The sequence below is a fragment of the uncultured Sphingosinicella sp. genome (assembly GCF_963974575.1).
Taxonomy (GTDB): Bacteria; Pseudomonadota; Alphaproteobacteria; order Sphingomonadales; family Sphingomonadaceae; genus Sphingosinicella.
Genome location: NZ_CAXBBQ010000004.1, coordinates 57672 through 169118, shown reverse-complemented (window position 1 = coordinate 169118; position 111447 = coordinate 57672). Strand labels below are relative to the sequence as shown.

The following is a 111447-nucleotide window of genomic DNA, read 5'->3' as shown; positions in this document are numbered from 1 at the left end:
TGTTTCGGCAAGCGCGGTGGTGAGGGCCTCTTCCGTGTGCGTACAACGCATTTCGCGCCATGCGGAGAGCCCTAGCGCGGCGCAGCGTGCCTCCGTCACCTCGGCGGTTTTGGCGAGCAGCTTCGCGGCCGTCCCGGGAAGTGTCGTTTGGATGAAGGAAACGCGACGTCTGCCGAACGGAGCCAGCCGCAGGACGCCTTTCGCGGTTCTGGCGGCGTTTAGGGTCAGGGCCTCGGGCGCGGCGAAGGGGATGATCTTCACCGTCGCGACAATCTCGCCCTTTGCGACGGGCGCGAACGGGGCGAGCGTTCCCAATGTCACCGCCTCGTCGTAGGCATTCACGGCATCGATTGCGGTCGATTCCACGAGCAGCAGACCGGCTGCGTCGGCAACGATGTTGGCGCGGCCATGCGCTGACGGCTGGGCGGTGAGACCGGACGCTGCGGCGGCGGACGCGACCAGTGCAGCGGCGGCGTCCTCGTGCAGATCATCACTTTCGAGCGCCGCCACGACGAGTTCGGCAAGGCCCGCCGCGCGGGCATCTGCAATGTCCGCCGCATCAAGGCGCTTGCCCTTGGCGATCCGCCGCGCGCCGACATGGACCGTGTGGGCGAGATAGGCGCCTTCCGCGCGGTCGAGAGGGGCAGGTCCGAACTTCACGCGCCGCGCCGTACCGCGATCATCTGGGCCGCGATCGACAAGGCGATCTCGGCAGGGTTCGCCGCGCCGATGGCAAGTCCAGCAGGGCCGTGGACGCGCGCCAGCGCCATGTCGTTGAAACCCGCGGCGGCAAGGCGCTCGCGCCGGAGTGCCTGGTTCTTCCGCGACCCGAGCGCGGCGATGTAAAACGCGGGCGAGTTGAGCGCCGCGATCAATGCCGGATCGTCCAGCTTGGGGTCATGCGTCAGTGCGACGATCGCGCTCGCGCCGTCCGGCTTCCAGTCGGCAAGAGCCTCGTCGGGCCAGCGCGGATCGACTGCGACGTGTGCGAAGCGCTCAGCGGCGGCAAAGCTGCCGCGCGGATCGACAACGAGCGGCACGTAGCCCAGCAGCTCAGCCATCGGAACGAGTGCCTGCGCGATATGGACCGCGCCGACGATCATCAGGCGTCCAGCCGGTTCGTAAAGACGCACGAAACCTTCGCCTTCACCCTCGCTGGAAATACCATCGGTATCAGTGGTGACGCGCACGCTTTCGCCCGCAGCAAGGGCTTTGCCTAAGCGTTCGGCGAGGGCAGGGGCGAAGCCCGCTTCGGAGACCGGCTGCACCAGAACCGCGATCCGGCCTCCGCAGGCAAGGCCGACCTCCCAGGCGCGGGCGTCGGCGACGCCGTAGTCGAGGCGCCTCGGCGCATTGTCCACGATCACGTCCGCGGCCGCGGCGATCACGTCGCCCTCAACGCAGCCGCCGCTCACCGATCCTTCGAACAAGCCGTCATCGCGAATCACGAGGTGTGCGCCCACGCGGCGCGGCGCCGAGCCCCACGTCTCGATCACCGTGGCGATTGCGGCCTTGTGCCCCGCGGCAATCCAGCCGCGGAGCGTCGCGATCAGTGCGGCGGTGTCGTCTCCGTTCACAACACCAGCCAAAGCACCAGCGCAGCGACGAGCGCGATAACGATGCTGCCCCACACGGCAGGTGAGAGGCCGGGGGTTTCGTCCGTACACTCCGCGAGATCGGTTTCGGGCAGCAAGACGGGCGCGGGCTCTGCCGCGCCATCGCTTTCCACGCGAGCCTTGAAGGCGGAGAAGAAGGATTCGGCATAAGCCTTTGCCGTGCCTTCGATCAGCCGCGCGCCGAGCTGCGCGAGCTTGCCGCCCACGGTCGAGCTTGCCTGCCAGGCGAGTCGCGTGCCGCCGGGGGCGTCTTCAAGCCTCACAGAGGCCTTACCCTTCGCAAAACCGGCGACGCCGCCTTTGCCCTCACCTGAAATTACATAGGCGTTTGGCGCATCGATCTCCGACAGCTCGACCGCGCCTGTGAACTTCGCGCGAACCGGCCCAACCTTGGCGTTCATCGTGCCTTCGAAGCGGTTTTCCCCTGTGCGCTCAAGCCGTTCCACGCCATCGATGCAGGCGGCCAAAACTTCGGGGTCGTTGAGCGCCGCCCAGACCCGTTCGCGCGGTGCCGCGATCAGGGTCTCACCGTTCAGTTCCATCGGCGCAAATCCTTTGTCTTGTCGCTTTGAAAATTAACTATATAGTTCGTTGTTACGGGGTTTTGTGGTAGCGTTCTTTCTCGGAAAATTAAATGTGCGTCGGAGGGGGTAATGGCCGAGCACGCGTTGCTGCCAGAGGGTGAGCACGTGTCCGACCTTGCCGAAGTCGCCGAGGAATGCCGCGTCGATGGCACGGTAAAGTGGTTCGATGCGGTACGGGGATATGGCTTCATCGTTCCCAGTGATGGGAGCGGCGATGTGTTGGTACACTTTTCCACGTTGCGCGAGGTTGGTCGCCGCACGCTGCCTGAAGGCGCGACAGTCGTCTGCATGGCAGTCGCGCGGGAACGCGGTCGGCAGGCGCGGCGTATCATTGAACTCGATTTGACGACAGCGATCGGGCCTGATCCCGAACTCGTCGTGCAGCGCGCCGCGTCGCGCGTCGATCCGATGCAGCTCATGGACGATGCGGGCGATTACGAACGGCTTGAAGTCAAGTGGTTCAACCGCTTGAAAGGCTATGGTTTTCTCACGCGCGGCGAAGATTCGCACGACATCTTCGTGCACATGGAAACCGTGCGCCGTGCCGGGCTCATCGAACTGATACCGGGCCAGTACGTGATGGCGCGCATCGCGGAGGGCGACAAGGGCCCGCTCGCCGTTGCCATCACGGCGGGAGAGGCATAGAGCCTTTTTCATGATTTCCGTTCGTCAACGGCCGCTGCTTGCGGCCTTCCTGCTCGCGGCCATCGTTTCGGGCTGTGGCAGCAAACCGTCCGCCGCCACGCAGGAACCCGCCGCCGAAGCCGCTGGAGAGCCTGCGGTCCAGCGGCTTCGCACCGTGCCGCTTACGATCGTCACAAACGATGGCAGGCGGCATGTCTACACGGTCGAGGTCGCGCGTACGGCGGACGAGCAGGCGCAGGGGCTGATGTACCGCCGCGCGATGCCGAAGGATGCGGGCATGATCTTCCCGTTCCCGGCGCCGCGCCCGGCGACGTTCTGGATGCGCAACACCTACATTCCGCTCGATATGGTGTTCCTGCTTGCTGATGGGCGCATCGAGAGCATTCTCGCTGATGTTCCGCCTCTCAACGAGGTGCAGCGCAGCTCGCTCGGTCCTGTTGCCGCGGTGCTTGAACTCAATGCCGGAGAGGCTGCACGGATCGGCGTGAGCGCGGGCGATCTCGTCGAATACGACCTTCGGGACTTGCAAGGCGGCACGGAATAAGGCTCTAAGGCGCCAACTGAGGTCAGCGGAGCCGGCAATGGGTCTGTTCAAGTCGATTTTCACCTGGTGGGACGGTCCGACGTGGGGCACGCGCTACATGACGCGTTTCCACGGCGAGGAGGTCGGCCAGGACGCGGAGGGCAACCGCTATTTCCGCAAGCCCGGCAAGCGCGTCGAGCGTCGCTGGGTGATCTATAACGGCCTCAATGAGGCGAGCCGTGTGCCCCCCGATTGGCACGGCTGGCTGCACAAATCGACCGACGTGCTGCCGGGCGACTCGAAGCTGCCGCGCAAGGTGTGGGAAAAGCCGCACCACGCGAACCTCACTGGCACCGCTGCGGCATGGCACCGCCCGGGCACGCTCGCCAGCGAGGCGCCGCGCGCACGCGCGACCGGCGACTATGAAGCGTGGAGCCCCGAAGAGGCATGACCGCGCTGTTCCGGCAGAACCTGATCGAAGCGATCGTCGGTGCGCTTGTCGTCGGCATCGCGGTCGTGTTCGTGCTGTTCTCGTATCAGCGCACGGCAGGCAATGTCGGCGCGGATCGTTATCGCGTCTCGGCGTTGTTTCCGAATGCCACGGGCGTTGCGGTCGGCACCGATGTGCGCGTCTCCGGCATCAAGGTGGGATCCGTCGTCGATCAGTCGCTCGACCCGGACACGTTCCAGGCACGGCTTGGTCTTTCGATCGATCAGCGAATCAAGCTGCCGCTCGACAGCAGCGCTGCGATCACGTCCGAAGGCATCCTCGGCGGCAGCTACATCTCGCTAACGCCGGGCGGTGACCCCGAGACGATGCGCGAGGGCGACGAGATTCTCGATACGCAGGGCTCGGTCGATCTGATGACGCTGATCGGCGGCTTCATCAACCAGAGCGGCAAGTCCGACGACAAGGCTGGTGATTCCGCACCCGCGGAGCCCGCCGCGCCGTGATCCGCTCGGCGGCCCGCGCCGCGCTCGGCATGGTGCTGCTTGCCGCGCCGGCGGCGGCGCAGCCCGCGCCCGAACCTGCAAAAACGCCGGCACCCGCTGCGCCCAAGGATGCCCCGGCCGAGAAACGTGCGACACCGAACGCGGAGCGCGTGCTCGTGATCGGCGTGCTCGACAAGGTGAGCAGCGAAACGCGCGACCTCACGTTGAAGCCGGGCGAGACCGTGCGCTTCGGTAAGCTGCGCATTACAGCGCGCACCTGCGAGGCGTCGCCGCCGTGGCAGCGTCCGCACACAGGGGCTTTCCTTCAAATCGACGGGCCCGTGCGCGACAATAAGATGAAGCGCCTGTTTTCAGGCTGGCTCTTCGCCGAAAGCCCGTCGCTCAACAGTTTCGATAATGAGCGTTACGACGTCTGGGTCAGAAGCTGCGCGATGCGCTTCCCGGAAACCGGCCCGCGCACGATCGTGGTCGGCAAATCGTCAGGCAGTGCATCGAGCGCGCCGAAATCCGCATCCGAAACGCCGGTCGCGCCGCCGAGCAACTGAAGATAGGCTTCGCGTTTGATCTCCACGGCGCCGAGGCTGGCGAGGTGACCGGTCATGAACTGGCAATCGAGCAGCCGGAAACCGCCGACACGCAGCCGTGCAACCAGATGCGCGAGCGCGGCCTTCGAAGCGTCCGTGCGGCGGCTGAACATGCTTTCGCCAAAGAACGCGCCGCCGATCCTGACCCCGTAAAGGCCGCCGACAAGCGTCTCCCCCTCCCAGCACTCGACGCTGTGCGCGTGGCCGATGCGGTGCAGGAATGTGTATGCATCGCGAATCTGCTGGTTGATCCACGTATCGGCGCGGTCCGGCGCGGGTTCGGCGCAGGCGTCGATCACCGCGTCGAAGGCGCGGTCGACGCTGTGCGTGAAGCGCTCCTGCTTCAGCGTTTTGGCAAGGCTCCGCGAGAGGCGGAAGCCTTCGAGTGGCAGGATGGCGCGCTCGCGCGGCTCTACCCAGAACACGTCCTCGGCATCCCGGCTTTCCGCCATCGGGAAGATCCCGATCGAATAGGCGCGGAGCAGCAGTTCGGGATCGAGCTCCGCGCCGCGCTTCTGCCGCGAACTCATGCGAGCGCGACGCGCGCGCCAGCGTGACGCACCAGCCGCCCGGCGAGTTCGAGTTCGAGAAGTACGGTCTGCACCACAGCGGGCGGTTCGCCCGACAGGCGGACGAGTTCATCGACGGCGACCGGCGTCAGGCTGAGAAGCGCCGTCACGGCATCGCGCGCGCCATCGTCGGCGTCTGTAGGGGGAGGGGCCGAGAAGCGGCTGCCGCTCGCGGCAAGTCGCGTGGCTCCGAACGGCGAGATCGTCTCGGCAATGTCGGCGGCGGACTGCACGAGCGTCGCGCCGTCGCGGATCAGCTGGTTGCAGCCCTGCGCGCGCGGATCGAGCGGGAAGCCCGGCACCGCCATCACCTCGCGGCCCTGCTCGCCCGCGAACCGCGCGGTGATGAGCGAGCCCGAACGCGGTGCGGCTTCGACGACGACGATGCCTGCGGAAAGCCCCGAGATCAGACGATTGCGGCGCGGGAAGTGGCGCGCCTGCGGTTCGGTGCCGAAGGACTGCTCGGCGATCACGAGGCCGCGTTCGTAGAGCGCGGCATAAAGCTCGGCGTTTTCGGGCGGGTAAATATTGTCGATGCCGCCCGCGATCACGCCGATCGTGCCGCCCGAAAGCGCACCTGCGTGCGCTGCCGCGTCGATGCCGCGTGCGAGCCCCGAGACGACGACGATGTCTGCGGCGGCAAGATCGGCGGCGAGCCCGCGCGCAAACCGAATCGCAGCCGCCGATGCATTGCGCGCACCGACAATGCCGATCGTACGGCGGTGCGCGTGCTTGATATCGCCGCGCACGGCAAGCGCGGGCGGCGCATCCTCGATCTCTGCGAGGAGCGGCGGATAATTCGCCTCGCCCAGAAAGACGAAGCGAGCGCCTGCGGCCTCCACGGCTTCCATTTCACGCTGAACGTTGGCCGTGTTCGCAATCCGGAAGTTACGGCGGCCGCCGCGCTGTGCCAGTTCGGGGAGGGCTTCAAGTGCGGCCGAGGCGCTGCCGTAACGCGCGGTGAGCTGCCGGTAGCTGATGGGTCCAACGTTCTCGCTGCGAATCAGCCGCAGCTTTGCGATGCGTTCGACGTCGCTGCTCGGCCGATCAGCCATTCGTGTCGGACGCGCCGTTGCGTCCGCCGATCTTTCCCTCGGTGCCCGCGCGCAGCCGCGCAATGTTTTCGTCGTGCTTCGCGATCACGAGCACGGCCATGCCCGCAAACAGGAGCGTGGCGTCCCAGCGTCCCGTGAGTGCAGGTGCCAGTGGCGTGAGGGTTGCCGCCATCAGCCCGGCAAGCGAGGAATAGCGCGTCACAGCCGCAACCAGCAGCCAGACCGCCGCGAAGACGAGGCCTGCGGGCGGATAGATGGCAAGCGCGATGCCGAGCATGGTGGCGACGCCCTTGCCGCCGCGGAACAACAGCCACGCCGGGAAAAGATGGCCGATGAACGCGCCCATGCCGCCCAGGATGTCGCCGCCGTACGCAAACGTTTGGCCGAGCCAAACGGCAAGCGCGCCCTTGCCCGCGTCGAGCAGCAGAGTGAGCGCCGCGAGGCTCTTGCCGCCGGTGCGCAGGACGTTGGTCGTGCCGATATTGCCCGATCCCAAGCGACGGATATCGCCCATACCCGCAAGGCGTGTGACGATAAGGCCGAAGGGAATCGCGCCCAGCAGATAGCCGACGGCGAACCAGGTCCAAGGGTTGGCCAGAAGGGGCGTGTCAGTGAACATCGGCGCGGAACCTAGACCGAAGCCGCGGCGTTCGAAAGCCCCATTGTACGGCATCTTCAGACCCATCGCCAAAGGCGCGTCGACGTCCTAGAAGGCCCCCATGACCGACCGTCTCCAGATCGCATTCGCGCAGCTCAACCAGACGATGGGCGACCTTCGCGGCAACGCCGACGCAATGCTTGCCGCGCGGGCACGTCAGCCGGAAGCGGACCTCATCGTCACCTGCGAACTTTCGCTCATCGGCTATCCGCCCGAAGATCTTGTGCTGAAACCCTCTCTGGTGCGCGCGGCGGAGGCGGAGCTTCAGCGCATGGCGCAGGCCACGGCGGATGGCGGCCCGGCCATGCTCGTCGGCAGCGTGCTCCTGGAAGACGGCAAGCTCTACAACGCGATGGCGCTTCTCGATGGCGGCAAGATCGAGGCGTGGACGCGCAAGCACGAACTGCCGAACTACGGGGTGTTTGACGAGAAGCGCGTGTTCGCGGCTGGACCGCTGCCGGGTCCGCTTCCCTTCCGCGGCGTCCGTCTCGGTGTGCCGATCTGCGAGGACATCTGGTTCCCGGACGTCTGCGAATGCCTTGCGGAGACGGGCGCGGAAATCCTGCTCGTGCCGAACGGCAGCCCCTACGAGCTCGACAAGGATGATAAACGGCTCTCGCTTGCCGCCATGCGCGTCGCGGAAACGGGCTTGCCGCTCGCGTACCTCAACCGCGTCGGCGGACAGGATGAGATCGTGTTCGACGGCGCCAGCTTCGTGATGAACGCCGACCGCCGCATTGCCGTGCAACTCCCGGACTGGGAGGAGCGCGTCACGCTCACCACGTGGTTCCGCACCGCGAAGGGTTGGGTGTGCGAGGAGGGGCACAAGCACCGCCTCGATCCGTACCCGGAGGATATCTACCACGCGATGCAGATCGGCCTCGCCGACTATGTGAACCGCAACCGCTTCCCCGGCGTGGTGCTGGGGCTTTCCGGCGGCATCGATTCGGCGCTGTCGGCCGCGGTGGCGGTGGATGCGCTGGGCGCGGACCGCGTCTGGTGTGTGATGATGCCGTCACGCTTCACGTCGCAGGACAGTCTCGACGATGCGGCCGAGTGCGCAGCGATGCTCGGCTGCCGCCTCGACACGATCCCCATCGCGCCTGCCATGGAAGCGTTCGACGCGATGCTCGCGCCCGTGTTCGAAGGCAAGGCGCGCGACATCACCGAAGAGAACATCCAGTCGCGTATTCGCGGGATGACCTTGATGGCGCTCTCCAACAAGTTCGGCCACATGCTGCTCACCACCGGCAACAAATCCGAGATGTCAGTGGGTTACGCCACGATCTACGGCGACATGGCGGGCGGCTATTCGGTGCTGAAGGACGCCTACAAGACCACCGTGTTCGCGCTTTCGCGCTGGCGGAATGCGAACCGGCCAAAGCTCGCGCTCGGCCCCGATGGTCCCGTGATGCCCGAGCGCGTCATCACCAAGCCGCCGACCGCCGAACTGCGCGAAAACCAGAAGGACCAGGATTCGCTGCCACCTTACGAAATCCTCGACCCGATCCTGCATGGCCTCGTCGAGGAGGAGCTTTCGGTCGCCGACATCGTCGCGCGCGGCTTCGATCGTGACACCGTGATCCGCATCGAGCGCTTGCTCTACGTCGCCGAATACAAGCGCCGCCAGTCGCCCCCCGGCGTCAAAATCGGCATCCGCAACTTCGGGCGCGATCGCCGCTATCCGATCACCAACGCTTTCCGGACCTCATGACCGTAACCACCCGCTTCGCCCCGTCTCCGACGGGCTATCTGCACGTCGGCAATGTCCGTACCGCGCTTCACAACTGGCTGTTCGCCAAGAAGCACGGCGGCCGCTTCCTGCTGCGCCTCGACGACACCGACAGTGAACGCTCCCGCGCGGAGTATGCGGACGCCATTCGCGCCGATCTCGCATGGCTCGGCCTCGTGCCCGATGCCGAATACCGCCAGTCGGACCGGCTCGCCCGCTACGACGAGCAATTCGAAACGCTGGTCGCGGCGGGGCGCATCTACCCCTGCTTCGAAACCGCCGAGGAACTGGACGTCCGCCGCAAGATCCAGCTCGCGCGCGGCCTGCCGCCCGTCTACGACCGCGCGGCGCTGAAGCTGACGCCGCAAGAGATCGCCGCCAAGCAGGCAGCGGGCGAGCGTCCCCACTGGCGTTTCCGCCTCGATACGAGCGCGCACGTTCACTGGAAGGATTTGATTCGCGGCGATTCCCATATCGATCCCGCCTCGCTCAGCGATCCGGTCGTGCGCCGTGCCGATGGCTCCTACCTCTACATGCTGCCTTCGGTGATCGATGACATCGACATGGCCGTTACCCACGTCATCCGGGGTGAAGATCACGTGACCAACTCGGGCGTTCAAATCCAGATGTTTGAAGCGCTGGGTGCAAAGCCGCCCGCCTTCGCGCACGAGGCGCTGATCACCGGCACCGAAGGCGCGCTCTCGAAGCGGCTCGGCTCGGCAGGCATGGCGCATTTCCGGGAAGCGGGCATCGAGCCGATTGCCATCGCCGCGCTGCTCGCGCGCCTCGGTACGTCCGATTCGGTGGAGCCGGTCACGCGCCTCGACCCGCTCGTCGACCATTTCGATTTCGCGCACTTCGGCCGGTCGGCCGCGCGCTTCGACGAGGCGGAGCTGCGCCAGCTCAATGCGCGAATCCTGCATCAGCTCGATTACGATGCCGTCGCAGACCATCTGCCGCCCGGCATGGATGAAGCGGCGTGGACGGTGCTGCGCCCCAACCTCGAAACCCTCGCCGATGCCGCAGATTGGTGGCAGGTCGTCGAAGGCCCGGTTGAGCCGCTTGCTGGTGAGGAGGACTACCTCGCGCTTGCCGCCGACACGCTCTACTCCTTGCCGTGGGAGCCCGACATCTGGTCCGCGCTTACCAGCGCGCTCAAGGCGGCGACGGGCCGCAAGGGCAAGGAACTGTTCCTGCCGCTCCGCCGTGCGCTCACCGGCCGCGATCACGGGCCGGAAATGGCGCGGCTGCTGCTGCTGATCGGTCGAGACCGCGCCCTCGAACGGTTACGCCGCCGTACCAACTGAGCGCGGCGCGAATGATCTGCTCGGCAGAGGTGGGGGTGTTATAGTATAACACGCGAGCCGGCACGTTGCCGGTGGTGGAGCGGCGCTGCCGTTCGGCAACGCATGGGGCGCCCTCCCTTGGGATAGAGCCGTTCGATGAAGTCAGTGTTCCCGACCTCCCGTGCCCTGCGAGACAGCAGCGGCGTTCTCATCACCGCAGCCGTTCATCTCGTCCTCGGTTACGTGGCGCTCACCGCCACGGGTATCGTCAAAGTTCCGAACATCATTCGCCCGGAGGCGCCGCTCTGGATCGAGAAAGTCGAGCCGGCCACGCCTGAAACACCGCCGCCACCCGAGATGAAAGACACCGTGGATATCACGGTCGTCGAGCCCGTCCTCGTCGTGGACACGCCGCAGCAGGCGCCGATCGTCCGCGATGAACAGACGCTGATTCTGCCGCGCGTTCCAGATGTCACCGGGCCGGTTGGGCCTGCGCAGGTCGCGGAGCCCGTCTTCGTCGCGCCGAGCCTCGATCCGCGCTACCGTGATCGCTTCCAGCCCGCGTATCCGCCGGCGTCGCGCCGTGCAGGCGAGGCGGGCAGCGTCGTGGTCAGCGTGCTCGTGGGTGTAGACGGGCGCGTCGCCGATGCAGAAGTGGCGCGGTCCAGCGGATATGGACGGCTTGATAACGCGGCGATCCGGCAGGCTCTTTCGGCTTGGCGCTTCCGGCCCGCCACGCGCGACGGCGTCGCGGTGCAGAGCCGTCACCAGATTACGGTGACTTTCGTACTGAACCCGTAAAGGCGTAACGCAGGCACTGGCGCGGGTGCGTTCGAAACCCTATCTGTGGCCCCGCATGAGCACCGCCACAATTTTCGGACGCATCCGCGCTCGCATCGCCGCTGTCGAACGGCGGCAGTGGGTCATCGGCAGCCTGTCGGTGCTGATGACCTTCATCATCATGTTCACGTTCTTGATCGAGAACCGCTTCGGCTACCTCCCGCCCGATCCGATCATTGCCTACTTCAAGAACTGGGAGGACGGCCGCTCGCGCGCTGATGCGCTCGCCGAGCAGGAGGAAGAAGAGCGGCTGCTGCAGGAACAGGCGGATGCGATCGCCGCGCAGCTCGATATCGATGCGGAGAAGGCGGCGCCTGCGCCTGCACCTGCCGCCCCGCCCGAAACCAAAGAGCCCGCAGCCGAATGAGCGCGGCGGCGCGGCTGATGGAGGCCGCTATCCGCCTGTCGCTCCGCGGTCTCGGCCGGACCGCACCCAATCCCAATGTCGGCTGTCTTGTCGTGAGGGACGGTACCATCATCGCGCGCGGCTGGACCCAGCCGTGCGGGCGTCCCCATGCCGAAGCCGTGGCACTTGAGGCTGCAGGGGAAGCGGCGCGGGGCGCGGAGCTTTATGTCAGCCTTGAGCCCTGCGCGCATGTCAGTGCGCGTGGTCCGGCCTGTGCCGACCTCGTTGCCGCATCGGGTGTAGCCAGCGTTCACATCGCCGTGCTCGATCCTGACCCGCGTACGGCCGGGCAGGGGGCCGCGCGTCTCAAGGACGCGGGAATTGCCGTCACGGTCGGCACCGGCGAGGCGGCGGCGCGCGCGGCGATGGCGGGATTTTTCCTGCGGATGGAGCGTGGCCGTCCGCGCATCACACTCAAACTCGCCATGTCGATTGATGGACGCGTGTCGATGCCCGGCGGCGAGAGCCAATGGATCACAGGCCCCGAAGCGCGCGCCCACGTTCATCTCGAGCGCGCGCTTGCGGACGTGATCGTCGTCGGGCGCGGTACGCTCGAAGCCGACGATCCCTCGCTTGACGCGCGCCTGCCCGGGCTTGAGGATCGCAGCCCGCGCCCCGCGGTGCTCAGCGCGACGCTCGATGCGATTCCTGCGTCGGCAAAGCTCGCCGCGCGCGACCCGCTGCTGTTGGCGTCGACCGACGATCTTTGCGGGCTCGCCGTCAACGACGTGTTCGTGGAGGGCGGCCCGGCGACCGCGAGTACGCTGCTTGCTGCTGATCTCGTTGACCGGATGCTCGTCTACCGCGCGCCCATCGTGATCGGTGACGGCGCGCCCGGAGCCGGGCGAATCGCGCTCGAACGGCTGGCCGATGGGCACGGGCGCTGGCGGCTCGCCGAAACGCGTATGTTTGGCAACGACCGACTCGAAGTCTACGCGCGGACGCGCTAAAGGGGCGCCATGTTCACCGGCATCATCACCGACATCGGCACCGTCACCCGCGTTGAAGCGCGCGGCGACACGCGGCTTACGATTGCTTGCGGCTACGACATGGCGGGCGTCGACATGGGCGCCTCCATCGCCTGCGCAGGCGTCTGTCTTACCGTGGTGGACAAGGGGGCGGACTGGTTCGCGGTCGACGTGTCTGCCGAAACCCTATCGAAAACCGCCGCATCGCGCTGGCAACAGGGCGCCAGGCTCAACCTGGAGCGGGCGCTGAAGGTCGGCGACGAGCTTGGCGGTCATATCGTCACCGGCCATGTCGATGCGGTCGGCCGCATCGAATCGGTGGAGGCGGTGGGCGACAGTCACACGTTCCGCATCGCTGCGCCGAAAAGCGTCGCCCCGTTTATCGCGCCGAAGGGCTCGGTGGCGCTCGATGGCGTGTCGCTCACCGTGAATACGGTGGAGGACACGGCCGACGGGATCATCCTGTCGTTCAACCTCATCCCGCACAGCGCGGCGCATACGACGTTTGGGGTGGCCGGTACCGGCGATCCCGTTAATATCGAGATTGATGTGCTCGCCCGATACATCGGTCGGATGCGCGACGTCGCGGCCTGACACGACCCTGTGATAAATATGGATTGCGATCACATCGTAGTGTGATAGGCAATCGTTTTATGAGCCAGATCCTGATCGAAACGATTCGCGGCCTCGTCTCCAAGGGTGACGTGTCCCGCTCCGGCCTCGCCCGCGCGGCGGGGCTTCACGCCAACACCCTCCGCGACATCGATTCGCCGGAGTGGAACCCCACCGCGGAAACGCTCCGCAAGCTGGAACTCTACATGGCCTCAAACAGCGACCGACCGGCGCTCGTTCCCATTGAGGAGATCATTGAAGAGGCGCGCAACGGCCGCATGTTTATCCTTGTCGACGACGAGGACCGCGAGAACGAAGGCGACCTCATCATCCCGGCGCAGATGGCGACGCCGGACGCGATCAACTTCATGGCGACGCATGGTCGCGGTCTTATCTGTCTGGCGATGACGAAGGCGCGCGTCGACCAGCTCGGTCTCAGCCTGATGAGCCGCCAGAACGGCACGCGGCACGAAACCGCCTTCACCGTCTCGATCGAGGCGCGGCAGGGTGTTACCACGGGCATTTCGGCGGCTGATCGTGCAAGAACGGTCGCGGTCGCCATCGATTCCGCGCGCGGTTCCGACGACATTGTGACGCCCGGCCACGTCTTTCCCCTCGTCGCGCGCGACGGCGGCGTGCTCGTGCGCACCGGCCACACAGAGGCCGCTGTCGATGTCGCGCGTCTCGCCGGTCTCAATCCGTCGGGCGTGATCTGCGAGATTATGAAGGACGACGGCACGATGGCGCGCATGGACGATCTCGTCCCCTTCGCGCGACTGCACGGTCTCAAGATGGGCACGATCCGCGACCTCATCGCCTATCGCCGCCGCCACGACCATCTCGTCGAGTGCGTCGCGCAGGCGCCGTTCACCTCGGACTACGGTGGCGACTGGCGGGTGCTGTCCTATCGCAACAAGGTCGACGGATCGGTCAATGTCGTGCTCCAGAAGGGCAAGGTCAGCGCGGATGAGCCCACGCTTGTGCGTATGCACGGGCTTTCGATCTTCTCGGACGTTCTGGGCCAGCCCGGCCCACGCAAGCGTATCCTGCAGCGTTCGATGGAAGAGATCGGCAAGGTCGGCGCGGGCGTGATCGTACTGCTGACCGGGGCCGGTACGGATGGCCTGACGCGCGAGATTGCGGGCGAACACGGCGGCGACATGGATTTGCGCGCCTACGGTATCGGCGCGCAGATTCTCGCGGACCTCGGCATCCACGACATGATCCTGCTCACCAACGCCCATCGCAATATCGTCGCGATCGAGGGTTATGGGATCAATGTCGTCGGCGAACGGCCCATTCCCACAAACTGAGATTACGGAAAGGCCGTTCATGGCACGCATCCTCATCGTCGAAGCCCGTTTCTATGCGCACCTTAACGATATGCTGCTCACCGGCACACGCGCCGCGCTTGAGGATGCGGGGCACAGCCACGAGACGATCACAGTCCCCGGCGCGCTCGAAATCCCGGGCGCCATCGCGCTTGCGGCGGAATCCGGCCGCTATGACGCGTTCGTCGGCATCGGCGTCGTCATTCGCGGCGAGACGTATCACTTCGAGATCGTGGCGGGCGAAAGCGCCCGCGGCCTGATGGCGCTGACGATGGACGGGCTTGCCGTGGGCAATGGCATCCTCACGGTGGAAGATGAGGCGCAGGCGCTCGTTCGCGCCGATCCGAAGCAGAAGGACAAGGGCGGCGAGGCGGCCAAGGCGGCGCTCGCGCTTCTCGAACTTAAAAGCCGTTTCGGCTGACACATCTTTGGTGCTTGGGTTTCGTGGGCGGCGGCTCTACATAGCGCGCCATGTCCTCCAAGACCTCTTCCCCCAAAGCGAAAACCCAAAGACCATCCCGCGCGACAGCGCGTCTCGCCGCCGTTCAGGCGCTCTATCAGCGTGAGATGTCGGGCGATCCGATCCCCAAGCTGCTGCGCGAATTCCATGAACATCGCCTTGGCCGCACCATCGAGGATGCGGCCTTCGCGCCCGCCGACGCAGACTTCTTCGACGATCTCGTCTCCGGCGTCGCCGCGCGCGAGGCGGAGATCGACGAGCGCATCGCGGGCGCACTCGCCGAAGGCTGGACGCTTGATCGCCTCGACCGGCCGATGCGGCAGATCCTGCGCTGCGGCGTGTATGAACTCGTTGCCCGTCTCGACGTGCCGCGTGCAGCCGCAATCAGTGAATATGTCGATGTCGCGAAGGCGTTTTACGAAGCGCGCGAGGCCGGCTTCGTGAACGGTCTTCTCGACCGCATCGCGAAGGACGTGCGCGAATAGCGCGCCCGCGCTACCAAGGCGAAATGCGCGAAGGCGAAATCATCGAGCGGCTGCTGCGTCCGATCGCGACGCATCCCGCCGCGCGCGGGCTTGCGGACGATGCAGCGGTCTGGTCTCCGCCGATGGGTCGCGAACTCGTGCTCACCCATGACGTGATCGCCGAAGGTGTCCACTATCTCGGTACGGATGACCCTTCCGACATCGCGTGGAAGCTCGTTGCCGTGAACCTCTCCGATCTCGCCGCCAAGGGCGCTGAGCCCGCAGGCGTGCTCATCGGTCTCGGCCTTGCGCGGCCGGATGATGCCTGGCTCGAACGCTTCGCATCGGGCCTCGCCCGCGTGCTTGCCGAACACGGCACAGCGCTCTTCGGAGGCGATACGACGACCGGTGCAGCGTCGGCGGTGCTCGGCTGCACGGCGATCGGGCATGTGCCGCGCGGTCAATCGCTCTCGCGCACGGGCGCGAAGCCGGGCGACGATCTCTACGTCACGGGTACGATCGGCGACGCTGGGCTTGGCCTTGCCATCGCGCGCCGTGAAGCGCCTGCCGAGCCCACGCTGCTGCGCCGCTACCGTTTGCCCATCCCGCGCCTGGCGATGGGGCAGGGACTCGCGGGTGCGGGCGCGCACGCGGCGATGGACGTGTCGGACGGGCTTCTCATCGATGCCTCACGCATGGCGAAGGCATCGGGCGTGAGTATCGAAATTGCGCTTGCCGACGTCCCGCTCTCGGAAGCCGCTGCAGCGCGCCTTGTGCCCGGCGATACGGGACGCCTCGCTGCGGCGACCGCAGGCGACGATTACGAACTGCTGGTTGCCGCGCCGCCGGAGAGCCGCGCCGCGCTCTTAACGCTTTCAGAAGCCGAGGGGCTTAGGCTCACGCGTGTCGGCCGTGTGGAGGCGGGCGAGGGGTTTTCGGTGATCGGTGAGGGCGGTACGCCCTTGCCGGTGCCGCGTTTGGGGTATGAGCATGGGGCATGAAGCGCGACAGGGACGGCGCACGCTGCTTGTGGGCTTCGCCGGCGCGCTGCTCGGCGTACTCGTCACCGCGAGCGTGCTCGGCGGCGAGACCTTTCGCCGGCAAACAGCGGACGCTTCGGATATCGCCTATATCCCTGTAGAGCGCATGACGCTGCCGGTGATGGGCGCATCCGGCCCGCATGGCTACGTCGTCGTCGCATTCACGCTGGAGGTGCCGCGCACCCGCCGTGCCTGGGTGCGCGATCGGTTGCCGGTGGTGCGCCACGCGGTGAACGCAGCGGCTTGGCAGTCCGGTCTCGTTGCCGAAAGTGACGACCGTCTCGACATCGAAAGTACGCGCGCGGCGCTGCTTGTTGCGGCACGCTCAGCGCTTGGCCCGTCCAATGTCCGGCAGGTCCGCATTCTGACCGCGGTTCCTGTCTGAAATCCGTAGCTTGCCTGTTGCCATTCCATTTGCAATGCTCCGCCCCGACATAAAGTCAAACTTGGGGAAACGCGCCTGCCTGCCTGGCAAGGGCGGGTAAGGCGAGCAGCAGGGGTTCGTCCATGGACGTTGTTGTTGTCGCCATATTGTGCGGCCTCGCGGCCGTGCTCTACGGCATTGTCACCACGAAGAGCGTAACAAGCGCCTCACCGGGCAATGCCAAGATGCAGGAAATCGCGGGCGCTATTCAGGAAGGCGCGGCCGCCTATCTCGGCCGCCAGTATCGCACCATCGCGGTCGTCGGCGTCGTCGTTGCGGCGCTCGTCGGTTATTTTCTGGGGCTCACGTCGGCCATCGGCTTCGTGCTCGGCGCCGTGCTTTCTGGGCTCACCGGGTTCATCGGCATGAACATCTCCGTCCGCGCCAACGTGCGCACGGCGGAGGCTGCGCGCGCCGGGCTCCAGCAGGGCCTCACCATGGCGTTCCGCGCCGGCGCGGTGACGGGTCTGCTCGTTGCAGGCCTCGCGCTCCTCGCGATCGCGGGCTTCTTCTATTATCTCGTCAACATGGCGGGGAATGCGCCCGATAGCCGCCTTGTCATCGATGCGCTCGTGGCGCTCGCGTTCGGCGCTTCGCTGATCTCGATCTTCGCGCGTCTCGGCGGCGGCATCTTTACCAAGGCCGCAGACGTCGGCGCCGACCTTGTCGGCAAGGTCGAAGCGGGCATCCCTGAGGACGACCCCCGCAACCCCGCCGTGATCGCGGACAACGTCGGCGACAACGTCGGCGACTGTGCCGGCATGGCGGCCGACCTTTTCGAAACCTATGTTGTCACGGTCGGCGCGACGATGGTGCTGACCGCGCTTCTCGTCGGCACGGCTGCGGGCGATGCGCTCTACGGCCTCATGGGCCTGCCGCTCATCATCGGCGGCGTCTGCATCATCACCTCGATCATCGGCACGTTCTTCGTCCGCCTCGGGAAATCGCAGAACATCATGGGCGCGATGTACAAGGGCTTCGCGGTCTCCGCGATCCTGGCCATCCCTGCGCTCTGGTATGTCACCGGTATGGCGCTCGGCGGCATGGAGACGGAGATCGGCGGCCTCACCGGCCGTGCGCTCTTCTACTGCATGTTGATCGGTCTTGCCGTCACCGGCCTGATCGTCTGGATCACCGAGTATTACACCAGCACGAGCTACCGCCCGGTGCGCTCGATCGCGAAGGCGTCGGAAACCGGTCACGGCACGAACGTCATTCAGGGCCTCGCTATCAGCCTTGAAGCGACTGCGATGCCCACGCTCGTCATCTGCGCGGGTATGCTCGGCAGCTTCGCGCTCGCCGGCTACATCGGCATCGCCTTCGCGGCGACGGCGATGCTGGCGCTCGCGGGCATGGTCGTGGCGCTCGACGCTTACGGTCCTGTCACGGACAATGCGGGCGGCATCGCCGAAATGGCCGGCCTCGACAAGGACGTGCGCCAGCGCACGGACGCGCTCGACGCCGTCGGCAACACCACCAAGGCGGTGACCAAGGGTTACGCGATCGGGTCTGCTGGCCTTGCCGCGCTGGTGCTGTTCGGCGCCTACACGGCCGATCTCGCGACCTTCTTCGGGGACGTGCAGGTCGATTTCGCTCTCTCCAACCCCTATGTCGTGGTTGGTCTGCTGCTCGGCGCTTTGCTCCCGTACCTGTTCGGTGCGATGGGTATGACTGCCGTCGGCCGTGCGGCGGGCGACGTTGTGAAGGATGTGCGCGACCAGTTCGCCACCAACAAGGGCATCATGGAGGGCACCAGCCGTCCGGACTATGCCCGCACGGTGGACCTCGTCACCAAGGCGGCGATCAAGGAGATGATTATCCCCTCGCTGCTGCCGGTGCTGGCGCCGATCGTCGTCTATTTCGTGATCACCGCCATCGCGGGTCAGGCGCAGGGCTTCGCCGCCCTTGGCGCGCTCCTCCTCGGCGTCATCGTGTCGGGCCTCTTCGTGGCGCTCTCGATGACCTCGGGCGGCGGCGCGTGGGACAACGCCAAGAAGTACATCGAAGACGGGCACCATGGCGGCAAGGGCTCCGAAGCCCACAAGGCCGCGGTTACCGGCGACACCGTGGGCGATCCGTACAAGGATACCGCGGGCCCGGCAGTGAACCCGATGATCAAGATCACCAACATCGTGGCGCTGCTCCTCCTTGCGAGCCTCGCCGCGCACTGATCCGCGCATCAGCGCGAACAAAAACCCCCGCCGGATCGCTCCGGCGGGGTTCTTTTTTGCCCTTGGACGGGAAGGGTGGCTCTACTGGTCCCGGCTCGGGCCGGGGGCGACGGCGCCGACAGCGCCGATATTGCCGAAAATGTCTGCAAAGAAGCCCGAGTCGCGGCCATAGACCGGCGTCTTGTCGCCCGACGGTATCACCTGAACGATCTGGTCGAGCGTCTGGTCACGGTTGACGGCGGCAACGTTGCCCGCGCTGTCGAAGGTGATCTTCAGCATGTCCTGCGATGTCGGTTTCGACGGCAGGAATGCGAGCTGGCTCGTCGTGCGGGCGAGGTAGTACCAGCTGTTGTCGTCCCACTTGGAAATGAACGTCGGGCGGCCCAGCGTTTTTTCAACGGACGCGCGATTGTCCACGCCCGGCGAGATCGCGGCGATCAACTCCTGATCGGCGAGGAAGCCCTGCCGGTCGGTGATCCGCGTGCACGCGCTCAGCGCCACGACAATCGCAAGCGTTCCGACAACCCGTTTCACCGACATGAACACTCCTGACCTTGGCCCAAGCCTCGCGCATTGACCTCGCGGCCCCGCCACTCAATATGCATGTTGCCGCGGCCCCGCAAGCTGGAGCCGCGCCTCTTTCGCTAGCGCATACGGGATGAAACGAGACTGAACCATGTTGAAATGGCTGCAAAGGCGAAATGCCGGGACCGATCGAGAGGCACGTGCGGCGGAACTCTATGACGAGATCGTCGCAGTTGCGCGCCGGCCGGACTGGTACGTCGACGGCGGCGTGCCCGACAGCATCGACGGCCGCTTCGACATGGTCGTGCTGGCACTGTCGCTGCTGCTCATCCGTCTCGAACGCGATGCGGACGATGCACGCGCGCGTGCGCTCTCCAGCCTGCTCGTCGAACGCTTCGCGGCGGATATGGACGGCAGCTTCCGAGAGATCGGCATCGGGGACATGGTGATCGGCAAGCACATGGGCCGCGCGATGCAGGCGCTTGGCGGGCGGCTCGGCAGCTACCGCGAGGCGCTGGCCGCCGATGCAGATCCGGCTTTGCTGAACGCCGCGCTCGCCCGCAACGTGCTGCGCGGCGAGGACGCTGCGCCCGACTGGCTTGGCGCGCGCGTGCGCGAGGAATGGGCGCGCTGCACCGCGCGGCCGCTTTCGGAGATTCTGGGATGAGCGAATTTATGAGGCCGCTCGCGCTCGACGAGGTGGGCGCGGGTGTTGAACGCCGGATCGCGGCAAACGCGGAAGAGCGTGCGGCACTTGCCGCGCGGTTCGACCTTCGCGCGCTGGATCGGCTGGAAGCGGTGCTGACCGCGCTGCCCGCGCCCGGCGGCGTGCGTGTGACGGGCCGGGTGGAGGCCGAGGCGGTGCAGGTATGCGCCACCTCGGGCGAGGATGTTCCGGCGCGGATCGACGAGCCGGTCGAGCTGTTGTTTCTTCACCATCTCGGAGAGGCGGGCGAAGAAGTGGAACTTCACGAAGTAGACTGCGACGTGCTGCCAATCGAGGGGCGAAGTATAGACCTCGGCGAGGCTGCCGCGCAGACCTTCGGCCTCGCACTCGATCCCTATCCGCGTGCGGATGCTGAGACGCTTGCTGCCGCGCGGCGGCGGCTTATCAGCGAAGAGGAAGCCGCGGAGCGCGAGGCCGCGCAAAAGGCGCAGGCGAACCCATTCGCTGTATTGAAGCGCAACAGCTGAAAACGAAAAAGGAGTGCAAGGCCGGGAAGTTTTGGCTCCCCGGCCTTGCTTGAGATCAGAGACTGGGAACTCTGTTTGTGGGCGAGAGCCGTTGCCCACGCTGTGTCTTTTGCAAGCCGCGTGCCAGCCGCGCCTGCCGATGCCGTTCGTGAACGGCGCCAACCCCTTGGATAGTTAACGAAAAGGGCGCCCGAACGGACGCCCTTTCAAACTGTAAATCGTGCCGACAGCCGAGCGATCAGAACGGTACGTCGTCGTCGAGATCGTCGTCGAAGCTCGGCCGGCTACCCTGGCGCGATCCGCCGCCGCCACCGCCGCCGCCGCCGCTTCCTCCACCGAAGCCGCCGCCCGATCCACCACCGGATCCGCCGCCGCCACCGTAGTTGCCGCCGCCACCGCCGCCACCGCCGCCTTCGCCGCGGCCGTCGAGCAAGGTCAGCTCGCCGCGGAAGCGCTGCAAGACCACTTCGGTGCTGTAGCGGTCAGCACCCGACTGATCCTGCCACTTGCGGGTCTGGAGCTGGCCTTCGATGTAAACCTTGCTGCCTTTGCGCAGATATTGCTCGGCTATACGCGCCAGATTCTCGTTGAAGATCACGACGGTGTGCCACTCGGTCTTCTCGCGGCGCTCGCCGCTCGCCTTGTCCGTCCAGTTCTCGGAAGTGGCGATGCGCATGTTCACGACCTTGCCGCCGCTGCCCATCGTGCGCGTTTCCGGGTCCGCGCCCAGATTGCCGATCAGAATGACCTTATTGACGCTGCCCGCCATGCTTTTCCCTTGTCGTGGGAATCAGCCGATGAGTGCCCGGCTGATCCAGTAAGTGAGTCCGGCCATGACATAGGCAAGAGCGAACAGGTACGCAAACATGAACAGCGGCCACTTCCACCCGTTCGTCTCGCGCTTCACCACGGCAAGCGTCGAGATGCACTGCGGGGCGAACACAACCCACGCGAGGAAGGCAAGCGCGGTGGGCAGCGGCCATGCCGTACGCAGCCGTTCAACGAGCGAGGTCTGCAGCGCTTCCTCGTCGTCCGCCTGCAGGCTGTAGATCGTGCCGAGCGCCGCCACGGAGACTTCGCGCGCGGCGAGCGTCGGCAGCATCGTCATGCTGATTTCGTGGTTGAAGCCGATCGGCGCGAACACCACCTCGAGCGCGCTGCCGATGCGCCCCGCGATCGAATATTCGATCGCTGATTCGTCCGAGCCTTCCGGCGGCACCGGATAGCTCGCGAACGCCCACAGCAGCACGGTGGAGGCTAGGATGATTCCGCCCGCCCGCTTCATGAACACAAGGCCTCGCTGCCATAGCCCGATGATGAGATCGCGCAGCACAGGCCATTGATACTTCGGCATTTCCATCATGAAGCCGCTGGCGGCACCGCGCGCAACCGTACGCCGCAGCACCAGCGCGGCGACCATCGCACCGACGATGCCGAACACATAAAGGCCGAGCAGCACGAGGCCCTGAAGGTTGGCGAAGCCCACCTGCCGGTCCGGAATGAATGCGGCGATCATCACCGCATAGACGGGAAGCCGTGCCGAGCAGGTCATCAGCGGGGCGATGAGGATGGTGGTCAGCCGGTCTTTGGGGTCATCGATGCTGCGCGTCGCCATGATGCCGGGAATTGCGCAGGCGAAGGAGGAGAGGAGGGGGATGAACGCGCGCCCGTTGAGGCCCACATAGGCCATCAGCCGGTCCATCAGGAACGCCGCACGCGTCATATAACCCGATTGTTCGAGCACGAGGATGAACGCGAACAGGATCAGGATCTGCGGCAGGAACACCACCACGCCGCCGACGCCGGCGAGCACGCCGTCCACGATCATCGATTGCACCCAGCCTTCGGGAATCACGCCGGCCGCGATGGTCTGAAGCGCGGCGATTCCGTCCTCGATCCACGCCATCGGCGCTTCGGCCCACGCGAATACCGCCTGGAACATGATGAACAGCAGCGCGGCGAGAATCACGGGGCCGAACACGGGATGGAGAGCGATATTGTCGATGCGGCGTGTCGCGGCGCCCGCGCCGCCGGAAAGTGTTGTCACCGCGTCGGCGATGCGCTGCGCCTCGTGCTGCAGCGCGCGGATGTCGGCGCCTGGTCCTGCAGGCACCGCCTCGCGCATCAGCATGGTCGCCGTTTCCTGCCCCAGATCGGCAAGGCCGCGCCGGCGGACGGCAACGGTGGGCACCACAGGCAAACCAAGCAACTGCGAGAGTCGCGCCGTATCGATCTTCGTGCCGTCGCGGTCGGCAAGGTCGATCATGTTGAGCGCGACAACCATCGGCCGTCCGAGTCGCGCGAGTTCGAGCACGAAGCGCAGGTGGTTGCGCAGGTTGGTGGCGTCCACCACACAGATAATGGCGTCCGGCGCCCGCTCGATGCCGTGCTCGCCCATCAGAACGTCCCGCGTCACCTGCTCATCGGGCGAATGCGGGCTGAGGCTGTAGGTGCCGGGCAGGTCGACGATCTCGACATGCGCGCCGTCGGGCAGCTGCATGGCGCCGACCTTCCGCTCCACGGTCACGCCCGGATAATTGCCGACCTTCTGCCGCGCACCTGTCAGCGCATTGAACAGGGATGTCTTGCCGGCGTTGGGGTTACCGACCAGCGCCACCATCGGCGCGGCAATTGCTGCGCTCATTCGGCGGCCTCGGCCTGTATCGTCGGGGTGGCGAGGCTGATGTCGAGCAGCCGCGCCGCTGATTTGCGAAGCGCGATCACGTTGCTTCCCACGCGCAGCGCGATCGGGCAGCCGCCGATAAGGCCGCGGTGCAGCACCTCGATCTCGACGCCCTCGTCGAAGCCCATTTCCCGCAGGCGCAACGCCTCAGGGGCGTGCGTGCCGGTTTCCCTGATCTTCACGACGCTGGCGGTTTGCCCGACCTTGAGATCCTCGATCCGCATGAACACTCTGATCTGCCCTTATTGTTGCGAGCGATTATCATGTTCAATGTGGCTTGACTAGGGCAGGCGTGCCCTACGCGGCAGGATAGCGCAGGCGACCGAGGAAGCGGGAGAGGCGCGGGCGGTTGCCCGCCTGCTCGCGGAACCGCATCTTGGCCTTTTCCACCTGCATGATCGTGTCGATGCGGCGGCTGAGGAACGCGAACGTGTCCGCGTCGTCCTCGCTCTCGTCCTGCAGCCAGTAGAGCAGTGTCGCGCCGTAGACGCCGCCAAGCGACAGGCGCTTGGTATAATGGTTGAAGTCGGTCGCCGTGTCGCCCGCGGCGCGCCACATGGCATCGGCGCTGCGCCACAGCGTGCGTGCCGAAAGCGCGGCGTTCTGTGGCTGCGCGAGCACGGCGAATGCGCGGCGCACGGCCTCCTTGTGCGGGCGCGCCAGTTCGATGCGGATTCGGATGGCGGTGGTGATGCGGTCGCGAATCTTCATCGTGGCCGCGCCGCGCCGGTCCATTTCGGCGGCCATGTCGCGGTCTGTCTTCAGGATCCAGGCGTCGATCATCTCGGTCGCGCCGCCGGGGAACACCAGCCGCGCGCGGTCTGCCGGGATGCCGACCGCAGCGGCAGCGGCATCCAGCGCCGCCGCGCTCCAGCCGTCGAACGCCACATTGGGCAGCAGCGCCTCGATCAGGATCGGACGAAGCTCGTCGAGCGTCATGTCTGCGGGCGTGATGGCGTCGGTCATGGCCCTGTGATACACGAGGCGCGTCGGTGCGTCAGCCCTTGCTGCACGCACGCGAATCTGCTAGATCGCGCCCTCTTTCCGCCGAGGCTTGCCTCCGGCGGCTTGTTTTATTGTGCCGGACAGACGGCAAAACTGGAATGGAGTAGACGGCCGCAATGCAAATCATCGTTCGCGACAACAACGTCGATCAGGCCCTTCGTGCACTCAAGAAGAAGCTGCAGCGTGAAGGCGTCTACCGCGAGATGAAGCTGCGTCGTCACTACGAGAAGCCCTCCGAAAAGCGTGCCCGCGAGAAGGCTGCTGCCGTCCGCCGCGCCCGCAAGCTGGAGCGCAAGCGCGCCGAGCGCGACGGCGTTCGTTAAGCCGGTCTCCGGCTCGCGATAGGGCCGGATCTCGTTTAATGTTTCAGGTCTGGAGTGTGCGCTGATGGCGACTGTTGCGACGCGCGGTAGCGGCCTTGGCCGTTGGGTTCTGCTCATCGCGGTTCTTCTCGTCGGCATGGGCGTGCTCGCATGGGCCGGAACACAGAAATTCGCGGTGCCCAGCAATATGCAGACGACAGCCTCAGGCCTGATGTACGAAGTGGTCCGCGACGCCGCCGGCCAGAAGCCGACCGCTGAGGACGTGGTGCTCGTCCATTATGAAGGTCGCCTGCTCGACGGCACCAAGTTCGATTCGAGCTACGATCGCGGTCAGCCCGCAGCCTTCCCGGTAAACGCTGTGATCCCCGGCTGGCAGGAAGGCCTCCAGCTGATGTCGAAGGGCTCCAAGTACCGTTTCCGCATCCCGCCGCAGCTCGCCTATGGCGCGGAAGGCGCAGGCGGCGTCATCCCGCCGAACGCGACGCTGGAGTTCGACGTGGAACTCCTCGAAATCGCGCCGCGCGAAGCCCTCGAACAGGGTATGCCCCCGCAGTAAAATTCCTCTCCCTCGATGGGAGAGGAAACGAGACTTGTCCGCAAAGCGGGCTAGTCGCAGTCGGTGAGGGTGGCAGCGGCGGTGATCGTGTCGATAACCCCATCGAGATTCTCCACGACCTCCCCGTTCCAGAACCGCAGTACGCGATAACCCTCGCCCTCCAGAAATCGCGTACGCACAGCATCCGCTTCGGTCTGAAACGCATGGCCCTCGCCATCCAGTTCGATAATCAGCCGCGCCCGATGGCCTGCGAAATCGGCAATGTACGGCCCGAATGGCACCTGCCTGCGAAACTTCAATCCCGACAGGCGTTCACGAAGCGCTGACCAAAGTATTCGTTCGAACACGGTCGCCTCGCGCCGCAGTCGCCTTGCGCGCGGAGCTGCTCCTGCCGTTGGATAGCTTTTCATCCGGCCACCCTCACCAACTCCGCCTAGCCAGCAGGCTGGCAAGGCTTCGTATCCTCTCCCATCAAGGGAGAGGTCTATATATCCCCTCTCCCTTGATGGGAGGGTGAGGGTGGCCTGCGCCGCCCTACTCGTCCCCGTCCCGCAGCGACATCCACGCTCTATCTCCCCGCAGTGCGGTGAACCAGCTCACGGGGTTCCAGAAGCGCTGGCTGCCGTCGAGCGAGAAGGTTGTGAACTCGGCGCGTCCAACGACGTTTTCGATCGGCAACAGGCCGAGCCCGCCTTGTTCGGGCGAGAAGCGGCTATCGGCGGAGCGGTCGCGGTTGTCTCCCATCAGGAACACATGGCCCTGCGGCACGAGCACCGGGGGCGTATCGTCGGCGTAGCTGAAGAGAAGGTCGAGCACGGCATAGCTGCGCCCCGTTCCCTGCTCTCCGGGCAGTGTCTCGATAAAGCGCGGATAGCGGCAGAAGCGTGTCCCATCGGCCTCGGTCACGCGGAATTCGGGCCGTGCGCAGGGCATGTTGTCGGTTTCCGGGATCATCGTGGGCGATGCTGCCCGCTTCGGCACGGCGGTGTTGTTGAGATAGAGGATGCCATCCTGCATCTGCACCGTGTCGCCGGGCAGGCCGATCACGCGCTTGATCCAGTCCTTGTGGTCGCTCGGCGACTTCACCACCACGATGTCGCCGCGTTCTGGGAGCTTGCCGAACGCGCGGCCCTCCATCTTCGGCAGCACGGGCAGGAAGGGCGAGAGGTAGGAAAAGCCGTAGGGATATTTGCTGACGACGAGCCGGTCGCCCACCAGCAGCGTCGGCACCATCGATTCCGAAGGAATGTAGAAAGGCTTGGCGACGAACGACCAGATGCCCATCACCGCGATGCCGAGCAGCGCCGCGTAGCGCAGCTCCTTCTTCCAGTCGATGCCCGGTTTCCTGCCGCTCACAGCGCCCGCGCCGTGATGAGGACCATCGCCTGCGCCCACGGATGGTCGTCGGTGAGTGTCAGGTGGATGTCGAGTGCGTGGCCGTCGGGCGTGATCTCGGCGAGCCGCAGCGCTGCGCCGCCCGTCAGCGCCAGCGTCGGCTGACCGGAGGGGAGGTTGATAACGCCCATGTCGCGCATGAAAACCCCGCGCCGGAAGCCGGTGCCGAGCGCCTTGGAGCAGGCCTCCTTCGCCGCGAAGCGCTTGGCGTAGGATGCGGCGCGCGTCAGCACGCGGCGTTCGGAGCGCGCGATCTCGATATCGGTGAAAACGCGGTTGATGAAGCGCGCACCGAACCGGTCGAGGCTCGATTGGATACGCTCGATATTGCAGAGGTCAGAGCCGAGGCCGACAACGTGGGGCAGAATCAGGCTCCCGCGCCGGAACGCGCTTCGTTCATCAGCCGCCGCATCTCGCGGATCGCGGCGTCGAGGCCGATGAACACAGCCTCGCCAACAAGGAAATGCCCGATATTGAGCTCGACGACTTCGGGAATCGCCGCAATAGGGGCCACGTTGTCGAAGCGCAGGCCGTGCCCGGCGTGGACCTCAAGGCCGCGCTTCGCCGCCAGCGTGGCGCCTGCGATCAGCCGCTCCAGTTCCTCGTCGCGCGACATGCCTTCGGTCAGCGCATAGCGGCCGGTGTGCAGCTCAATGACCGCGGCCCCGATCGCGGCGGAGGCTTCGATCTGCTCGGGGTCGGGCTCGATGAACAGGCTCACGCGGCAGCCGCGCCCGGAGAGGCGCTCTACGAAGGTGCGCAGATTGGGCTGGTTGCCGACAACGTCGAGCCCGCCCTCGGTCGTGCGCTCCTCGCGCCGCTCGGGCACGATGCAGACGGCGTGTGGCGCGTGGCGGAGCGCGATGTCCAGCATCTCTTCGGTGGCTGCCATTTCGAGGTTGAGCGGCAGGTCGATTTCGGCGGCGAGGCGGGCGATGTCGTCGTCGCTGATGTGCCGACGGTCTTCGCGCAGGTGCGCGGTGATGCCGTCCGCGCCCGCAGCGGCCGCGATCGTCGCGGCCTTTACGGGATCAGGATGCACGCCGCCGCGCGCGTTGCGGATCGTGGCGACGTGATCGATGTTCACGCCAAGGCGAAGCAGGCTCACGCGGCGGCCCTCGATCCCGGTTTCACCGCGGGCAGCGCGGCAAGGTCCTGCGGCAGCTTGTCGGCGCTGTAGGTGGGCACATCGAGCCGGATGAGCGAATAGAGCGGCACGCCGATGTCGGCGGTGCCGTTCGAGCGGTCGACAAGGCACCCGCCCGCGATCACCTTGCCGCCCGCCGCTTCGATCGCGGCGATCGCCTCGCGCGAAGAGAGCCCGGTCGTCACCACGTCTTCCATCATCAGCACCTTCGTCCCGGGTTCCAGCCGGAAACCGCGCCTCAGCTCGAATGTTCCCTGGGGCCGCTCGACGAACATCGAATCGACGCCGAGCGCGCGCGCGACTTCGTAGCCGACGATGAGCCCGCCCATCGCGGGGGCCACCACCGCTTCGATCTGCCCGCGCAGGTCCGCCGGAATTTTCTCAGCGAGCGCCTTCGCCAGCCGCTCGGCACGCGCCGGGTCCATCAGTACGCGCGCGCACTGCAGGTACTTCGGCGAGCGCAGGCCCGAGGACAGGATGAAATGCCCTTCAAGCAGCGCTTCGGCGGCGCGGAATTCCCCAAGAACCTCTTCGTCTGTCATGCCTTCATGCGCTCCACGGATGTCACGGCGTCGGTTGCCCTTAACGCACCGATGATATTCGTGAGATGCGCCAGATTGTCCACCTCGACATCGACCACGAAGGTGTGGAAATCGCGGTCGCGGTGGTGCGTGCGCATGTTCACGATGTTGGCGCCCTGTTTCGCGAGCACGCCCGTCATCGTGGCAAGGCTACCCGTCTCGTTGCGCAGTACGGCGGAAAGCCGCACGACTGCGCCGTCATTGTCGTCACCCCAGCCAAGATCGAGCCACTCGCGCCCGTCCGCGTCGGCGAGCGTCGAGCAGTCGATCGTGTGCACGTCGATGCTGCCGCTCTGACGGCGGATGCCGATAATGCGGTCGCCGGGGATCGGGCTGCAGCACTGTGCGAGATGCACCGAAACGCCGGGTGTCAGCCCCTTGATCGAGAGCTTCGCCTTAGGGTTGCGCTTCGCCCGCCGCTTGGCGCGCGCATTGAGGATGCGGCCCGGTAGAAGCGCATCGATCACGGCATCGTCCTCGATACGGTGCGCAGCGAGTCCCAGCACGAGATCCTGACGATCGTGCAAACCGAGGCGCTTCAAGGCGTCGTCGATGGCGCTTTCGCCGAGTTTCACATCGAGCCGCTTGATGATGTCGGCGAGCAGGCGTTCGCCGAGCGCGGCCTGTTCTTCGTGCTCCTTGTGGCGGATGAAGCGGCGGATCGCGGCGCGCGCCTTCGCCGTCACCACGAAGCTCTCCCACGTCGCATCCGGCTGCTGGCGGGCGGAGCGCAGGATTTCCACCTGATCGCCATTCGCAAGCGTGGTGCGCAGCGGCACGACGCGCCCGTTCACCTTGGCGCCCACGGTCGTCTCGCCGATCTTCGAGTGCACCGCGTAGGCGAAATCCACCGGCGTTGCGCCGCGCGGCAGCTGGATCAGTTCGCCCTTGGGGGTGAAGCAGAACACCTGGTCCTGATAGAGACCGAGCTTGGCGTTCTCCATCAGCTCTTCGGGGCTTCCCGCCTGATCCAGGATTTCGAGAAGGTCGGAAAGCCAGGGGTAACGCTCGGAAGCGCGCGCGTTTTCGTCCTGCTTGTAGGCCCAGTGGGCGGCAAGGCCCATTTCGGCCTGTTCGTGCATCCCACGCGTGCGGATCTGGATTTCCACGCGCATGTGATCGCCGTGGATGATCGTTGTGTGGAGCGAACGATATCCGTTGCGCTTGGGTGTCGAAATGAAGTCCTTGAAGCGTCCCGGAACCATCGGCCAGCGCTGGTGGATAACGCCGAGCGCGCGATAGCAGTCGTCGGGTTTGTCCACGATCACGCGAAACGCGATCACGTCCGAAAGCTGCTCGAACGGGATGTGCCGTTCCTGCATCTTGCGCCAGATCGAAAAGGGTCGCTTTTCGCGGCCAGCAACATCGGCATCGACACCGTGGCTACCGAGCACGTCCTTGATCTCGGTGCTGATCCGGGTGAGCTGGTCGCCGCCTGCCGTACGAAGCCGCTCGAGCCTTGTCGTGATCGACTGGTAGGCTTCGGGTTCAAGCTCGCGAAACGACACCTGCTTCATCTCGTCCATGAACTCGTACATGCCGATCCGCTCGGCGAGCGGCGCGTAGATGTCCATGGTTTCGCGTGCGATGCGCTTGCGCTTCTCGGGGTCCTTGATGAAATGCAGCGTCCGCATGTTGTGCAGTCGGTCGGCGAGCTTCACAAGCAGCACGCGAATGTCGTCCGACATCGCGAGCAGGAACTTGCGGAAATTCTCGGCGGCGCGTTCGCTCTCCGTCTGCGCTTCGATCCGCGACAGCTTGGTCACGCCGTCGACCAGCCGCGCGACGTTCTTGCCAAAGAGCGCCTCGACCTCCTCGGGGGTCGCGACCGTATCTTCCAGCGTATCGTGCAGAATGGCCGTCGCGATCGTCTCGTCGTCGAGCTTCAGGTCGGTCAGGATGCCGGCCACCTCGATCGGGTGCGAGAAATACGGGTCGCCGCTGGCGCGCAGCTGGCTGCCGTGCGCCTTCACCGAAAACACATAGGCGCGGTTCAGCAAATCCTCGTCCGCGCTGGGATCGTAGGCCTTTACCTTCTCGACAAGTTCGAACTGCCTGAGCACACGAGCCTTTCCACCATCCTCCCTACGCTATTTGGGGGTGAATGCGGCCTCGCGGCAAGGGGAGAAGTTCGCGCGCACGAAATACTGGTTGCGGGGCAGGGGCTTATGGCCTCTGTCTCAGCGGAACAGCAATACCGGCACCTGGCAGGTTCTTATCATCGTTGTCGTTGTGCTGCCGACAATCATGTTGCGTAGCGGTGAGTGCCCGTATGCGCCCATCACCAGCATGTCGCCCCCGCCTTCGTTCATGTGCCGCGTGATAACATCCTCCGCGTTGCCGGCTTCCAGATGGGCTGTGACTGCGGCGCAACCTGCCGATATATCCCGTGCGGCCGCTTCGAGGGCGCCTCTCTGGGCTTCGGTCCCGGCGGTGACCAGCCGGATCGTGCAGTCCCGAAACAACGGCGAATCTGCGATGAAACGAACGGCTTTTTGTGCGCTCGGCCCGTTGTCGAACGCCGCAATCACGGTTTTGATCGGGCGAAATGCACGCGCCGCCACCAGCACCGGTCGAATGCTGGCCCGGACGACCCGTTCCACCTTGCTGCCGAGGTGCCCTTTGGCGAAATCGGCCGATGCACCGCGTTTCCCGATCACGATCACATCGGCATCTGCCTCGCGTTCGATAATGGTCTCCACGATGCCGCCGTGGCGGTGGAGCAGGTTCACGGCGATACCCGCTTCGCGTAGCTGCGTTTCCGCCGCTTCGAGCAGCAACCGCCCCTGTTCGCGTGCCAGCCGCACGGTCTCTTCATCGATGCGCGCCAATTCTTCCAGCAGGCCGCTCTTGGCCCCCAGCCCGACCGCGCCGCTGAGATCGCGGCGTGCAGCGACCGCGTCCTTCCGCTGAATGACATGAAGTACGTCAACGGAGGCCGAAAGCCGGGCAGCAGCCCACGCGGCATGGTCGCACACGCTGTTCGCATAGGGGGAAGCGTCGATACAGGCGAGCAGCTTGGTCATGGTCGTCTCCCGTGTCCTCAGTGCGCGCCGAGCGCCTGTTCGGCGTCGGGTTTGTCGTGAACGCCGAAACGGTCGATCATCGTCGCACTGGCTTCGTTAAGCCCGATGATGTCAACCGTCGTGGCTTCGCGGCGAAACTTCAAAACCGCCTTGTCGAGCGCGGCGACGGCCGAAATGTCCCAAAAATGCGCGCCCTTTACGTCGATGCGGACGTGGTCGATGACCTCCTTGAAGTCGAACGCCGACACGAAACGTTCGATGGAGGCGAAGAACACCTGTCCGGTGAAGACATATGTGCGCGTCTTGCCGTCGTCCGAAAGCGAACTGGTGACGGCAAACAGGCGGCGCACCTTGCTGGCGAAGAACACGCCGCTCAGCAGCACACCGACGAGCACGCCCTGCGCCAGATCGTGCGTCCAGACCACGACGACGACGGTCGCCACCATCACGACGGAACTGTGCCAGGGGTGCGTGCGCAGGGTCTTGATGGAGGTCCAGCTGAACGTGCCGATCGACACCATGATCATCACCGCGACCAGCGCGGGCATGGGAATCTGCGCGACCCAGGGGCCGAGCACGACGATCAGGAACAGCAGGAACACACCTGCAACAAATGTGGACAGGCGTGTATGTCCGCCTGATTTCACGTTGATGACCGATTGTCCGATCATCGCGCAGCCGCCCATGCCGCCGAAAAAGCCGGTGATGAAATTGGCGATGCCCTGGCCTTTGGTTTCGCGGCGCTTGTCGCTCGGCGTGTCGGTCAGGTCATCGACGATCTGCGCGGTGAGCAGCGATTCGAGCAGGCCAACGGCCGCCATTGTAATCGAATAGGGCAGGATGATCTGCAGCGTCTCGAAGGTCAGGGGGACATCGGGAATCAGCAGGTAGGGCAGCGTGTCAGGTAGCGCGCCCATGTCGCCGACGGTGTTGACCGGAAGCCCGAGCCAGATCGAGATGATCGACAGTACGACGATTGCGACCAGCGGCGAGGGCACGGCTTTGGTCACGCGCGGCAGCAGGTAGATGATCGCAAGCCCCCCGGCGACCATCGCGTAAGTTTCCCAGGAAACGCCGGTTAGTTGCGGCAGCTGCGCGATGAAGATCAGGATGGCGAGCGCGTTGACGAAGCCGGTGATGACCGATCGCGAAACAAACTGCATCAGCAGGTCGATCCGCAGGAAGCCGGCGATAATCTGCAGAACGCCCATCAGGATGGTCGCCGCAAACAGATAAGACAGGCCGTGATCGCGGACCAGCGGCACCACGAGCACCGCGATGGCGGCGGTTGCCGCGGAAATCATCCCAGGCCGACCGCCGACCAGAGCCGTGATGACGGCGATGGAGAAGGACGCATAGAGGCCGACGCGTGGATCGACCCCCGCGATGATTGAAAAGCCGATTGCCTCGGGAATGAGTGCGAGCGCGACGACGAGACCCGCGAGAATGTCGCCGCGGGGGTTGGAAAGCCATTCGCGGCGAAGCGTGGCGGCAGGATACATGGAATGAAAACCCGGAACTGACGACGATTTCGGGAAAAAGCGCCCGCTAGGGCGGTTCTTCACTGCGAAACGGCTGTGTGGTTATCCGGGGGATAGGCGCCCGGCCGAGCCACCCGGTACAGAAACCGGGTCCGACGAATGCGCGGGTCTATGCCCTGCCGCGCGGCGGCTTGGCAAGTCTGTTCGTGTCGGTTGCGGTCGGCCGGGCGGCGCGATCAGTCGTAGTCGGGAACGATCGGCGTCGGCTTGGGCGGCGCGGCGGCGGTGAGGCGGAGCGCTTCGGCGCTCTCGGCGAGGCTGCCGATCTCGTCCACCGTGTCTTCGTCGTCCATGATCACGCGCTGCATACCCGAAACCAGCGCTTCGTTCAGCTGCACCGGCTTCACGGTTTCCTCGGCGATCTCGCGCAGCGCGACGACGGGATTCTTGTCGCGGTCGCGATCGATGGTCAGTTCCGCGCCGCTCGAAATCTGGCGTGCGCGCTGGCCTGCGAGCAGCACGAGTTCGAAGCGGTTGGGAACCTTGTCTACGCAATCTTCGACGGTGACGCGCGCCATCGGGCAAACTCCAGCAAAAATCGGGAAATTCGTAAGGGCCGCGATGTAGGCGCGCGCGCAACAGGAGTCAAGGAAAAGCCCCGATCCCGATGTTTCGCTGCATTGCACGGCCCGCCCCGGATGCTATGCGAAACGCGGATGTCCGCCCTCGAAATCATCGCTGCCCTGCTCGGCCTCGCCAATGTCACGTTCGTCGTCCGGCGCAGCGTGTGGAACTATCCGTTCGGCATCGCAATGGTCAGCCTGTACGCGGTCGTGTTCTACCGGGCGCAGCTCTACAGCGACGCGCTGCTGCAGATTTTCTTCCTTGTTCTCAATGTCTACGGCTGGGTCAGCTGGCGGCGCGTGCAGCAGCGCGATACCGTTCCGGTGCGCTGGATGGGGCTTCGCGGCAATGCCGCGGTGATTGCCGTCACAGCGGTGCTCTGGTTCCTGTGGTCGAGCGTGATGCACCGTTTCACGGATGCCGCAGCGCCCTATGTGGATGGCGCCGTCGCCTGTCTCAGCGTGGCTGGCCAGATCCTCATGGTGCGGCGCTTCGTCGAGAACTGGATTTACTGGATCGTCGTCAACATGCTCGCGATCGGGCTGTTCTGGTGGCGCGATCTTCCGGTCACGTCGGCGCTTTACACCGTGTTCCTCGGCCTCGCCTTCGCCGGGCTCTTCCAGTGGCGCCGCGCCGCGGCGGTGGCGGCATGAAGCGGCCGGCGAACGTCGTGCTGCACGGCCCCGAAAGCACGGGGAAGTCGACGCTCGGTGTCCGGCTCGCGGCGCACTACGGCACACGGCTGGTGCCCGAATACGGGCGTCTCTACTGCGAGGTGCGTGGCAGCGAGACGGATGCCGACGATCTCGTTTCGATCATGCACGGCCACGTCGCGCTCACGGAGGCGGCGCGGGAGCAGGCGGCGGAGCGCGGCGCGCGCCTCATCATTTCGGATACCGACCCGCTGATGACGGCGGCGTGGGCGATGATGGGTCTCGGGCAGCGGCTTCCCGCGCTCGATGCCTTCACCGATGTCGGCGATCTCTATTTGCTGATGGCAGACGATATCCCGTGGGTGGATGACGGCATCCGCCTGCACCGCACGCCGGAGGCGCGGGCGCGTTTCATGGCGCTATCGCGGGCGGAACTGGAGCGCCGCGCGGTGCCGTGGGTGCTCATCGCGGGCGATGCCGAGCAGCGGTTCGATGCCGCCGTCGCGGCGATCGCCTCTGCCGGGCTCGCATGACGGCGCTGCCCGTCCTTCATATCGATGCGCACATGCTGGTGATCGACAAGCCGGCCGGGCTTGCCGTGCATCCGGGGCCGAAGACGCCGCACAGTCTGGAAGAACGCCTCGGCGAACTCACCTTCGGGTTCCATCGCCTGCCGCAGCCCGCGCACCGGCTGGATCGCGACACCTCCGGCTGTCTTTTGCTCGCACGACATCCGAAGGCCGCCAAGCGCCTGGGTCAGCTGTTCGCGGAGGGGCGAATCGCCAAGACCTATCTCGCGCTTCTGGATGGGGTGCCGGAGGGTGACGGCCGTATCGAGGCGCCGCTCGCCAAGGTTTCGAGTGCGGAGGCGGGGTGGCGTATGGTCGTCGACCCGAGCGGAAAGCCCGCCGCCACCCGTTGGCGGCTGCTCGCCGCGCACGAAGGGCAGGGGCTGGTGGTCTTCTTCCCCGAAACCGGTCGCACGCACCAGATTCGCGTCCACGCCGCGCACGCGCTCGCGCCGATTGTGGGCGATCCGGTCTATGGAGATGGCAACGGACCGATGCGGTTGCATTCGGCGGGCCTTGTTATCCCCTACCGCGAGGAAGCGCCCGTGTCGGTGGAGGCGTCGCTTCCGGCGGACTGGCCGCTCTGGGCGCGCGAGGCCGCAAATGAGAAGGGGCCGCCCTTTCGGGCGACCCCTTCCGCGTGACGAGACTGTAAGTCTTAGGCCTTGCGGCGACGACGGGCTGCCCCCAGCCCGAGGACACCGAGACCGAACAGCGCCAGCGCAGCCGGTTCCGGCACTTCGCCGATCGGCGGCAGGTCGAGACCCGCGAAGCCGTAGCCGAAAGCGTTGACGTGGCGGCTACCCGAGGTGAACGAGTAGGCTTCAACGCCCGCCGCCGCGAAGGCCGCAAGCAGGGCGGATTCAGTCGTGTACGCACCGATGAACGTCGTGAAGCTCAACTCGTCGCCATCGGCGAGGTCGCCGAAGCTGAAGATGAAGTAGCTGCCGAGGTCGCCGACGGCGCCCGACACGTTCGTGTTGGCGTCCTGCGCGCGCTGCACCATGGGATCCGGCACGGCGAACGGGTTGGTCGACGTGTGCATCACCTTGCCTTCCGGCGCGACGCCCGGAACATAGACCGACGTGTAATTGTCACCGAAGTAGCCCGGGGTCACGTCCCAGTCGAGCGTACGCGCATAGCGCACGTCGGTGCGGGCGGCGCCGGAGTCGTTCTTGATGACAACGTCGATCTTGAACAGCGTTTCACCCGCAACCGGCGTGTAGGTGTGCGTGATCGTGAGGCCGTCGTTCGTGGTCACGACCGACTTCGCGCTCGAAGCCGTCACGTCGCTCAGCGCGGCCGATGTGAAACCGGCCGAGCTGCCGCCGTAGACGTACTTGTTGCCGACGCCGTTGGCGGCGACGCCCCAGCCTTCGCAAAGGCAGCCGGGCGTGATCGCATCGCCGGCACCGGTGAGCGCAAGACCGACGCCACCAGAGCCGAGGCCGCCGTTGTCGAACAGGCCCATGCTGAGATCGCCGTTGGAGATGGTGGTCGCCTGGGCGGCACCCGCAATCGCGAGCGAGGCGCAGGCCGCCAGAATTGAGGTCGTGTAACGCATGATTTTATCCCCTCTGTGTTTCTACGCACGCCAAGCCAAACACTGCCGGGCGGACACAAACGTCGAAAACAAAGGAAAGCATAACGCGTGCCAAATCGCCTTTTTTTCTCGCAAGTCACGGATTTGGGCCGTGATTTTTCGTTTCGCAAGCGATGCGAACGGTATTGGGTTAAGCCAGTATGTAAAAAACGGCGACACTCGCGGGGCCGCGCGCTTGCCGAAGACGTTCGGGCCCCCTAAGTGGCCGTCTCATGACCGATCTCGCGCATATCCGTAATTTTTCGATCATCGCCCACATCGACCACGGCAAGTCGACGCTGGCCGATCGCCTCATCCAGCGCACCGGGGGGCTCACCGACCGCGAGATGTCGGAACAGGTGCTCGACAACATGGATATCGAGCGCGAGCGCGGCATCACCATCAAGGCGCAGACCGTCCGCCTCGAATACAAGGCGAAGAACGGCGAGACATACACGCTGAACCTGATGGACACGCCGGGCCATGTCGATTTCGCCTACGAAGTCTCGCGCAGTCTCGCGGCGTGCGAAGGCGCGCTCCTCGTCGTGGACGCCGCGCAGGGTGTCGAGGCGCAGACGCTGGCGAACGTCTACCAGTCAATCGAGCATGATCACGAGATCGTCCCCGTCATCAACAAGATCGATCTGCCAGCCGCCGACCCGGAGAAGGTGAAGGCGGAGATCGAGGACATCATCGGCCTCGATGCGTCGGAGGCGGTGCTCGCCAGTGCGAAGTCCGGCATCGGCATCGATGATGTGCTCGAAGCCGTCGTGAACAAGATCCCGCCGCCCAAGGGCGACCGCACTGCGCCGCTCGAAGCGATGCTCGTCGACAGCTGGTACGATCCCTACCTTGGCGTCGTCATCCTCGTGCGCGTCGTCAATGGCGTGATCCGCAAGGGTCTCAACATCAAGTTCATGGCCGGCGGTACCGAGCATCTGATCGACCGCGTCGGCTGTATGCGGCCGAAGATCGAGACGCTCGACGAGATCGCGGCCGGCGAAATCGGCTTCATCACAGCGCAGATCAAGGACATCTCCGAAACCCGCGTCGGCGACACCATCACCACGGTGAAGAACCCGGCCAAGGCCGCGCTCCCCGGCTTCAAGGAAGTGCAGCCCGTGGTGTTCTGCGGCCTGTTCCCGGTTGATGCGGCGGATTTCGAGAAGCTGCGCGACAGCATCTCGAAGCTGCGCCTCAACGACGCCTCGTTCAGCTTCGAGATGGAAACGTCCGCCGCGCTCGGTTTCGGCTTCCGCTGCGGCTTCCTCGGCCTCTTGCACCTCGAGATCATTCAGGAGCGGCTGACGCGCGAATATGATCTCGATCTCATCACCACCGCGCCCTCGGTCGTCTACCGGATGCACATGACCGACGGGACGACGCAGGAACTGCACAATCCCGCCGATTACCCGGACGTCGTGAAGATCGATTTCGTCGAGGAACCGTGGATCGAGGCGGTGATCTACGTGCCCGACGAGTATCTCGGCTCACTCCTGAAGCTCTGTCAGGATCGCCGCGGCATCCAGAAGAATCTCACCTATGTGGGTGGGCGCGCGCAGATCACGTACGAGCTGCCCTTGAACGAGGTGGTGTTCGATTTCTACGACCGGCTGAAGTCGATCAGCCGCGGCTACGCGAGCTTCGATTATCACCAGATCGGCTACCGCGAGGGCGACCTCGTCAAGATGTCGATCCTCGTCAACAACGAGCCTGTCGACGCGCTCAGCATGATCGTCCACCGCGTCGCCGCTGAGGCGCGCGGCCGCCATATGTGCGAGCGGCTGAAGGACTTGATCCCCCGCCACCTCTTCAAGATCCCGATCCAGGCGGCGATCGGCGGCAAGGTGATCGCGCGCGAAACGATCGCGGCGCTCCGCAAGGACGTTACCGCCAAGTGCTACGGCGGCGACATCAGCCGCAAGCGCAAGCTCCTCGACAAGCAGAAGGAAGGCAAGAAGCGGATGCGCGAGTACGGCTCGGTCAGCATCCCGCAGGAAGCCTTTATCGCCGCGCTCCGCATGGGCGACGAGGGGTAGGGCAGAAATTTAGGACGATTGACAAGTTTCTCTTCCGGGGCAGAAGTAGGCGCTCCCTGGAGGTCGCCCATGATGTGGAGAAACCGTTCGCGTCTTCTGGCGCTCGTGTTGTCGGCGCTCTCGTCCTCCGCCTCCGCGATGCCGCATCAGAAGCCCGAGACGCTCACCCCGCAAATCTACCGCCAGCGCTGCCTGTTCTGCCACAAGAGCGCCGCGCCCGAAGGCGTCGCCCCTGAAATCCTCATCGGCCTCAATCCCCCGCCGGGCGTCAGGCCCGCCGACGTCATGCCGAACATCAAATGCTGGCGCCGCTGCGAGAAGTGCTGGCCGCAGCGGAAATAGCGCCTCTTTCGAAATCGGAAAACCTGTGCCGGCCAAAGGCGAGGGCCGGTCACGCTCTCCAGACGGCGCGGACGCTCATCCGCGCGGCGGAATCGAATTTCCGCGCCAGAGCCTCAACTTCCTCGACTTCGTCTCGTTCCGGGGCAGGGCGTTCAGCCCAGCAGCAGCGCCGACAGCACCAGCACCACCCCCGCCAGCGAGGCGAGCCACACCAACGTCCGCAGCTTCGGGATGCCCGCAGCATAAAGCGGTAGGTAGATCAGCCGCGCCCAGAAATAGAGGTGCGCGCCAAGCTCGGACTTCCAGCCGAGCCGGTCCGCTGCGACCGCTGCCAGCAACACCGCTGCGAACAGCGGGAAGGTCTCGAAGAAGTTCGCCTGCGCCCGCGCGAGCCGTCCGGCAAGCGGCTTCAAGGGCGGCATCTCGCCGTCGCGCGCGCCCATGTTCCATTCGATGCCGTACTGCGCGGTTTTCACGTTCACGGCCCACAGGATGTGGACAAGGCCCAGCACCGCGGCTGCGCCCAGCAGATAGAGTTCGATCGGCATGGTGATCCCTCCCCTTGGAAGGGACGGACGATCCCTTATTCAGCGCCGCTTCGCAAGCGGGCGGAAAGATGAGGGGGTCAGGCCGCCTGGTTCCGTGCGGCGAGATCGACCTCGGCCTTGATGCATTCGGCAAGCAGGAAGGCGAGTTCAAGGCTCTGGCCGGCGTTGAGGCGCGGGTCGCAGTGCGTGTGATAGCGGTCGGCGAGCGCCTCGTCGGTGATCGCCATCGCGCCGCCGGTGCATTCAGTGACGTTCTGGCCGGTCATCTCGGCATGGATGCCGCCCGCGTGCGTGCCTTCGGCGCGGTGCACCGCGAAGAAGCCCCGCACCTCGGTGAGGATACGGTCGAACGGGCGCGTCTTGTAGCCGCTGCCCGACTTGATCGTGTTGCCGTGCATCGGGTCGCACGACCAGACGACGTGGCGCCCCTCCTGCTTCACGGCGCGAACGAGCGGCGGCAGGCCGGCTTCCACCTTGTCGTGGCCGAAGCGGCTGATGATGGTGATGCGGCCCGGGACGTTCTCGGGGTTCAGCGTGTCGATCAGGCGGATGAGCGTGTCCGGCTGCAGGCTCGGGCCGGCCTTCAGGCCAAGCGGGTTGCCGACGCCGCGCAGGAACTCGATATGCGCCGAGCCTTCGAAGCGTGTGCGGTCGCCCACCCACAGCATGTGCGCGCTGGTGTCGTACCAGCGGCCGGTCAGCGAATCCTGCCGCGTCATCGCCTGCTCGTAGCCGAGCAGCAGCGCCTCGTGGCTTGTGTAGAAGTCCGTGCCCTTCAGCTGCGGAACCGTTTCCGGGCTGATGCCGCACGCTTCCATGAAGGCGAGCGCATCGCCGATGCGGTCGGCGACGTCCTTGTATTTCTCGGCCCATGGCGAGCGGCCCACGAAATCGAGGTTCCACTTGTGAACCTGATGCAGGTTCGCAAAGCCGCCCTGCGCGAAGGCGCGCAGCAGGTTGAGCGTTGCGGCAGACTGCATGTAGGCGCGGAGCATACGCTGCGGGTTTGGTTCCCGCGCCGCGCTTTCGAAGGTAATGTCGTTGACGATGTCGCCGCGGTAGCTTGGCAGCGAAACGCCGTTCAACTCTTCCATGTCCGCCGAGCGGGGCTTGGCGAACTGGCCGGCAAGGCGGCCTACCTTCACCACCGGCATCCGGCTGGCGAAGGTCAGCACCACCGCCATCTGCAGGAGCACGCGGAACGTGTCGCGGATATGGTTCGGGTGGAACTCGGCGAAGCTTTCGGCACAGTCGCCGCCCTGGAGCAGGAAAGCCTTGCCCGCCGCAACATCGGCAAGCTGGGCTTCGAGCGCGCGCGCTTCGCCCGCGAAGACGAGCGGCGGATAGCTCGAAAGCTCGCTTTCCACGGCTGCAAGTGCTGCCGTGTCCGCATAGGCAGGAAGCTGCCGCGCTTCGGAATTGCGCCAGCTGGCCGGGGCCCAGGATTGGTCGGACGTCTTCATCGCGCGCCTTTTGGCGTGTCACTTGCACGAGCGCAAGCAATGCTTTCTTGGCCCCCCGGATGCTTCCGCCACGCCATTTGCGGCAGAGATTTTTTCATCATGGTTAACGCCATCGTAACAATTCATCGCAAAAGAAGGGGCTAAGACAATGAATGCGCTTGATATTAATCATTTATGCGTACATTGTTCACATATTCCGGGGGGACAGGGGAAACTCCGATGCTGAAACAGTCGCCGGTTTTTGAACGCAAGGCACCAAGCAGCTACCATCACGGCAATCTTCAGGAGGCGCTGCTGAACGCCGGTCTGGAGCTTCTGGAGCGGCGAGGCTGTGCTGAGCTTGCGCTGCGCGAAGTCGCCCGCGAGGTGGGGGTGAGCCCCGCTGCCGTCTATCGCCACTATACCTCGAAAGAGGCGCTGCTCACCGCAATGGCTATCGAGGGCTTCAAGCGCCTGACAGCCGTGCAGATCGAGCCGGTTTCGAATGCCGTGGTGACGCCGGTGCGCTTTGCCGACATGGGTCGCGCTTATGTTCGCTTCGCGGTCCGCAATCCCGCGCTGTTCCGCCTTATGTTCAGCGATCAGGTCGATTCCAGCCGCGACGCCGCGCTGATGTTCGCGATCGAACCGCTCACCGGCAACATCGAGGATGCCGTCGCCCGCCTTGCGGGGCCGCGCTTCTCGTCCGCGATGCGGCGCAAGGCGGCGCTCCGCGCCTGGTCGCTGGTGCACGGCCTGTCCATGCTGCTTATCGATGGCCAGCTGCGCATCGCGCACAGCGAGATCGACCGCATGATCGAGGCCGTTGTCGACCCCAATCACGCGCTCGCCATCTAACGCATCAGCACGAGTTCTTCCGCCATCGTCGGGTGGACGGCTACGGTTTCGTCGAGCTGTGCCTTGGTCAGCCCCGCCTTCACGGCAATCGCAAGCGGCTGCATGATCTCGGCCGCGTCCGGCCCGATCATGTGCGCGCCAAGGATGCGGCCTGACGCTTCATCGACGACCAGCTTGTAAAGCGACCGTTCGTTCCGACCCGCCAGCACGTTCTTCATCGGCCGGAAGTCGGAAGCATAGACGCGCACCGAGCCATAGGCATTGCGCGCCTGCGATTCGGTGAGGCCGACGGCCGCAATCGGCGGATGGCTGAACACGGCGGACGGGATGCAGCTATGATCGACCCGCCACGGCTTGCTGCCGAACACGGTGTCGGCAAACGCGTGGCCCTCTCGGATCGCGACGGGGGTCAGCTGCACGCGGTCGGTCACGTCGCCGACGGCATAGATGTTCTCGACGTTGGTACGGCTGTCCGCATCGACCTTGATCGCGCCGTTTTCCGCCAGTTCGACGCCGACCGCCTCAAGGCCCAGACCGTTACTGTTTGGCGGCCGACCGATTGCGTAGACGAGGAGATCGGTCTCGATCGGCGTGTCCTTCCCGGCATGGACGAGCAGGCTACCGTCCGCCTGCTTCTCGACCTTGTGGAACGGCGCGTTGAAACGGAAATCGATGCCCTTTGCCGTGCTGATCGCCTGCAGGCGCTCGGCGAGCTGCTGGTCGTATTCGCGCAGCAGGCGGTCGCCGCGCAGAAGCAGCGTCACCTTCACGCCGAGTGCATTGAAAATGCCGGCGAATTCGTTGGCAATATAACCGCCGCCCGCGATCACGACGCGCTTCGGCAGTGCTTCGAGATGGAACACCTCGTTCGAGGTGATCCCGTGCTCAGCGCCTTCGCAGTCCGGGAAGCCGGGACGTGCACCGGTTGCGATCAGGATCTTGTCGGCAGTGACTGTCTTGTCGCCGATCCGCACCGTGTGCGCGTCCTCCAGCACGGCGCGGCCTTGGAGAATCGTCACCTTCTGGCTTTCGAGTGTTGAAATATAGGCTTTATTGAGCCGGTCCACCTCTGAAAGGACATTGTCTCGCAGCGTCGTCCAGTCGAAGCGCTTGCCTTCCACCGTCCAGCCGAAGTTCCGCGCGTCTTCAAGGTCTTCGGCGAAATGTGCACCGTAGACGAGCAGTTTCTTCGGCACGCAGCCGCGAATCACGCACGTGCCGCCGACTCGGTACTCCTCGGCAATGGCAACGCGCGCACCGTGGCCCGCGGAAATCCGCGCCGCGCGTACCCCGCCCGAACCGGCGCCGATGACGAAGAGATCGTAGTCGTATGCGTTCATATTTGCGGTCCGGCCCTTTGTGGCAGTAGATTACGGCTGTGTAGCGTTTGGCTAAAGTGTCCGCCAACGTGGGGGAAGGTAAGGTGAGATGACAACGGTCGCAACGGCGCCTCAGGACATACCTGCCCGGCGCAAGGTACTGCTGGTGGAAGATTCACCACTTATTGCCATGTCGCTCGAAACACTGTTCGAGGATATGGACTGGGAAATGCAAGGCCCGGCTACCCGGCTTGAGGAGGCGCTCAAGCTTGCCGAAACGACGGATGCCGATATCGCGCTCCTCGATGTCAACCTCGACGGCGAGTTGAGCTGGGCGGTCGCGGACGTGCTCAAGGCCCGCGGCGTGCCCTTCGTGTTCGCAACCGGATACGACGGCGCATCAATGCTGCCGGACGCACACTGTGATGCGCGGCTCGTGAGCAAGCCGTTCCAGATCACGGAGCTTGAAGTCCTGCTTCGCGAGATGGTCGGCGAAGAGCTTTAGCCGAGACGTTCCCGGGCGGCTTCCCAGTTACGGCCGTCGAAGGCTTCGACGGCGAAGGTCAGCGATGCGTAGTCGTCGAGACAGCGCGCGTTGACGCTGTACCCGTCCGGGTGCGAGCGCGGCACGTAAAAGCTCTTGATCCCGCAGGTCTTGCAGAAGAGGTGGCGGGCGATCCCCTCACCGAAACGATACTCGCCGAGATTATCGTCGCCCGACAGCAGGCGGAACTCGGCCTTCGCCGCGATGAGGTGCAGGAAGCCCGTCGCCGCGCACATGGAGCAATTGCAGTCGAGCAGCGGGATGGGCCCGTCTTCAACGTCCACCTCGAATCGCACCGCCTTGCAATGGCAGCCGCCTGAGAGCGTCTTCATTCGACGGTGACGGATTTCGCAAGGTTGCGCGGCTGGTCGACGTCCGTGCCCTTGGCCACCGCCACGTGGTAGGCGAGCAGCTGCACGGGCACGGCGTAGACGAGCGGCTGGATGAGCGGGTGGCAGTCCGGCATCTCGATCGTCGCGACCGCGCCGTCACCCGCCTTGGCGATGCCCGCGGCGTCGGAGATCAGCACGATGCGGCCGCCGCGCGCAGCAACCTCCTGCATGTTGCTGACGGTCTTTTCAAAGAGCGGGCCCGAGGGCGCGATGACGATGACGGGAACGCTGTCGTCGATGAGTGCGATCGGGCCATGCTTCATCTCGCCTGCCGCATAGCCTTCGGCGTGGATGTAGCTGATCTCCTTCAGCTTCAACGCGCCTTCGAGCGCCATCGGATAGTCCGGGCCGCGGCCCAGGTAGAGCACGTCGCGCGCCGCGGCGACGAGCGGCGCCATCTTCTCGATCTCCTCATCATGGGCGAGCGCGGCATTGAGCGCGGCGGGCGCTTCGGCGAGGTGCTTCACGATCTCGCGTTCTTCGTCGGCGGTCATCTTGCCTTTGGCGCGTGCGAGGTTGGCCGCGAAAGCAGCAAGCACGGCAAGCTGGCAGGTGAACGCCTTCGTCGAGGCAACCCCGATCTCCGGGCCCGCGTTGGTGGGGAGAAGCAGATCTGCCTCACGGGCCATCGAGCTGGTCGGCACGTTGACGACGACCGCGATCTTCTGGCCTTCGGTCCGGCAGTGACGGAGCGCGGCGAGCGTGTCCGCGGTTTCGCCCGACTGGCTGATGAAGAGTGCGAGCCCGCCGGGCTCCAGCACCGGTTCGCGGTAGCGGAATTCGGAGGCGACATCGATGTCCACCGGCACGCGCGCGAACTTCTCGAACCAGTATTTGGCGACGAGACCAGCGTAGTAGCTGGTGCCGCAGGCGACGATGGTGACGCGCTTTACCTCGGCGAGGTCGAACTCGGGGATGGGGAGGGCCACCTTGCCGTCGAGCGGCTTCAGATAGGCTTGTAGCGTCTGCGCCACGACCACCGGCTGCTCGAAGATCTCCTTCTGCATGAAGTGGCGGTGGTTGCCCTTGTCGATCATCGCGCCGGAGACGCCTGAGAGCGTTACTTCGCGTGTGACGGGATTGTTGTCGCGATCGAAAATCTCGATCTTCTCGCGGCTGAGTACGGCCCAGTCGCCTTCCTCGAGGTAGGCGATCTTCTGCGTCATCGGCGCGAGCGCCAGCGCGTCGGAGCCGAGATAGTTCTCGCCCTCGCCGAGCCCGACGACGAGCGGTGCGCCGAGGCGGGCGCCGACGAGCAGATTGTCGTGACCCTTGAACATCATCGCGAGAGCGAACGCGCCGTGCAGGCGCGGCAGCACGGCCTTCACCGCTTCGATCGGGGCCTTGCCGCTCTCAAGCTCGCGCGCAACGAGGTGGGCGACGACCTCCGTATCGGTTTGGCTCGCGAAGCTGCGGCCCTCGGCAGAAAGCTCGTCGCGCAGTTCCTTGAAGTTCTCGATGATGCCGTTGTGAACAAGCGTCACGTCGCCCACGATGTGTGGGTGCGCGTTGTCTTCGGTGGGCGCACCGTGGGTCGCCCAGCGCGTGTGGGCGATGCCGACGTGGCCGGGCAGGGGATCGAGCGCGAGCTTCTTCGCGAGGTTGTCGAGCTTGCCTTCAGCGCGACGGCGATCGAAATGCCCGTCCACGATCGTGCAGACGCCTGCCGAATCATAACCGCGATACTCAAGCCGGCGGAGGCCCGCCACGAGCTGGTCGGTGACGTCGCCTTTACCGAGAATTCCGATGATGCCACACATTACTTCGCCGCTTTCTTTTTGGCCGTCATTGCCTCGCGGAACCGCGCGGCCCAGCCGGGTTTGCTGTCCTGAACACCGCGCGCGACTGCGAGCGCATCGGCCTCCACATCCTTCGTCATCACCGAGCCTGCGCCGACGATCGCGCCGTCACCGATCTTCACGGGCGCAACAAGCGCGCTGTTGGAGCCGATAAAGGCACCCGCGCCGATTTCCGTCTTGTACTTGAAGAAGCCGTCATAGTTACAGGTGATCGTGCCTGCGCCGATGTTGGCCTTCGTGCCCACGCTGGCGTCGCCGATGTAGGAGAGGTGGTTTGCCTTCGCGCCTTCGGCGAACACGGCTTTCTTTGTTTCGACGAAGTTGCCGATTTTGACGCCCTTCGCGAGATCCGTGCCGGGGCGGAGGCGGGCGTAGGGCCCGATTTCCGCTTTTTCGCCGACCTTTGCGCCTTCAAGATGCGAGAAGGCATGAATGCGTGTGCCAGCGCCCACGGAAACGCCGGGGCCGAAAACGACATTCGGTGCGATGCTCACATCCGCCGCAATCTCGGTATCAAAGGCGAAGAACACGCTGCCGGGATCGGTCAGCGTAACGCCTTCCTTCATGAAGTGGTTGCGACGCTCTGTCTGGAAGCGTGCTTCGGCGACCGCAAGTTCGGCGCGGCTGTTGATGCCCATCACCTCGGCTTCGGCCGTTTCGACGACGCGCGATGTTCGGTCATCCTCCTTGGCGAGCATGATGATGTCCGGGAGGTAGTACTCGCCCGCTGCATTGTCGTTGCCAACGCGTTCCAGTAGCGGCCAGAGGTCCGCGGAGCGCACAGCGAGCAGGCCGGAATTGCAGAGATCGATAGCGCGCTCGACCGGTGAGGCGTCCTTGAACTCCACCATCTTCCGGATAACCCCGTCATCGGCGTCGATACGCCCGTAAGCGCCGGGGTCGGTCGCGCGGAAGCCGAGAACGACGGCTGCTGGTGCATCTTTCTCGTTGTGAAGCTTCGAAAGCATCAGACGCATGGTCGCGCTCTCGATGAACGGCACGTCCCCATACAGCACGAGTATGTCACCGTCGAAACCCTCAAGCGCAGCCTTTGCTTGAAGCACGGCATGGGCGGTGCCGAGTTGCGGTTCCTGTGTCACCACGACGGCTCCGGTGTCCGCGACTGCGGCCTCCACCTGCTCGCGCCGTGCGCCCACGACGACGACGGTGCGTTCGGGCGCAATCTCGTCCACGCTTGCCATCAGGTGGAGCAGCATCGCCCGCCCGCCGATGGGGTGCAGCACCTTGTGCGTTTCGGATTTCATCCGCGTGCCCATTCCGGCAGCGAGGATGATGGCGGCGACGGGGCGGCGGCTCATGAAAATCTCACAGACTCAATCAATTCCTGCGGTGCCTGTGCCATATCGGGATTGCCATTTCCATAACGCCGGGCAAAAGGCTTGCATGAATCCGACACCACCCTCCATCGTTTTCGACCTAGACGGCACGCTCGTCGATACTGCCCCGGACCTTGCGGCGGCGATGAACCACGTTCTGGCGCATTTCGGCCGGGCGCCCGTCGATCCCGAAGCCGTGCGCCACATGGTCGGCCACGGCGCACGCCGCACGATCGAGCGCGGCCTTGCGCTTACGGGCGGAGGGGATGAGTCGATGCTCGACGCGGGTGTGCCGGTATTCCTCGAATTCTACGGTGCCAACGTCTGTGTCGGCTCGCGGCCGTGGGAAGGCGTCGAGGCATCACTCACCGCCCTCGCGGATGCAGGCGCCCGCATCGCGATTTGCACCAACAAACCTGAACGGCTTGCCGTGGACCTCATCGACGCGCTCGGCTGGGGCGACCTGTTCGATGCGATCCTTGGCGGCGACAGCCTGCCGGTCAGGAAGCCCGACCCTGCGCACGTGCTCGAAACATTGGTGCGGATGGGCGGCGATCCGGCGCGCGCTGCGTTCGTGGGCGATTCGCGGCCCGATGTGGAAGCCTCACGCGCGGCGGGAATCCCGGTTGTGCTCACCAGTTTCGGCTACAGCGACGTGCCGCCCGACACGCTCGGCGCGGACGCGATGATCGACCATTTCGATGCGCTGGTGCCGACGCTCAAACGGGTTGCGCCTGCTCTTTTCGTCTGAGTGCCTTGCGCACGAGGTGCTGGGCCAGCATCAGCGGCGGCATCCGCAGCCAGTGCCCCCGGATGTAGAGCAGCCGATCGCTGAGCTTCGCGCCCTGGTGCCCGAAGCGGTCGCGCCCGCCGAGCTTACGGAGCGCGAGCCGATCAACGAGGTCCATGCGGGCGACCAGCGTTTCCGGTACGTCCGTTCCATAGAGTTGCCGGGCAAGCCGCAGAGCGCGCGACAGTGGTGTTCGAAGCTGGTGCCGCTCGGCCGCAGCGGCGAGCCCATCCCAAAAGCCTTCGGTGCGCGCGAAATCGGTCGCGAGACAGTGAATATCCCAGAGATTGCGCGCGCCGCCCTCGAACTCGCCATCGTAGGCGACGTGCGCGGCGCTGTGCAGCAGCATCTCCGCCGGACCGAGCACGAACAGGCCGTCCGCCACAGCCACGCGGCTTTCGATGAGCGCATCGGCGTCCGGCTTCAGCCGCGCGGTGAGCGGCAGGATCGTGTGGTGCACGTCGATGACACCGCCGCGCTCCTTATGCACCATCGGCGGCAGCTCGTGCATCCATGTACGGTAATAATGGTCGTCGTAGGCGTTTTCCTTCGCCTGAAGCCATCCATGCGCCAGCAGTGCGGCTTCGACCGCGGGAAGCGCTGCGCGTGGCACGAGAATGTCGAGATCGCCGATTCGCCGCCCCTGCGCGACGGGCAGTCCGGCATGGAGATATGCGGAGCCCTTCATCAGGATGACGGGACAGCCCACATTCCTGAGCGCTAGCGCGGCGCGGTCGATTTCCCACCGAGCGGCGAGGTGATCGCCGCGGGTGATGTCGCGCTCTTCGGTGAGACATGTCCGAGCCCCCCCGGGAAGCGCCTCCCACAGCGGCACAGCGCGCTCTGCGACCGTTCCCAGCAGCCTCTCGGCGCGCCCGACGCGGATAAGCGCGTTCCAGTCATCCGCCGACAGTCCCCGCATCGATTCGGGCTCGGCGAGCGCGCGGTGCAGGATCGCGGCCGGCGTCATGCCGTCACCTTGCGCCACAGCGTCTCGAAAAGTTCGAGCGCGTCGTCGCTCGATCCGTACATGATATCAAAGGCCGGCGCGTGCGCGAGGCAGCGCCAGACGGCCTCGAACCCGGCTTCGCCCATCAGTGCCTGATTGGTGGAGGAGGCGGCGAGGCGCACGTAGGTTTCGGTTCGTGTCATCGGCCGCCACGCCGGCGCGGCGTTCTCGCGGAAGTGCGGAGCGACGACGAGCGCGATCTCGGCGGGCGTTTCCATCGTGTCGATTGCAGCGCCGGGCGGCAGCAGGTGCCGGATCGTGCCTTTCACCGTGCCTTCAAGCACCGGCCCGAAGCGGTCCGCAGGTGCGCGCGCTTCCATCGCCGCGATCGAAGCATTCTTGAGCGAAATCGGACGGGGGAAGGGGTGCAGCAGGGGCGCATGGAGATCGAGCAGCGCGAATTCGTCGCCGAGATGGCGCCAACCCTCGCGGTACGCCAGCAAGGCCGACAGCGTGCTCTTGCCCGCGCCCGAATCGCCGATCAGCAGTGCTGCCTTGTCTCCGTTTGCGGACGATGCCGCATGAACCACGACATGCCGTCGGTAGCCGACCGCCATCTGCAGGTTCATGCCCATTTCGAGGCCGAGCATTCCCAGGTCAACGGGCAGCGGCAGCGTGTCGAAGGGCTCGAAATCGCATTCGAGCCTCAGGTTCGGCTTCACCCACCTTCGCAGTGGGCTCGAAGGGACGGCACTCACGGCATAATCGTAGATGCCGTCTGCCGTTTCGGCCGGATAGTCGCGGTAGAGCGCGTTCACCTCGTCGATGACGCGCCGGAAGGGCGAGCGCAGATGGAAGGACGCCGGGCCGATCCGCAGCGTCCGGGACGGCCAGCGGTCAGGCGTCATGCGATGCGGTCGATAATGTCCATCGCGGCCATTTCATTGAGCCGCGCGGTGACAACGCGGGCGATATCGTCGCCTTCGCCGTCGAGATCATGATGCTGTGCAAGCTGTTCGCAAACCTCCCCGATGCCGAGCGTTCGCCCGTGTAGCAGGTCGAGGATGGCGACGACAGCCGGGGAGACGACGTGCGTCATCCCAGAAGGCCGATGATAGACGAGCGTAAGGTCGTCGACGGGGCGCACGACATAAGCATCCCGCGCCGCGGCGCGGTAGCGCATGTCGGTGCCGCCCGTCAGAGCTTGTGAACGAGCGAGGTGAGGCAGGTGAACCCGCTCTGACCCGGCTTCAGGTTCTTGATATACTTGAGGTGGGCGTCGAACTGCTTCGTCGAATAGATACCGTCAGGCAGTCGGCCGGACTGCTGATAGTCGACCAATTCCTGACCGTAGTAGTAGCCCTTGGGCGGGGGGGCGTAGCATTTTGTCTTGCCGCCGCTGCCACCGCCGCCGCCGTAACCGCCGCCGCCATAGGCCACCATGCCTTCGTCATCGGCCGAGTCCATATCGTAGCCGTAGGCGTCGTAGCCCTTGCCGTCGGTGTCGCAGACCTTGTCGATCGGGATCTGGCACATGGCGAGCGATGTTGTCGCCCCGCCACCACCACCGCCGCCACCGCCGTGGTAGCCGCCGGTCGCCCATGCGGGACGCAGCGTGACAACCGCGGGTGCCGCCACCGCACCGAGCCGCAACAGGGCGCGCCGCGAGGCCTTGCCTTCAGCCAGCTCCATCTCGTCGCTTTTGCGTTCGTCTGTCATAAGCCTGTCCCGAAATCCTTCGAATACACTTTATACGCCGTCTTGCCCTCATGGGAAGCAAGGACCATACCATTGCTGCGTTTCTAATGGGTTGCGAAGTAAACGGCGGCCTGAAAAGCGAAAGTTGTAAAACGTGCCGACATCTGTGGGCGATGACCTGAACGCTGAAGGTGCCGGCTGGAACCGGTGGATCGCGGTCGCTTCGGCGGTCGTGCTCGCAGCGGCCGCGGGCTATGCGTTTGCGTGGCAAGAGGTGATCGGCGCGGCCGTGCTCGCGCTGCTTGCGGCGGCGGCCGGAGCGTTCGCCGCGCGCCCGCCGCGAAAGCTGCCGGAGCCAGCCGCGGAAGGCTCCGCAAGCATAGACGACGTGCACCCGTCGATCACGCTCGACTCGCTCGAGAACGCTGCCGTGCTGGTCGATCGCAACTTCGGCATTCTCGCCATGAACGCCGAGGCGGTGGACGCCTTCGGTGCCCATGCGCTTGGCGAGGATATCCGCATCGCCATCCGACATCCGGCTGTGATCGAGACGGTGACGACCGCGATGCGGCAAAACCGCGATTCGATCCGCGAGATCGAGGGGATCGGGCGGCATTCCACGGTGTTTCGCCTGCGCGCCGGCCCCGCGGGCGATGCGCGCCTTCTGCTGTCGTTCGCCGACGTTTCGCCCGCGCGGCTCGCCGAACGGATGCGCGCCGACTTTGTGGCGAACGCCAGCCACGAACTCAGGACGCCGCTTGCGACGCTTGTCGGCTTCATCGAAACGCTGCAGGGACCGGCCGCGAACGATCCGGCGGCGCGCGCGCGCTTTCTTGACGTGATGGCGAATGAGGCCGCGCGCATGACCCGGCTCGTCGACGATCTGATGTCGCTTTCGCGCATCGAGCTCGACAAGAATATTCGCCCGCGTGAGATCATCGACCTCGCGCCGGTGTTCGAAAATGTGGCGACGACCTCAGCCGTGGCGCTGGAGGCGGACAAGCGCCAACTCGTGATGAATCTCGATCCCGAACTGCCGCAGGTGATCGCGGACAAGGACCAGGTGCTTCAGGTGCTCCACAACCTGATGACCAACGCGATCAAATATGGCCGCACCGGCACGCCGATCACGGTTACAGCGGAGCGGGCGAAGGCTTTGCAGGGCGAAGTCGTACGCATCGCCATTGCCGATGTGGGCGACGGCATCGCAGCCGAGCATATCCCGCGCCTCACCGAACGCTTCTACCGCGTCGATACGGGTCGTTCGCGGCGCCTTGGCGGCACCGGGCTCGGTCTCGCCATCGCCAAACACATTGTCGAAAGGCATCGCGGAACGCTGGAAATCACCAGCGAGCAGGGGGTCGGTACCGCGATCAGCTTCACTTTACCCGCATCGGTGTCACAAATTTGAAAAGATGACACCACACAAGCGCGCAGAACGAGCAACCGGGCGAATCAATCCGCCGCACCGTCGCGGCAGTGGGCGTATCAACGGGAAAGGATGAAGGCGAGCGTGCCGAAAGGTCGGCAATGCACGCCGTTCGATCATGTCAGCAGCTGCCCTGATCCTCGCCCTGCTTGGTCTGGCTGTCGCAGCGTATCTCGCTGCCCGTGCCCGCGCAGCCGCCTTCGCGGGTGGACAGACGTTCGCGAGTGCGGCGGACAGAATCTCCTCCGTCCACTCACGCCCCGCCTATCACGGTTGGTACGTCGCGCTCTGGGCGCTGGTGCCTGCGCTCATCCTGGTGCTGGCGTGGTCGGTTGTTGGAGAGAACATCGTTGCGGACCGCACGATCGCCTCGCTTCCGGCTGAAAGCCAGCCGCAGACGATGCTCGACCGGCAGGCTTTCCTCACCGAGGTGCGCGGCGTCGTCTCGGGACAGCTCTCGGGCGCGTTCAACCCTGCAGCCGATGCGGCGGTGCCGATCTACCGCTCTATCAAGACTCAGTGGTCGCTGGTGATTGCAGGCCTTGCGGCGCTGCTCGCGATGTCTGGCGGCGGCTTTGCATGGCTGCGCGTGCGGCCGCACTTCCGGGCGCGGCCGCGGGTCGAACGGTTCATCATGATTGTGCTGGTGTTGTCGTCGCTGGTGTCGATCCTCACCACCTTCGGCATCGTGCTTTCGCTTATCTATGAAAGCGTCGAGTTCTTCCGGCGCGTGTCGCCGATCGAGTTCCTGTTCGGCACCAACTGGAGCCCGCAGACGGCGATTCGCGCCGATCAGGTCGGGTCGTCGGGTGCGTTCGGGGCGGTGCCGCTGTTCTGGGGCACGATCTTTATCGGTGCGATCATCGCGATGATCGTCGCGATCCCGCTGGGACTCATGTCGGCGATTTACCTGACCCAATATGCAAAGCCCGGCTCGCGCAAGATCATGAAGCCGATGCTGGAGGTGCTCGCTGGCGTGCCGACCGTGGTCTACGGCTATTTCGCGGCGCTCACCGTCGCGCCCGCCGTGCGCGAATTCGCCCTCTCGATCGGCATTTCGAACGCTAGCTCGGAGAGCGCGCTGGCGGCTGGCGTGGTCATGGGCATCATGATCATCCCGTTCGTCTCCTCGATGGCGGATGATTCGATCACCGCCGTCCCCGCCGCGATGCGCGACGGCAGCCTCGCAATGGGCGCCACCACTTCGGAAACGATCAAACGCGTGCTCATTCCGGCCGCGCTGCCCGGCATCGTCGGCGGCGTGCTTCTGGCGGTCAGCCGCGCGATCGGTGAAACGATGATCGTGGTGATGGCCGCGGGCCTTGCCGCTAATCTTACGGCGAACCCATTCCAGTCGGTAACGACCGTCACCGCCCAGATCGTACAGCTCCTCACCGGCGATCAGGAATTCGATTCGGCGAAGACGCTCTCCGCGTTCGCGCTCGGCCTCGTGCTGTTCGTGGTGACGCTGTGCCTCAATATCTACGCGCTCGCGGTCGTGAAGCGCTACCGGGAAGCTTATGAATAGCCCGCGCGTACAGACCGACTGGGCCTCGCCCGTCATGCAGGCGCGCGTGCGGCGGCGCTATGCGAAGGAACGCCGATTCCGCTTCATGGGATTTGCGGCTCTGGCGCTGGCGGGCGCGTTCCTGTTTTTCCTTCTGGGTACGATCTTCGCCAACGGGTACACAGGGTTCCTGCGCACCGAAGTGAAGCTCGCGGTTGAATACGATCCGTTCACGCTCGGCATCGACAGCAGCGCACTTGCAGGTCCGGGCGGCGAGAATGCGCTCAACACGGCGAATTTCCAGGGCTTGATGACCGCAGCGGCGAATGCGCGCGCGCAGAACCTGGGTATTGCCGCGAAGGATATGGTGAGCGAAGGTGCATGGCTCGCGCTACGCGAAGCCGTGCGCGCCGATCCCGGCCTCATCGGCAAGCGGGTTGATGTGTGGGTGCCGACATCCGGCGATTTCGACCTGCTCGGCAAGGGGCTCATCGAGCGTAATGCCCCTGAAGCAAACCGCCCGGTGTCGGACGCGGAGGTCGCGGCGTTCGACAAGCTCAAGGCCGATGGCGCGGTCCGAACCACGCTCAACACTACGTTCCTGACGATGGCGGATTCGACGAGCCCGGAGCTCGCCGGGATTTGGGGCGCAGCAAAAGGTTCGCTGCTCACCCTCGTCGTCACATTGCTCCTCTGCTTCCCGATCGGCGTCATGACGGCGATCTATCTTGAAGAGTATGCGCCGAAGAATCGTTTCACCGACATGATCGAGGTCAGCATCAACAACCTCGCCGCTGTGCCTTCCATCATCTTCGGCCTCCTCGGTCTCGCCGTATTCCTCAACTTCTTCGGGATGCCGCGCTCGGCGCCGATCGTCGGCGGCCTTACCCTTGCATTGATGACGCTGCCCGTGATCGTCATCGCGGGGCGCATCGCCATCAAGTCGGTGCCGCCGTCGATCCGCGACGCTGCGCTCGGCGTCGGCGCCTCGCAGATTCAGGTGGTGTTCCATCATGTGCTGCCGCTGGCGCTCCCCGGCATCCTCACCGGCACGATCATCGGTATGGCGCGCGCACTCGGCGAGACGGCGCCGCTGCTGATGATCGGTATGCGCGCCTTCGTTACCGATGTACCGGGCGGCCTCACCACCCCTGCGACGGTGCTTCCGGTGCAGATCTTTCTTTGGTCGGACGAGGTGGCGCGCGGTTTTGTCGAGAAAACCTCGGCGGCGATCATCGTGCTCCTCGTTTTCCTGATGCTGATGAACGGCGTCGCGATATACCTCCGCAACAAGTTCGAGAAACGCTGGTGAACGATATGATGGCGACCATGACGGCGAATGCGGAGGCGGTGGTGTCGGCACCGCCCAAGATGACGGCCCGCGACGTCAAGGTCTTCTACGGCGAGAAGCAGGCGCTGAACGGCGTCTCCATCGACGTGCACACCGATCTCGTCACGGCTTTCATCGGTCCGTCGGGCTGCGGCAAGTCCACCTTCCTGCGCTGCCTCAACCGCATGAACGACACAATCGATGCGGCCCGCATCGAAGGCCGTATCGAGCTGGAAGGGCACGACATTTACGCGCCGGATATGGACGTCGTGCAGCTTCGCGCGCGCGTGGGCATGGTGTTCCAGAAGCCAAACCCGTTTCCCAAATCGATCTTCGAGAACGTCGCCTACGGCCCGCGCATCCACGGGCTTGCATCCACCAAGGCGGAACTCGACACGATCGTCGAGCGGAGCCTGGTGCGCGCCAGCCTCTGGAACGAGGTGAAGGACCGGCTGCAGGACAGCGGTACGGCGCTTTCGGGCGGCCAGCAGCAGCGCCTGTGCATCGCGCGCGCCATCGCCGTCGATCCCGAGGTGATCCTGATGGATGAGCCGTGCTCGGCGCTCGATCCCATTGCCACCGCGAAGATCGAAGAGCTGATCGATGACCTGCGCGGCCGCTATGCGATCGTGATCGTCACGCACAACATGCAGCAAGCGGCGCGCGTCAGCCAGCGCACGGCCTTCTTCCATCTGGGCACGCTCGTCGAATACGGCGATACGTCGGATATCTTCACCAATCCGCGCGAGCAGCGTACCAAGGACTATATTACCGGCCGCTTCGGCTAGGAGGCAGGAACGCCATGAACACCACGCCCACCGCGCACACGGTCAAATCTTTCGACGACGATCTGCGGCAGTTGCGCCTGCTCATTGGAGAGATGGGCGGGCTTGCGAAGGATCAGGTCGATCGCTCGGTCGCCGCCATCATTGCGCGCGATGCGGAAGCCGCGCAGGCGGTCGTCCAATCGGACCCGCGCATCGACAAGATCGAGGCCGAAGTCGAGCAGCTCGCCATCGCTACGATCGCGCGCCGCGCGCCGCTGGCCGACGATCTTCGCGAGGTGATCGCTGCGCTCAAGATTTCCGCGGTGATCGAGCGTATCGGCGACTATGCCAAGAACAATGCCAAGCGCGTGAATTCGATCGCACAGGATTCCCCGATCCGTCCGATGGTGATCGTGCCTGAAATGGCGCGCATCGTGTCGCAGATGGTGGACGACGCGCTCGACGCCTATGCGCGCCGCGATCCCGAACTCGCGCGCGACGTGTGGAAGCGCGACAATTCGGTCGATGAATATTATAACAGTCTATTCCGGGCGCTGCTCACGTTCATGATGGAAAATCCCCATCACATCACGCCCTCAACGCACATGCTGTTCATCGCCAAGAACCTTGAGCGTATCGGCGATCATGCCACCAACATCGCCGAGGTTGTTTATTATTCCGCCACGGGTGAGCATCTGACCGATCGGCAGAAGGCCGACGAAACCGTCTATACGGTCAGCGAAGACGTCGAAGGCGAACAGGAGCGATAGCGACATGAAGCCGAAGATTCTGGTGGTCGAGGACGACGCGAACCTCGTCGAGCTGATCCGGTACAATCTGGAGCAGGAAGATTTCGCGGTCGTCAGCACCGAAGACGGCGAGGAAGCGCTGGTGCTCGCGGACGAGGAGAAGCCCGATCTCGTGCTTCTCGACTGGATGATCGTCAACCTTTCCGGCATCGAAGTCTGCCGTCGGATGCGCCGCGAGCCGGCGACGGCCAACCTGCCGATCATCATGCTCACTGCGCGCACCGAAGAGGCGGACCGCATTCGCGGCCTTGAAATCGGGGCCGACGACTACATCACGAAGCCCTTCAGCCCCCGCGAACTCGTCGCGCGCATCCGCGCCGTGCTGCGCCGCCTGCGCCCGGCACTTGCCGGGGGCAACCTCGAATACGCGGGCATCTTCATGGATACGACCGCGCACAAGGTCACGCGCGACGGACAGTCCGTGGCGCTCGGCCCCACGGAGTTCCGTCTGCTGCGGCACTTCCTCGAACATCCGGGCCGCGTCTTCTCGCGCGAGCAGCTTCTGGATTCGGTGTGGGGTCGCGACGTCTACGTCGAGCAGCGCACCGTCGATGTGCACATCCGCCGTCTCCGGAAGGCGATCAACCTTGACGGTCTGCCCGATGTGATCCGCACGGTGCGCTCGGCGGGTTATTCGCTCGATACGGACGGCCGCCGGGAAGCTGTCGCATAAGACGGGTTTTCGCAGGCGTGGCGCTTCGCTAGGCAGTCCCCGATTTCGTTTTCGGGGAGCCGTGCATGACCATCGATTTCAAGGATCGCGTTGCTATCGTCACCGGCGCTGGCGGCGGTCTCGGCCGTGAATACGCGCTGGAGCTGGCAGCGCGCGGCGCGAAAGTCGTCGTCAACGACTTCGGCGGCGCTCGCGACGGCAGCGGCGGGTCGGCCACGGCTGCGGAAGTCGTGGTCGCGGAGATCGAGGCAAAGGGCGGCACCGCGGTCGCAAACCCCGCGAGCGTTACCGATTTTCCAGCGGTCGAGGCGATGGTCTCCGACACGCTCTCGCGCTGGGGTCGTGTCGATATCCTCATCAACAATGCGGGTGTGCTGCGCGACAAGAGCTTCGCGAAGATGACGCTCGACGATTTCCGCTTTGTGCTCGACGTTCACCTGATGGGCTCGGTGAACTGCACCAAGGCGGCGTGGGATGCGATGCGTGACGCCGGCTACGGCCGCATCCTCATGACCTCGTCGTCGACCGGCCTTTACGGCAATTTCGGGCAGGCGAACTATGGCGCAGCGAAGCTCGGTCTCGTCGGCCTGATGAAGACGCTCGCGCTTGAGGGCGCCAAGTCGAATATCCACGTCAATTCGATCTTCCCGGTCGCGGGCACGCGCATGACCGAGGATGTCATGCCCGAAGAGATGCTGCGGCTTCTTGCGCCGAAAAACGTGGTTCCGGCCGCGCTTTACCTCGTCAGCAACGTGGCGCCCACGAGCACGATCCTCGGGGCCGGGGCAGGGGGTTTCCACGCTGCGCACGTGACGCTGACGCACGGCATCATGGTGCCCGAGGCGGACCGCACGGTGGAAACCGTCGCGGCGCGGATCGCAGAGATCACCGACCGCGCGGGTGAGACCGTGCCGACGAACGGCGCTGAGCAGGGCAGTCTCGTCCTGTCGCGGCTGGGCGAGTTGAAGGCTTAAACGTCCACCAGCTTCAAGAGCTTGCGCTCCAGCGGGGCGAGCAGCGGCGACAGCTCCTGGCCCCGGCGCAGTACGGCGCCGGCCTCGCCGATCAGCAGGTATTGCCCCTGCCGCGTACGCAGCTCCGGGCGTTTCACGATGCGGATCTCGGGCCGCTCCGATGCACGGCGGAAGGCTGAAAAAACGGCTTCTTCGCGCGTCATATCCACCGCGTAGTCGCGCCAGAGGCCTGCGGCGACCATGCGGCCGTAAAGGCTCATGATGTGGTTCAGCTCGTGGCGGTCAAAGAAGACCTGGGTGGGGCCACGCCCCGCAAAAAGGGGCGTGACGTTGTTCATGCCTTCCGGGCGGAGGCCCCCGGCTTGGCAGGCTTGAGGTCGGCCGGAGTCAGCTCCGCCAGCCGCTTGCGCAGCGTCTCCACCTCGCAGCGCAGGATTTCCAGCTGCTGCGTCTGCGGATCGAATTTCTCGCTGCAAGGCGTGCCATAGGGCACGAAGTCCTGCGTTTCCGGCTTCACCTCGACGAGTGTGGAGCGTGCCGGGATGCCGACCATCGTCGCGCCCTCCGCCACATCCTTGGTCACGACCGCGTTCGCGCCGATGCGCGCCCCCGCACCCACGGTGATGGGGCCGAGGATGGCGGCGCCGAGACTGATGATGACGCCATCCCCGATCGTCGGGTGCCGTTTGCCGGCGACGCCGTTCGTCGGATTCGTGCCGCCCAGTGTCGATCCCTGGTACATCGTCACATCGTTGCCGATCTCGGCAGTTTCGCCGATCACGACGAAGCCATGATCGATGAACAGCCGTTCGCCGATTTTCGCTCCGGGGTGAATGTCGATGGCGGTCAGCGCACGCGAAAGATGGTTCACGAAGCGCGCGAGGAAGAACATCTCGCCGCGATAGAGCCAGTGCGCCACGCGGTGCAGGCCGAGCGCGAGGACGCCCGGATACAGCAGGATTTCCCAGCGCGAGCGCGGAGAGGGGTCGCGCGCCTTCACCGAATCAAGGTAGGCAACAAAGGTGTCGAACATGGCGATGAACGCTTCCCCGGCTCGGTCTGATCTCAGCCAAATCTAAGGCGCGAAGGGTGGAATTGCCAGCCCCCCGCGCAGAGGGTGCGGAAAGCCCGCCCGGACAGGGTTTGGCGCGGCCAAGAAAAACTCGTTTGTCGGCGCGGCGCTATATGCCATCAAAGTGGTAGAGAATAGCCACGGATGGGATCGCTCTCGCCAATGTCGACGGAACTCTTGTCATTTATTGCCGTCGGTTTCGCGGCACAGCTCGTCGACGGTGCCCTGGGCATGGCGTTCGGCGTTATTTCCTCGACCCTGCTCGTCAGTCTCGGCGTTCCGCCTGCGGCCGCGTCGGCGGGTGTCCATACCGTGGAGACCTTCACCACGGCGGTTTCAGGCATCAGCCATGCGCTCCACCGCAACATCGACTGGAAGCTGTTCGCGCGCCTTGTCATTCCCGGTGTGATCGGCGGTATCCTTGGTGCCTACCTGCTCACGCAGGTTCCCGCCGAAGCCGCGCGCCCGATCGTGCTCGCCTATCTCTCGTGCATTGGCATTGTGCTGATCTGGCGCAGCTGGCGCTATCCGCCAAAGATCAAGAACCCGCGTATTGTCGAACCGCTGGGTCTTGCCGGCGGCTTCCTCGATGCGGCGGGCGGCGGCGGGTGGGGCCCGGTCGTCACCTCGAACCTGCTGATCCAAGGCGCATCGCCCCGCAAGACGATCGGTACGGTCAACACCGCCGAGTTTTTTCTTACCCTCACGGTTTCGGCCACGTTCCTGTTCACGCTTGGCGTCGAGTTCTTCACGAAGGCGATGCTCGGACTGCTCATCGGCGGCGTGATCGCCGCGCCGTTCGGCGCGTGGCTGGCGAAGAGGATCGAGCCGCGTCCGCTGCTGATGATCGTCGGCGTCGTGCTGACGCTCACCAGCGGCTTCGGTATCTGGCGCGCCTTCTTCTAGCGTCCCCAAAACGGGTGCGGCCCGCCGGGAGGGGGGGATCCGGCGGGCCGCGGGGGGCTTCAGTGACTTGTGTATATCGGCCTGGTGCGTTAGAGAGCCAATGGATAAATTTGGTCAGACTGATCGAAAAAGCCGATGACGTTTTTGCCTACGCTCAAGCAACTCCAGTACCTTGCGGCGCTTCACGAGCACCAGCACTTCGGCCGCGCGGCCGACGCCTGCTTCGTCACTCAATCGACGCTCTCTTCAGGCATCCGCGAGCTCGAGACGCTGCTCGATGCCGCGCTTGTCGAGCGCACGCGGCGTGTCGTGCGCTTTACGCCGCTCGGTGAGAAGATCGCGCGCAAGGCGATCCTCGTGCTGCGCGAGGCCGAAGACCTCGCCGCGCTGGCGCAGGCCGAAGCGAGGCCGCTGACGGGCGAAATCCGCATGGGCGTGATCCCCACGATCGCGCCGTTCTTCCTGCCGAAGGCGCTACCGCGCCTGCGCGCCTCCTGGCCCGATCTCAAGCTCTATCTGCGCGAGGAGACGAGTGCCTCGGTGTGCGATGCGCTGGGGCGAGGGCAGGTGGACTGCGTGCTGCTCGCGCTGCCGTTTCCCTGCGGCGACGTGGCGAGTGTGAAGCTGTTCCGCGACTATTTCCACATCGCCGCGCACAAGGACGATATCCACGGTGCCGGCAAGGTGATTCATCCCCAGGACATCGATACCGACCGGCTGTTGTTGCTGGAGGACGGGCACTGCCTCAAGGAGCACGCGCTCGCCGCCTGCGGACGCCCGGAGTATCGCGCGGAAACGTCGGTTGTCGGCACTTCCCTGCACACACTCATCCAGATGGTCGATAACCGTCTCGGCACCACGCTGGTGCCCGATATGGCGCTGAAGGCGGGCATCCTCAACGGCACCGACGTTGAGACGCGGCCGATCGACGGCGAAAAGCCGTTCCGCGAGATCGCGCTTGTCTGGCGGAAATCGAGCCCGCGCGAGGAAGAGTTCCGCCTGCTCGCTCAGGCCCTCGTCGACGCCGCGAGCGTCTGACGCAGTTCGCGGCCGGGGATCGGCGGCGCGCCCGATTCCGCCTTGCGGACCAGTTCAACGAGCTTCGCGTTCACGGGCGCCTTGCGCCCCAGCCTTGCGGCCAGCCGCACGACGGCGCCGTTCAGGTGGTCGACCTCGGTACGCCGCCCGCGCGCGAGATCGTCCGCCATCGATGAGCGGGCGTGCCGGTCCACCGTGGTTTTCTGCCGCGCGGCGATGCGCCGGTAGAGGAAATCCGGCAGCGACAGCAGGAGCGGCATCCGCTCGATGGGGAGCGGTAGCACGCTCGCCGGACGAATCCCCGCCGCCTTCACGAGCCCGAGCCCTTCCCGCATCGAAAGCGCCCACGCGCGCCGATAGTCGCGGTCGGCGAACTGCTGCGCCAGCGTCTTTCCGGAGAGCGCGTTGATCGCGTTGTTGAGGTTCACAAGCAGCTTGCCCCACAGCACGCCTTCCATGTCGCCGCTGCGCACAGGCGGAAGCCCACCTGCGGCAAGGACGTCGGCGAACCTGTCGAGCGCCGGATCGGCATCGATCTGGATCGGGCTGCCCGTCGCCTGATGGAAATGGGCGGGTCCGCGCCCGGCGACGTTGAAAGGCACCATGCCTGCAAAGGCGCGCGCTTCGGGCAACGCGGCGGCGATAGCAGCAACATTGTCCGCGCCGTTCTGGAGCGAAAGCACCGGCGTTCCCGCCGCGAGGTATGGCGCGAGCGCTGCGGCTGCCTCCGCCGTCGCGTCGCTCTTCACCGTAATGAGCACCATATCCGCCCCCGCCGCTGCAGCCGGACTTTCCGTCAACGTGACGTCGGAGGCGGGAACGAGCGTATCACGCCCGCTGGCATCGGAAATGCGCAGGCCGTTCTCGCGGATGGCGTCCATATAGGTCGGCCGGCCGATCAGCGTCACCCGCGCGCCGCCCGCCGCAAGCGCGCCGCCGATGTAGCAGCCGATGAGCCCGGCGCCCATCACGGCGACGGTGAGCCTATCTTTGTCGTGCATTGTCCCCACCCTTCATGCGGTTATTGTGCCGAGTGAACGCCGAATGGCAACCTGCGGATCGTGAAAGGGACAGATTATGAAGGCGCTGCTTTGTGTGGAGCACGGGCCACCGGAAAAGCTGGTCGTGCGCGAGGTCCCGACGCCGGAGCCCGGCAAGGGCGAGGTGCGCATTCGCGTTGCCGCCGCGGGTGTGAACTTCCCGGACGTGCTCATCATCCAGAACCTCTACCAGTTCAAACCGCCGCTGCCGTTCTCGCCGGGTGGTGAAGTGGCGGGCACGGTCGATGCGGTGGGCGAGGGGGTCACGCATCTGAAGCCCGGCGATCGCGTGCTCGCGATGACCGGAACGGGCGGTTTCGCCGAATATCTCATCGCGGAAGCTTCGAAGGCCGTGCCGCTCCCCGATTCGATGCCGCTGGACATCGCTGCGGGCTTCACCATGACCTACGCGACCTCCCACCACGCGCTGAAGCAGCGCGCGAACATCCAGCCCGGCGAAACGCTGCTCGTCCTCGGCGCGGCGGGCGGTGTCGGGCTCGCGGCGGTTGAACTCGGCAAGGTGATGGGCGCGAAGGTCGTTGCCGCGGCCTCGTCTGACGAGAAGCTCGCGCTCTGCCGCGAATACGGTGCTGACGAGACGATCAACTACTCCACCGAAGATCTCCGCGATGGCATCAAGCGCACCTGCGGCGCCGGGCCGGACGTGATTTATGACCCCGTGGGGGACAAGTTCGCCGAGCCCGCCTTCCGCTCGATCGGCTGGAACGGCCGCTACCTCGTCGTCGGCTTCGCGGGCGGAGAGATCCCGAAGCTCCCGCTCAACCTCGCGCTCATCAAGGGCGCGTCGATCGTCGGCGTGTTCTGGGGCGCGTTCACGATGCGCGAGCCGAAGGTGCACGCCGCGAACATGGCCGAGCTGATCCAGTGGCTGGGCGAGGGCAAGCTGCACCCGCACATCTCCCGGCGTTTCAGCCTGGACGATGGCGCCGAGGCGATCCGCTGGATGATGGACCGCAAGGCGATGGGCAAGGTGCTTATCGAGGCCTGACGGTCAACGCACGTAGCTCGCGCCGTTGATGTCGAGCGTCGCGCCTGTCATCGCGGCGGGCGCCTTCAGCGCCAGGTAGATGATCGCATTCGCCACCTCGCCGGGATCGGCAACGCGGCCGAGCGGGATGTCGGCGAGAAGCTGTTGGCCGCCGCGGCTCGAAAGATAGTCTTCCGCCATTCCGGTCATCGTGAAGCCGGGTGCGACCGCATAAGCGAGAATGCCCTCGTTCGCGTGCGCCCGCGCGATTGTCTTGGTCATCGCAATCATGCCCGCCTTCGCTGCCGCATAGTGCCAGTGCGCGGGCGAATCGCCCCGGTGCCCGGCGCGGCTCGCAACGTTGACGATGCGCCCGCCGCTACCACGCTCCCGCCAGTGCAGGATCGCCGCGCGCGACAGGTCCGCCGCCGCCTTCAGGTTGATCGCGAGGCCGCGTTCCCACTGCGCATCCCAATCGGCGTCGCTCGCCTCCAGCGGATTGTCCTCGAACACGCCCGCGTTGTTCACCAGAACGTCGATGCGCCCATCGAGCGCCTCCAGTGCCCTCTTCCAGAGCGCCCGGCCCGCGTCCGGCTGGCTGAGATCAGCGCCGATCAGTCCGCCGCCATCCGTTGTGGCGTGGCCGACGACATGCGCGTCGTCCTCGCGGATGAGGGCCATGGTTGCAGCGCCGATGCCGCGTGAGGCGCCGGTGATGAAGATGTGAGGACGTGACATGCGTGCGAGTCTATCCGCCGCGCGGCCACTCTGTCATCACCCCCGATAGAGGGGTTAGGCAGCAATGGCCGCCATGAACTCACCCACCGCGCTCTGAAGCTGTGTCAGCTGCTCGTCCACCTCGGCGAAGACCACGCGCACCGTATCCACCTCGCTTGCGACGCTTTCAGTGGAATGACGGATGCTGGCAATCGCGGCGGACATGGCGTCTGCCGAAAGCGCGGTCTCGTCGACCGAGCCGGTGATCATCGTCACCGTCGCTGCCTGATTGTCCATCGCGCCCTTGATGCGGTCGGCGGACTTGCGCACGCCGTCCACCGTTTCGCGGATTGATCCGTTCGCGGCGACCGTGCTCTGCGTCGCGGCCTGAATCGCGGCGATCTGCTTGGCGATGTCGTCAGTGGCGCGTGCGGTCTGCCCGGCGAGCGATTTCACTTCCTGTGCAACCACGGCAAAGCCGCGCCCGGCATCCCCCGCGCGCGCGGCCTCGATCGTGGCGTTGAGCGCGAGGAGGTTCGTCTGCCCGGCGATGTCGCGGATCAGGCTGACGATCGATTCGATGGTTTCACTGTGCTTGGCGAGCAGCGTCACCGAATCGACTGCCTCGCCGGCCTGCGCCGTCGCGCGGTCGGCGACGGTCGCGGCGCCATCCACTTCCGCGCGGGTTTCTTCGATCGTGCGGATAAGGCCGGCAGCTGTTTCAGCGGCCTGCCGCATCGCCATCGCCGATTGCTCGGCGGCGGCGGCCACCTCGGCGGATTTCGAAAGCATGTCGCGCGCCTTGATCGCGGCGGTCGCGGACTGGGTGCGCACGGCGGCGGAGCGCTGCGAGGTGCGCTCGACGGCGCTTGCGATCAGTGTGCGGAACTTTTCGCTGTAGGCATGTATCTCGTCGGTGCGCTGCTTGTCGCGCAGCACCAGCACGCGCGTCAGCACGAGGTCCACTTCAAGCTCGCAGATCTTGGAAAGCACGCGCAGCATCTTGCCGAGTTTCGAGCGATCCTCGATCACGTGCGGCAAATGCTCGTAGGCGACGTCGTAAGCGCAGCTGAACGCGCCCACCGCCTCGTGACTCTTGGCGCCCGCCGCGAACACGCCGTTGCCGTGCAGCGCCACGCGCTCCATCCACGCGGCATCAAGCGGGTCGGTGAGGTTCTGCCGCGTGTAGGCGACGCTGTTCTCGATCATGATGTTTTTGTGTTCGGGCGTCAGGTCATCGCCTGCGCCCGCCGAAGGCCCGAAGACTTCCCAGAACGCCTGCGCCATTTGTGGCGCGACCGGCTCCAGCGCGTGCCATAGCTCGGGCATCAGGCGCTGGTCCTCGTCGGTGATGCGATAAGAGCGGAGCCGCTCCCGCCAGGAGACCGTTTCGTTGTCGATCATGCGTTTGGGTTCTGTTGCCTGCTTTTCGCGGAAATATGTGTGTCGAGTGCGAAACGATGTAGCCGATCGGGGTTAACGCCCCGTTAGATCGTGCAGTTGCGGTGCAGTGTGGAGGCGCTACCGTGTCCATAATGGAACAAGACAGGACCGATCCGGGGGCAGCGCGCGCACGCCTTGCCCGTGTGCTCGAGCGGGCCGTTTCCGGCCAGGTCGATGTGGAGGCGGTGATCCCGCTTTCGGGAGGCGCCAATTCGCTGACCTATGCGGTCGATGCCGTTCGCGAGGGCCAGACATGGCGGCTCATCCTGCAGGTGACGCCGCCCGGCCAGGCGGCGGACGGCATGTCGCGGGCGGTGCAGGCGGCGGTGCAGACACGCGCCGGGAAGGCTGGCGTCCGCGTTGCCGAGGTGGTCGCCGTGCTGACGCCGCAGGACGGGCTCGGTGAAGGCTTCGTGATGGCATTCGTGGAGGGCGAGGCGCTCGCGCCGCGTTGGCTGCGCAACGATAGCTATGCGGAGGCGCGTGCGGCGATGCTCGCCGATTGCGCGGAATCGCTCGCGCGCATTCATGCGATCGGTGCCGAGGCTGTCGCGGATCTTCGGCTTCCGGTGCTGACACCGCAGGCGCAGCTTCGCGCGCTTCGCGAGACCTACGACCGCTGCGACGGGGCCGTGCCCGTCTTTGAGCTGGCGTTTGCCGTGCTGGCCGATCGCTTGCCGGACGATGGGGACCTTGCACTCGTCCACGGCGATTTCCGTTCGGGCAATTTTATCGTCGGCGATACCGGGCTGGCGGCGGTCGTCGACTGGGAACTCGCGCACATCGGCCATCCGCTGCTCGATATCGGCTGGCTTTCCACCAACACGTGGCGCTTTGGGCAGGCGCAGATGCCCGTTGGCGGCTTCGCGGAGCGCGAGGCGTTTTACGCGGCGTATGAAGCGGCCGGGGGCAGACCGGTGGACCGGGGTCTCGTCCTCGCGTTCGAAATGCTGGGCTCGCTGCGCTGGGGCGTGATGTGTATGCAGATGGGCGCCGCGCATCTTTCAGGCGAGGTCGCCTCTGTGGAGCGCGCCGCGATTGCCCGCCGTGTCTCGGAGACCGAGGCCGATATTCTCTACATGCTGAAACACGGAGCGCTTTAAGCGATGCGGTCCAGAATCGAAGCCGCCGACCTTGTCGAAGCCGCAGCCGCCTTCCTGAAAGAGGCGGAAGGCGAACTCTCGGGCCGCATGGCCTTTCACGCCAAGGTCGCTGCCAATGCGCTTGCCATCGCTGTCCGCGAACTGCGCGAACAACCCGATGATGTTGAAGCAGAGGCTCTCGGCGCGTTGCTGCCCGATGTCCCGCGCGGCGAACGTGTGGCCGCCGCTTGCGCGCGCATCCGTTCAGGTGCGTGGACGGTGGAGACGCCGGGGCTTCTCGATGCGCTGGAGGCTGGCGTCACAGCGCGTCTCGCCGTTGATAACCCGCGCTTTCCGACACTGCAGCGGCTTCGCGGCGCCTGAATCGGCATAGTTGAGAATCGTTCGCAAGCATAAGAGTTGCACGACTCGCCGTGCGCCCTAAAAGCACCCGTGAAAAGGGCACTCAACTGGGGATAAAAGCGTGGCATCCGTGAACCGGCCGCTTTCACCGCACCTCGGCATCTGGCGCTGGCGCGTCCATATGCTGGTTTCGATCCTGCACCGCGCCACGGGCGACGGCCTCGCCATCGGCGGCACGCTGCTGTTCCTGTGGTGGCTGGTTGCCGCCGCGACCGGCCCTGAGGCTTACGAGACATTCCTGTCGATTGCTTCCGGCTGGGTGGGCATCACGATCCTCGTCGCGCTGACGTGGGCTGTCTACCAGCACATGATGTCGGGCATACGCCACCTCGCGATGGACACCGGCTGGGGCTACGACCTCGCCACGTCGAAGCTGACCGCCATCCTCACCATCCTTGCCTCGCTGACGCTCACCGCGATCACCTGGGCAATCATCCTGTACGTCTGAGGAGCCGACCCATGGGACGTGGAACCGAAATCGGCCGCGTGCGCGGCCTCGGCGCGGCGAAGTCCGGCGTGCATCACTGGTGGCTGCAGCGTGTCACCGCGATTGCGAACCTGCTGCTCGTCGTCTGGTTCATCGTGTCGCTCGTGCGCCTGCCCGACCTCGGCTACCAGACGGTGACGGACTGGATGGCGCAGCCACTCGTGGCGGTGCCGCTCATCCTGTTCGTGGTGAGTGTTTTCTGGCACTTGCGGCTTGGTCTTCAGGTTCTGATCGAAGACTATCTGCACGAAGGCACCAAGGTCGCGACGCTCCTTGCGCTCAATGCCTTCGCTGTTGCCGGCGGTCTCGTCGGCGTCTTCTCCATTCTCAAGATCGCGCTCGGCGCCTGACGGACTGAATACGCATGACCAGCAGCTATCAGATCATCGATCACACCTATGATGCCGTCGTCGTCGGCGCCGGCGGCTCGGGCCTGCGCGCCACGATGGGCATTGCCGAGGCCGGTCTCAAGACCGCCTGCATCACCAAGGTGTTCCCCACGCGCTCGCACACGGTCGCGGCGCAGGGCGGCATCGCCGCTTCGCTCGGCAACATGGGGCCGGATCACTGGACCTGGCACATGTACGACACCGTGAAGGGGTCGGATTGGCTCGGCGATCAGGACGCGATCGAATATCTCTGCCGCGAAGCACCCGCCGCCGTTTACGAGCTGGAGCACGCGGGTGTGCCGTTCAGCCGCACTGCCGAGGGCAAGATCTATCAGCGCCCGTTCGGCGGCATGATGCAGAACATGGGCGCCGGCCCACCCGCGCAGCGCACGTGCGCCGCTGCCGATCGCACCGGCCACGCCATGCTGCACGCGCTTTACCAGCAGTCGCTGCGCTACAGCGCGGACTTCTTCATCGAATACTTCGCGCTCGATCTCATCATGGAAAACGGTGAGTGCCGGGGCGTCATCGCCATGTGCATGGAAGACGGCACCATCCACCGCTTCCGCTCGCACAGCGTCGTGCTCGCGACGGGCGGCTACGGCCGTGCGTATTTCTCCGCCACCTCCGCGCACACCTGCACGGGTGACGGCGGCGGCATGGTGCTGCGTGCGGGTTTGCCGTTGCAGGACATGGAATTCGTGCAGTTCCACCCGACCGGCATCTACGGCGCGGGCGTCCTCATCACCGAGGGCGCGCGCGGCGAGGGCGGCTACCTCACCAACTCCGAGGGCGAGCGCTTCATGGAACGCTATGCGCCGTCCGCGAAGGACCTCGCCAGCCGCGACGTGGTCTCGCGATCGATGGCGATGGAAATCCGCGAAGGCCGGGGTGTCGGCAAGGAGAAGGACCATATCTACCTTCACCTCAACCACATCGACGCCAAGATCCTGCACGAGCGCCTGCCCGGCATCACCGAGACCGGCAAGATCTTCGCCGGCGTCGACCTGACGCGCCAGCCGCTCCCCGTGGTGCCTACCGTCCACTACAACATGGGCGGCATCCCCACGAACTATCACGGCGAGGTCGTCACCTTGAAGGATGGCAACCCGGATACGGTCGTCCCCGGCCTGTTCGCGGTGGGTGAGGCGGCGTGCGTCTCCGTCCACGGCGCCAACCGCCTTGGCTCCAACAGCCTCATCGATCTCGTCGTCTTCGGCCGCGCCACCGCGCACCGTGTCGCCGAGATCATCAAGCCCGGCACCGCGCACAAGCCGCTCCCGGGCGACTCGACCGACCTCGCGCTCGGCCGCCTCGATCACTTCCGCAATGCGGCGGGCGGCTCGCCCACCGCGGAGGTCCGCCTCGAAATGCAGAAGACCATGCAGGCGCACTGCGCGGTGTTCCGCACCGACGAGCTGCTCCAGGAAGGCATCGGCAAGCTCACGAAGACCTACGAGCGCGTGCAGGACATCCGCGTTACCGACAAGGGCCTCGTCTGGAACACCGATCTCCTCGAAACGCTGGAGCTGGACAACCTCGTCAGCCAAGCGATGGTGACGATCCACGGCGCCGCCAACCGCAAGGAAAGCCGCGGCGCGCACATGCACGAGGACTATCCGAACCGCGACGACGAGAACTTCATGCGGCACACGATCTCATGGTTCGACGGCTGGGGCGGCAAGGGCGGCGGCGTCAAGCTCGATTACCGCCCGGTGCATACCTACACGCTCACGGACGAGATCGAATACATCAAGCCGAAGGCGCGCGTTTACTAACGCCCCGCCACCGCCAGGCGGCTCAGTTGATCCGGGGTTAGCGTCAGCGTTGCGGCCGTCATCAGGTCCGCGACCTGCTCCGGCCTGCTCGCGCTGGCGATGGGGGCGGTGATGCCCGGCTGCTCTTTCACCCAAGCAAGCGCTATGGCGGCCAGGCTGGCGCCCGTCTCAGCGGCGACTGTATCCAGCGCGGCGAGGACGGCAGGGCCTTTGCCTTCCATCCATTTTTTCACAGCGCCCGCGCGTGCGCCGGAAAGGTCGGCGGGCGTCCGGTATTTGCCGGAGAGATAACCGCTCGCCAGCCCGTAGTAGGGCACCACGCCGATCATCTCGTCGATTGCGATCTGCTGCAACGCGCCTTCATATTCGTCGCGTTTCAACAGGTTGTATTGGGGTTGCAGCACGGTGAAGCGCGCCCAGCCGTTCCGGTCGCTGATCGCCAGCGCTTCGGCGAGCCGCGCCGGGCTATAGTTCGAGGCGCCGATCGCGCGCACCTTGTCCGCCTTTACCAGCGCATCGAACGCGCCCATCGTCTCTTCCAGCGGCGTCTCAGGATCGTCCTTGTGCGCGAAATAAACGTCGATCACATCGGTTTGCAGGCGCTTCAACGAGGCTTCGCACGCCGCCGCGATGCGGCTTGCCTTCAATCCCTTGCCGCCTTTGCCGTCCAGCATCCCGACCTATGTGGCGATCACCGTCTGATCGCGCCGGCCACGCGCCTGCAGCCATGTTCCGATGAGCGTTTCTGATTCGCCGCCGCTGTTGCCGGGGACCCATGCGGAATAAACGTCTGCCGTATCGATAAAATTGCCGCCTCCCTCGGCGAAGGCGTCGAGCACGGCGAAGCTCGTCTTCTTGTCGGCCGTCCAGCCGAAGACGTTGCCGCCGAGCATGATGGGGGCGACCGAAAGGCCGCTGGTGCCAAGCGTGCGCTGTTTCATTCGGGTCTCCTGTCGCAAGGCGTCGAGCATCCCGCGTTGTCGTTCCGACTGCAACCTCTTCAAATCTGTCCTGATTCGGCACACCCCGCAGCCTGTGGTATAAGCCGCGTATACCAGCGACTCATTCCCGAACCGCTCGGCCCCGCAGCAAAAGCTGTGGTATCAGGAGAGTCCTATGCCCGCCCCAGAAGTGCGCGAATATCTCCTGCGGAGGGAGACTGAATGTCGTGAGATGGCCACCCGAGCCGCTGCTCCGTCCGTGCGCAAAATCCATGAATCGCTCGCTGACGAGTTTGCAGCGCGGGCCGAAGAGGTCAAGGAAGTGGCTGTCTAAGGCAGCTTGCTAAACGATCCGGAAGACCTGACCGCTGCCTGCATCGCGGACCATGTCGATACGCGCGCCGTCCCAATGATAATCGAGATGCCGCCCCTGCCTCGGCAGGGACGCGCGGTCTGGATAGAACAGACCGACGCACGTACCGACCGCGCGGCGCACGCTCGGATAGATGACGCCCTCGGAGCCTGCCGCCCGAAGCTGCGCACCGAGCAGTTGGCTGGGGGTGTAGTCGTCAGGAGAAAGTACGGTTTCGGCGTCGCTGCGCAGATCGTGAAGCGATGCGGAAACATCGAGCACGATCTCCCGGAACTGGGAGGTCCAGCCCGGCGGCTCTGCCGTTGCAGCCATAAAGCGCGCGTGATGGTGCGCTGTTTCGAACAGCGCCGTCTCAAAGCTGTCGCCGATATAGAGCACGCCGTAGCGCCCGTCGCTGAACCGGCTCGGGCGATCGGTGCTGATGTGCGTGAAGGGTGCCATCAGGTAGCTCGCGCCCGGCCCGGAAACGCGGCGTGCGGATGGTACGAGGTCGAGCGTGCCGATGGTGGCCATCAGGCGCGGGTTGGTCTTCTGCTCGGCGGCGATCAGCAGCGGCCAGTCGGCGGGGTCTGCTATGTCTTCGAACAGGTCGATGGGCGGCCAGGCGCTTCGGATGATCCGCACCGCGCCTTTCCATTCCACCTCAACGACCGGAATCGCGGCATCGTTCACCAGCCGCCCCGCTCGGCATCGAGGTAGCGGCGCACGCGCATCAGATCGGTGAGTTCGCCGCCAAGCATGATGTCGAGCGCACTTTCGCCCCCGAAGACGGTGCTCGGCGCCTTTACCCATGCATAGCTGCGATGCGGTTCGCGGAAGATGATGCGCAGCGCCTTGTGGATGCCCATCAGGTTGGAAAGCCGGGCCTTGCCGTCGCGGCCCATACGGCCCGGGCCCTCTGCCTTCCAGCGACGGTAGGTGCGGAGCGGCAGGTCAAGCAGGGTTGCCGCGGCCTCGTCGGTAATATCCCACGCGCGGAACAGGTTCAGTGCGGCGCGGAACATTGCGGCGCCTTCCGCATCGGTGATGGGTGCGGGGCGAAACACCTGCGGTGCGGTGTCGACAAGCTGAAGCGTGGGTGTCACGGCGTTTCCTTTTGGCATCATATAATTCATATGATGCCATTTGGCAACCGTAACGGCTCAAGGGTTACGTCCGGTCACCACCCACGCGGCACCATCAATGATAACGCCGGCATCGCTCAGCCGTGTCTCAAGCGCTGCACGCACGGCAGCCATGGCCTTCTCGCGCACGTCGTCGGGCTTGTCCGCGAGCAGGCGCGGGACCGGGCCAATCTGAGTCATATACTCCATGGCGTCGTCGAGCGCGGCCTCCCGGCTCGCCCCGATTCCGTATATGAGCGGGGCGTCGAAGGGCTTGATCTCCACATCGGTGAAACCTGCATCGGCAAGGATGGCTTCCACGCGCAGGCGGTTGCCGAACGCATACGGGCCGGGGGCATCCGGGTTCGACTCAGGGATCGGCACGATGCCGCGCAGCGCTGCGATCGGCAGCTTCGCCCAGTCGTTTTCAGCGGCGCTACGCCAGCAGATGAAGGTAAGGCGCCCGCCGGGTTTCAGCGCTGTGCGCATGTGGCGGAAAGCTTCCGTAGGTGCGTCGAAGAACATCACGCCGAAGCGCGAAAAGAGAAGGTCGAAGGCAGCGTCGGGCAGGGCTGCACGGCCTGCGTCTTCCAACCTGAAGTCGATCGGCATTGCGGCGGCTGCGGCGCGTTCCCGCGCGCGGGCGACGAGCGGCTCCGAGATGTCGACGCCCACCACACGGCCGTCAGGCAGCACGCTAGCGGCAAGCGCCAGCGTCGTGACGCCCGCACCGCAGCCGATGTCGAGCACCGCCTCGCCCGGCCGGGCGGCGGCCGCGGCCAACGCGGCATCGCCGTAGGGCGCGAGGATGCGATCGAGCCGTTCCTGATTGTCCACCCAGCGCGCACCCGTCGCGCCGTTCCAGTCGTCGATTTGAGATGCGTTTTTCATGGATGATGCATTATATCATTTGAGAACGGTTCTCAATAAAAAGAAAGGGACTCGCCAAATCTATGCCCAAACGGCCTCCGAGTATTGATAGTGCTCGGAAAATCCCGTTCTGCGATGATGTGCGGACCCCAAATATGGGTCGCCAACTGGGTCGGGCTCTCGCTCGGCCCAATTGTTTGTCTCAGCTTGCGATCGGGTGGAATCTAGCCGAATTTCTTCTGAAGAAACAGGGGTGGGGATGATGTGGAAGATTCTGGCTGCGCTGGTCCTTCTCGTTTTCGCGTCTCTGTTGTTCCGTCACTTTCAGCCTGAGATCGGGCAACGGCTGTTTGCCCGCGCGGCTGCAGCCAACGTCGACCGCGACGCACGCGACGGCTTGCCAGACGGTCTTCACGTGGCGCTTTGCGGCGCGGGCTCCCCGCTTTCGGCATCGAACCGGGCCGGGCCGTGTACGGCCGTGATCGCCGGCAAAAGACTGTTTATTGTCGATACGGGTGGTGGATCAGTTCGTAGGCTTGGGGCCATGGGCTTGCCTGTCGGCGATATCGAGGCATTGCTGCTCACGCATTTCCATTCAGACCATATCGACGGCATCGGCGAGTTGATGACCCTGCGCTGGGCGAGCAGCGGCAGCGCGGCGCCGCTTCCCGTCTACGGGCCGCCCGGTGTCGATGCGGTCGTTCAGGGCCTCAATGCTGCCTATGCGCTCGATCGCGGCTACCGCGTGGCTCATCATGGTGCGGACATCGTGCCTCCTGCGGGGCACGGTGCCGTGCCGCACGCGTTTTCCGCCAACCGACCTTTGGTTGTTCTTGATGCCGGTGGTCTGCGCGTCACGGCCTTTCCGGTCCGCCACGACCCCGTTCGGCCGGCGGTAGGCTACCGGTTCGACTATGCTGGACGCTCGGTCGTGATCAGCGGTGATACGGCGCCGGATCCGATTGTGGCGGAGCAGGCGAAAGGCGCCGACATTCTCGTCCATGAGGCCCTGAATGCCGGAATGGTGAGCGTGCTGGAGCGCGCACTACGGGCAGACGGAAATGCGCGTGCCGCCAAGATCATGTCGGATATCCCCGGCTATCACGCCTCGCCGGAAGATGCGGCGCGCGCGGCGGCGACCGCGAACGTGCGAATGCTGGTCTTGAACCACATCGTTCCGCCGCTGCCGCTGCGCATTCTGGAACCCTATTTCCTCCGTGACGCAGCGGCGCACTACGAAGGGCCGATCGTTGTCGGCGCCGACGGCATGCTGTTTAGCCTGCCGCGCGGCGCCGACACGATCGAACGAGACGATCTTCTCTAGCTTGTCGCGGTTTCCGTTACCGGCACGAGCTTGATCTCGACGCGGCGGTTCTGCGCGCGTCCCGTTTCGCTGTCGTTGCTGGCGATCGGCTGGCTTTCGCCCATGCCCTGCGTTGCGATGCGTGCGCGCAGCACGCCGTTTGACGACAGATAGGTGGCGACGCTGTCGGCGCGGCGCTGCGAGAGCGTCATGTTGTAAGCATCAGATCCGGTCGAATCGGTGTGTCCGATCACGTCGACGAAGGTCTTCTCGTACTGCGACAGCACGCGCGCGACCTCGTTCAGCGTCGGCTGGAACCGCGGGCTGACAAGCGCTGAGTCGACATCGAACGTTACCTTCGAAGGCATGTTGAGCACGATTTCGTCGCCCTGGCGCACGACATCGATGCCCGTGCCCGCGGTCTTTTCGCGCAGCTCCTTCTCCTGCTTGTCCATGTAGGCGCCGACCGCCGCGCCTGCGAGCGCGCCGACGCCGGTTCCGACCAGCACTTCGGTGCGATTGCGTTTGCCGCCGATGATGGCGCCGAGGCCCGCACCCGCGCCCGCGCCAAGCGCGGCGCCGATCGCAGTCTTCGAGAGTTCCTTCTTGCCGGTTTCCGGGTTGGTCACGCAGGCCGTCGTCAGCAGCAGGCTCGCCGCAGTGGCGCTCGCCACCATTTTCGCTCGGATAGACATAAGCCCCTGATCTCCATTTCTGTTTGCGTCGCAAATACGCGGGAAGCCGCGTGCTTGTTCCAACAGCACTTCAGATTAACGCGTGCTGAGCAGGCCGTTCAGATCAAAAAACCGGCGCATCATCGCCGCGACCTGCTCCATCACCTCGAACTGCAGCATATGGCCTGATCCCGTCACCTGCGCGGTCGCGATGTTGCGGTTCAGCTTCGAAAGGTCCGAAAGCCGGTTCATCGTCCGCTCGACGGTGATAACGAGCGTCGGCACTGAAAGTGCCGCGAAAGCCGCCGGGCCGTCCCAGCTCCAGATCGCGTCCCAACCCGCGCGCGCCACGTCCGGGTCGGCGGAGGCTTGCGTATCGGCGAGCGCGCGCACCGCCTCCGCATCGGTCGGCGCGATCATCATGCCGCCTGAAAAGCGGCGCATCAGCGCGGGGAAGTCGTCCGTCGTCGCAAGGTCTGTCTTCATGCGGTCCCGCCCCGCGAAGGCTGCTTCCATCGGCTGGATCGCGGCCGGATCGAGCAGCACCGCAGCCATTACCCGCTCCGGCGCGCGCGCTGCCGCCTCCACCACGATCTGCGCGCCCATCGAATGGCCCACCCAGATCGCGCGCTCGGGCATCGCCGCCAGCACGGCTTCAGTCTGTGCCGGGATCGCATAGTCACCCGTCTTCGCGCTCGCGCCGTGGCCGGGAAGGTCCGGCATCACCGCCTTCTGGGCCGGAAACGCGTCGGCGACCGGCTGCATGGCGCAGTGATCGCACGTCCAGCCGTGGACGAGGGCAAGCGCTGGTTCCATGCCCGCACGCGTAACAACATTCAGCATTGCGATCCTTTCCCCCAAGTCCGGGCTTCAAATGCCTGTTTCCGCCGTATAAGGAAAGGTGATCATGCAACCCTTTCCCTGGTCCGACGTCGGGATCATCCTAGTTCTCATTGCTTTGAACGGCGTGTTCGCCATGTCGGAGATGTCTGTCGTCTCGTCACGCCGGGCACGACTGCAAGCGATGGTGAACGCGGACAAGCCCGGGTCGCGCATGGCGCTGTCGCTCCACGACGAACCTTCGCGCTTTCTCTCCACCGTGCAGATCGGCATCACGCTCGTCGGCATCATCGCGGGTGCCTACTCAGGCGCAACGCTTGGCGGGCCGGTGGCGGAGCGGCTGCAAGCGCTCGGCGTGCCGGCGCGACTGTCGGGCGAAGCTGGGATCGTGCTCGTCGTTTCGTTCATTACCTATTTGTCGCTCACAGTGGGCGAGTTGGTGCCGAAACAGCTCGCGCTGCGCAGCCCGGAACGTATCGCCGTGCTGATCGCGGCGCCGATGTCGGTGCTCTCGCGCGTCACCGCGCCGCTGGTCTGGGTGCTCGAGCGCTCGACGAAAACGCTGCTCCGGCTGTTCGGCGCGGCGCAGGAAAACGCCGATCATGTCACCGCCGAGGAACTCCACCTCATCGTCTCGGAAGCGACCAACGCCGGCGTGATCGAGGAGAGCGAGCGCCAGATGATCAGCGGCGTGATGCGCCTCGCCAACCGTTCGGTGCGTGCGGTCATGACGCCGCGTACAGAGATCGACTGGCTCGACATCGAGGCGGACGAGGCCGAGCTTCGTGCCGAGCTGATCGCGACGCCGCACACGCGCCTGCCGGTCGCCGAGGGTTCGGTCGACCGGATCGTCGGCGTGGTGCAGGCGCGCGATGTCGTGGCCGCGATCCTCGATGGCCGGTCGCTCGATCTGAGGGCGCTGCTCCGGCCTGCGCCCGTCGTTCCCGATGCGATGGATGCGGCGGACGCGCTCGAAGTCCTGCGTCGCGCGGACGTGCCGATCGCGCTCGTTCACGATGAGTACGGCCATTTTGAAGGCATCCTCACGCCGGCCGACCTGCTCGCGGCGATCGCGGGGGCGTTCAAATCTGATCTCGACGAGGGCAGCGAGCCCGACGCCGTGGAGCGCGGTGATGGTAGCTGGCTGCTCGCCGGATCGATGCCCGCCGACGAGATGGCCGAAACGCTCGGCACCCGGCTTCCGGCAGACCGCGACTACCAGACCGTCGCCGGTTTCGCGCTCAGCGTGCTCACGCATCTCCCGGAGATTGGCGAGACCTTTGCCTACGATGACTGGCGCTTCGAGATAGTCGACATGGACGGCCGCAAGATCGATCGCCTTCTCGCGGCGCCCGCGGCGAACCCCGAACCCTAACGCTGCGCTCTCAGTGCTGCCACGTCCGCCTCCAGCCGGCGCAGCGTATCGATCACCGCCATGTCGAGCTTCTCGTGAAGCCTCAGGATTTCAAGCTCGGCGCGCAGGTTCACTTCATAATCGAGCCGCGCGGCGAGCCGGTCTTTGTCTGCCTGCCGGTTCTGGCTCATCATGATGACGGGGGCTTGTATGGCGGCGAGCGTCGATAGCATCAGGTTGAGAAAGATGTAGGGATAGGGATCGAAGGCGAGCCCCAGCTCCTTCAGAATCCCGCTGTTCAGCAGCATCCAGCCGAACAGAATAACGGCAAACGCTATGATGAAGCCCCACGAGCCGCCGACCTCTGCGACTCGGTCCGCCAGCCGATCTCCGAATGTTGCGTCCTCCTCGGCGATCAGCCCTGCATCGCGACTGATCGGTGTTCGCTTAGAAACATGTTCGAGTACGCGCTTTTCGTGGTGACCGAGGTCTTCCGGCGCGCTGCCGAGAAGGCGTTTCGAAACTTCCGCGATATCGATGATCGGACGCATGGGGTGCCTCTTGCTGGTTCCCCCCGATACTAGAAAACGCCGCGGCTGCGATCTATCCCTCGCAATCAGGCGGCGAGGGCGCTCCAGCGCGTTTCCCAGTCTGCGAGATCCCACGCTTCGGGGTTTTCGGACGAAACGATTGCATCGCCGTTCCCATCCAGCAGCAGGTTGATGTCCTGTGACGGGATGGGTGCGCAATTGGTGATCGAATAGAACGCGCGCACCACCGGCCGCGTCAGGTCCGCAGTGTTGATGTCGAGTACGAGCGCAAGGTGGTTAGAACGCAGCTTCACTAGCGTTCCCACCGGATAGATTCCGACTGAGCGGATGAATGCGGTAAGGAGATCATTATCGAAGTGTCCTCGCCAGCTGAACATGGTTTTCAGCGCCCTGTTCGCCTCCCAAGCGGTCTTGTAGGGGCGGTTGGAGGTTAGCGCGTCATAAACGTCGCAGATCGCTCCTACGCGCGAAAACAATGTGATCTGGTTGCCCTTCAGCCGTTGGGGATAGCCGGTGCCATTCACCCGCTCGTGGTGATGCAGGCAGACGTCGAGTGCCATGTCGGGTACCTCTCGACTGCGCCGGAGCAGCGCATGGCCGCGCTCCGGATGCGTCTTCATAATGGAGAACTCCTCGTTGGTGAGGTCGCCCGGCTTGCCGAGCACCGCTTCGGGCATTGCCATTTTGCCGATGTCGTGGAGAAGCCCGGCAACACCCATGTTGCGTAGCGTCCCGGCATCGAAGCCGCCGATCTCGCGCCCCATGTTGATCATCAGCGCCGAAACCGCCACCGAGTGCACGTACGTGTATTCGTCCTTGGATTTGAGCCTTAGAATGCTGGTCAGCGCGGATCGGTTGCGCGCAAGCGAGCCGGCAATGTCGTCCACCAGCGGCACCAGCGTGTCCGCCTCCACGATCTTGCCCAGCCTCGCCTGATCGTAAAGCTCGGTCATTACCCGCTTGGCGTGTGCGGCGATGGCGTTTGCGCGTCCATATTCCTCTGCCATGCTGCACGGCGCGTCCGACGCGACAGTCGTGATTGCGGGCGGGGTCTCGGCGTTCAGCGGAACGATCACCTCCAGAGGCGTAGCTTCGATTGTCGGCGCCGGGCGCTTCGGCTCCGTGTGCGCTTCGGAGGCCGGAGCCGAGCGGGCGACGTTCTGTTCCATAAGGATGTCAGCGCCCTTCTCGGTATCGATGACGACGCCATCGACACGGCTGCTGCGCAGGGCCTCGACGTCCTCAGGATCGCTCAGAACGAAACCGGCCTTGATGAAAGGGTGGGAAAACCAGGACCCCTCCATCGCATGTATGAACATGCCGGATCGCACCTGATCGCGTCGAATTCGCCTCAGCACCCGAAGTTCCTGTTTTTGAAGCGCGAATCGCGCCGTCCCCGGCACATCTTTTGGCATATGACCCTTGAACGAGGTGCTGACGGTCAAGGTTAATAGAAGATAAGTTCAAATACAGGTGCGGCCCGCTGTTGATCTTGCATCTGCGGCGGGGCTGCTGGCATTGTCCGGAACTTGTCATGAGGAGTGTTTCTGAATGCGTGAAATTGCAGTTGCGGTGTTTCTGGCGGGCCTTTTCGGAACTACAGCAGCCGAAGCGCGCCCGGTCGCTTTTGCTGATCGTGCGCCGGATGGCAGCGCAGCGATCGTTCTGCCGCTCTCCGCGAAGGAGGATCTGGCGGTACGCGGCGCCTCGCTCGATACTGCGACCCGCGATGCCGTCGGCCGTGCGCTCGACGCTGCGGCATTCGATTACAAATCGAAATCGACGCTCACCCTGCGCGGCATCGGCGCCTGGCAGCAGATCGTCGTCATTGGTGCGAAGGATGGGCTGACGCCCGCCGGGCTCCAGGACATCGGCGGCCTCGCCGCGCGGGAAACCGCATCGGCGGATGGTCCTGTCGCGCTTCTCGCGTCGGGCCTCGCGCCTGGCGCGGTGAATGCCGCCGCCGATCTCGCCATCGGCGCGGACCTCGGGGCGTACAGTTTCGATCGCTACAAGGCGCCCTCGGCAAAGCCGCGCGCGGCGGGCCGGGATGCGCCGCTCACCGTGGTCGGTGCAACCGGTGCGAACAGCTACACCGCGCAGGGCAAGGCGCTTGTCGAGGGCGTCACGCTCACGCGCGATCTGATCAGCGAGCCCTCCAACATCAAATACCCCGAAGTGTTCGTGGAGCGCGTGCGCGAAGCCTTCAAGGGCGTCGCCAAGGTGCGCATCGAAGCGCTTGGCGTGCCGGAGATGGAAAAGCTCGGCATGGGCTCGATCCTTAGTGTCGGCAAAGGCTCACCGCGCCCCCCTAGGATGCTGATCGTCGAATATCGCGGCGGTGGCAGCGAGGCGCCGCTGGTGCTCGCGGGCAAGGGCATCACCTTCGATTCGGGTGGTGTTTCGCTGAAGCCCGGCGCAGGCATGTGGCGGATGCGGACGGATATGGCCGGCGCAGCGGCGGTGGTGGGCACCGCGCTCTCGCTCGCGAAGAGCGGGGCACCCGTCAACGTCGTGGCAGTGGCAGCACTTGCGGAGAACATGCCGGACGGCGGCGCGACACGCCCCGGCGACGTCGTGAAAGCCTACAACGGCAAGACCATCGAGGTGACGAACACCGATGCCGAAGGTCGCCTCGTGCTGGCCGACGCCATCTCCTACGCGGAGGCGCGGTACAACCCGGCGGCGATCGTCGATATCGCGACGCTCACCGGCTCAGTCGGCGGTGCGCTGGGAGACGATTACGCAGGGCTTTTCAGTCGCCACGACGCTCTCGCTGCGCAGCTCATGGCTGCGGGCAAGGCGGTCGGCGAGCCGCTTTGGCAGCTGCCGCTGCATGAAGCTTACGCCGAAACGATGAAGTCGGGTGTCGCCGATATTCTGAATTCAGCTGAAGGCGGAAGGCCGGGCGCCGGCCTCGGCGCGCATTTCATCGGCGCGTTCGTGAAGCCAGAAACGCCGTGGGCGCATCTCGATGTCGCCTTCACGGTCTGGACGGACACTGCGCAGCCCAAGGCGCCTAAGGGTGCGGTCGGGTATGGCGTCCAGCTTCTCGACAGTTTCGTGCGCAACTGGAAACCAGTGCCGCGCGCGGCGGGCGAGGGCGGACGCTGATCGTTGGGGGCGGCCGGAAACGGTCGCCCCGTTCTATTCGCCCTGTTCTATTCGGTGGCTTCAAGGTGGCTGCGGGGTACCCAGCCTGCTCGCCCCTCCGGGTTGCGGCACATCACCCAGCCATGGGTTTCATCGACGGCTTCCAATACATCGCCCACCACGCAGTCCAGTTCGACCGCCGTGTAGGCGCTCCGTGCGACCGCGCCTTCGGGGCCTGAGGTGATCAGCGTGTCCGGCACCCAGCCCTCTTTTCCCGCTGCGCTCCGCGCCCACAACCAGCGGTGGCCTTCCCACATGTCTTCCTTGCCGGACAACACAAGGCGTTCTCCGGCGTCGACGGTGATCGGATCGCTGTAGACCGTCGTCCAGCTCTTGGTGACGCGGTAGCGCATATGGCGCCTGTCAGCGCATCGCCTTTTCCGCCTGCGCCCACGCGAGTTTGGCGAGCGGCACCAGCCGCTCGCTCATCGCGGCGGCGTGTGCGTTGGAGGCGGTGCCCCGAATGTACCGGCCTTTGATCCCGTGGATGATCGCGGCAAGGCGGAACATGTTGAAGGCGACATAGAAGTCGAGGTTGGGGATGCCGCTGCGCCCCGTGCGACGGCAATAGGCCTCCACGTATTCAGCTTCGCTCGGGATGCCGAGTGCCGCGAGATCCCTGCCGGCAAGCCCGGCGGTTTCTTCGGGCGGCATGCGGTACATCATCAAATGATAGGTGAAGTCGGCGAGCGGGTGGCCGAGCGTCGAAAGTTCCCAGTCCAGCACCGCGAGCACTTGCGGTTCGGTGGGGTGGAAGATCATGTTGTCGGCGCGGTAGTCGCCGTGCACCACGCTCGTCTCGTCCCCCGGAGGGATGTTCGCGGGCAGCCATTCGCAGAGGCGGTCCATCTCTTCGAAATGCCCGGCCTGCTCGTCGTCCTTGTATTGCCCGGCCCAGCGCCCGATCTGGCGGGCGAAATAGTTGCCGGGCTTTCCGAAATCGCCAAGCCCGATGGCCTCGGGATCAAAGTTGTGCAGGTCCGCGATGGTCTTGTTCATGGCATCGAAGTGCGCGGAGCGGCTTGCCGGGGATTCGTCCGGAAAAGACGTGTCCCACACGACACGCCCGTCCACACAGTCCATCACATAGAACCACGTGCCGATCACGTCTTCGTCAGTGCAGAGGCCATAGGCGCGCGCAACCGGAAAGCCCTGCGCATAAAGCGCGCTGATCACGCGGTACTCGCGGTCGACCGCGTGCGCGGATTTCAGGAGCTGCCCCGGCGGCTTGCGGCGCATCACGTAGTTCTTCGCGGGCGTCACCAGCTTGTAGGTCGGGTTGGATTGGCCGCCCTTGAACTGCTCGACCGTCAGCGGGCCCTTGTAGCCCTCCACATTGGCCTGCATCCAGTCCCCCAGGCGGCCCTCGTCGAAGCGATGCTGCTCCCGCACGGCCTGCGTTCCGGAGAACTGCTCCTGCTTACTGGTCACGCCGATTATTCCTCCCGCGCTATGGCCCTCCAACCGATATCTGACCGGTAAAAGCCTTCAGGCCACCTAATCTTTTCGGCAGCGGCATACGCCCGGTCGCGCGCCTCGCGCACATTCTGTCCCGTGGCGGTGACGTTGAGCACGCGCCCACCGTTCGCAACAAGCCTGCCTTCGCCATTCCGCGCCGTGCCTGCATGAAAGATGACAACGCCTTCGCCGGCGGCCGTTTCGGTGCCTTCGATCACAGTGCCCTTCTTCGGCGTGCCCGGATAGCCCTCGGCCGCCATCACCAGCGTCAGCGCGGGGGCGTCGTGCCACTGGACGCTGACGTGATCGAGGTCGCCATCCACCGCCGCAAGCAGCACGGGCACGATGTCGGACTTCATGCGCAGCATCAGCACCTGGCATTCCGGGTCGCCGAAGCGGGCGTTGTATTCGATCAGCTGCGGCCCGGCCTTGGTCAGCATCAGACCCGCGTAGAGCACGCCCACGTAAGGAATGCCGTCCGCCGCCATCGTGTCCACCGTGGGCTGCACGATCTCGCGCATCACCTGCGCTTCCAGCGCGGGCGTCAGTACCGGCGCGGGCGAATAGGCCCCCATGCCGCCAGTGTTCGGCCCGGTGTCGCCGTCACCGACGCGCTTGTGGTCCTGCGCGGAGGCGAGGGGGAGGGCGGTCTTGCCGTCAACGAGCGCGAAGAAGCTCGCCTCCTCGCCGGTCAGAAAGTCCTCGATCACCACCTCGGCGCCCGCAGCGCCGAAGCCGCCGCTGAACATGTCGTCGATCGCCGCGTCCGCGTCTTCGCGCGTCTCGGCGATGATGACGCCCTTGCCCGCCGCAAGCCCGTCCGCCTTGATGACGATGGGCAGTCCGCGCATCGCCGCATAGGCCTTAGCCTCGCCCGCGTCGGTGAACCGCTCATAGGCTGCGGTCGGGATTCCCGCGCGCTTGCACAGATCCTTGGTAAAGCCCTTGGAGCCTTCGAGCTGCGCGGCCTTTGCGGTCGGCCCGAACGCCTTGATGCCCGCGGCTGTCAGCGCATCCACGAGCCCCTCGACGAGCGGCTGTTCCGGCCCCACGACGACGAGGCTCACGCTGTTCGCGCGGCAAAAGGCGATCACCGCGCCGTGGTCGGCGGTGTTCATCGGCACGCAGGCGCAAACCTCGGCGATGCCGGCGTTTCCCGGCGTGCACCAAAGCGTGTCGCACAGCGGCGACTGGGTGATTTTCCAGGCGAGCGCATGTTCGCGTCCGCCGCTTCCGATAAGGAGGATGTTCATGGCCGGGCCTTGTAGAGCGTGCGCCGAGCGCTTAGCAACGCCTCATGGACGCTGCCGGCAACGCCCACGAATTCACCGTCTCCGAACTCTCCTCGGCGCTGAAGCGCAGCATCGAGGATCAGTTCGGCAATGTCCGCCTGCGCGGCGAGATTTCGGGCTGGAAAGTGCCCGCCTCCGGCCATGCCTATTTCGCGCTGAAGGACGATGCCGCGCTCATCGACGCGGTGATGTGGAAGGGGCAGCGCGCGCGCCTTAATTTCCGCCCCGAGGACGGCATGGAGGTCGTGACCACCGGTCGCCTAACCACCTATCCGGGGCGCTCCAAGTATCAGATCGTTGTCGAATCGCTGGAGCTGGCCGGCGAGGGCGCGCTTCTCGCCATGATCGAGCGGCGCAAGGCGATGCTCGCCGCCGAGGGGCTGTTCGCCGCCGAGCGTAAGCGGCCGATTCCGTGGCTACCGGAGTTGATCGGCGTCGTCACCTCGCCCACGGGCGCGGTGATCCGCGACATCCTCCACCGTCTCGGCGACCGCTTTCCGCGCGATGTGCTGGTCTGGCCCGTGAAGGTACAGGGCGACGGTGCGGCGGAAGATGTCGCGGCGGCGATCCGCGGCTTCAACGCCATGTCGCGGCGCCCGGACGTGATCATCGTCGCGCGCGGCGGCGGCTCTATCGAAGACCTGATGGCCTTCAATGAGGAAATCGTCGTGCGCGCCGCTGCCGCGTCCGAAATCCCGCTCATCAGCGCCGTCGGCCATGAAACCGACACCACGCTCATCGATTTTGCCTCGGATCGCCGCGCCCCCACACCCACCGCCGCCGCCGAACTTGCCGTTCCGGTGCGCGCCGAACTGGTTGCTGGAATCTCGTCCTTCGCCGCCCGTCTCGATCGCTGCATCGCGAAAACTGTCGAGGTCCGTTCCGAGCGCACCCGGCTATGGTCCGCACGCCTGCCAACGCCCACTGCGATCCTCGGCATGAAGACGCAGCGCCTTGATGACGTGGGCGAACGCCTGCCCCGGGCCCTTCGTGCAGGGCTCCAGCAGTGGCAGGGGCGCTATGCTCAGGCCGCAGAGCCGCTGCGCGCCGCCATGCGAAGCCGTATCGCAGAGGCACGCCACGATCTTGCCGGCGCTGCGACGCGGCTCCGCCCGACGTTGCTCACGGGCCTTGTCCAGCGCGCCACGGATCGCGCCGCATCTTCGGGACGTCTGCTCGAATCGCTCAGCCCGCTCGCCATCCTGTCGCGCGGCTACGCCGTGGTCACGCGGCCCGATGGTAGCCTTGTGAAGCGCGCGGACGAGGCGCGCCGCGAAGCGCGCCTTGGCCTACGCTTCGGCGACAGCGCCGATCCGGTGGAGGTTGTCGTGGGCGGCGGTGGCACAAAACCGCGCAAATCGGCTCCGCAGGGCGATACACCCTTGCAGGCGAAGCTCCTCTAGACGACATTATGCCCGCTATGCTCAAACTTGGTGAAGGCCGCCCGGCGCGGCTCCAGTATCTTTCCGGCTCTTACCGCGTGCTCCAGCAGGGCGACCACGTCACCTGCGCGGTCACCGGCACGCGCGTCCCGCTTCAGAACCTGCGCTACTGGAGCCACGAACTGCAGGAAGCCTATGTCTCCGGCGAAGCCGCCGCCGCGCGCTACACAGAAATGCGGGCACTGGGCCGCCTTTAAGACGAGGGCGTTCCGCTCTTGCTTTTGGCGCTTTTGTTAAAACGCTTCGAACAGCCGCGGCTTTTTTATTGTCAGTTTCGATAACCTATCGATTTCGATCGCGTTTTCCGCGCGTCTTGGCGAAACGCTATTGCACAGTAATAAAATTACAATTTTTCTGTCGTTTTCGTTACCTGCTTGCACTGAGTGTGTCCGCACCGTCACACTGCATATTCGAAGCGTGTAATGCCGCCTGAGGGCTGCTTTACACTTCGACAATATTCCAAGACAAACGCTGAAGGTCCGTAATGGACTGCGTTGACATGTGTTTTTGTGTCAGATGCGAAAAAAGAAGCCTGAATAGGCGTGTTTCGCAATGATGCAGAGATGCAACACATGCCGATGACGAAACTGGGACAACTGTAAAAGGACTGGGACGTGAACAACGCGAAATTTTCGCTCTATCGTCGTGCGCTGTGCACAAGCAGCGTATTGGTCACCGCTGCAGCGATCGCTGCTCCGGCGTTTGCGCAGGAGCAAGAGGTGGCTGAGGGCGTTTCCGAGGAGACCATCATTGTTACGGGGTCGCGTATCGTGCGCCCGAATATCGACGCTGCCAGCCCGATCGCCGTGGTGACGGGCGAGGAAGTCGTCGCCAACGCCGACGTCACGCTCGACACGTTCCTCAACACGCTTCCGCAGGTGAACCCGGCAGGTTCGACTACATCGAACAACCCCGGCAACAACGGCCAGTCGAACGTTGACCTTCGTGGCCTCGGCAGCAACCGCAACCTGGTTCTGATCAACGGCCGTCGTCCGATGGTGTCGGGTACCGATCAGTCGGTCGACCTCAACACGATCCCGCAGGGTCTTATCGAGCGCATAGAGGTCATCACGGGCGGCGCTGGTGCGACTTACGGTGCGGACGCGATTGCCGGTGTCGTGAACATCATCACCAAGAACGATTTCGAAGGCCTCGATTTGCGCGCGACCTATTCGAATTCCGTTCCGGAGATGGATGCCAAAGAATATCAGATCAGCGGAACGCTCGGCGGCAACTTCGCTGATGGCCGCGGCAATGTCGCACTGTCGGTCGAATATTCGAAACGCGAATCGCTCATCAAGGCGCAGCGCAAGTTCGCACAGCAGGCGACCTCCACGACCGGTTCATTCCCGACAGGCCGCTATACGTCTGCCGCTGGAAACCCCATCGATCCGGATGCGATCTCGGCACTGTTCGCAGGGTACGGCGTCGATCCAAAAGATTATCCGACGGAAGGTCTGCTCGCATTCAACTCGGATGGTTCGCTGTTCGGCATCGGCACGTTCAACAATCCGCGCGACGTGGCGAACTATCGCTATGATCTTGAATCGTCGCCCGCGAATGCGAACCTGAACTTCTTCCCGGACTTCTATTCGTACAACTTCGATATCGTGAACCTCCTCGTGCTGCCGCTCGAACGCAAATCGGCGTTCTTCCGCGGTAACTACGAGGTAAGCTCGTCGTTCGAGTTCTTTACGCAGGCAGGTTACACCGAGTACACCTCGTCAAGCGCGCTTGCGCCGACGCCTGTGGGTGTCACGATCCGTGCGCCGGGCGAGAACAGCGAAATTCAGGCCAGTTCGGCCCTGATTTCTCCCGGTGGTCGTGCGACGGGCTTCATGGTTCCGGTCACGAACCCCTTCATGCCGGCAGACCTTCTGACACTGCTGAGCACCCGCACCGGCGACAATACTAACTACGCGGGCTCGGGCGCCACGGAAGCGGTCAATATCGGTTACCGTTTCCTTGGTACCGGTCTTCGCGAGCAGGTGTTCGACAACCAGGTTCTGCAAGGCCTGATCGGCGCCCGCGGCGACATCGCGGAAGGCTGGCGCTACGAGGCGTATTACTCGTGGGGCCGTACGGTTATCGATCAGGAAGCGCGTGGTAACGTCAACGTGCAGCGCGTGCAGGAACTGCTGGAAGCCGAGGATGGCGGTGTCAGCATCTGCGAAGGCGGCTTCAATCCGTTCGGCATTCAGCCGCTGTCGCAGGATTGCGTTGACTACGTGGACGAGGTTGGCCGCACGTCGACCAAGTTCACGCAGAAGATCGCGCAGGCGTATGTCACCGGCGACCTCGTCGAGCTGCCAGGCGGCACGATGTCGATCGTGCTCGGTGCCGAGCAGCGCAAGTTCAAGTACTCGTTCGATCCGGGCGCGCTGTTCGGACCGATCGCGGGCTTCAATACGTCCGTTCCTGCCGGCGGCACCAACACGTTCACCGACTTCTTCGGCGAGCTGTACGTGCCGGTCATCGCCGACAAGCTGGACGTGACGCTGCAGGGCCGTCGTTCGAAGAGCGATTTCAACGACGTCGTGAACGGCGTCAACGGAACGCCCTCCACCGACTGGACCTACGGCGCGACGGTCATCTTCTCGCCCATCCAGCAGCTTCGCCTTCGTGGTACCTACCAGCGCTCGGTACGCGCACCGAACTTCGGTGAGCTGTTCTCGGGGGGTGGCGGCTTCCCGCAGATTTTCGACCCTTGCTCGATCTCCAGCAACTTCCGGAACTCGGGTGGTGCCGCGGCAACGGACATCTGCGCGAATGCGGGCCTCACGGGTGGCCTGGGTACGCTCGTCGACACGTTCGCGGCAACGCCGGGCGCGCAGGCGTTCATCACCACGACGGGCAACACGAACCTGAAGCCGGAAAAGGCGGATACGTTCACGCTCGGCGGTGTGTTCAACTGGAACGGCTTCACCGGTTCGATCGACTACTACAACATCAAGATCAAGGACGTGATCCGCGTTCCTGATCCGAACATCTTCATCGCGGCCTGCTACGGCTATCTTGGCCAGAACGAAGGTCTTGATGATGGTACGCCGTACTGCGATTCGGTGTGGCGTTCGGGCGGTAACATTGTCGGCATCATCGCGCCTGAAGAACTCGGCGGTGACGAGAACGGCTACTTCCAGTTCATCAACCAGGGCAAGATCAAGACGTCGGGTATCGATTTCCAGCTCGGCTACAACCTGCCGACGGATTTCGTGAAGGGTGAATCGAGTCTCTCCATGAACCTCTTCCTGAACTACCTGATCGAGTACAAGATCGAGGAAATTCCGGGCCTCACGATCGATTATGCCGATACGGTTGCGTATTTCGGCGCCGGTCTCGGCCAGAGCTTCCCCGAGTGGAAGGGTCACCTCAATCTGGCTTGGAACATGGACCCTATCACGCTGTCGACGCGTATCCGGTATATCGATGGCATGAAGAACCGTGCCTCCGTACAGTTCGAAGGCGAGGAGTTCACAGGGCCAGGTTCGGTGATCTACGTCGATGCTGCCGTCGAGGCGAACATCGATCCGGTCACACTGCGTCTGGGTATCAACAACCTGTTTGACAAACAGCCGCCGCAGTATGCGCCGAACGTCCAGTCCGGAACGGATCCATCGCTCTACGACGTGATCGGTCGCCGCGCCTATGTCTCGGCACGTCTCAGGTTCTAGTCCGGAACCCTGAAAGGTGACGGAGGGCGGAGCTGAAGCTCCGCCCTCTTTTTTGTGTTGCGGATGCCATGGCGCTTTGCCCGGATCACAATTAGATAGTTGAAATATGAGCATATCCGAACACGTGAATCTCGCGGTTGCGGCTTTCAAGCAAGGCGATCTGGCGCGGGCGCGGCACGAGGCCGAAATTGCGCTCAAGTGGCAGCCAAGCGCGCCGCAAATCCTCCAGCTTGCGGGCGTAATCTGTTGTCAGTCCGGCGATCTGGCCCAAGGCGCCGCTTACCTGCGCAAGGCGATGCAAAGCGGCATGGATACGCCCGAACTTCGGCTCAATATCGCTCGCGCCCTTTCGGAACTCGGAGAATTTGATGAGGCGCTGTTGGTTTGCGAAACCGCGAAGGCACCGAATTTCCTTTTACGGCGAATGCGCGCGGACATTCTGAAAAGAGCCGGGGAACATCTGGGCGCTGCGGCGATTTACCGTTCCTTGCTTGATGAGCAACCCGGCGACTTCGAAGCCTGGAACAACCTTGGCAATACGCTTCACGAGTCCGGCGATTTCGGCGGCGCGATAACTGCGCTGGTGCAGGCGCGATCGATCAGCCCTGCGACGGCCCTCATCCATCTCAATCTCGGGCGCGTATTTCAGTCCGCGGACCGGTATGAAGACAGCCTCGCGGCACTGAGCGAGGCGGCACACCTTTCGCCCCGCGACGCGACCGTGATGTTCGAACTCGGAAAATGCCTGCGCCATATGGGCAAGAGCTCCGAAGCGCTCGCAGCGCTTGGAACTGCGGCGCGTCTGGATTCCAAGAATGCGGATATATTCATTGCGCTCGGCCAGACATTCTCTGATCTCGCCGATCTTGCGCAGGCCGAACGCGCGTATCGTTTCGCGCTGCAAGCCGATCCGCGCTCGGCCGCAGCCTATCTCAATCTCGCTATTCTGCTTGAGCAGGCCAACCGGATCGATGAACTCGAAGCCTTGCTCAAGGCGGCGACCACGGCTGGCGCGCAAGGCGACGAATTCGGATATATCAATGCGATGATTCTTCGACGGCAGGGCAACCTCGCGGATGCGCTGCAGACGGCGCAGTTTTCACTTCCCGACAGTCTCGATCCCGCAATTCGCTTCCTGTTCATTGGTCAGGTCGCAGATCACCTGGGCGAGATCGACACCGCCTTTTCGGCATTCGAGGATATGAACCGGGTGACGGCAAGCTATCCCGATGCACGCCGTTTCGATGGGACCGAGCATCGCCGCCATGTCGAAGACCTGCTTGCGGCAACGACCCCTTCCGCAGTGGAGGGGTGGCCCACTGCGGCGTCCCCGGAAAGTGGACGTGCGCCCGCGTTTCTCCTAGGCTTCATGCGGTCGGGGACGACGCTTCTGGATACCATTCTCATGGGCCATAGTGGCACGCATGTTCTAGAAGAAGAGCCGATCCTCGCGCATATCGAAGACATCGCTGGTGGCATCGAAAGGCTGGGCAATCTCGACGAACGTTCCATTCTCGATTTGCGCGCCCGTTACCATACCGAAGCGGCGGCGCGGGGGGCGTTTCCCGAGCAGAGCCTTTTGGTCGACAAGAACCCGCTCGCGTCGCTGCGCACGCCGCTTATCCACCGGCTGTTTCCCGACGCCCGTTTTATTTTCACATTGCGTCACCCTTGCGATGTCGTGCTTAGCTGCTTCATGCAGAACCTCAAGATCAACCAGGCGATGGCGAGTTTTCTCAATCTCGAGAACGCTGCGCTGCTCTACGACCGGGTCATGCAATATTGGGAAACGTGTCGGTCCCTCCTGCCGCTCCGCATCCATACGATTCGCTACGAGGACATGGTGGAGAACGTCGAGGGAGAAATACGGCCTCTGCTGGAATTCCTGGATTTGGCATGGGAGGATTCCGTACTCGATCACCAGCGTGTGGCGGTAGAACGCGGATACATTCGTACGCCGAGCTATGCGCAGGTTACCGAGAGCATCTACAGTCGGGCAAGCGGCCGCTGGCTCCGTTATCGGCATCATATGGAACCGGTGCTTCCCATCCTGGCACCTTGGGCTGAGAAGTTCGGCTACGACATGGAATGACGCAACTCAGGGGTATTTGGATCGGAACCAGCCTGTCACCGATAGCCGCGATGTGGGTGCCATCGGATTGACGTAGCTGACGCTGTGCGCTGCCGGAACCCGGAACAGACGAAGCGATCCCATTGCAGGCGTGAAGGCGCCGTCAATATTGCCGTCCTCGCCATGAAACATCAGCAGGCCACCCCACTCCGGCTTCCAGTCGGGCTGAAGACCCATCACGTAAGCCGCAAGCCGATGTTTGCCTTCGATGTCGTCGTCGTGGCGGGTGAGGAAATGTCCGGGCGAATAAGATGTGGCCTGCCCATCCGCAAAGTGCGGAGCGGCCACGCCCATGATCTCTCCAATACATTCAAGAACCGGGGACGAATTCATGAATTTGACGAAGCCGTCGAGCAAGGCGCTGCTTCTCGTCCGCAAGTGCGCCTCGTCGGGAACCCTTATGCTTTCGTAGCGGTACTGAAAGCCTTCTCGTGCGGCCTGGATCACTAAAGTATCGAGTTCGGCTTTCTGTGCATCCGTGAGTTCGCTGAAACGGTTGCGCGGAAGCTCGTAAACGCCCGATGCCGCCCGAAGCACGAGAGTCCAGTCGTCTCGGGCGAGCAAGTGTGCACGTAGCGCTGATGCATCCGCGGGCGAGATGAAGTCTCTGATCTCGACACGCCCGGCGGTTCGGAACTGCAGCGCCAGGGCGGCTCGGTCGATGTTCGGATTGATCGCGAAAGGTGTTTTCAACTCGGTGCTCGCTCGCGGGTTCGTTCGGTGGATTGAGTTTGGGCTTGTGACTGTATATGCTTGAAGACATTCGCGGGAGACTTTGTATGCGCAGGGCCCTGTTTATTGTGTTGGCAATGTTCTTTGCCTTGAGCACCGGCAGCGTGATGGCTGAAGGGCAGACTCAATCACAGACATCGGCCAAAAAGAATGAAAATGACCGTATCATCTGCAAATCAAGCCCGAAGACGGGAACACGCTTCGGTTCGAAAACCTGCATGACGGCCCGGGAATGGGAAGAGGTAGCCGAAAATCACCGCCGCGCCGCGGCGGAAATGATCGATCGCGCCATTATCGACACGCGGCGGGGCAACTAGGGCGTCGTGTGGAAAAGTGGGAACCGATTTTCCGCCAGAAACGATGCGACAACAAAGAGATAGAGCGAGCAGCGTGATTCCGAAATCACGCTGCTTGTTCTATAAGACCAATAAACGTTAAAGCGCGGGTATGTTTTCAGCCACTTCGCCAGGTTGAACTGGCATGACCGAGCATGGTAACTGATTGTCCGCTGGCGATCCGAAGCTGGCGGATGGACCTGAACATGGATTTCGAAGCCCCTTTTGTTCGGCTGCGCAAGCGCTACTGTGCGGAAACGATTGCGCGAGAGGTAGCGGCGCTCGGCCCCGGCGCCTGGGTGCCTCATCCTGCAAAATTGCCCGGCAATGATGCCCTGCTTCTGATTACTGCGCAGGGCCAGATCACCAACGCCTTTACCGGGCCGATGGCGCCCACCGAGCATCTGAAAAAATGCCCTTATATCATGAATATAATGACCGATCTCGGGGGAGTGTGGGGGCGTAGTCGTCTGATGGGCCTCGCACCCGGCGCACAAGTGCCGGACCATGTGGATATCAATTACTACTGGCGGACGCACATACGCATCCACATTCCTGTAATCACGTCACCCAAAGTGCTGTTCACCTGTGATCGCACGACCGTACATATGCAGGCGGGCGAATGCTGGGTATTTGATTCCTTCCGGAAGCACAATGTGCAGAACGGCGGCACGGCGAAGCGCATTCACCTCGTACTCGATACCGTCGGCACGCCGGAGCTTTGGGATCTGATCGAAACGGCGAAAACTGATGATCTGCAGTCGCCGGCGGGTGGGCCGTTTCTTGCGCCGAGGCAGAGCGACGCGCGCGCCCTGGCATTCGAACAGTATAATGTTCCGAGCGTGATGACGCCCTGGGAGGTGCGCTGTCACATCGGCTATGTTCTGAGCCACGTGAAACGGACGCCGGCGGTCGAGCGTATCGCGGCGCGGCTCGACCGGTTCGCTTATGGCTGGCTTGCAGTCTGGACGCAGTTTGGCCCTTCGCCGGAGGGGCAGGCTGCGTATCGGAGGCTGGTCGAGGGCATGCAGGCCGAACTGCATGCCCTCGGTGCCAGCGCCATCCTGCTTGCAAACGAAGTGCCTATAGACCGTGTGCTGAGCGAACTCATTTTCAGGGCGGCGCTGCCGGCGGCTCAGCCTCCCCAAGCCCGCGTGGTGCCGAGCACGGCGAAAAGCCTGCAGACCGCATGATCGTCTCTCATCAGCACCGCTTCATATTCGTCGCTGTCCCCAAGACGGGTACGCACACGGTTCGTGAAGCTTTGCGTCCGCACCTTGGTCCTGATGATATGGAACAGGCACGGCTGTTCATCGAAAAGAAGTTTCCCATTCCCGAACTGGCGCGCATTGGGCACGGCCACCTCAGCTTCCAGCAGGTCCGGCCATTTCTGGGCGAGGACGCGTTCTCGGCCTACTTCAAATTCGCCTACGTGAGAAATCCCTTCGATCGCTTCGTTTCCTACTGCGCATTTGCGACGAGCAAGGATGGAGCCTTCCAGCGAGACCCGCGCGGCGTGATGCGGCATTTCCTGTTCGTGGCTCCGCCGCATCAGCACATGGTCTTCCAGCCGCAACACAAGTTTCTTGTCGGTCCCGACGGCAAGCTTCAGGCCGATTTCGTTGGGCACGTTGAGGATATGCAGACCGCCTACGACGAGATCTGCGCGCGCCTCGTCATACCTTCGGCGACGTTGGGCAGGGTCAATGCGTCGTGCCACGGCTATTATCGGGATTATTACGATGAACAGCTGATCGAGGGCGTGAAGAAAATCTACGGACGCGACCTGGAATTGTTCGGCTACGAATTCTGAAAGGTGACGGCGATGCTTCCCAATCCTCGCAAGACGCAGACCATACGGCGGCTTGGCACGGTTGATATTGCCGCTTTGCGCGCGGCCGTCCTGGCCATGCCGGAAGCACTTTGGGATACGGAAAACGTCGCCAAACCCAACCGTTTCGATGCACTCGACAAGACGCGACACATCGTTTTTCGTTTTGTGAGCAACTACCGGGATTGGCGCCTGTCCTACAGTCGGCCGATTTGGGAAGAATGGCGCTATCTGCTGGAACCCGTTCTCAGCGAGGCGATCGCGTCCTATGGCTACGCGCGAGGCGATTTTCCCCGCGTCATGCTGGCGCGAATGCCTGCTGGGGGCGTCATAAAGTTACACCGCGACGCGAACCCCGCAGCGAAATGGCCGCACAAGGTACACGTGCCGCTTCTCACCAACGACCAAGTCGCGTTTATGATCGACGGCAAATCATACCATTTTCCGGAAGGAGAGTCGGTCGAGGTCAACAACATGGGGATACATGGCGTCCACAATCGCGGGACAACGGATCGAATCCACCTGATCTTTGAATATTTTGACAAGGAACAGGCGCCACCCGCATGGGCGCTCCCGCTTGTCGAGACGGTCTGAAGCCGGAACTACCGCACGCGTGCCACGCCGATATAACCGTTTCGGCCACTGAACGTCATCCGGTAGCCTCCGATCCCGCCCCGCCTGACTTCAATGGTGGTCTCCGGCCGAACCAGGCCGCGGAAATTGCTGTTGCTCGTCTCCCGCCAAACCTGACCGTTGGCAAACATGAACACACGGCGCCGCGCCGCGTCCGTCCAGACCTCCACGATTTCCGATATCACAGAAGTGACAGCGTCTTCACGGTCAGCGCTGTCCTCGTCGGCAACAGCCTCGCGCGCCTTGATCTGGTCTTCGCGCAGGCCGAAATCTTCCGCGCTGCGCGCTTTCCGACGTTCGCTCATCTGCTTCGCGAGCATTTCCGAAGACGCTGCAGCAGCGTCGTAGCATCCAAGCCGCTGGACGGTATCGGCGATCCCGCGACACTTCTGAAAGGCACCGAGCACATCTGCTTCATCCGCAAGCACGGATGCAGGGGCCAGTGCGATTGTGAAAGCGAGCGCCAAGGCGCGTTTTCCTGCAGGCATGATCATCCCTTTCCTGCGAGCCACCGTACATTGGTGTCGCATCATGCCTGCAAGGTCAACGATCAGCCCACCTGAAACGCCAGCGCCCCGTCGCCTTCGTCCACCTTTACGCTGGCGCCGTCGCCGATCTCGCCGGAGAGGATCTTGTCGGCGAGGGGGTCCTGCAGGTACTTCTGCACGGCGCGTTTCAGCGGCCTTGCGCCGTAGACGGGATCGTAGCCCACCCGGCCTAGCCACGCCCTTGCGGCATCGGTGAGGTCGATGGTGATCTTCCGGTCGGCGAGCAGCTTCTGCACGCGCGAAACCTGAAGATCGACGATCGGTCCCATGTGCGCCTGCGCCAGCCGGTGGAACAGGATGATCTCGTCGAGCCGGTTCAGGAACTCGGGCCGGAAATGCCCGCGCACCACGGTCATCACCTCGTCTTCCACATCCTTCACCGTCTGGTCGTCGCGCAGTGACGAGAGATACTGCGAACCGAGGTTCGAGGTGAGAATGATGATGGTGTTGGTGAAGTCCACCGTGCGGCCCTGGCTGTCGGTCAGCCGCCCGTCGTCGAGCACCTGGAGGAGCACGTTGAAGACGTCCGCGTGCGCCTTCTCCACCTCGTCGAACAGCACGACCTGATAGGGCCTACGCCGCACCGCCTCGGTGAGCACGCCGCCCTCGTCGTAGCCGACATAGCCCGGAGGCGCGCCGATCAGGCGGGAGACGCTGTGCTTCTCCATGAACTCGCTCATGTCGATGCGCACCATCGCGCCCGCGTCGTCGAACAGGAATTCGGCGAGCGCCTTGGTGAGTTCGGTCTTACCGACGCCGGTGGGGCCGAGGAACAGGAAGCTCCCCAAGGGCCGGTTCGGATCCTGAAGCCCCGCACGCGCGCGGCGCACGGCAGCGGACACGGCCTTCACGGCGTCTTCCTGCCCGATAACGCGCTTGCCGATCAGCGCCTCCATCTGCAGCAGCTTCTCGCGCTCGCCTTCCAGCATCCGATCTACCGGAATGCCGGTCCAGCGCGAGACGACACCGGCGATGTCGTCGGCAGTGACTTCCTCGCGCACCATCGCGCCCTTGCTGGCGCCTTCAGCTTCCGCGAGCTGCTTTTCGAGCCCCGGAATGACGCCGTAGGAGAGTTCACCCGCGCGGCCGAGATCCCCCGAACGCTGCGCCTGTTCCAGCTCGATGCGCGCGGCGTCGAGCTGTTCGCGCAGCTTCGTTTCGGACTGCATCTTTTCGCGCTCGGCCTGCCACCGGGCGGTCAGCTCGCGCGATTGTTCCTCCAGATCGGCGAGGTCGCGCTCCAGATTGGCCAGCCTGTCCTTGGACGCGTCGTCCTTTTCCTTCTTCAGCGCCTCGCGCTCGATCTTGAGCTGGATAATGCGCCGGTCGAGGTTCTCGATCTCCTCGGGCTTCGATTCCACCTCCATGCGCAGGCGCGACGCGGCTTCGTCCATCAGGTCGATGGCCTTGTCCGGCAGGAAGCGGTCGGTGATGTAGCGGTTCGAAAGCGTCGCGGCGGAAACGAGCGCCCCATCGGTAATGCGCACGCCGTGGTGAAGCTCGTACTTCTCCTTGAGCCCGCGAAGGATTGAGATCGTATCCTCCACGGTCGGCTCGCCCACGAACACGGGCTGGAAGCGCCGCTGCAGGGCAGGGTCTTTCTCCACGTGCTTGCGATACTCGTCGAGCGTCGTCGCGCCGATGCAGTGCAGCTCGCCGCGCGCCAGCGCAGGCTTCAGTAAGTTGGAGGCGTCCATCGCGCCTTCGGACTTGCCCGCGCCGATCAGCGTGTGCATCTCGTCGATGAACAGGATGATGTTGCCCTCGGCGGCTTTCACCTCGTCGAGCACGCCCTTCAGGCGCTCTTCGAACTCGCCGCGATACTTCGCGCCCGCGATCAGGCTGCCCATGTCGAGCGCCATCACGGTGCGGTCCTTGATGCCGTCGGGCACGTCGCCGTTGGCGATGCGGAGCGCTAGCCCTTCCGCGATCGCGGTCTTGCCGACGCCCGGCTCGCCGATCAGCACGGGGTTGTTCTTGGTGCGCCGCGCCAGCACCTGAATAGTGCGGCGGATTTCCTCGTCGCGGCCGATGACGGGGTCGAGCTTGCCCTCGCGGGCAGCGGCGGTCAGGTCGCGCGCGAATTTCTTCAGCGCGTCATAGCGGTCCTCCGCCCCGGCCGTATCGGCGGTGCGACCCTGCCGCAGATCCTCGATAGCGCTATTCAGGCCCTGCGGAGTCACGCCCGCGGCGGCGAGTGCCTTGCCCGCGGCGGTTTCCTTGGCGAGAGTCAGCGCCAGCAGCAGCCGCTCGACGGTGACGAAGCTGTCTCCCGCCTTCTTCGCGACCTCCTCGGCCTGCGTCAGCACGCGCACGGTGTCGTTGTCCCACTGCACGTTCTGCGCGCCGCCGCCGGAAACCTGTGCGTGCTTCGCCAGCGCCTGATCGATCTCGCGCACCGCCGCGCGCGCGTCGCCGCCTGCCTTGCCGATCAGGCCGGCGGCCATGCCTTGGTCGTCTTCCAGCAGTGCCTTCAGCAGATGCTCGGGCGCCACACGCTGGTGGCTCATGCGGATCGCGACGGTCTGTGCGGACTGCAGGAATCCTTTGGCGCGGTCGCTGAATTTCTCGATATTCATAGCAGTTACATCCCCCTTGACGGGCAATCATGGACTGAGCGCGATATGGTGTTGCAGTTTTGCAACGCAAGCGCCCGGTGCAAGTTTTTTGCACCGGGCGTCACACCCGTACCATGACTCCGATCAAACAGCGGAGGGTTAACGGCGCTTGCGGCCTTCCAGTTCCTCGAACGTCTTGTTGCCGATGGGGTAGTCCCGCCAGTTGCCGTAATCGAAGTGCCACCACTCCTCGGGATAGACGTCGAAGCCCTCGGCCTCGATCGCGCTGCGCAGCACCTCGCGCAGCCAGCGTTGGTGATCAGTGCCGCCAACGAAGTTGGAGTAGGAGCGGGTCGAGAACTCGTCGTAGCGGCCCGTCGTTTCCATGGGTTTGCCGGTGACGAGCTCGAACATGGTGAGGTCGACCGCCGCGCCCCGGTTGTGGCGGGAGCCCTGCGAAGGATCGGCAACGAACATGCGGCTTGAAACCGGGCTCGCATCCCAGAACATCTTGGTGACGTACCACGGGCGATAGGCGTCGTGGATAAGCAGCCCGTAGCCGCGCTTCCGCAGCGCCTGGTTCACGCGCGACAACGCCTCGGCGGCAGGCCGCTGCAGGAAGGCGCGGGCGCTTTCGTACACCGGGATGCCCATGAAGTTGTTGATGCCCGCATAGCGGATGTCGAGCCGGATCGTCGGATCGGCCTTGGTGATCGCGTAGAGATCGCTCGGCTTTGCCGATGGCGGCTCGCTGGGCGGCGTGGCTGCAAGCGCGGCGGCGCGAAGCCCCGCGAAATTGGCCTGCACGCCGGCGCGCACCTTCGCCTCCACCTCCGCGCCGAAATCGCGGCGCGGGAAGCGGATGCCGCCAAGGTTCGCGGCAGTCACTGCGCCGGCCGCATTGCGTTCGAACGTCAGGGTTTCGAACGGGTAGAGGCCGCGATCGGTGGGGAAGGCGTAGCGGTCGGCACTCGTGCGCGTCAGCTCCGTATGTTCGGTCCACTCGATCCACACAAAGGGCCTGCCGTCGCGCTCATAGATGCGAAGCACGTTGTGCTCCCATCCGTAGTCGCCGATCAGCGCGGCAAGCTCGGCGTTCGGCAGCGGCGGCTCGGGCATCTCGCCGCGCGCGTAGCGCACACCGCCGACCTCGATCCACGATGCGTCGTCGGCGATGGCAAGTTTGTCGAAGCGGGTCTGCGCGTCTTCCACCATGAAGCCCGTGGGCGTCCGGCGGACGTCGCCGACGAGTTCGGGGGCGTCGATGACGAGGTGGCCCGCGTAGATGCGTGTGCTGACGCTCTGCTTGCCGTTCGTGAACCAGCCGGAAAGGCGCTTTGCCTCCGCGCCTGTCACAAGCTCGCCCTTCGCGTACGAAGGCGCTTCGGTTCCCGTCTTCAGCGCTAGCACCGTGCGAAGCGCGTAGTCGGCCAGCTTGTTCGTGATGGGGTTAGAGGCATCGACCGTCGTGAAGGCGACAACGCCGAGGCCGGCTTCGGGCATCACGAGCAGCTGCGTCGAATGACCATAGATGGCGCCGCCGTGGCCAACGACACGCTTTCCGTCCATGTCCGCGACGACGAAGCCCAAGCCGAAGATACGCGCGCCCGAAGCCGGGTATTGGCGTCTCCACATCTCGTCGAGCGAGGCGACTTTCAGCATGCGGCCGCTCGGGATCCCGCCCTTGTTCAGCAGCGCCTGCGCGAAGCGGCCAAGATCACCCGTTGTTGTGTAAAGGCTGCCGGCTGCGGGCATGCCGAGTTCGATAGGTGGTGCAGCCACGCGCGGGCCGTCGAAGGCTGCCATCTCGCTATGGGCGATGCGCCCGGCGAACGGCGCGGCGGTAAGGCCGCTCGATGTCATGCCGAGCGGATCGAGCACGAGCGCGTGGAGAGCCTTCTCGAAGGGCATCCCGGTCACCCGCGCGATCACCTCGCCCACAACTGCGATCCCGGCGTTCGAATATTTGGTGACACTTCCGGGCGCGGCAACGAGCGTGGTCTCATTGATGCTGAGAACGCTGTCAGCCTGGTCCTTGGGCGTGATGTCGAAATAATTGCCGCGCGGGGATTCGCGCACGAGCCCGCTGCGGTGCGTCATGAGCTGGCGCAGCGTGATCTCTCCGCCGAACGGGTTCTTGGGTTGGAATGTCGGCAGGTAGGTGCGGACGGGAACGTCGAGCTTCAGCTTGCCCTGCTCAACCAGCTTCATCACGGCAACGTCGGTGAAAAGCTTGCTCACCGAACCTGCCCGGTAGACCGTATCGGCAGAGGCGGGCACCTTGCCCGCCGCATCCGCCTTGCCCCATGCGCCCGACCAGCGCACGCCTTCCGGGCCGATGATCGCCACGGCAATCGAAGGGATCTGCTTTTCGCGAACCTCCCACTGCGCCGCGTCCGCAATCAATGCGGCGGCGCGGTCGAGCGCGGGGTCCGGTGCCTGTGCCAGCGCGGCGGTCGGGGCCACCAGCACGATGATCCAGGCCAACAGTCTCTTCATCATTCCGTCTTTCCCTCTTTGTCCGCGGCAGCTCAGAAGTATGTGCGCACCGATCCCGTCACGACGAGCGCATCGTCCACGATATACAGCAGCTTCCATTTGTCGAAGGTCGTGCACGGATGCGAAATGCCAAGGCTGATGAGGTCGCCCGGCTGCAACGGCGATTCCGCAGGCACATCGATATAGGCGTGCTGATCGTCGAGGCGGACGACGCGGTGCGTATCGCTTAGCGGAACTGGCGCCGCGCTCGGGCCAGGGCGGACCCAGGCGAGCGGGGTGGGGCGGGCCACGTCCTCGCCGATGTCGCGCTTTCCAAAGCCTGCGATCACGCGTGTCGGTTCGGGCCGCGAGTGGACATACGCCCAGACTTCCAGTGCGGGACGCAAACCTTCGCCAAGTCTTGCCGCAATCGGCGACCGCGCTTCGAGCTGGTCGATAAGCTGTTGGTAGAAGTGGCTGTCATGCACGAGGTAGCAGCCGCTGCGCAGCAGCACGAGGAAGGGGCGTTCCTTGCGGGCTTCGCCGAAGGTTTGCGCAACGCGGTCGAACAGCGATGATCCGCCGGCGGACAGCATCGCTTCCCCGGAAAACAGGCCGGTATCGTAGCATTGCTCGGCAAGGCGGACGATCCGCTGCAGCAGGGCATCGACCTTCGCGTCGCGTTCGGTCGCTTCGAGGCCCTGAACAATACCCTCGAACGCTTCGATTCCGCGCAGGCAGACAAAGGGGGACTCGGCGATCCTCTGTGCCGCGGCCAGCGCTTCTGCATTGTCGCGAAAGCCTGTGCGGCCGCCCGGGAAGCCAAGTTCGATCAGCACTTGCAGGCGTCTGCCCGTGGGTGCCTCGGCGAGGCCCGCCTCAAGGAGATCGATCGCCTGCATGGAATCCACCAGGCAGTAGAAATCGAAGTCGGGATTGGCGCGCAGTTCGGCCGCGACATAGGCGATGTTTTCGCGGCCCACGAGTTGGTTCGCCATGAAGATCCTGTCGATGCCGAACGCGCGATAGGCGCGGACATGGCAGGCGTTCGCAGCGGTAATCCCCCAGGCACCGTCCGCCATCTGCATGGCGAACAGTTCGGGGCTCATCGTCGTCTTGCCGTGCGGGGCGATCTGCGTCCCGGTCAGTTCGGTAAAGCGTTTCATCCAGCGGCTGTTGTGTTCCATTGCCGAGCGGCGCAGCACGGCTGCGGGCAGCATCAGGTCCTCGCCTGGAATGGAAAGCCCGGCCCCGGCCAGTGTCGCAGCGTCTCCACGCCACGCAGCAGGCAGGCCCTTTATCCGCCAATCGAGTGATTCTGGCGGCACGATGATGCTCATTTGTCTCTCGTTTCCTGGTTTTGTTTTATTTTCGCGCGCGATCGTAGCGGATCACCTTGCCCGCCCGGGCGCCGGTCAATTTGCCGTCGTCGATGGCAAGCACGCCGTTTACGAACACGTAGTCCATGCCGGTCGAATACTGTGCCGGGTTCTCGAAGGTAGCGCGGTCCTGAACGGTGTCGGGGTCGAAGATCAGAACGTCGGCAGCATAGCCGACACCCAGCCTGCCGCGATCAAACAGCCCGAGCCGGTTCGCCGATGCCGAGGTCATGCGCCGGATCGCTTCCTCCAGCGGGATCACCTTCTCCTCGCGCACGTATTTCGCGAGCACGCGCGGCATCGTGCCGTAGGCGCGCGGGTGCGTGGCGATGCCGTCGACGTCGGGGCTTGCGGGCGATGTGTCCGTGTTGATCATCACGAACGGCGCCTTCAGCGCGATGCGCTTCTGCTCCTCGTTCATGCTGAGCGGCGCGACGCTGACGCCGCCTTCGGCGATCGTATCGAACACGAACGTCCACACCTCTTTGCCGCGCAGCTTGGCCGCTTCGGCAATGCTGAGGCCTGCGAGTTCCTTGCCGAGCCGGTCGTCGGTGATCTGGACGTTCGCCCAGTCCTGCCCGACATGGTCGTACCAGTTTTCCCACGATGTGTCGGTCTCCACCACCTTGCGGAGATCGGCGCGCACCTTGGGGTCCGCGAGGGTCTTGTAGAAGGCTTCCGCCCCCTTCGCATAGGACCACGGCGGCACGAACGAGCCAAGGCCGATGCCGTTGCGCACGTAGGGGTAGATGTCGGTGGTGACGTCGAGGCCCGCGGTGCGCGCGTCGGCGATCTTGTCGACGGCCTTTTGCATCAGCGGCCAGTTCTTCACGCCGGCCGCTTTCAGGTGGTAGATCTGCACGGGGATGTCCGCGCCTTTGCCGATTGCGATCGACTCGTCGATGGCCTGGAGAAGCTGGTTGCTCTCGTTGCGCATATGCGTGGAATAGAAGCCACCGTACGGCTTCACCATCTTCGCGAGTTCGACGAGTTCCGCCGTGGTCTGGTAGTTTCCGGGCGGGTAGATGAGCGCGGTGGAAAGGCCCGACGCGCCGTCGCGCATCGCGTCGTCCACCAGCGTCTTCATGGCGTCCATTTCGCGCGGTGTCGGCTTCCGATCCTCTACGCCCATCACGACACGGCGGACCTGCGCGGCGCCGACGTTATGGACCACGTTCACCGGCACGCCGAGTTTTTCGAGGATGTCGAAATACTCTTTGTAGGTGCGCCAGCGATACGGCTTGCCCTGGATCATCACGGGATCAGGCTGGGTCGTCTCGTTCTGCGGCGCGGGCGATCCACCTTCGCCGCTCAGATGCACCGTAATCCCCTGCGTCAGCCTGGACCGCGCCGAAGCTGGATTGGTCACGTAAACGAGCGTGCTCTGCCCCATGAAATCCATGAAGCCGGGCGAAACAACCCGATCCTTCGCATCAATGATCCGCGCAGCCCGCATGGTCTCGGTCGCCTCGTTTCCGATCCACGCGATCTTCCCATCGTCAATCGCAACAGCACCCCGGAACCATGGGTTCCCGCTGCCATCCACGATCCGCGCATTGGTGATCAGAAAGTCCCAAGTGTCCTCAGCCTGCGCCGTCGGCGAGAATGCTGTCAGCAGCACCGCGCCAAGCGCGGCTTGTGTTCGCATCTTCATCATCGTGTCCCGTGCTCAGTTGACAGTGAGGAAGTGGTCGTAGGCGACACGGGCGATGTCCGCGATCACCTTGTCCTGCACATCCTTGCCCTTGGTGTCGCCCTTCACGAACACGGCGATGGCAAACTGTTTGCCGTTCGGGAGCGTGATGATCCCGACGTCATTCGCCACAGAGTTCAGCGTTCCGGTCTTGTGCGCGACCACCGTGTCGGAGGGAAGCAGCCCCTTCAGCCGCTTCTCGCCGGTGCGGCAGCGCTCCATGATCTCGATCAGCGTCTTCGTGCTCTTCGCGCTCATCGCCTTGCCGGAATGAATTCTGAGCAGCAGTTGCACCATCGCCTCGGGCGTCGAGGCGTCGCGCGGATCGGCATTGAACGGAATGTTTGGCCCGCGACTGCGCATCGTGGGGTCAGCCTTGTAGGCAGCTTCGACGTTTTCCTTGAAGGTCGGTAGGCTGGGGTTCTCGATGCCCATCGCACGGTAGATGAGATGCGCCGTGTCACCATCCACACGCTGGCCGGAAATGCCCTGTCCGCGCAGCCAGGCGGTTACACCCGCAGGACCTCCTGCGAGCTGGACGAGGACGTCGGTGGACGTATTGTCGCTCTGGGTGATCATGAATTCGAGCAGGTTGTAAACCGAAAGCGCAATGCCCGGATGCGGTGTCTGGATCGCCATTCCGTACGAGCCGACGAGCAACTTGGGGTCGACCGTCACCATCTGGTCCAGCGTCAGTTCACCTTTGTCGATCCGCTCGAAGATCTTGCCGGCGACGGCAATCTTGAACGTGCTCGCCATTGGGAAAGTTGTCCCCGCATTCAGCGTGGCCATCTCCTTGCCGCCGATCGCCTGGACCGCGACGCCGACGGTCCCATCCGTCTGCTCGGCAAAAAGCTTGAACGCATCGGAAAGGCGGCTCTGTGTGGCGGCAACCGCAGGTGCTGCCAGGGCGGGTGCCGTGAGGGGGGGCGCCGAGGCCAGAAGGGCAGCCGAGACGAAAACCATAATGGAAGCGCGGCGCATGGGCAGTCCTTTCATCGTTTGTCGGTAGAAGGGCGTTCCGCCGCGAAGAGACTGCGGCGATTTTCATATTTGTCAATTTCTGAAAAATCTGATGTAGCGGATATTGTTTCGCGGCCATGACAGCGGGGCGTTGCTCTGCTAACTTGCGGCAACAGGAGAGGATCAGAATGTCTACCGCAAACCGCAGTGCTGCGCGCCCTACGGCTGCAGTTTCTTCCGCGGACATTGACCCGGGCGAAGTTTTGCGCGGTATCCGTACGGAGCGCGGCCTGACGCTTGCGGAAGTGAGCAAGCGGACCGGTATGCCGATTTCGACATTGTCCAAGGTTGAAACAGGCAAGATATCGCTCAGCTACGAGAAGTTGATGCGCCTCAGCCGCGGTCTCGACATCGACATTACGCGTCTGTTCGCGGCGCCGAAACCCGCTTCCGGGACGGGACGGTCGCTCACTACGGGACGGCGCACGATCACGCGTTCCGGCGATGGTCCCAGGATACGCACCGCAACCTACGATTACGTCTATCCCTCCGCCGATCTTCTCAACAAGTCGCTTAATCCAATGATCATCGATGTCCGCGTGCGGTCGATCGCTGAATTCGGCGACCTGATGCGACATCCGGGCGAGGAGTATGCGCTGGTTCTTGAAGGCCAGTGCGAATTCCATTGCGACCTTTACGCTCCCTCTCTGATGTCCACCGGGGACTCGGTCTATTTCGATGGTAGCATGGGCCATGCCTATGTCGCGGTGGGAGATGGTCCCTGCCGCATCCTCTCCATCTGTTCGGCTACCGATGCCGACCTGAAGTCGGCACTTCATCCTTTATCCAAGGACCTTGCATAACAAAGTATTGCGGGCGGTCCGGCTAGAACTCCGGACCGCCCGCGAGGCATTTAGAACTTGAAGCGGACACCGGCGTTGTAGACGCGCCCGATCATGTCGTAGAGGCTACGCGTCGTGCCGTAGCCGTTGTAGGCGGTGATCGGCGGATCATTGTCGGTGAGGTTCTGGATCGTGCCGAACAGCGCGACGCGGCGGTTGCCGTCGTCGATCAGCGTGACCTCGCCCGAAATATCGAGATACAGGCGTCCGTTGACCTTCTGCTTGTCGGTCGAGCCTTGGTTGTCATCCGGCAATCCGTCGTTGTTCTGCGTGATCTTGCCGCCGCCGACATAACGCCCGGTCAGCGCCAGCTTGAAGGCATCGGTGGTGTAGGCCGCGCTCGTCGTGAATCTCCAGTGTGGCGTGCCGCCGACGCCGTTGATGCTGATGAGTTCGGTATTACCCGCGAAGTGCGTGGTGTTGACGCCATCGACGAGATCGAGCGTGTCGGTGTAGTTCGCCAAAGCGCGCAGATCGAGATTGCCCGAGAACAGAGGCGTTCCGTAGCCGACTTCGATATCGAACCCACGCGCCTTGATGCTCTGGAAGTTGGCGGGTGACGAGCGGATGACTGTAATGTTGCTCGTCGGCGTCGGACGCGTGATGAGCGAGCAAAGCGCTGGCGTGTCCGTGTAGCAGCGTTGGACGATCGCGCCGGTGCTGAGCGAGTTGATCGCACCCTTGAGGTCGATGTCGTAGTAATCAACCGACATGCGGAAACGCGGGAAGAACGTCGGCGTGAAGACGACGCCGAGGGTGAGCGTATCGGCCCGTTCCGGTTTCAGGTCGGGATTGCCGCCCTGGATGTTCTGCACGGAATAGTTTGTACCGAGAATGGGATCGTTGATGCCGAAGATGAACGTGTTGCCCGCCGCGAACATCTCGTCGAGGTTGGGCGCGCGAATATCGCGCGAGCGCGTTGCGCGGAACCTGATCGAATCGCTCACATCGTAGGTTGCGCCGATCTTCCAGGTCTTGACCGTTCCCGAGGTGCTGTAATCAGTGATGCGGCCCGCGAGGTTGAGATCGATCGCCTTGGCCCAGCTCTGGTCCGCGGCCAGCGGCACGAGAAGCTCCGCGAAGCCTTCCTTCACGTTGACTTTACCATACCAGGGCTGGGCGTTGCCGACGCGGAACGCGCCCGCCATCGACATCGGATCGGAGGTCACGTCCACCGACTGCTTGCGGTATTCGCCGCCGAACGCGAGCGAAACCGGACCCGCCCAAGTCGAGAAGGGTTCGCCGTTGATCGTGAACGCAGCCACGCGCTGCTTGACCTTCCAGTCGCGGACCGCGGTGCCGAGGATATAATCCTTGGCCTGCTGCGTGACGTTGCCTTCGCCGATCAGATTCATAGGTACGCAGCCGTTCGTAGGATCGGCGATGGAGGAACGGCAGACGATCGAGCCCGTATCGGGGTGGAACACGGCGTCCATCGACTGCCGCCAGTAGGCGGTAATGCGGTTGCCGGTGAAGAGCGCGAGATTGTGCGTCTTGCCGAAGCCGTAATAGGCGTTCCATTTCCAGGTATCGCTGAAGCTGCCTTCGGCGCCGCCGGTGACCTGCCACGTGTCGGTCGTCACGTCGATACCGCCGCGCCCGTAATCCTTCAGACTGCGGCCCATCACGAAGCTCGTGATGTTGTTCGCCGCCATCGTCGAACGGATGGATTCGGGAAGGTAGGCGTTGTCGGCCTGGATGGTGAGTTGATCGTTGCCGAGGATGCTGAGGTTGCTCGATTCGGTGCGGCCGTATGCGAACTCGGCAAAGACCTTGATGTCGTCGGTGACTTCATAGGACAGTCTGCCGAAACCGCTGTAGCGCTTCACGGGCGTTTCGAGGACGAGATCGGCCGTAGACGGCACGCCGTCTCCACCGTTCATGGTCGTCGCGGTCACCGAGGTGCCGTAAGTGAAGGGAATCGGCGTTCCGTCGGGCGCGAACTGAATGCCCCGCAACGGTCCGGGGCCGCTCGTGCCGCCCGCGAAGTTGACGCTGTTGATGACGCCGCCGAACGATGCGTTTGAGGACCGCGCGTCGTCCACGACGAGATACTGCGGCTGACCGTTGCCCAGAGCATAAGCGGGGTTGAAGATCACGCTCGGGTTATCGCCCCAGCCGCGGTCGCTCATCTTGTCGACGCCGCTGTTCTGCGCCGCTTCGCCGCCGACGAGAAGGTGGCCGCGTCCGCCGGCGAAATAGGTGCCGAAGGCGGCCGAGGCGAGATAGTTGCGGTGATCGTTATGGTCGGTGATGCCGCCCTGGATCGAACCTTTGACACCTTCCAGCGTGTTGTTCAGCCGAAGGTTGACGACGCCCGCCACGGCGTCCGATCCGTAAGCAGCAGAGGCGCCGCCGGTGACGACGTCGGTGCCCGCGATCAGCGCCTGCGGGATGGTACTGATGTTGACCGCGCCCGTCGTTGTGGTCGGCACATAGCGCCGTCCATCGATGAGCGTCAGCGTGCGAAGAAAGCCCATGCCGCGCAGGTCGAGGAAGTTGCCGCCGAGCGCGGTGGAGAGGTTGGTGGACGTGGACGGCGTCAGCGATGCGCGCAGTGCGGGGAGCTGGTTGAGTGCGTCCGCGATGTTGGGCGCGGCGATGCGTTCAAGGTCTTCGGATGAAATGTTGGTTGTGGGCGTCGGCGCGGTGAAACCGCTGCGCTGGATTCGAGAGCCGGTGACGATGATCTCGCCGGTGTCTTCGGCCTGCTGGACGTCGGCGGCGGCTTCCTGAGCCTGCGACGGTGCGGCCCACAAGGCGACGAGGCCTGTCGTCGCGCAAAGCAGCGCCTTACCTGTGATATGGCGGCGTGCGCGCGGTGATCCACATGCGACGAGAACGGATTTATTGATCATGATTTGAAAACCCCCTTCCTTTGGTTGCAACGACCCGCATCCGAACCGCAGTTGACGGTTCAGAGTGTCCCGCGCGGGTCGCGAGATGGTTTGGCTGATAACGACGACGGCAAATGGCCGCGTCGAAACAGCGCCATATTTGGCAGAACGCTCCCCAATGCCTCCGAGGAATCGTTTGGATTCCTCCCTGAAAAGGGTGTGTCAGCGAATCGACAATCCACCCTCCGAATCCAAAATTGCATTTTTTGAAACGATTCGCAATTCTGGAAATTTTCCACTGTGCGACCAGGTGTCAATTGACAAATTTCTGATTAGGATCATTTTGTCCTTAACAGGAGACTCGCTTTTCTGACTGACGGGTCGGAGGAGTCATGCCTGACAACCCGTGCGGGAAGACAAGGAGGGGGCGATGAAGGTTTACAAGCACTGCATGGCGCCAGACCGCTTCGCCGAACCCATTCCCGCAGTCCTTGCCGTTCCGAGTACACGGTGGAGCCATTCATGAACGCGATTACCAGCCTCTCTTCGGATACGGCAGCACAGTTGCCATATCCGTATCTTTTGTTTTTGGGCGATACGGTTGAGCCCGGCTTTGCGAAGACGGCCTTTGGCGTCCGGGATTGGGCGGCTGACAAGTGTGTCGGTGAGTTCAGTGTTGGGGCGACGGTTACGACCGGCTTGCCCACCATGACCCCAGCGGAGGCGTATGCAGCAGGCGCGCGTGCGATTCTCATCGGTGTTGCAAATCGCGGCGGCATTATCGATCGTAGCTGGGTCGCACCGCTGATTCAGGCGCTTGAAGCGGGCCTCGATATCATCAGCGGTATGCACATTCGCCTTGCCGATGTTCCGGAGCTGGGTGCTGCGGCGAAACGCCTTGGTCGGCGCCTCATTGATGTGCGTGTGCCGCCTGCAGGTTTGCCGGTGGGATCGGGCCGCAAACGGACGGGGAAGCGGCTGCTTGCTGTGGGAACCGACTGCGCACTGGGGAAGAAATACACGGCGCTGGCGCTTGCGGCGGCGTTTGCTGAGCGCGGCGTAGATGTGGACTTTCGCGCCACGGGCCAGACCGGCATCATGATCGCGGGCGGCGGTATTCCGATGGACGCGGTGGTTTCGGACTTCGAAGCGGGCGCGGCCGAGGTGCTGAGCCCGGACGCGGCGGCAGACCATTGGGACGTGATCGAGGGACAGGGTTCGCTGTTCCATCCCGCCTATGCCGCGGTGTCTCTGGGGCTTCTGCATGGTAGCCAGCCCGATGTGATCGTCGTGTGCCACCAGCCTGGGCGTGAGATGATGCTGGGCCTCCCGGACTATCGGGTGCCGTCGATCGAGGAGACGATCGAGCTTAACCTCCGCATGGGCGGCCGCACCAACCCGGCGATCCGCTGCGGTGGTATCGCCTTCAACACCAGCGGCATGGACGCAGCCGAAGCCGAGGCGCTCATGGAAGCCGAGAGCAAGCGCCTCGGCCTTCCCGTCGCGGACCCCATCCGCCGGGGACGCGCGTTCGAAGCGCTCGTCGACAGCTGCCTGAAATAAGCGCCTGAGTAACAAGGGAGGATAAAAGATGAGCTTCACCTCATTCGGAAAGTGTGCCGCTTTACTTGCGGGAGCGGCGTTGCTGTCGTCGGGTGCGGCGGGCGCACAGCCTGCGGCAGACTACGATATCGTGATCCGCGGCGGTCGGGTGCTCGACGGTGCGGGCAATCCCTGGGTGAATGCCGATGTCGGCATAAAGGACGGGCGCATCGCGGCGGTCGGGGCGATCAAGGCCAAGGGCAAGCGCGAGATCGATGCCCGGGGGCGCTATGTTTCGCCCGGCTTCATCGACATGATGGACCAGTCGGGCCGGGTGCTGCCGGTCAACGGCGCGGCGGAGAATAAGCTGCGGCAAGGCGTTACCACCGTGCTTTCCGGCGAGGGCGGCACGCCGGTCGACGCTGCCGAGATTTCGGCCTATTTTTCAAAATTGGAAACACAGGGCATCGGGGTCAACTTCGGCAGCTACTACGCGACCTCCCAGGCGCGCGTTAAGGTGATGGGTGATGTCGCCGGTGCGCCCACGAAGGCGCAGATGGAGGCGATGAAGGCGGAGGTGGCCGCCGCGATGAAGGCGGGCGTGTTCGGCGTAACGAGCGCGCTCATCTATCCGCCGAGCAGCTTCCAGACGACCGCCGACCTCATCGAACTCGCCAAGGTGGCGGGCCAGTGCAACGGTTTCTATGCGACGCACATGCGCGACGAGAGCGCGAAACTGGTGCCTGCTATCGAGGAAGCTATCGAAATCGGCGAAAAGGGCGGCGTGAAGGTGGAAATCTACCACCTGAAGAACGCCTTCGCGCCGGCCTGGGGCACGGGCATGGCGAAGGCGGTCGCGACCATCGAGGCCGCGCGCAAGCGCGGCGTTGACGTGGCGGCGGACATGTATCCCTATCCGGCGGGCGGCACCGGGGTCGAGATCACCGTGCCGAACTGGGTGTGGGCGGACGGCGAGGAAAAGGGCCTCGAACGCCTGAAAGACCCGGAAATCCGCAAGAAACTGAAAGAGCAGCTCGCGGCGGGCTCGATGGAGGGGTGGTCGAACCTCGTCGAAGCCTCGGGCGGCTGGGAGCGCGTCGTGCTCGCCAATTCGCACAGCGACAAGTACGCGCAGTTTCACGGCAAGAATTTCGTCGAAATCGGTAAGGCACTTGGCATCGACCCCGCCGACGCTGCGTGGGACATCGTGCTGAACGCCTATCCCAAGCGTTCGATGGCGCTGTATTTCATGATCGATGAGAAAGACATCGAGATGGCGCTGCGCCAGCCTTGGACGAGCATCGGCAGCGATGCGGGCGCGGCGCTGAAGCCCGGCGAGATCGACGATCTCGGCCTGCCGCATCCGCGCTCCTACGGCACGTTCCCGCGCGTGATCGCCGAATATGTGAAGCGCCGTCAGGTGCTGACGCTGGAGGATGCAGTCCGCAAGATGACCGGCTGGCCGGCGCAGCGCATGGGCCTCAGCGATCGCGGGCTTGTGCGGCAGGGGATGCGCGCGGACGTCGTCGTGTTCGACTACGAGACGCTCGACGACGTGGCGAGCTGGACCAATCCGGTCGATTATCCCAAGGGCATCGACACCGTTATCGTCAATGGCCGTGTCGCGCTCGACAAGGGTAAGCTCGAAGATACGCGTGCGGGCGCCGTGCTGCGGCACAGCTGCAGCTAGTCTCGCCTTGCGGCGCGGGCGTCGGCGCGCGAAAGTGGTTTCATGACCACGACCACGATCGACCCCGCGCAGGCCCGGCTTTTCGACAGCATCGCCCATGAATGGTGGGATGCGGAGGGCTCGTCGGGGCCGCTGCACAAGGTGAACCCGGCGCGCCTCGCGTTCATCCGCGAACAGGCGCTGGCGCACTTCGGGCGCGATTCGCGGGACCGGGCGTGGCTTGCGGGGCTGGATGTGCTGGATATCGGTTGCGGCGGCGGCATCCTGGCCGAACCGCTCGCCCGGCTCGGCGGCCGGGTGACGGCGATTGACGCTGCAGCCGAAGCCATCGCGGTGGCGAAGGCGCACGCCGCCGATGGCGGCCTTGAAATCGACTATCGCCAGTCCTCCGTGGAGGCTCTGGTGGAGGAGGGTAGGCGCTTCGATCTCATCACCTGCATGGAGGTGGTCGAGCACGTCGCGGATGTTCCGGTTTTCCTTGCCGGTATTGCGCGTCTTCTGAAACCCGGCGGACTCCTGGTGTTCTCGACGCCGAACCGCACGACACTGTCCTACGGCACGCTGATCGTGGGTGCCGAATGGGTGCTGCGCTTCATTCCGCGCGGCACGCACGACTGGAACAAGTTCCTGACGCCTGAAGAACTGACCGCCGCGCTGAAAACCGCAGAACTCAAGGTTACGGAAACGCGCGGGATCGGTTTCAGCCTCTCGCGCGGGTTCGAACTGTCGGACGACCGCCGCATCAATTACATCGGCGCGGCGGTCCACGCCTGACCGGCGGTCTTGCCGAATAGGGATATGTGTGCGGTAACGCACGGATTCCCGGCCGTTCCGCGCCCGGATTCCAGCCGAAGTTGATGAAGTTGAGACATGCTCGCGTGCGATCGCGTACGCGGGCGCACATGCGCGCGGCCGTGCGCATGTGCGATCATCGGCGTGAACGGTCGTTTGCTTCGGGGTCGCTCTCAGTTCTCGCATGGGCAGTCTCAGCGAGG

The 111447-nt window shown here is 64.4% G+C and carries 114 protein-coding genes, 2 pseudogenes and 1 other annotated feature (1 of these 117 cut by a window edge); of the genes and pseudogenes, 59 read left to right on the top strand and 57 right to left on the bottom strand.

Annotated features, from left to right (window positions below; all coding sequences use genetic code 11):
• The 3 genes in view from AAC014_RS08780 to AAC014_RS08770 are tightly spaced (at most 20 nt apart) and all read right to left on the bottom strand, a layout consistent with a single transcriptional unit that may run on beyond the window.
• Positions 1-660: the beginning of a molybdopterin-binding/glycosyltransferase family 2 protein gene (locus tag AAC014_RS08780; protein ID WP_339707051.1), read on the bottom strand. 918 nt of this gene lie to the left of the window's left edge; only the first 660 of its 1578 coding nucleotides appear in the window; the start codon lies at positions 658-660; the stop codon falls past the left edge of the window.
• Positions 657-1553 carry an XdhC family protein gene (locus AAC014_RS08775; RefSeq protein WP_339707861.1) on the bottom strand — a complete coding sequence of 299 codons (897 nt, stop codon included), beginning with the start codon at positions 1551-1553 and terminating at the stop codon, positions 657-659. The genes AAC014_RS08780 and AAC014_RS08775 overlap by 4 nt, the downstream gene beginning before the upstream one ends.
• Before the next feature lie 20 nt (positions 1554-1573).
• Positions 1574-2158 (bottom strand): carbon monoxide dehydrogenase subunit G, encoded by a 585-nt coding sequence (locus AAC014_RS08770; protein WP_339707048.1) that lies wholly within the window; start codon positions 2156-2158, stop codon positions 1574-1576.
• A 111-nt stretch (positions 2159-2269) separates the two neighbouring features.
• On the opposite strand from AAC014_RS08770, the gene AAC014_RS08765 reads away from it, so the two are divergent.
• From AAC014_RS08765 to AAC014_RS08745, 5 genes and pseudogenes are all read left to right on the top strand, one after another.
• Positions 2270-2845: a cold-shock protein gene (locus AAC014_RS08765; protein ID WP_339707045.1), complete on the top strand. Its 576-nt coding sequence runs from the start codon at positions 2270-2272 to the stop codon at positions 2843-2845.
• A 10-nt stretch (positions 2846-2855) separates the two neighbouring features.
• Positions 2856-3389 carry a DUF192 domain-containing protein gene (locus tag AAC014_RS08760; RefSeq protein WP_339707042.1) on the top strand — a complete coding sequence of 178 codons (534 nt, stop codon included), beginning with the start codon at positions 2856-2858 and terminating at the stop codon, positions 3387-3389.
• Between the two features lie 37 nt (positions 3390-3426).
• On the top strand, positions 3427-3819 hold the full coding sequence (locus AAC014_RS08755; RefSeq protein WP_339707039.1) for an NADH:ubiquinone oxidoreductase subunit NDUFA12: 393 nt from the start codon (positions 3427-3429) through the stop codon (positions 3817-3819).
• Positions 3816-4322, top strand: coding sequence for an outer membrane lipid asymmetry maintenance protein MlaD (mlaD, locus tag AAC014_RS08750; protein ID WP_339707036.1), 507 nt, complete (start codon positions 3816-3818; stop codon positions 4320-4322). Before AAC014_RS08755 ends, mlaD begins: the two co-directional genes overlap by 4 nt.
• A gap of 29 nt (positions 4323-4351) precedes the next feature.
• Positions 4352-4690, top strand: a pseudogene (locus tag AAC014_RS08745) (DUF2155 domain-containing protein); the annotation flags it as partial.
• Positions 4691-4725: 35 nt separating this feature from the next.
• On the opposite strand, the gene aat reads toward AAC014_RS08745, so the two are convergent.
• Genes aat through plsY form a run of 3 tightly spaced genes read right to left on the bottom strand, consistent with a single transcriptional unit; the run spans position 4726 to position 7149 of the window.
• The gene (aat, locus tag AAC014_RS08740; protein ID WP_339707033.1) at positions 4726-5436 is read right to left on the bottom strand and encodes a leucyl/phenylalanyl-tRNA--protein transferase; all 711 of its coding nucleotides are present in this window, start codon (positions 5434-5436) and stop codon (positions 4726-4728) included.
• Positions 5433-6530 carry a DNA-processing protein DprA gene (gene dprA, locus AAC014_RS08735; RefSeq protein WP_339707030.1) on the bottom strand — a complete coding sequence of 366 codons (1098 nt, stop codon included), beginning with the start codon at positions 6528-6530 and terminating at the stop codon, positions 5433-5435. Before dprA ends, aat begins: the two co-directional genes overlap by 4 nt.
• Positions 6523-7149, bottom strand: a complete 627-nt coding sequence (gene plsY / locus AAC014_RS08730; protein ID WP_339707027.1) for a glycerol-3-phosphate 1-O-acyltransferase PlsY — start codon at positions 7147-7149, stop codon at positions 6523-6525. Before plsY ends, dprA begins: the two co-directional genes overlap by 8 nt.
• 100 nt (positions 7150-7249) lie before the next feature.
• Between plsY and AAC014_RS08725 the strand changes: the two genes are divergently transcribed.
• The 12 genes from AAC014_RS08725 (at position 7250) to AAC014_RS08670 (ending at position 18922) form a co-directional block, all read left to right on the top strand.
• The gene (locus tag AAC014_RS08725; protein ID WP_339707025.1) at positions 7250-8902 is read left to right on the top strand and encodes an NAD+ synthase; all 1653 of its coding nucleotides are present in this window, start codon (positions 7250-7252) and stop codon (positions 8900-8902) included.
• Complete coding sequence (gltX, locus tag AAC014_RS08720) at positions 8899-10227, top strand: glutamate--tRNA ligase (RefSeq protein WP_339707022.1); 1329 nt, start codon at positions 8899-8901, stop codon at positions 10225-10227. The genes AAC014_RS08725 and gltX overlap by 4 nt, the downstream gene beginning before the upstream one ends.
• Positions 10228-10362: 135 nt before the next feature.
• On the top strand, positions 10363-11007 hold the full coding sequence (locus AAC014_RS08715) for an energy transducer TonB (RefSeq protein ID WP_339707018.1): 645 nt from the start codon (positions 10363-10365) through the stop codon (positions 11005-11007).
• Positions 11008-11062: 55 nt separating this feature from the next.
• Positions 11063-11413 carry a hypothetical protein gene (locus tag AAC014_RS08710; RefSeq protein ID WP_339707015.1) on the top strand — a complete coding sequence of 117 codons (351 nt, stop codon included), beginning with the start codon at positions 11063-11065 and terminating at the stop codon, positions 11411-11413.
• Positions 11410-12402 (top strand): bifunctional diaminohydroxyphosphoribosylaminopyrimidine deaminase/5-amino-6-(5-phosphoribosylamino)uracil reductase RibD, encoded by a 993-nt coding sequence (gene ribD / locus AAC014_RS08705; protein WP_339707012.1) that lies wholly within the window; start codon positions 11410-11412, stop codon positions 12400-12402. The genes AAC014_RS08710 and ribD overlap by 4 nt, the downstream gene beginning before the upstream one ends.
• A 9-nt stretch (positions 12403-12411) precedes the next feature.
• On the top strand, positions 12412-13014 hold the full coding sequence (locus AAC014_RS08700; protein WP_339707009.1) for a riboflavin synthase: 603 nt from the start codon (positions 12412-12414) through the stop codon (positions 13012-13014).
• 59 nt (positions 13015-13073) lie between these two features.
• Entirely contained in the window at positions 13074-14345 is a 1272-nt protein-coding gene (gene ribB, locus AAC014_RS08695) for a 3,4-dihydroxy-2-butanone-4-phosphate synthase (protein ID WP_339707006.1), read from the top strand.
• A 19-nt stretch (positions 14346-14364) separates the two neighbouring features.
• Entirely contained in the window at positions 14365-14784 is a 420-nt protein-coding gene (gene ribH / locus AAC014_RS08690) for a 6,7-dimethyl-8-ribityllumazine synthase (protein ID WP_339707003.1), read from the top strand.
• A 50-nt stretch (positions 14785-14834) separates the two neighbouring features.
• Positions 14835-15308 carry a transcription antitermination factor NusB gene (nusB, locus tag AAC014_RS08685; RefSeq protein WP_339707000.1) on the top strand — a complete coding sequence of 158 codons (474 nt, stop codon included), beginning with the start codon at positions 14835-14837 and terminating at the stop codon, positions 15306-15308.
• A gap of 23 nt (positions 15309-15331) precedes the next feature.
• Entirely contained in the window at positions 15332-16288 is a 957-nt protein-coding gene (thiL, locus tag AAC014_RS08680; RefSeq protein WP_339706997.1) for a thiamine-phosphate kinase, read from the top strand.
• Complete coding sequence (locus AAC014_RS08675; protein ID WP_339706994.1) at positions 16278-16712, top strand: hypothetical protein; 435 nt, start codon at positions 16278-16280, stop codon at positions 16710-16712. The genes thiL and AAC014_RS08675 overlap by 11 nt, the downstream gene beginning before the upstream one ends.
• Before the next feature lie 122 nt (positions 16713-16834).
• Positions 16835-18922: a sodium-translocating pyrophosphatase gene (locus tag AAC014_RS08670; protein WP_339706992.1), complete on the top strand. Its 2088-nt coding sequence runs from the start codon at positions 16835-16837 to the stop codon at positions 18920-18922.
• 81 nt (positions 18923-19003) lie between these two features.
• Here AAC014_RS08670 and bamE read toward each other — a convergent pair whose 3' ends face one another.
• Positions 19004-19462 (bottom strand): outer membrane protein assembly factor BamE, encoded by a 459-nt coding sequence (bamE, locus tag AAC014_RS08665; RefSeq protein WP_339706989.1) that lies wholly within the window; start codon positions 19460-19462, stop codon positions 19004-19006.
• Positions 19463-19598: 136 nt separating this feature from the next.
• Between bamE and AAC014_RS08660 the strand changes: the two genes are divergently transcribed.
• Positions 19599-20114 (top strand): ubiquinol-cytochrome C chaperone family protein, encoded by a 516-nt coding sequence (locus AAC014_RS08660; protein ID WP_339706986.1) that lies wholly within the window; start codon positions 19599-19601, stop codon positions 20112-20114.
• A complete protein-coding gene (locus AAC014_RS08655) occupies positions 20111-20641 on the top strand; it encodes a DUF177 domain-containing protein (protein ID WP_339706983.1) in 531 nt (176 codons plus the stop codon). The genes AAC014_RS08660 and AAC014_RS08655 overlap by 4 nt, the downstream gene beginning before the upstream one ends.
• 238 nt (positions 20642-20879) lie before the next feature.
• On the opposite strand, the gene ssb is transcribed toward AAC014_RS08655, so the two are convergent.
• From ssb to AAC014_RS08635, 4 genes are all read right to left on the bottom strand, one after another.
• A complete protein-coding gene (gene ssb, locus AAC014_RS08650) occupies positions 20880-21410 on the bottom strand; it encodes a single-stranded DNA-binding protein (RefSeq protein WP_339706980.1) in 531 nt (176 codons plus the stop codon).
• Between the two features lie 21 nt (positions 21411-21431).
• Complete coding sequence (locus AAC014_RS08645; RefSeq protein ID WP_339706977.1) at positions 21432-23285, bottom strand: ferrous iron transporter B; 1854 nt, start codon at positions 23283-23285, stop codon at positions 21432-21434.
• Positions 23282-23548, bottom strand: a complete 267-nt coding sequence (locus tag AAC014_RS08640; RefSeq protein ID WP_339707859.1) for a FeoA family protein — start codon at positions 23546-23548, stop codon at positions 23282-23284. The genes AAC014_RS08645 and AAC014_RS08640 overlap by 4 nt, the downstream gene beginning before the upstream one ends.
• A gap of 73 nt (positions 23549-23621) precedes the next feature.
• Entirely contained in the window at positions 23622-24290 is a 669-nt protein-coding gene (locus tag AAC014_RS08635; RefSeq protein WP_339706974.1) for a COQ9 family protein, read from the bottom strand.
• Between the two features lie 155 nt (positions 24291-24445).
• Here AAC014_RS08635 and rpsU point away from each other — a divergent pair, with 155 nt between their 5' ends.
• Positions 24446-24652, top strand: coding sequence for a 30S ribosomal protein S21 (gene rpsU, locus AAC014_RS08630; protein WP_004208618.1), 207 nt, complete (start codon positions 24446-24448; stop codon positions 24650-24652).
• 64 nt (positions 24653-24716) lie between these two features.
• On the top strand, positions 24717-25208 hold the full coding sequence (locus AAC014_RS08625) for an FKBP-type peptidyl-prolyl cis-trans isomerase (protein WP_339706971.1): 492 nt from the start codon (positions 24717-24719) through the stop codon (positions 25206-25208).
• Between the two features lie 50 nt (positions 25209-25258).
• Here AAC014_RS08625 and AAC014_RS08620 read toward each other — a convergent pair whose 3' ends face one another.
• The 9 genes from AAC014_RS08620 to rpoZ form a co-directional block, all read right to left on the bottom strand.
• The gene (locus AAC014_RS08620; protein WP_339706968.1) at positions 25259-25618 is read right to left on the bottom strand and encodes a DUF559 domain-containing protein; all 360 of its coding nucleotides are present in this window, start codon (positions 25616-25618) and stop codon (positions 25259-25261) included.
• A gap of 124 nt (positions 25619-25742) precedes the next feature.
• The gene (lepB, locus tag AAC014_RS08615; protein ID WP_339706965.1) at positions 25743-26564 is read right to left on the bottom strand and encodes a signal peptidase I; all 822 of its coding nucleotides are present in this window, start codon (positions 26562-26564) and stop codon (positions 25743-25745) included.
• Entirely contained in the window at positions 26561-26968 is a 408-nt protein-coding gene (acpS, locus tag AAC014_RS08610; RefSeq protein WP_339707857.1) for a holo-ACP synthase, read from the bottom strand. The genes lepB and acpS overlap by 4 nt, the downstream gene beginning before the upstream one ends.
• Before the next feature lie 2 nt (positions 26969-26970).
• Positions 26971-27711, bottom strand: a complete 741-nt coding sequence (locus AAC014_RS08605; protein WP_339706962.1) for a pyridoxine 5'-phosphate synthase — start codon at positions 27709-27711, stop codon at positions 26971-26973.
• The gene (pyrE, locus tag AAC014_RS08600) at positions 27708-28292 is read right to left on the bottom strand and encodes an orotate phosphoribosyltransferase (protein WP_339706959.1); all 585 of its coding nucleotides are present in this window, start codon (positions 28290-28292) and stop codon (positions 27708-27710) included. The genes AAC014_RS08605 and pyrE overlap by 4 nt, the downstream gene beginning before the upstream one ends.
• Positions 28289-30394, bottom strand: a complete 2106-nt coding sequence (locus AAC014_RS08595; RefSeq protein WP_339706956.1) for a bifunctional (p)ppGpp synthetase/guanosine-3',5'-bis(diphosphate) 3'-pyrophosphohydrolase — start codon at positions 30392-30394, stop codon at positions 28289-28291. Before AAC014_RS08595 ends, pyrE begins: the two co-directional genes overlap by 4 nt.
• Before the next feature lie 117 nt (positions 30395-30511).
• Positions 30512-31357 (bottom strand): universal stress protein, encoded by an 846-nt coding sequence (locus AAC014_RS08590; protein WP_339706953.1) that lies wholly within the window; start codon positions 31355-31357, stop codon positions 30512-30514.
• Positions 31358-31374: 17 nt separating this feature from the next.
• A complete protein-coding gene (locus AAC014_RS08585) occupies positions 31375-32859 on the bottom strand; it encodes a SulP family inorganic anion transporter (protein ID WP_339706950.1) in 1485 nt (494 codons plus the stop codon).
• Between the two features lie 79 nt (positions 32860-32938).
• Positions 32939-32995, bottom strand: a sequence feature (sul1 is cis-regulatory element that is thought to sense ions involved in sulfur or methionine metabolism; They are found in Alphaproteobacteria).
• A 79-nt stretch (positions 32996-33074) separates the two neighbouring features.
• Entirely contained in the window at positions 33075-33416 is a 342-nt protein-coding gene (gene rpoZ / locus AAC014_RS08580) for a DNA-directed RNA polymerase subunit omega (protein WP_293777162.1), read from the bottom strand.
• A 138-nt stretch (positions 33417-33554) separates the two neighbouring features.
• On the opposite strand from rpoZ, the gene pnuC reads away from it, so the two are divergent.
• From pnuC to AAC014_RS08565, 3 genes are read left to right on the top strand one after another with little or no spacing between them, the layout of a single operon-like run.
• Positions 33555-34115: a nicotinamide riboside transporter PnuC gene (gene pnuC, locus AAC014_RS08575; RefSeq protein WP_339706942.1), complete on the top strand. Its 561-nt coding sequence runs from the start codon at positions 33555-33557 to the stop codon at positions 34113-34115.
• Complete coding sequence (locus AAC014_RS08570; protein ID WP_339706940.1) at positions 34085-34648, top strand: ATP-binding protein; 564 nt, start codon at positions 34085-34087, stop codon at positions 34646-34648. Before pnuC ends, AAC014_RS08570 begins: the two co-directional genes overlap by 31 nt.
• On the top strand, positions 34645-35328 hold the full coding sequence (locus tag AAC014_RS08565) for an RNA pseudouridine synthase (protein ID WP_339706937.1): 684 nt from the start codon (positions 34645-34647) through the stop codon (positions 35326-35328). Before AAC014_RS08570 ends, AAC014_RS08565 begins: the two co-directional genes overlap by 4 nt.
• Positions 35329-35342: 14 nt before the next feature.
• Here AAC014_RS08565 and AAC014_RS08560 read toward each other — a convergent pair whose 3' ends face one another.
• A complete protein-coding gene (locus tag AAC014_RS08560) occupies positions 35343-36248 on the bottom strand; it encodes a PEP-CTERM sorting domain-containing protein (protein WP_339706935.1) in 906 nt (301 codons plus the stop codon).
• A gap of 251 nt (positions 36249-36499) precedes the next feature.
• Between AAC014_RS08560 and lepA the strand changes: the two genes are divergently transcribed.
• Positions 36500-38305, top strand: coding sequence for a translation elongation factor 4 (lepA, locus tag AAC014_RS08555; RefSeq protein WP_339706933.1), 1806 nt, complete (start codon positions 36500-36502; stop codon positions 38303-38305).
• Between the two features lie 69 nt (positions 38306-38374).
• Positions 38375-38647, top strand: a complete 273-nt coding sequence (locus AAC014_RS08550; protein ID WP_339706930.1) for a hypothetical protein — start codon at positions 38375-38377, stop codon at positions 38645-38647.
• Between the two features lie 152 nt (positions 38648-38799).
• Here the strand turns inward: AAC014_RS08550 and AAC014_RS08545 are convergent, their stop codons facing one another.
• Together AAC014_RS08545 and AAC014_RS08540 are read right to left on the bottom strand one after the other, a co-directional pair.
• On the bottom strand, positions 38800-39195 hold the full coding sequence (locus tag AAC014_RS08545; RefSeq protein ID WP_339706927.1) for an MAPEG family protein: 396 nt from the start codon (positions 39193-39195) through the stop codon (positions 38800-38802).
• 77 nt (positions 39196-39272) lie between these two features.
• Positions 39273-40658 (bottom strand): 3-deoxy-7-phosphoheptulonate synthase class II, encoded by a 1386-nt coding sequence (locus AAC014_RS08540; protein WP_339706925.1) that lies wholly within the window; start codon positions 40656-40658, stop codon positions 39273-39275.
• Between the two features lie 219 nt (positions 40659-40877).
• Between AAC014_RS08540 and AAC014_RS08535 the strand changes: the two genes are divergently transcribed.
• Positions 40878-41495, top strand: coding sequence for a TetR/AcrR family transcriptional regulator (locus AAC014_RS08535; protein ID WP_339706922.1), 618 nt, complete (start codon positions 40878-40880; stop codon positions 41493-41495).
• Here AAC014_RS08535 and gor read toward each other — a convergent pair.
• A complete protein-coding gene (gene gor, locus AAC014_RS08530; RefSeq protein WP_339706919.1) occupies positions 41492-42835 on the bottom strand; it encodes a glutathione-disulfide reductase in 1344 nt (447 codons plus the stop codon). The genes AAC014_RS08535 and gor overlap by 4 nt on opposite strands.
• Positions 42836-42923: 88 nt before the next feature.
• On the opposite strand from gor, the gene AAC014_RS08525 reads away from it, so the two are divergent.
• Complete coding sequence (locus AAC014_RS08525; RefSeq protein ID WP_339706916.1) at positions 42924-43319, top strand: response regulator; 396 nt, start codon at positions 42924-42926, stop codon at positions 43317-43319.
• Here the strand turns inward: AAC014_RS08525 and AAC014_RS08520 are convergent.
• Genes AAC014_RS08520 through glmU form a run of 3 tightly spaced genes read right to left on the bottom strand, consistent with a single transcriptional unit; the run spans position 43316 to position 46868 of the window.
• Positions 43316-43690 carry a GFA family protein gene (locus tag AAC014_RS08520; RefSeq protein ID WP_339706914.1) on the bottom strand — a complete coding sequence of 125 codons (375 nt, stop codon included), beginning with the start codon at positions 43688-43690 and terminating at the stop codon, positions 43316-43318. The genes AAC014_RS08525 and AAC014_RS08520 overlap by 4 nt on opposite strands.
• Positions 43687-45510: a glutamine--fructose-6-phosphate transaminase (isomerizing) gene (gene glmS, locus AAC014_RS08515; RefSeq protein WP_339706911.1), complete on the bottom strand. Its 1824-nt coding sequence runs from the start codon at positions 45508-45510 to the stop codon at positions 43687-43689. The genes AAC014_RS08520 and glmS overlap by 4 nt, the downstream gene beginning before the upstream one ends.
• Entirely contained in the window at positions 45510-46868 is a 1359-nt protein-coding gene (gene glmU, locus AAC014_RS08510) for a bifunctional UDP-N-acetylglucosamine diphosphorylase/glucosamine-1-phosphate N-acetyltransferase GlmU (RefSeq protein ID WP_339706909.1), read from the bottom strand. Before glmU ends, glmS begins: the two co-directional genes overlap by 1 nt.
• A gap of 85 nt (positions 46869-46953) precedes the next feature.
• Here glmU and gph point away from each other — a divergent pair, with 85 nt between their 5' ends.
• Positions 46954-47637 (top strand): phosphoglycolate phosphatase, encoded by a 684-nt coding sequence (gene gph, locus AAC014_RS08505; RefSeq protein ID WP_339706907.1) that lies wholly within the window; start codon positions 46954-46956, stop codon positions 47635-47637.
• Here gph and AAC014_RS08500 read toward each other — a convergent pair.
• Genes AAC014_RS08500 through AAC014_RS08485 form a run of 4 tightly spaced genes read right to left on the bottom strand, consistent with a single transcriptional unit; the run spans position 47606 to position 50344 of the window.
• On the bottom strand, positions 47606-48646 hold the full coding sequence (locus AAC014_RS08500; protein WP_339706904.1) for a nucleotidyltransferase family protein: 1041 nt from the start codon (positions 48644-48646) through the stop codon (positions 47606-47608). The two genes, gph and AAC014_RS08500, sit on opposite strands and share 32 nt — an antisense overlap.
• Positions 48643-49533 carry an HprK-related kinase A gene (locus AAC014_RS08495; RefSeq protein WP_339706901.1) on the bottom strand — a complete coding sequence of 297 codons (891 nt, stop codon included), beginning with the start codon at positions 49531-49533 and terminating at the stop codon, positions 48643-48645. The genes AAC014_RS08500 and AAC014_RS08495 overlap by 4 nt, the downstream gene beginning before the upstream one ends.
• On the bottom strand, positions 49530-49808 hold the full coding sequence (locus AAC014_RS08490) for an HPr-rel-A system PqqD family peptide chaperone (protein ID WP_339706898.1): 279 nt from the start codon (positions 49806-49808) through the stop codon (positions 49530-49532). The genes AAC014_RS08495 and AAC014_RS08490 overlap by 4 nt, the downstream gene beginning before the upstream one ends.
• Positions 49809-49822: 14 nt before the next feature.
• The gene (locus AAC014_RS08485) at positions 49823-50344 is read right to left on the bottom strand and encodes a hypothetical protein (RefSeq protein WP_339706895.1); all 522 of its coding nucleotides are present in this window, start codon (positions 50342-50344) and stop codon (positions 49823-49825) included.
• Between the two features lie 133 nt (positions 50345-50477).
• On the opposite strand from AAC014_RS08485, the gene AAC014_RS08480 reads away from it, so the two are divergent.
• The 7 genes from AAC014_RS08480 (at position 50478) to AAC014_RS08450 (ending at position 57812) form a co-directional block, all read left to right on the top strand.
• A complete protein-coding gene (locus AAC014_RS08480) occupies positions 50478-51734 on the top strand; it encodes an ATP-binding protein (RefSeq protein WP_339706892.1) in 1257 nt (418 codons plus the stop codon).
• Between the two features lie 136 nt (positions 51735-51870).
• Complete coding sequence (gene pstC / locus AAC014_RS08475) at positions 51871-53280, top strand: phosphate ABC transporter permease subunit PstC (protein ID WP_339706889.1); 1410 nt, start codon at positions 51871-51873, stop codon at positions 53278-53280.
• Positions 53273-54571, top strand: coding sequence for a phosphate ABC transporter permease PstA (gene pstA, locus AAC014_RS08470; RefSeq protein WP_339706886.1), 1299 nt, complete (start codon positions 53273-53275; stop codon positions 54569-54571). The genes pstC and pstA overlap by 8 nt, the downstream gene beginning before the upstream one ends.
• Positions 54572-54576: 5 nt before the next feature.
• Positions 54577-55377 (top strand): phosphate ABC transporter ATP-binding protein PstB, encoded by an 801-nt coding sequence (gene pstB, locus AAC014_RS08465; protein ID WP_339707855.1) that lies wholly within the window; start codon positions 54577-54579, stop codon positions 55375-55377.
• Positions 55378-55391: 14 nt separating this feature from the next.
• A complete protein-coding gene (phoU, locus tag AAC014_RS08460; protein WP_339706883.1) occupies positions 55392-56126 on the top strand; it encodes a phosphate signaling complex protein PhoU in 735 nt (244 codons plus the stop codon).
• Between the two features lie 4 nt (positions 56127-56130).
• Positions 56131-56838 carry a phosphate regulon transcriptional regulator PhoB gene (phoB, locus tag AAC014_RS08455; protein WP_339706880.1) on the top strand — a complete coding sequence of 236 codons (708 nt, stop codon included), beginning with the start codon at positions 56131-56133 and terminating at the stop codon, positions 56836-56838.
• 65 nt (positions 56839-56903) lie between these two features.
• A complete protein-coding gene (locus AAC014_RS08450) occupies positions 56904-57812 on the top strand; it encodes an SDR family NAD(P)-dependent oxidoreductase (RefSeq protein WP_339706877.1) in 909 nt (302 codons plus the stop codon).
• Here AAC014_RS08450 and AAC014_RS08445 read toward each other — a convergent pair.
• Together AAC014_RS08445 and epsC are read right to left on the bottom strand one after the other, a co-directional pair.
• Positions 57809-58150, bottom strand: a complete 342-nt coding sequence (locus tag AAC014_RS08445) for a DUF2794 domain-containing protein (protein WP_339706874.1) — start codon at positions 58148-58150, stop codon at positions 57809-57811. The genes AAC014_RS08450 and AAC014_RS08445 overlap by 4 nt on opposite strands.
• On the bottom strand, positions 58147-58845 hold the full coding sequence (gene epsC / locus AAC014_RS08440) for a serine O-acetyltransferase EpsC (protein ID WP_339706871.1): 699 nt from the start codon (positions 58843-58845) through the stop codon (positions 58147-58149). The genes AAC014_RS08445 and epsC overlap by 4 nt, the downstream gene beginning before the upstream one ends.
• Before the next feature lie 201 nt (positions 58846-59046).
• Here epsC and AAC014_RS08435 point away from each other — a divergent pair, with 201 nt between their 5' ends.
• Complete coding sequence (locus AAC014_RS08435) at positions 59047-59790, top strand: sulfite exporter TauE/SafE family protein (RefSeq protein ID WP_339706868.1); 744 nt, start codon at positions 59047-59049, stop codon at positions 59788-59790.
• A gap of 135 nt (positions 59791-59925) precedes the next feature.
• Entirely contained in the window at positions 59926-60828 is a 903-nt protein-coding gene (locus AAC014_RS08430) for a hydrogen peroxide-inducible genes activator (protein ID WP_339706865.1), read from the top strand.
• Here the strand turns inward: AAC014_RS08430 and AAC014_RS08425 are convergent.
• A complete protein-coding gene (locus AAC014_RS08425; protein ID WP_339706862.1) occupies positions 60798-61829 on the bottom strand; it encodes a 2-dehydropantoate 2-reductase in 1032 nt (343 codons plus the stop codon). The two genes, AAC014_RS08430 and AAC014_RS08425, sit on opposite strands and share 31 nt — an antisense overlap.
• A 76-nt stretch (positions 61830-61905) precedes the next feature.
• Between AAC014_RS08425 and AAC014_RS08420 the strand changes: the two genes are divergently transcribed.
• Positions 61906-62877, top strand: a complete 972-nt coding sequence (locus AAC014_RS08420; protein ID WP_339706860.1) for an NADPH:quinone oxidoreductase family protein — start codon at positions 61906-61908, stop codon at positions 62875-62877.
• Between the two features lie 3 nt (positions 62878-62880).
• On the opposite strand, the gene AAC014_RS08415 is transcribed toward AAC014_RS08420, so the two are convergent.
• Together AAC014_RS08415 and AAC014_RS08410 are read right to left on the bottom strand one after the other, a co-directional pair.
• On the bottom strand, positions 62881-63594 hold the full coding sequence (locus AAC014_RS08415) for an SDR family oxidoreductase (protein WP_339706858.1): 714 nt from the start codon (positions 63592-63594) through the stop codon (positions 62881-62883).
• A gap of 54 nt (positions 63595-63648) precedes the next feature.
• The gene (locus tag AAC014_RS08410) at positions 63649-64977 is read right to left on the bottom strand and encodes a methyl-accepting chemotaxis protein (protein ID WP_339706856.1); all 1329 of its coding nucleotides are present in this window, start codon (positions 64975-64977) and stop codon (positions 63649-63651) included.
• A gap of 131 nt (positions 64978-65108) precedes the next feature.
• Between AAC014_RS08410 and AAC014_RS08405 the strand changes: the two genes are divergently transcribed.
• The 5 genes from AAC014_RS08405 (at position 65109) to sdhA (ending at position 69175) form a co-directional block, all read left to right on the top strand.
• Positions 65109-66119: a phosphotransferase family protein gene (locus AAC014_RS08405; protein WP_339706853.1), complete on the top strand. Its 1011-nt coding sequence runs from the start codon at positions 65109-65111 to the stop codon at positions 66117-66119.
• 3 nt (positions 66120-66122) lie between these two features.
• A complete protein-coding gene (locus tag AAC014_RS08400) occupies positions 66123-66482 on the top strand; it encodes a DUF6285 domain-containing protein (RefSeq protein WP_339706850.1) in 360 nt (119 codons plus the stop codon).
• A 100-nt stretch (positions 66483-66582) separates the two neighbouring features.
• On the top strand, positions 66583-66969 hold the full coding sequence (gene sdhC / locus AAC014_RS08395; protein ID WP_339706847.1) for a succinate dehydrogenase, cytochrome b556 subunit: 387 nt from the start codon (positions 66583-66585) through the stop codon (positions 66967-66969).
• An 11-nt stretch (positions 66970-66980) separates the two neighbouring features.
• Entirely contained in the window at positions 66981-67358 is a 378-nt protein-coding gene (gene sdhD, locus AAC014_RS08390; protein ID WP_339706844.1) for a succinate dehydrogenase, hydrophobic membrane anchor protein, read from the top strand.
• Positions 67359-67372: 14 nt separating this feature from the next.
• Positions 67373-69175: a succinate dehydrogenase flavoprotein subunit gene (gene sdhA / locus AAC014_RS08385; RefSeq protein ID WP_339706841.1), complete on the top strand. Its 1803-nt coding sequence runs from the start codon at positions 67373-67375 to the stop codon at positions 69173-69175.
• On the opposite strand, the pseudogene AAC014_RS08380 reads toward sdhA, so the two are convergent.
• The 4 genes and pseudogenes from AAC014_RS08380 to AAC014_RS08365 all read right to left on the bottom strand — a co-directional run bounded on the left by AAC014_RS08380 (position 69172) and on the right by AAC014_RS08365 (position 72483).
• A pseudogene (locus tag AAC014_RS08380) lies at positions 69172-70116 on the bottom strand (aldo/keto reductase). The gene sdhA and the pseudogene AAC014_RS08380 sit on opposite strands and share 4 nt — an antisense overlap.
• 343 nt (positions 70117-70459) lie before the next feature.
• Complete coding sequence (locus AAC014_RS08375; RefSeq protein WP_339707853.1) at positions 70460-71164, bottom strand: RES family NAD+ phosphorylase; 705 nt, start codon at positions 71162-71164, stop codon at positions 70460-70462.
• A complete protein-coding gene (locus tag AAC014_RS08370) occupies positions 71158-71535 on the bottom strand; it encodes an MbcA/ParS/Xre antitoxin family protein (RefSeq protein ID WP_339707851.1) in 378 nt (125 codons plus the stop codon). Before AAC014_RS08370 ends, AAC014_RS08375 begins: the two co-directional genes overlap by 7 nt.
• Before the next feature lie 96 nt (positions 71536-71631).
• Positions 71632-72483 carry a methyltransferase domain-containing protein gene (locus AAC014_RS08365; protein ID WP_339706838.1) on the bottom strand — a complete coding sequence of 284 codons (852 nt, stop codon included), beginning with the start codon at positions 72481-72483 and terminating at the stop codon, positions 71632-71634.
• A gap of 238 nt (positions 72484-72721) precedes the next feature.
• Between AAC014_RS08365 and AAC014_RS08360 the strand changes: the two genes are divergently transcribed.
• Positions 72722-73786, top strand: a complete 1065-nt coding sequence (locus AAC014_RS08360; RefSeq protein ID WP_339706836.1) for an MBL fold metallo-hydrolase — start codon at positions 72722-72724, stop codon at positions 73784-73786.
• Here AAC014_RS08360 and AAC014_RS08355 read toward each other — a convergent pair.
• Together AAC014_RS08355 and AAC014_RS08350 are read right to left on the bottom strand one after the other, a co-directional pair.
• Positions 73783-74460, bottom strand: a complete 678-nt coding sequence (locus tag AAC014_RS08355; RefSeq protein ID WP_339706833.1) for an OmpA family protein — start codon at positions 74458-74460, stop codon at positions 73783-73785. The genes AAC014_RS08360 and AAC014_RS08355 overlap by 4 nt on opposite strands.
• A 75-nt stretch (positions 74461-74535) precedes the next feature.
• A complete protein-coding gene (locus AAC014_RS08350) occupies positions 74536-75282 on the bottom strand; it encodes an alpha/beta hydrolase (RefSeq protein ID WP_339706830.1) in 747 nt (248 codons plus the stop codon).
• Between the two features lie 64 nt (positions 75283-75346).
• Here AAC014_RS08350 and AAC014_RS08345 point away from each other — a divergent pair, with 64 nt between their 5' ends.
• The gene (locus AAC014_RS08345) at positions 75347-76654 is read left to right on the top strand and encodes a hemolysin family protein (RefSeq protein ID WP_339706828.1); all 1308 of its coding nucleotides are present in this window, start codon (positions 75347-75349) and stop codon (positions 76652-76654) included.
• Here AAC014_RS08345 and AAC014_RS08340 read toward each other — a convergent pair.
• Complete coding sequence (locus tag AAC014_RS08340; protein ID WP_339706825.1) at positions 76651-77184, bottom strand: DUF1003 domain-containing protein; 534 nt, start codon at positions 77182-77184, stop codon at positions 76651-76653. The genes AAC014_RS08345 and AAC014_RS08340 overlap by 4 nt on opposite strands.
• Positions 77185-77249: 65 nt before the next feature.
• Positions 77250-78599, bottom strand: a complete 1350-nt coding sequence (locus tag AAC014_RS08335; protein ID WP_339706822.1) for an HD-GYP domain-containing protein — start codon at positions 78597-78599, stop codon at positions 77250-77252.
• Between the two features lie 136 nt (positions 78600-78735).
• On the opposite strand from AAC014_RS08335, the gene AAC014_RS08330 reads away from it, so the two are divergent.
• The gene (locus AAC014_RS08330; protein ID WP_339706819.1) at positions 78736-80298 is read left to right on the top strand and encodes a leucyl aminopeptidase; all 1563 of its coding nucleotides are present in this window, start codon (positions 78736-78738) and stop codon (positions 80296-80298) included.
• A gap of 47 nt (positions 80299-80345) precedes the next feature.
• Here AAC014_RS08330 and AAC014_RS08325 read toward each other — a convergent pair whose 3' ends face one another.
• The 3 genes from AAC014_RS08325 to purD are packed head-to-tail and all read right to left on the bottom strand — an operon-like array spanning position 80346 to position 83048.
• Positions 80346-80690, bottom strand: coding sequence for an SH3 domain-containing protein (locus tag AAC014_RS08325; protein ID WP_339706816.1), 345 nt, complete (start codon positions 80688-80690; stop codon positions 80346-80348).
• 10 nt (positions 80691-80700) lie between these two features.
• Positions 80701-81768 carry a phosphotransferase family protein gene (locus AAC014_RS08320; RefSeq protein WP_339706813.1) on the bottom strand — a complete coding sequence of 356 codons (1068 nt, stop codon included), beginning with the start codon at positions 81766-81768 and terminating at the stop codon, positions 80701-80703.
• A 5-nt stretch (positions 81769-81773) separates the two neighbouring features.
• Complete coding sequence (purD, locus tag AAC014_RS08315; protein WP_339706810.1) at positions 81774-83048, bottom strand: phosphoribosylamine--glycine ligase; 1275 nt, start codon at positions 83046-83048, stop codon at positions 81774-81776.
• A 44-nt stretch (positions 83049-83092) separates the two neighbouring features.
• On the opposite strand from purD, the gene xseA reads away from it, so the two are divergent.
• From xseA to AAC014_RS08300, 3 genes are all read left to right on the top strand, one after another.
• Complete coding sequence (xseA, locus tag AAC014_RS08310; RefSeq protein ID WP_339706807.1) at positions 83093-84490, top strand: exodeoxyribonuclease VII large subunit; 1398 nt, start codon at positions 83093-83095, stop codon at positions 84488-84490.
• Positions 84491-84507: 17 nt separating this feature from the next.
• Positions 84508-84726 carry a DUF2093 domain-containing protein gene (locus AAC014_RS08305; RefSeq protein ID WP_339707848.1) on the top strand — a complete coding sequence of 73 codons (219 nt, stop codon included), beginning with the start codon at positions 84508-84510 and terminating at the stop codon, positions 84724-84726.
• 522 nt (positions 84727-85248) lie between these two features.
• Positions 85249-88200: a TonB-dependent receptor gene (locus AAC014_RS08300; RefSeq protein ID WP_339706804.1), complete on the top strand. Its 2952-nt coding sequence runs from the start codon at positions 85249-85251 to the stop codon at positions 88198-88200.
• Positions 88201-88291: 91 nt separating this feature from the next.
• On the opposite strand, the gene AAC014_RS08295 is transcribed toward AAC014_RS08300, so the two are convergent.
• Both AAC014_RS08295 and AAC014_RS08290 read right to left on the bottom strand, forming a co-directional pair.
• Complete coding sequence (locus AAC014_RS08295) at positions 88292-88471, bottom strand: hypothetical protein (RefSeq protein WP_339706801.1); 180 nt, start codon at positions 88469-88471, stop codon at positions 88292-88294.
• Between the two features lie 144 nt (positions 88472-88615).
• Positions 88616-89218 (bottom strand): hypothetical protein, encoded by a 603-nt coding sequence (locus tag AAC014_RS08290; protein WP_339706798.1) that lies wholly within the window; start codon positions 89216-89218, stop codon positions 88616-88618.
• Between AAC014_RS08290 and AAC014_RS08285 the strand changes: the two genes are divergently transcribed.
• On the top strand, positions 89186-90292 hold the full coding sequence (locus tag AAC014_RS08285) for a sulfotransferase (RefSeq protein WP_339706795.1): 1107 nt from the start codon (positions 89186-89188) through the stop codon (positions 90290-90292). The two genes, AAC014_RS08290 and AAC014_RS08285, sit on opposite strands and share 33 nt — an antisense overlap.
• Before the next feature lie 6 nt (positions 90293-90298).
• Here the strand turns inward: AAC014_RS08285 and AAC014_RS08280 are convergent, their stop codons facing one another.
• Positions 90299-91024, bottom strand: a complete 726-nt coding sequence (locus tag AAC014_RS08280) for a 2OG-Fe(II) oxygenase family protein (protein ID WP_339706792.1) — start codon at positions 91022-91024, stop codon at positions 90299-90301.
• 86 nt (positions 91025-91110) lie between these two features.
• Here AAC014_RS08280 and AAC014_RS08275 point away from each other — a divergent pair, with 86 nt between their 5' ends.
• The 4 genes from AAC014_RS08275 (at position 91111) to AAC014_RS08260 (ending at position 93823) form a co-directional block, all read left to right on the top strand.
• Positions 91111-91380, top strand: coding sequence for a hypothetical protein (locus AAC014_RS08275; RefSeq protein ID WP_339706789.1), 270 nt, complete (start codon positions 91111-91113; stop codon positions 91378-91380).
• 224 nt (positions 91381-91604) lie between these two features.
• Positions 91605-92591, top strand: a complete 987-nt coding sequence (locus tag AAC014_RS08270) for an aspartyl/asparaginyl beta-hydroxylase domain-containing protein (protein WP_339706786.1) — start codon at positions 91605-91607, stop codon at positions 92589-92591.
• The gene (locus tag AAC014_RS08265) at positions 92588-93211 is read left to right on the top strand and encodes a sulfotransferase family 2 domain-containing protein (protein ID WP_339706783.1); all 624 of its coding nucleotides are present in this window, start codon (positions 92588-92590) and stop codon (positions 93209-93211) included. Before AAC014_RS08270 ends, AAC014_RS08265 begins: the two co-directional genes overlap by 4 nt.
• Positions 93212-93223: 12 nt before the next feature.
• A complete protein-coding gene (locus AAC014_RS08260) occupies positions 93224-93823 on the top strand; it encodes an aspartyl/asparaginyl beta-hydroxylase domain-containing protein (protein ID WP_339706781.1) in 600 nt (199 codons plus the stop codon).
• An 8-nt stretch (positions 93824-93831) separates the two neighbouring features.
• On the opposite strand, the gene AAC014_RS08255 is transcribed toward AAC014_RS08260, so the two are convergent.
• From AAC014_RS08255 to bla, 6 genes are all read right to left on the bottom strand, one after another.
• Positions 93832-94350: a hypothetical protein gene (locus tag AAC014_RS08255; RefSeq protein ID WP_339706779.1), complete on the bottom strand. Its 519-nt coding sequence runs from the start codon at positions 94348-94350 to the stop codon at positions 93832-93834.
• Between the two features lie 62 nt (positions 94351-94412).
• On the bottom strand, positions 94413-96989 hold the full coding sequence (gene clpB / locus AAC014_RS08250; protein ID WP_339706776.1) for an ATP-dependent chaperone ClpB: 2577 nt from the start codon (positions 96987-96989) through the stop codon (positions 94413-94415).
• 138 nt (positions 96990-97127) lie between these two features.
• Positions 97128-99470: a serine hydrolase gene (locus tag AAC014_RS08245; RefSeq protein ID WP_339706773.1), complete on the bottom strand. Its 2343-nt coding sequence runs from the start codon at positions 99468-99470 to the stop codon at positions 97128-97130.
• Positions 99471-99499: 29 nt separating this feature from the next.
• Positions 99500-100786, bottom strand: coding sequence for an amino acid deaminase (locus AAC014_RS08240; RefSeq protein ID WP_339706770.1), 1287 nt, complete (start codon positions 100784-100786; stop codon positions 99500-99502).
• A gap of 25 nt (positions 100787-100811) precedes the next feature.
• On the bottom strand, positions 100812-102479 hold the full coding sequence (locus AAC014_RS08235; protein WP_339706767.1) for a D-aminoacylase: 1668 nt from the start codon (positions 102477-102479) through the stop codon (positions 100812-100814).
• 15 nt (positions 102480-102494) lie between these two features.
• Positions 102495-103502 carry a class A beta-lactamase gene (gene bla, locus AAC014_RS08230; RefSeq protein WP_339706764.1) on the bottom strand — a complete coding sequence of 336 codons (1008 nt, stop codon included), beginning with the start codon at positions 103500-103502 and terminating at the stop codon, positions 102495-102497.
• 167 nt (positions 103503-103669) lie between these two features.
• Between bla and AAC014_RS08225 the strand changes: the two genes are divergently transcribed.
• Positions 103670-104344, top strand: a complete 675-nt coding sequence (locus tag AAC014_RS08225; RefSeq protein ID WP_339706761.1) for an XRE family transcriptional regulator — start codon at positions 103670-103672, stop codon at positions 104342-104344.
• Between the two features lie 50 nt (positions 104345-104394).
• On the opposite strand, the gene AAC014_RS08220 is transcribed toward AAC014_RS08225, so the two are convergent.
• The gene (locus tag AAC014_RS08220; RefSeq protein WP_339706758.1) at positions 104395-107241 is read right to left on the bottom strand and encodes a TonB-dependent receptor; all 2847 of its coding nucleotides are present in this window, start codon (positions 107239-107241) and stop codon (positions 104395-104397) included.
• Between the two features lie 501 nt (positions 107242-107742).
• Here AAC014_RS08220 and AAC014_RS08215 point away from each other — a divergent pair.
• The 3 genes from AAC014_RS08215 to ubiG are packed head-to-tail and all read left to right on the top strand — an operon-like array spanning position 107743 to position 111226.
• Positions 107743-108783 (top strand): DUF1611 domain-containing protein, encoded by a 1041-nt coding sequence (locus AAC014_RS08215; RefSeq protein WP_339706755.1) that lies wholly within the window; start codon positions 107743-107745, stop codon positions 108781-108783.
• A gap of 28 nt (positions 108784-108811) precedes the next feature.
• Positions 108812-110452 carry a D-aminoacylase gene (locus tag AAC014_RS08210; protein ID WP_339706752.1) on the top strand — a complete coding sequence of 547 codons (1641 nt, stop codon included), beginning with the start codon at positions 108812-108814 and terminating at the stop codon, positions 110450-110452.
• Positions 110453-110494: 42 nt separating this feature from the next.
• Positions 110495-111226: a bifunctional 2-polyprenyl-6-hydroxyphenol methylase/3-demethylubiquinol 3-O-methyltransferase UbiG gene (ubiG, locus tag AAC014_RS08205; protein ID WP_339706749.1), complete on the top strand. Its 732-nt coding sequence runs from the start codon at positions 110495-110497 to the stop codon at positions 111224-111226.
• Positions 111227-111447 lie beyond the last annotated feature (221 nt).

Coding starts and splice junctions, on each gene's coding strand:
- AAC014_RS08770 (WP_339707048.1), bottom strand. CDS start 2,158: ATGGAACTGAACGGTGAGACCCTGATCGCGGCACCGCGCGAACGGGTC.
- AAC014_RS08765 (WP_339707045.1), top strand. CDS start 2,270: ATGGCCGAGCACGCGTTGCTGCCAGAGGGTGAGCACGTGTCCGACCTT.
- AAC014_RS08760 (WP_339707042.1), top strand. CDS start 2,856: ATGATTTCCGTTCGTCAACGGCCGCTGCTTGCGGCCTTCCTGCTCGCG.
- AAC014_RS08755 (WP_339707039.1), top strand. CDS start 3,427: ATGGGTCTGTTCAAGTCGATTTTCACCTGGTGGGACGGTCCGACGTGG.
- mlaD (WP_339707036.1), top strand. CDS start 3,816: ATGACCGCGCTGTTCCGGCAGAACCTGATCGAAGCGATCGTCGGTGCG.
- aat (WP_339707033.1), bottom strand. CDS start 5,436: ATGAGTTCGCGGCAGAAGCGCGGCGCGGAGCTCGATCCCGAACTGCTG.
- dprA (WP_339707030.1), bottom strand. CDS start 6,530: ATGGCTGATCGGCCGAGCAGCGACGTCGAACGCATCGCAAAGCTGCGG.
- plsY (WP_339707027.1), bottom strand. CDS start 7,149: ATGTTCACTGACACGCCCCTTCTGGCCAACCCTTGGACCTGGTTCGCC.
- AAC014_RS08725 (WP_339707025.1), top strand. CDS start 7,250: ATGACCGACCGTCTCCAGATCGCATTCGCGCAGCTCAACCAGACGATG.
- gltX (WP_339707022.1), top strand. CDS start 8,899: ATGACCGTAACCACCCGCTTCGCCCCGTCTCCGACGGGCTATCTGCAC.
- AAC014_RS08715 (WP_339707018.1), top strand. CDS start 10,363: ATGAAGTCAGTGTTCCCGACCTCCCGTGCCCTGCGAGACAGCAGCGGC.
- AAC014_RS08710 (WP_339707015.1), top strand. CDS start 11,063: ATGAGCACCGCCACAATTTTCGGACGCATCCGCGCTCGCATCGCCGCT.
- ribD (WP_339707012.1), top strand. CDS start 11,410: ATGAGCGCGGCGGCGCGGCTGATGGAGGCCGCTATCCGCCTGTCGCTC.
- AAC014_RS08700 (WP_339707009.1), top strand. CDS start 12,412: ATGTTCACCGGCATCATCACCGACATCGGCACCGTCACCCGCGTTGAA.
- ribB (WP_339707006.1), top strand. CDS start 13,074: ATGAGCCAGATCCTGATCGAAACGATTCGCGGCCTCGTCTCCAAGGGT.
- ribH (WP_339707003.1), top strand. CDS start 14,365: ATGGCACGCATCCTCATCGTCGAAGCCCGTTTCTATGCGCACCTTAAC.
- nusB (WP_339707000.1), top strand. CDS start 14,835: ATGTCCTCCAAGACCTCTTCCCCCAAAGCGAAAACCCAAAGACCATCC.
- thiL (WP_339706997.1), top strand. CDS start 15,332: ATGCGCGAAGGCGAAATCATCGAGCGGCTGCTGCGTCCGATCGCGACG.
- AAC014_RS08675 (WP_339706994.1), top strand. CDS start 16,278: ATGGGGCATGAAGCGCGACAGGGACGGCGCACGCTGCTTGTGGGCTTC.
- AAC014_RS08670 (WP_339706992.1), top strand. CDS start 16,835: ATGGACGTTGTTGTTGTCGCCATATTGTGCGGCCTCGCGGCCGTGCTC.
- bamE (WP_339706989.1), bottom strand. CDS start 19,462: ATGTCGGTGAAACGGGTTGTCGGAACGCTTGCGATTGTCGTGGCGCTG.
- AAC014_RS08660 (WP_339706986.1), top strand. CDS start 19,599: ATGTTGAAATGGCTGCAAAGGCGAAATGCCGGGACCGATCGAGAGGCA.
- AAC014_RS08655 (WP_339706983.1), top strand. CDS start 20,111: ATGAGCGAATTTATGAGGCCGCTCGCGCTCGACGAGGTGGGCGCGGGT.
- ssb (WP_339706980.1), bottom strand. CDS start 21,410: ATGGCGGGCAGCGTCAATAAGGTCATTCTGATCGGCAATCTGGGCGCG.
- AAC014_RS08645 (WP_339706977.1), bottom strand. CDS start 23,285: ATGAGCGCAGCAATTGCCGCGCCGATGGTGGCGCTGGTCGGTAACCCC.
- AAC014_RS08640 (WP_339707859.1), bottom strand. CDS start 23,548: ATGCGGATCGAGGATCTCAAGGTCGGGCAAACCGCCAGCGTCGTGAAG.
- AAC014_RS08635 (WP_339706974.1), bottom strand. CDS start 24,290: ATGACCGACGCCATCACGCCCGCAGACATGACGCTCGACGAGCTTCGT.
- rpsU (WP_004208618.1), top strand. CDS start 24,446: ATGCAAATCATCGTTCGCGACAACAACGTCGATCAGGCCCTTCGTGCA.
- AAC014_RS08625 (WP_339706971.1), top strand. CDS start 24,717: ATGGCGACTGTTGCGACGCGCGGTAGCGGCCTTGGCCGTTGGGTTCTG.
- AAC014_RS08620 (WP_339706968.1), bottom strand. CDS start 25,618: ATGAAAAGCTATCCAACGGCAGGAGCAGCTCCGCGCGCAAGGCGACTG.
- pyrE (WP_339706959.1), bottom strand. CDS start 28,292: ATGACAGACGAAGAGGTTCTTGGGGAATTCCGCGCCGCCGAAGCGCTG.
- AAC014_RS08590 (WP_339706953.1), bottom strand. CDS start 31,357: ATGACCAAGCTGCTCGCCTGTATCGACGCTTCCCCCTATGCGAACAGC.
- AAC014_RS08585 (WP_339706950.1), bottom strand. CDS start 32,859: ATGTATCCTGCCGCCACGCTTCGCCGCGAATGGCTTTCCAACCCCCGC.
- rpoZ (WP_293777162.1), bottom strand. CDS start 33,416: ATGGCGCGCGTCACCGTCGAAGATTGCGTAGACAAGGTTCCCAACCGC.
- pnuC (WP_339706942.1), top strand. CDS start 33,555: ATGTCCGCCCTCGAAATCATCGCTGCCCTGCTCGGCCTCGCCAATGTC.
- AAC014_RS08565 (WP_339706937.1), top strand. CDS start 34,645: ATGACGGCGCTGCCCGTCCTTCATATCGATGCGCACATGCTGGTGATC.
- AAC014_RS08560 (WP_339706935.1), bottom strand. CDS start 36,248: ATGCGTTACACGACCTCAATTCTGGCGGCCTGCGCCTCGCTCGCGATT.
- lepA (WP_339706933.1), top strand. CDS start 36,500: ATGACCGATCTCGCGCATATCCGTAATTTTTCGATCATCGCCCACATC.
- AAC014_RS08550 (WP_339706930.1), top strand. CDS start 38,375: ATGATGTGGAGAAACCGTTCGCGTCTTCTGGCGCTCGTGTTGTCGGCG.
- AAC014_RS08545 (WP_339706927.1), bottom strand. CDS start 39,195: ATGCCGATCGAACTCTATCTGCTGGGCGCAGCCGCGGTGCTGGGCCTT.
- AAC014_RS08540 (WP_339706925.1), bottom strand. CDS start 40,658: ATGAAGACGTCCGACCAATCCTGGGCCCCGGCCAGCTGGCGCAATTCC.
- AAC014_RS08535 (WP_339706922.1), top strand. CDS start 40,878: ATGCTGAAACAGTCGCCGGTTTTTGAACGCAAGGCACCAAGCAGCTAC.
- gor (WP_339706919.1), bottom strand. CDS start 42,835: ATGAACGCATACGACTACGATCTCTTCGTCATCGGCGCCGGTTCGGGC.
- AAC014_RS08525 (WP_339706916.1), top strand. CDS start 42,924: ATGACAACGGTCGCAACGGCGCCTCAGGACATACCTGCCCGGCGCAAG.
- AAC014_RS08520 (WP_339706914.1), bottom strand. CDS start 43,690: ATGAAGACGCTCTCAGGCGGCTGCCATTGCAAGGCGGTGCGATTCGAG.
- glmS (WP_339706911.1), bottom strand. CDS start 45,510: ATGTGTGGCATCATCGGAATTCTCGGTAAAGGCGACGTCACCGACCAG.
- glmU (WP_339706909.1), bottom strand. CDS start 46,868: ATGAGCCGCCGCCCCGTCGCCGCCATCATCCTCGCTGCCGGAATGGGC.
- gph (WP_339706907.1), top strand. CDS start 46,954: ATGAATCCGACACCACCCTCCATCGTTTTCGACCTAGACGGCACGCTC.
- AAC014_RS08500 (WP_339706904.1), bottom strand. CDS start 48,646: ATGACGCCGGCCGCGATCCTGCACCGCGCGCTCGCCGAGCCCGAATCG.
- AAC014_RS08495 (WP_339706901.1), bottom strand. CDS start 49,533: ATGACGCCTGACCGCTGGCCGTCCCGGACGCTGCGGATCGGCCCGGCG.
- AAC014_RS08490 (WP_339706898.1), bottom strand. CDS start 49,808: ATGCGCTACCGCGCCGCGGCGCGGGATGCTTATGTCGTGCGCCCCGTC.
- AAC014_RS08485 (WP_339706895.1), bottom strand. CDS start 50,344: ATGACAGACGAACGCAAAAGCGACGAGATGGAGCTGGCTGAAGGCAAG.
- pstC (WP_339706889.1), top strand. CDS start 51,871: ATGTCAGCAGCTGCCCTGATCCTCGCCCTGCTTGGTCTGGCTGTCGCA.
- pstA (WP_339706886.1), top strand. CDS start 53,273: ATGAATAGCCCGCGCGTACAGACCGACTGGGCCTCGCCCGTCATGCAG.
- pstB (WP_339707855.1), top strand. CDS start 54,577: ATGATGGCGACCATGACGGCGAATGCGGAGGCGGTGGTGTCGGCACCG.
- phoU (WP_339706883.1), top strand. CDS start 55,392: ATGAACACCACGCCCACCGCGCACACGGTCAAATCTTTCGACGACGAT.
- phoB (WP_339706880.1), top strand. CDS start 56,131: ATGAAGCCGAAGATTCTGGTGGTCGAGGACGACGCGAACCTCGTCGAG.
- AAC014_RS08450 (WP_339706877.1), top strand. CDS start 56,904: ATGACCATCGATTTCAAGGATCGCGTTGCTATCGTCACCGGCGCTGGC.
- AAC014_RS08445 (WP_339706874.1), bottom strand. CDS start 58,150: ATGAACAACGTCACGCCCCTTTTTGCGGGGCGTGGCCCCACCCAGGTC.
- epsC (WP_339706871.1), bottom strand. CDS start 58,845: ATGTTCGACACCTTTGTTGCCTACCTTGATTCGGTGAAGGCGCGCGAC.
- AAC014_RS08435 (WP_339706868.1), top strand. CDS start 59,047: ATGTCGACGGAACTCTTGTCATTTATTGCCGTCGGTTTCGCGGCACAG.
- AAC014_RS08430 (WP_339706865.1), top strand. CDS start 59,926: ATGACGTTTTTGCCTACGCTCAAGCAACTCCAGTACCTTGCGGCGCTT.
- AAC014_RS08425 (WP_339706862.1), bottom strand. CDS start 61,829: ATGCACGACAAAGATAGGCTCACCGTCGCCGTGATGGGCGCCGGGCTC.
- AAC014_RS08420 (WP_339706860.1), top strand. CDS start 61,906: ATGAAGGCGCTGCTTTGTGTGGAGCACGGGCCACCGGAAAAGCTGGTC.
- AAC014_RS08415 (WP_339706858.1), bottom strand. CDS start 63,594: ATGTCACGTCCTCACATCTTCATCACCGGCGCCTCACGCGGCATCGGC.
- AAC014_RS08410 (WP_339706856.1), bottom strand. CDS start 64,977: ATGATCGACAACGAAACGGTCTCCTGGCGGGAGCGGCTCCGCTCTTAT.
- AAC014_RS08405 (WP_339706853.1), top strand. CDS start 65,109: ATGGAACAAGACAGGACCGATCCGGGGGCAGCGCGCGCACGCCTTGCC.
- AAC014_RS08400 (WP_339706850.1), top strand. CDS start 66,123: ATGCGGTCCAGAATCGAAGCCGCCGACCTTGTCGAAGCCGCAGCCGCC.
- sdhD (WP_339706844.1), top strand. CDS start 66,981: ATGGGACGTGGAACCGAAATCGGCCGCGTGCGCGGCCTCGGCGCGGCG.
- sdhA (WP_339706841.1), top strand. CDS start 67,373: ATGACCAGCAGCTATCAGATCATCGATCACACCTATGATGCCGTCGTC.
- AAC014_RS08365 (WP_339706838.1), bottom strand. CDS start 72,483: ATGAAAAACGCATCTCAAATCGACGACTGGAACGGCGCGACGGGTGCG.
- AAC014_RS08360 (WP_339706836.1), top strand. CDS start 72,722: ATGATGTGGAAGATTCTGGCTGCGCTGGTCCTTCTCGTTTTCGCGTCT.
- AAC014_RS08355 (WP_339706833.1), bottom strand. CDS start 74,460: ATGTCTATCCGAGCGAAAATGGTGGCGAGCGCCACTGCGGCGAGCCTG.
- AAC014_RS08350 (WP_339706830.1), bottom strand. CDS start 75,282: ATGCTGAATGTTGTTACGCGTGCGGGCATGGAACCAGCGCTTGCCCTC.
- AAC014_RS08345 (WP_339706828.1), top strand. CDS start 75,347: ATGCAACCCTTTCCCTGGTCCGACGTCGGGATCATCCTAGTTCTCATT.
- AAC014_RS08340 (WP_339706825.1), bottom strand. CDS start 77,184: ATGCGTCCGATCATCGATATCGCGGAAGTTTCGAAACGCCTTCTCGGC.
- AAC014_RS08335 (WP_339706822.1), bottom strand. CDS start 78,599: ATGCCAAAAGATGTGCCGGGGACGGCGCGATTCGCGCTTCAAAAACAG.
- AAC014_RS08330 (WP_339706819.1), top strand. CDS start 78,736: ATGCGTGAAATTGCAGTTGCGGTGTTTCTGGCGGGCCTTTTCGGAACT.
- AAC014_RS08325 (WP_339706816.1), bottom strand. CDS start 80,690: ATGCGCTACCGCGTCACCAAGAGCTGGACGACGGTCTACAGCGATCCG.
- purD (WP_339706810.1), bottom strand. CDS start 83,048: ATGAACATCCTCCTTATCGGAAGCGGCGGACGCGAACATGCGCTCGCC.
- xseA (WP_339706807.1), top strand. CDS start 83,093: ATGGACGCTGCCGGCAACGCCCACGAATTCACCGTCTCCGAACTCTCC.
- AAC014_RS08305 (WP_339707848.1), top strand. CDS start 84,508: ATGCTCAAACTTGGTGAAGGCCGCCCGGCGCGGCTCCAGTATCTTTCC.
- AAC014_RS08275 (WP_339706789.1), top strand. CDS start 91,111: ATGCGCAGGGCCCTGTTTATTGTGTTGGCAATGTTCTTTGCCTTGAGC.
- AAC014_RS08270 (WP_339706786.1), top strand. CDS start 91,605: ATGGATTTCGAAGCCCCTTTTGTTCGGCTGCGCAAGCGCTACTGTGCG.
- AAC014_RS08265 (WP_339706783.1), top strand. CDS start 92,588: ATGATCGTCTCTCATCAGCACCGCTTCATATTCGTCGCTGTCCCCAAG.
- AAC014_RS08260 (WP_339706781.1), top strand. CDS start 93,224: ATGCTTCCCAATCCTCGCAAGACGCAGACCATACGGCGGCTTGGCACG.
- AAC014_RS08255 (WP_339706779.1), bottom strand. CDS start 94,350: ATGCCTGCAGGAAAACGCGCCTTGGCGCTCGCTTTCACAATCGCACTG.
- clpB (WP_339706776.1), bottom strand. CDS start 96,989: ATGAATATCGAGAAATTCAGCGACCGCGCCAAAGGATTCCTGCAGTCC.
- AAC014_RS08245 (WP_339706773.1), bottom strand. CDS start 99,470: ATGATGAAGAGACTGTTGGCCTGGATCATCGTGCTGGTGGCCCCGACC.
- AAC014_RS08240 (WP_339706770.1), bottom strand. CDS start 100,786: ATGAGCATCATCGTGCCGCCAGAATCACTCGATTGGCGGATAAAGGGC.
- AAC014_RS08235 (WP_339706767.1), bottom strand. CDS start 102,479: ATGAAGATGCGAACACAAGCCGCGCTTGGCGCGGTGCTGCTGACAGCA.
- bla (WP_339706764.1), bottom strand. CDS start 103,502: ATGCGCCGCGCTTCCATTATGGTTTTCGTCTCGGCTGCCCTTCTGGCC.
- AAC014_RS08225 (WP_339706761.1), top strand. CDS start 103,670: ATGTCTACCGCAAACCGCAGTGCTGCGCGCCCTACGGCTGCAGTTTCT.
- AAC014_RS08220 (WP_339706758.1), bottom strand. CDS start 107,241: ATGATCAATAAATCCGTTCTCGTCGCATGTGGATCACCGCGCGCACGC.
- AAC014_RS08215 (WP_339706755.1), top strand. CDS start 107,743: ATGAACGCGATTACCAGCCTCTCTTCGGATACGGCAGCACAGTTGCCA.
- AAC014_RS08210 (WP_339706752.1), top strand. CDS start 108,812: ATGAGCTTCACCTCATTCGGAAAGTGTGCCGCTTTACTTGCGGGAGCG.
- ubiG (WP_339706749.1), top strand. CDS start 110,495: ATGACCACGACCACGATCGACCCCGCGCAGGCCCGGCTTTTCGACAGC.